At 45.3% G+C, this 115,343-nt stretch carries 97 protein-coding genes, 1 pseudogene and 1 other annotated feature (1 of these 99 running past the window's edge); of the genes and pseudogenes, 19 read left to right on the plus strand and 79 right to left on the minus strand.

Features of this window, described 5'->3' with window-relative positions; translation table 11 throughout:
* Positions 1-437: 437 nt before the first annotated feature.
* Positions 438-1,175, plus strand: coding sequence for a prepilin peptidase (locus C8U37_RS08550; protein ID WP_170100233.1), 738 nt, complete (start codon positions 438-440; stop codon positions 1,173-1,175).
* A gap of 251 nt (positions 1,176-1,426) precedes the next feature.
* Here the strand turns inward: C8U37_RS08550 and rpoC are convergent, their stop codons facing one another.
* The 25 genes from rpoC to C8U37_RS14845 all read right to left on the minus strand — a co-directional run bounded on the left by rpoC (position 1,427) and on the right by C8U37_RS14845 (position 28,405).
* Positions 1,427-5,071, minus strand: coding sequence for a DNA-directed RNA polymerase subunit beta' (rpoC, locus tag C8U37_RS08555; protein WP_108032831.1), 3,645 nt, complete (start codon positions 5,069-5,071; stop codon positions 1,427-1,429).
* Between the two features lie 119 nt (positions 5,072-5,190).
* Complete coding sequence (gene rpoB / locus C8U37_RS08560) at positions 5,191-8,718, minus strand: DNA-directed RNA polymerase subunit beta (RefSeq protein WP_170100234.1); 3,528 nt, start codon at positions 8,716-8,718, stop codon at positions 5,191-5,193.
* Positions 8,719-9,032: 314 nt separating this feature from the next.
* On the minus strand, positions 9,033-9,641 hold the full coding sequence (locus C8U37_RS08565; RefSeq protein WP_108032833.1) for a class I SAM-dependent methyltransferase: 609 nt from the start codon (positions 9,639-9,641) through the stop codon (positions 9,033-9,035).
* A 135-nt stretch (positions 9,642-9,776) separates the two neighbouring features.
* Positions 9,777-10,142, minus strand: coding sequence for a 50S ribosomal protein L7/L12 (rplL, locus tag C8U37_RS08570; protein WP_086986651.1), 366 nt, complete (start codon positions 10,140-10,142; stop codon positions 9,777-9,779).
* A gap of 82 nt (positions 10,143-10,224) precedes the next feature.
* Entirely contained in the window at positions 10,225-10,725 is a 501-nt protein-coding gene (gene rplJ / locus C8U37_RS08575) for a 50S ribosomal protein L10 (RefSeq protein ID WP_108032834.1), read from the minus strand.
* 37 nt (positions 10,726-10,762) lie between these two features.
* Positions 10,763-10,889 (minus strand) — a sequence feature (ribosomal protein L10 leader region).
* A 40-nt stretch (positions 10,890-10,929) separates the two neighbouring features.
* Entirely contained in the window at positions 10,930-11,619 is a 690-nt protein-coding gene (rplA, locus tag C8U37_RS08580) for a 50S ribosomal protein L1 (RefSeq protein ID WP_108032835.1), read from the minus strand.
* A 104-nt stretch (positions 11,620-11,723) separates the two neighbouring features.
* Entirely contained in the window at positions 11,724-12,149 is a 426-nt protein-coding gene (gene rplK, locus C8U37_RS08585; protein WP_068562458.1) for a 50S ribosomal protein L11, read from the minus strand.
* A gap of 127 nt (positions 12,150-12,276) precedes the next feature.
* Positions 12,277-12,825 (minus strand): transcription termination/antitermination protein NusG, encoded by a 549-nt coding sequence (gene nusG / locus C8U37_RS08590; RefSeq protein WP_108032836.1) that lies wholly within the window; start codon positions 12,823-12,825, stop codon positions 12,277-12,279.
* Positions 12,826-12,966: 141 nt separating this feature from the next.
* The gene (secE, locus tag C8U37_RS08595) at positions 12,967-13,137 is read right to left on the minus strand and encodes a preprotein translocase subunit SecE (RefSeq protein WP_086628826.1); all 171 of its coding nucleotides are present in this window, start codon (positions 13,135-13,137) and stop codon (positions 12,967-12,969) included.
* Positions 13,138-13,172: 35 nt separating this feature from the next.
* The gene (gene rpmG, locus C8U37_RS08600; RefSeq protein ID WP_072763840.1) at positions 13,173-13,325 is read right to left on the minus strand and encodes a 50S ribosomal protein L33; all 153 of its coding nucleotides are present in this window, start codon (positions 13,323-13,325) and stop codon (positions 13,173-13,175) included.
* A gap of 192 nt (positions 13,326-13,517) precedes the next feature.
* A complete protein-coding gene (locus C8U37_RS08605) occupies positions 13,518-15,692 on the minus strand; it encodes a PTS sugar transporter subunit IIABC (protein WP_108032837.1) in 2,175 nt (724 codons plus the stop codon).
* A gap of 258 nt (positions 15,693-15,950) precedes the next feature.
* The gene (locus tag C8U37_RS08610; protein ID WP_108032838.1) at positions 15,951-16,457 is read right to left on the minus strand and encodes a GNAT family N-acetyltransferase; all 507 of its coding nucleotides are present in this window, start codon (positions 16,455-16,457) and stop codon (positions 15,951-15,953) included.
* On the minus strand, positions 16,454-17,395 hold the full coding sequence (menA, locus tag C8U37_RS08615) for a 1,4-dihydroxy-2-naphthoate polyprenyltransferase (protein ID WP_108032839.1): 942 nt from the start codon (positions 17,393-17,395) through the stop codon (positions 16,454-16,456). Before menA ends, C8U37_RS08610 begins: the two co-directional genes overlap by 4 nt.
* Before the next feature lie 11 nt (positions 17,396-17,406).
* Positions 17,407-18,474 (minus strand): FAD:protein FMN transferase, encoded by a 1,068-nt coding sequence (locus C8U37_RS08620; protein ID WP_108032840.1) that lies wholly within the window; start codon positions 18,472-18,474, stop codon positions 17,407-17,409.
* A gap of 107 nt (positions 18,475-18,581) precedes the next feature.
* Positions 18,582-19,127 (minus strand): FMN-binding protein, encoded by a 546-nt coding sequence (locus tag C8U37_RS08625; protein ID WP_108032841.1) that lies wholly within the window; start codon positions 19,125-19,127, stop codon positions 18,582-18,584.
* Positions 19,128-19,337: 210 nt separating this feature from the next.
* Positions 19,338-20,318 (minus strand): polyprenyl synthetase family protein, encoded by a 981-nt coding sequence (locus C8U37_RS08630; RefSeq protein ID WP_108032842.1) that lies wholly within the window; start codon positions 20,316-20,318, stop codon positions 19,338-19,340.
* A 34-nt stretch (positions 20,319-20,352) separates the two neighbouring features.
* Positions 20,353-20,781, minus strand: coding sequence for a NusG domain II-containing protein (locus tag C8U37_RS08635; RefSeq protein ID WP_108032843.1), 429 nt, complete (start codon positions 20,779-20,781; stop codon positions 20,353-20,355).
* Between the two features lie 71 nt (positions 20,782-20,852).
* Entirely contained in the window at positions 20,853-22,721 is a 1,869-nt protein-coding gene (locus C8U37_RS08640; protein ID WP_108032844.1) for an FAD-dependent oxidoreductase, read from the minus strand.
* Between the two features lie 228 nt (positions 22,722-22,949).
* Positions 22,950-23,537 carry a Gx transporter family protein gene (locus C8U37_RS08645; protein ID WP_108032845.1) on the minus strand — a complete coding sequence of 196 codons (588 nt, stop codon included), beginning with the start codon at positions 23,535-23,537 and terminating at the stop codon, positions 22,950-22,952.
* 164 nt (positions 23,538-23,701) lie between these two features.
* Positions 23,702-24,769 carry an RnfABCDGE type electron transport complex subunit D gene (locus C8U37_RS08650; protein ID WP_108032846.1) on the minus strand — a complete coding sequence of 356 codons (1,068 nt, stop codon included), beginning with the start codon at positions 24,767-24,769 and terminating at the stop codon, positions 23,702-23,704.
* Positions 24,766-26,091, minus strand: coding sequence for an electron transport complex subunit RsxC (gene rsxC / locus C8U37_RS08655; RefSeq protein ID WP_108032847.1), 1,326 nt, complete (start codon positions 26,089-26,091; stop codon positions 24,766-24,768). Before rsxC ends, C8U37_RS08650 begins: the two co-directional genes overlap by 4 nt.
* Positions 26,092-26,525: 434 nt before the next feature.
* Positions 26,526-26,807 carry a hypothetical protein gene (locus C8U37_RS08660; protein WP_108032848.1) on the minus strand — a complete coding sequence of 94 codons (282 nt, stop codon included), beginning with the start codon at positions 26,805-26,807 and terminating at the stop codon, positions 26,526-26,528.
* A 132-nt stretch (positions 26,808-26,939) separates the two neighbouring features.
* Positions 26,940-28,091 carry an RNA-guided endonuclease TnpB family protein gene (locus tag C8U37_RS08665; RefSeq protein WP_108032849.1) on the minus strand — a complete coding sequence of 384 codons (1,152 nt, stop codon included), beginning with the start codon at positions 28,089-28,091 and terminating at the stop codon, positions 26,940-26,942.
* On the minus strand, positions 28,072-28,251 hold the full coding sequence (locus C8U37_RS14840; protein WP_425445662.1) for a transposase: 180 nt from the start codon (positions 28,249-28,251) through the stop codon (positions 28,072-28,074). The genes C8U37_RS08665 and C8U37_RS14840 overlap by 20 nt, the downstream gene beginning before the upstream one ends.
* Positions 28,229-28,405, minus strand: coding sequence for a transposase (locus C8U37_RS14845; protein ID WP_108032851.1), 177 nt, complete (start codon positions 28,403-28,405; stop codon positions 28,229-28,231). Before C8U37_RS14845 ends, C8U37_RS14840 begins: the two co-directional genes overlap by 23 nt.
* 786 nt (positions 28,406-29,191) lie before the next feature.
* Between C8U37_RS14845 and C8U37_RS08680 the strand changes: the two genes are divergently transcribed.
* The 4 genes from C8U37_RS08680 to C8U37_RS08695 all read left to right on the plus strand — a co-directional run bounded on the left by C8U37_RS08680 (position 29,192) and on the right by C8U37_RS08695 (position 32,106).
* Entirely contained in the window at positions 29,192-30,268 is a 1,077-nt protein-coding gene (locus tag C8U37_RS08680; protein WP_108032852.1) for a hypothetical protein, read from the plus strand.
* Positions 30,258-30,446 (plus strand): hypothetical protein, encoded by a 189-nt coding sequence (locus tag C8U37_RS08685; protein ID WP_108032853.1) that lies wholly within the window; start codon positions 30,258-30,260, stop codon positions 30,444-30,446. The genes C8U37_RS08680 and C8U37_RS08685 overlap by 11 nt, the downstream gene beginning before the upstream one ends.
* A gap of 123 nt (positions 30,447-30,569) precedes the next feature.
* Positions 30,570-31,541: a nucleotidyltransferase domain-containing protein gene (locus C8U37_RS08690; RefSeq protein WP_108032854.1), complete on the plus strand. Its 972-nt coding sequence runs from the start codon at positions 30,570-30,572 to the stop codon at positions 31,539-31,541.
* Between the two features lie 10 nt (positions 31,542-31,551).
* Complete coding sequence (locus C8U37_RS08695) at positions 31,552-32,106, plus strand: Cap15 family cyclic dinucleotide receptor domain-containing protein (protein ID WP_108032855.1); 555 nt, start codon at positions 31,552-31,554, stop codon at positions 32,104-32,106.
* A 164-nt stretch (positions 32,107-32,270) separates the two neighbouring features.
* On the opposite strand, the gene C8U37_RS08700 is transcribed toward C8U37_RS08695, so the two are convergent.
* From C8U37_RS08700 to C8U37_RS08735, 8 genes and pseudogenes are all read right to left on the minus strand, one after another.
* Positions 32,271-35,354 (minus strand): type I restriction endonuclease subunit R, EcoR124 family, encoded by a 3,084-nt coding sequence (locus C8U37_RS08700; protein WP_108032856.1) that lies wholly within the window; start codon positions 35,352-35,354, stop codon positions 32,271-32,273.
* A 16-nt stretch (positions 35,355-35,370) separates the two neighbouring features.
* Complete coding sequence (locus C8U37_RS14675) at positions 35,371-36,618, minus strand: restriction endonuclease subunit S (RefSeq protein WP_245879802.1); 1,248 nt, start codon at positions 36,616-36,618, stop codon at positions 35,371-35,373.
* Positions 36,618-39,194, minus strand: coding sequence for a type I restriction-modification system subunit M (locus C8U37_RS08710; RefSeq protein WP_108032857.1), 2,577 nt, complete (start codon positions 39,192-39,194; stop codon positions 36,618-36,620). Before C8U37_RS08710 ends, C8U37_RS14675 begins: the two co-directional genes overlap by 1 nt.
* 1,017 nt (positions 39,195-40,211) lie before the next feature.
* A complete protein-coding gene (locus tag C8U37_RS08715; protein ID WP_108032858.1) occupies positions 40,212-40,937 on the minus strand; it encodes an HAD family hydrolase in 726 nt (241 codons plus the stop codon).
* Between the two features lie 85 nt (positions 40,938-41,022).
* A complete protein-coding gene (gene tkt / locus C8U37_RS08720; protein WP_108032859.1) occupies positions 41,023-42,747 on the minus strand; it encodes a transketolase in 1,725 nt (574 codons plus the stop codon).
* A 46-nt stretch (positions 42,748-42,793) separates the two neighbouring features.
* Positions 42,794-43,984 (minus strand): annotated as a pseudogene (locus tag C8U37_RS08725) (BglG family transcription antiterminator); the annotation flags it as partial.
* Positions 43,985-44,336: 352 nt separating this feature from the next.
* Complete coding sequence (locus tag C8U37_RS08730; protein ID WP_108032860.1) at positions 44,337-45,053, minus strand: hypothetical protein; 717 nt, start codon at positions 45,051-45,053, stop codon at positions 44,337-44,339.
* A 346-nt stretch (positions 45,054-45,399) separates the two neighbouring features.
* Positions 45,400-45,705 carry a helix-turn-helix domain-containing protein gene (locus C8U37_RS08735; RefSeq protein ID WP_211306156.1) on the minus strand — a complete coding sequence of 102 codons (306 nt, stop codon included), beginning with the start codon at positions 45,703-45,705 and terminating at the stop codon, positions 45,400-45,402.
* 258 nt (positions 45,706-45,963) lie between these two features.
* Here C8U37_RS08735 and C8U37_RS14460 point away from each other — a divergent pair, with 258 nt between their 5' ends.
* The 3 genes from C8U37_RS14460 to C8U37_RS08755 all read left to right on the plus strand — a co-directional run bounded on the left by C8U37_RS14460 (position 45,964) and on the right by C8U37_RS08755 (position 49,242).
* Positions 45,964-46,194, plus strand: a complete 231-nt coding sequence (locus tag C8U37_RS14460) for a hypothetical protein (RefSeq protein WP_170100232.1) — start codon at positions 45,964-45,966, stop codon at positions 46,192-46,194.
* A 434-nt stretch (positions 46,195-46,628) separates the two neighbouring features.
* Positions 46,629-47,744 carry an RNA-guided endonuclease TnpB family protein gene (locus C8U37_RS08750; RefSeq protein ID WP_108032863.1) on the plus strand — a complete coding sequence of 372 codons (1,116 nt, stop codon included), beginning with the start codon at positions 46,629-46,631 and terminating at the stop codon, positions 47,742-47,744.
* A 346-nt stretch (positions 47,745-48,090) separates the two neighbouring features.
* Positions 48,091-49,242 carry an MFS transporter gene (locus C8U37_RS08755; protein WP_108032864.1) on the plus strand — a complete coding sequence of 384 codons (1,152 nt, stop codon included), beginning with the start codon at positions 48,091-48,093 and terminating at the stop codon, positions 49,240-49,242.
* A 553-nt stretch (positions 49,243-49,795) separates the two neighbouring features.
* Here the strand turns inward: C8U37_RS08755 and C8U37_RS08760 are convergent.
* The 6 genes from C8U37_RS08760 to C8U37_RS08785 all read right to left on the minus strand — a co-directional run bounded on the left by C8U37_RS08760 (position 49,796) and on the right by C8U37_RS08785 (position 54,933).
* Entirely contained in the window at positions 49,796-51,043 is a 1,248-nt protein-coding gene (locus tag C8U37_RS08760; protein WP_108032865.1) for an NAD(P)H-dependent oxidoreductase, read from the minus strand.
* A 30-nt stretch (positions 51,044-51,073) separates the two neighbouring features.
* Positions 51,074-52,105 carry a PTS glucitol/sorbitol transporter subunit IIB gene (gene srlE / locus C8U37_RS08765; RefSeq protein WP_108032866.1) on the minus strand — a complete coding sequence of 344 codons (1,032 nt, stop codon included), beginning with the start codon at positions 52,103-52,105 and terminating at the stop codon, positions 51,074-51,076.
* 56 nt (positions 52,106-52,161) lie between these two features.
* Positions 52,162-52,689: a PTS glucitol/sorbitol transporter subunit IIC gene (srlA, locus tag C8U37_RS08770; protein ID WP_108032867.1), complete on the minus strand. Its 528-nt coding sequence runs from the start codon at positions 52,687-52,689 to the stop codon at positions 52,162-52,164.
* Positions 52,690-52,855: 166 nt separating this feature from the next.
* Positions 52,856-53,374, minus strand: a complete 519-nt coding sequence (locus tag C8U37_RS08775) for a YjbQ family protein (protein WP_108032868.1) — start codon at positions 53,372-53,374, stop codon at positions 52,856-52,858.
* Entirely contained in the window at positions 53,371-54,078 is a 708-nt protein-coding gene (locus C8U37_RS08780) for a triose-phosphate isomerase (protein ID WP_108032869.1), read from the minus strand. The genes C8U37_RS08775 and C8U37_RS08780 overlap by 4 nt, the downstream gene beginning before the upstream one ends.
* A gap of 21 nt (positions 54,079-54,099) precedes the next feature.
* Entirely contained in the window at positions 54,100-54,933 is an 834-nt protein-coding gene (locus tag C8U37_RS08785) for a class II fructose-bisphosphate aldolase (RefSeq protein WP_108032870.1), read from the minus strand.
* Between the two features lie 164 nt (positions 54,934-55,097).
* On the opposite strand from C8U37_RS08785, the gene C8U37_RS08790 reads away from it, so the two are divergent.
* Positions 55,098-56,036, plus strand: a complete 939-nt coding sequence (locus tag C8U37_RS08790) for a sugar-binding transcriptional regulator (protein WP_108032871.1) — start codon at positions 55,098-55,100, stop codon at positions 56,034-56,036.
* A gap of 203 nt (positions 56,037-56,239) precedes the next feature.
* On the opposite strand, the gene rpe is transcribed toward C8U37_RS08790, so the two are convergent.
* From rpe to C8U37_RS08870, 16 genes are all read right to left on the minus strand, one after another.
* Complete coding sequence (gene rpe, locus C8U37_RS08795) at positions 56,240-56,899, minus strand: ribulose-phosphate 3-epimerase (RefSeq protein ID WP_108032872.1); 660 nt, start codon at positions 56,897-56,899, stop codon at positions 56,240-56,242.
* A gap of 178 nt (positions 56,900-57,077) precedes the next feature.
* Positions 57,078-59,072 carry a transketolase gene (gene tkt, locus C8U37_RS08800; protein ID WP_108032873.1) on the minus strand — a complete coding sequence of 665 codons (1,995 nt, stop codon included), beginning with the start codon at positions 59,070-59,072 and terminating at the stop codon, positions 57,078-57,080.
* A 443-nt stretch (positions 59,073-59,515) separates the two neighbouring features.
* Positions 59,516-59,950: a ribose 5-phosphate isomerase B gene (gene rpiB / locus C8U37_RS08805; protein ID WP_108032874.1), complete on the minus strand. Its 435-nt coding sequence runs from the start codon at positions 59,948-59,950 to the stop codon at positions 59,516-59,518.
* 9 nt (positions 59,951-59,959) lie between these two features.
* Positions 59,960-60,901 carry a sugar-binding transcriptional regulator gene (locus tag C8U37_RS08810; RefSeq protein ID WP_108032875.1) on the minus strand — a complete coding sequence of 314 codons (942 nt, stop codon included), beginning with the start codon at positions 60,899-60,901 and terminating at the stop codon, positions 59,960-59,962.
* 71 nt (positions 60,902-60,972) lie between these two features.
* Positions 60,973-61,332: a PTS glucitol/sorbitol transporter subunit IIA gene (locus C8U37_RS08815; RefSeq protein ID WP_108032876.1), complete on the minus strand. Its 360-nt coding sequence runs from the start codon at positions 61,330-61,332 to the stop codon at positions 60,973-60,975.
* Between the two features lie 12 nt (positions 61,333-61,344).
* Positions 61,345-62,367: a PTS glucitol/sorbitol transporter subunit IIB gene (gene srlE, locus C8U37_RS08820; RefSeq protein ID WP_108032877.1), complete on the minus strand. Its 1,023-nt coding sequence runs from the start codon at positions 62,365-62,367 to the stop codon at positions 61,345-61,347.
* 30 nt (positions 62,368-62,397) lie between these two features.
* Positions 62,398-62,919, minus strand: coding sequence for a PTS glucitol/sorbitol transporter subunit IIC (srlA, locus tag C8U37_RS08825; protein ID WP_108032878.1), 522 nt, complete (start codon positions 62,917-62,919; stop codon positions 62,398-62,400).
* Positions 62,920-62,950: 31 nt separating this feature from the next.
* Complete coding sequence (locus C8U37_RS08830) at positions 62,951-63,337, minus strand: transcriptional regulator GutM (protein ID WP_170100235.1); 387 nt, start codon at positions 63,335-63,337, stop codon at positions 62,951-62,953.
* A 149-nt stretch (positions 63,338-63,486) separates the two neighbouring features.
* Positions 63,487-64,734, minus strand: coding sequence for an NAD(P)H-dependent oxidoreductase (locus C8U37_RS08835; protein ID WP_108032880.1), 1,248 nt, complete (start codon positions 64,732-64,734; stop codon positions 63,487-63,489).
* A gap of 213 nt (positions 64,735-64,947) precedes the next feature.
* On the minus strand, positions 64,948-66,261 hold the full coding sequence (locus tag C8U37_RS08840; RefSeq protein WP_108032937.1) for a glucose-6-phosphate isomerase: 1,314 nt from the start codon (positions 66,259-66,261) through the stop codon (positions 64,948-64,950).
* 729 nt (positions 66,262-66,990) lie between these two features.
* Positions 66,991-69,204, minus strand: coding sequence for a glycoside hydrolase family 2 protein (locus tag C8U37_RS08845; protein WP_108032881.1), 2,214 nt, complete (start codon positions 69,202-69,204; stop codon positions 66,991-66,993).
* Between the two features lie 122 nt (positions 69,205-69,326).
* On the minus strand, positions 69,327-70,322 hold the full coding sequence (locus C8U37_RS08850; protein ID WP_146161822.1) for an ABC transporter permease: 996 nt from the start codon (positions 70,320-70,322) through the stop codon (positions 69,327-69,329).
* A 45-nt stretch (positions 70,323-70,367) separates the two neighbouring features.
* Entirely contained in the window at positions 70,368-71,534 is a 1,167-nt protein-coding gene (locus C8U37_RS08855) for a sugar ABC transporter substrate-binding protein (RefSeq protein WP_170100236.1), read from the minus strand.
* Between the two features lie 58 nt (positions 71,535-71,592).
* Complete coding sequence (locus tag C8U37_RS08860) at positions 71,593-72,597, minus strand: ABC transporter permease (RefSeq protein ID WP_108032884.1); 1,005 nt, start codon at positions 72,595-72,597, stop codon at positions 71,593-71,595.
* A gap of 34 nt (positions 72,598-72,631) precedes the next feature.
* Complete coding sequence (locus C8U37_RS08865; protein WP_211306157.1) at positions 72,632-74,095, minus strand: sugar ABC transporter ATP-binding protein; 1,464 nt, start codon at positions 74,093-74,095, stop codon at positions 72,632-72,634.
* Positions 74,096-74,155: 60 nt separating this feature from the next.
* Complete coding sequence (locus C8U37_RS08870) at positions 74,156-75,895, minus strand: glycoside hydrolase family 3 protein (RefSeq protein ID WP_170100237.1); 1,740 nt, start codon at positions 75,893-75,895, stop codon at positions 74,156-74,158.
* Positions 75,896-76,069: 174 nt separating this feature from the next.
* On the opposite strand from C8U37_RS08870, the gene C8U37_RS08875 reads away from it, so the two are divergent.
* Positions 76,070-77,284, plus strand: coding sequence for a helix-turn-helix domain-containing protein (locus tag C8U37_RS08875; protein ID WP_108032886.1), 1,215 nt, complete (start codon positions 76,070-76,072; stop codon positions 77,282-77,284).
* Positions 77,285-77,657: 373 nt separating this feature from the next.
* Here C8U37_RS08875 and C8U37_RS08885 read toward each other — a convergent pair whose 3' ends face one another.
* The 12 genes from C8U37_RS08885 to C8U37_RS08940 form a co-directional block, all read right to left on the minus strand.
* Entirely contained in the window at positions 77,658-77,969 is a 312-nt protein-coding gene (locus C8U37_RS08885; protein WP_108032888.1) for a YbjQ family protein, read from the minus strand.
* Positions 77,950-78,189 (minus strand): hypothetical protein, encoded by a 240-nt coding sequence (locus C8U37_RS08890; protein WP_108032889.1) that lies wholly within the window; start codon positions 78,187-78,189, stop codon positions 77,950-77,952. Before C8U37_RS08890 ends, C8U37_RS08885 begins: the two co-directional genes overlap by 20 nt.
* 336 nt (positions 78,190-78,525) lie before the next feature.
* Complete coding sequence (locus C8U37_RS08895) at positions 78,526-79,416, minus strand: mechanosensitive ion channel family protein (protein WP_108032890.1); 891 nt, start codon at positions 79,414-79,416, stop codon at positions 78,526-78,528.
* A 139-nt stretch (positions 79,417-79,555) separates the two neighbouring features.
* A complete protein-coding gene (locus C8U37_RS08900; protein ID WP_108032939.1) occupies positions 79,556-80,071 on the minus strand; it encodes a YacP-like NYN domain-containing protein in 516 nt (171 codons plus the stop codon).
* Between the two features lie 43 nt (positions 80,072-80,114).
* The gene (gene rlmB / locus C8U37_RS08905; RefSeq protein WP_245879804.1) at positions 80,115-80,831 is read right to left on the minus strand and encodes a 23S rRNA (guanosine(2251)-2'-O)-methyltransferase RlmB; all 717 of its coding nucleotides are present in this window, start codon (positions 80,829-80,831) and stop codon (positions 80,115-80,117) included.
* Between the two features lie 121 nt (positions 80,832-80,952).
* On the minus strand, positions 80,953-81,378 hold the full coding sequence (locus tag C8U37_RS08910; RefSeq protein WP_086986625.1) for a Mini-ribonuclease 3: 426 nt from the start codon (positions 81,376-81,378) through the stop codon (positions 80,953-80,955).
* Positions 81,363-82,775, minus strand: coding sequence for a cysteine--tRNA ligase (gene cysS, locus C8U37_RS08915; protein WP_108032892.1), 1,413 nt, complete (start codon positions 82,773-82,775; stop codon positions 81,363-81,365). Before cysS ends, C8U37_RS08910 begins: the two co-directional genes overlap by 16 nt.
* Before the next feature lie 55 nt (positions 82,776-82,830).
* The gene (gene epsC / locus C8U37_RS08920; protein WP_108032893.1) at positions 82,831-83,370 is read right to left on the minus strand and encodes a serine O-acetyltransferase EpsC; all 540 of its coding nucleotides are present in this window, start codon (positions 83,368-83,370) and stop codon (positions 82,831-82,833) included.
* Between the two features lie 77 nt (positions 83,371-83,447).
* The gene (gene gltX / locus C8U37_RS08925) at positions 83,448-84,917 is read right to left on the minus strand and encodes a glutamate--tRNA ligase (RefSeq protein ID WP_108032894.1); all 1,470 of its coding nucleotides are present in this window, start codon (positions 84,915-84,917) and stop codon (positions 83,448-83,450) included.
* A 48-nt stretch (positions 84,918-84,965) separates the two neighbouring features.
* Positions 84,966-86,060 (minus strand): PIN/TRAM domain-containing protein, encoded by a 1,095-nt coding sequence (locus C8U37_RS08930; protein WP_108032895.1) that lies wholly within the window; start codon positions 86,058-86,060, stop codon positions 84,966-84,968.
* A 28-nt stretch (positions 86,061-86,088) separates the two neighbouring features.
* A complete protein-coding gene (radA, locus tag C8U37_RS08935; protein ID WP_108032896.1) occupies positions 86,089-87,471 on the minus strand; it encodes a DNA repair protein RadA in 1,383 nt (460 codons plus the stop codon).
* Positions 87,472-87,574: 103 nt separating this feature from the next.
* Positions 87,575-88,126, minus strand: a complete 552-nt coding sequence (locus C8U37_RS08940; protein ID WP_108032897.1) for a dCTP deaminase/dUTPase family protein — start codon at positions 88,124-88,126, stop codon at positions 87,575-87,577.
* A 348-nt stretch (positions 88,127-88,474) separates the two neighbouring features.
* Here C8U37_RS08940 and C8U37_RS08950 point away from each other — a divergent pair, with 348 nt between their 5' ends.
* Positions 88,475-89,584: an ABC transporter ATP-binding protein gene (locus tag C8U37_RS08950; RefSeq protein ID WP_108032899.1), complete on the plus strand. Its 1,110-nt coding sequence runs from the start codon at positions 88,475-88,477 to the stop codon at positions 89,582-89,584.
* Positions 89,585-89,840: 256 nt separating this feature from the next.
* Here the strand turns inward: C8U37_RS08950 and C8U37_RS08955 are convergent, their stop codons facing one another.
* Together C8U37_RS08955 and C8U37_RS08960 are read right to left on the minus strand one after the other, a co-directional pair.
* Positions 89,841-91,172: an IS4 family transposase gene (locus C8U37_RS08955; RefSeq protein ID WP_108032900.1), complete on the minus strand. Its 1,332-nt coding sequence runs from the start codon at positions 91,170-91,172 to the stop codon at positions 89,841-89,843.
* A gap of 483 nt (positions 91,173-91,655) precedes the next feature.
* A complete protein-coding gene (locus C8U37_RS08960; protein WP_108032901.1) occupies positions 91,656-93,155 on the minus strand; it encodes an alpha-amylase in 1,500 nt (499 codons plus the stop codon).
* A 265-nt stretch (positions 93,156-93,420) separates the two neighbouring features.
* Here C8U37_RS08960 and C8U37_RS08965 point away from each other — a divergent pair, with 265 nt between their 5' ends.
* On the plus strand, positions 93,421-94,410 hold the full coding sequence (locus C8U37_RS08965; RefSeq protein ID WP_108032902.1) for a VOC family protein: 990 nt from the start codon (positions 93,421-93,423) through the stop codon (positions 94,408-94,410).
* Positions 94,411-94,688: 278 nt separating this feature from the next.
* On the opposite strand, the gene C8U37_RS08970 is transcribed toward C8U37_RS08965, so the two are convergent.
* The 6 genes from C8U37_RS08970 to C8U37_RS08995 all read right to left on the minus strand — a co-directional run bounded on the left by C8U37_RS08970 (position 94,689) and on the right by C8U37_RS08995 (position 102,939).
* A complete protein-coding gene (locus C8U37_RS08970; RefSeq protein ID WP_108032903.1) occupies positions 94,689-96,887 on the minus strand; it encodes an alpha-galactosidase in 2,199 nt (732 codons plus the stop codon).
* Positions 96,888-96,917: 30 nt separating this feature from the next.
* On the minus strand, positions 96,918-98,357 hold the full coding sequence (gene gtfA / locus C8U37_RS08975; RefSeq protein WP_108032904.1) for a sucrose phosphorylase: 1,440 nt from the start codon (positions 98,355-98,357) through the stop codon (positions 96,918-96,920).
* 321 nt (positions 98,358-98,678) lie between these two features.
* The gene (locus tag C8U37_RS08980) at positions 98,679-99,503 is read right to left on the minus strand and encodes a carbohydrate ABC transporter permease (RefSeq protein WP_108032905.1); all 825 of its coding nucleotides are present in this window, start codon (positions 99,501-99,503) and stop codon (positions 98,679-98,681) included.
* A 13-nt stretch (positions 99,504-99,516) separates the two neighbouring features.
* Complete coding sequence (locus C8U37_RS08985; protein ID WP_211306163.1) at positions 99,517-100,383, minus strand: carbohydrate ABC transporter permease; 867 nt, start codon at positions 100,381-100,383, stop codon at positions 99,517-99,519.
* Positions 100,384-100,522: 139 nt separating this feature from the next.
* Positions 100,523-101,797: an ABC transporter substrate-binding protein gene (locus tag C8U37_RS08990; RefSeq protein ID WP_108032906.1), complete on the minus strand. Its 1,275-nt coding sequence runs from the start codon at positions 101,795-101,797 to the stop codon at positions 100,523-100,525.
* 305 nt (positions 101,798-102,102) lie between these two features.
* The gene (locus C8U37_RS08995; RefSeq protein ID WP_170100238.1) at positions 102,103-102,939 is read right to left on the minus strand and encodes an AraC family transcriptional regulator; all 837 of its coding nucleotides are present in this window, start codon (positions 102,937-102,939) and stop codon (positions 102,103-102,105) included.
* 233 nt (positions 102,940-103,172) lie between these two features.
* Between C8U37_RS08995 and C8U37_RS09000 the strand changes: the two genes are divergently transcribed.
* From C8U37_RS09000 to C8U37_RS09020, 5 genes are all read left to right on the plus strand, one after another.
* Positions 103,173-103,934: a DUF6612 family protein gene (locus C8U37_RS09000; protein ID WP_108032908.1), complete on the plus strand. Its 762-nt coding sequence runs from the start codon at positions 103,173-103,175 to the stop codon at positions 103,932-103,934.
* Between the two features lie 161 nt (positions 103,935-104,095).
* A complete protein-coding gene (locus tag C8U37_RS09005; protein WP_211306159.1) occupies positions 104,096-104,464 on the plus strand; it encodes a GntR family transcriptional regulator in 369 nt (122 codons plus the stop codon).
* Positions 104,461-105,150 (plus strand): ABC transporter ATP-binding protein, encoded by a 690-nt coding sequence (locus C8U37_RS09010; protein WP_108032909.1) that lies wholly within the window; start codon positions 104,461-104,463, stop codon positions 105,148-105,150. The genes C8U37_RS09005 and C8U37_RS09010 overlap by 4 nt, the downstream gene beginning before the upstream one ends.
* Positions 105,147-105,974: a hypothetical protein gene (locus tag C8U37_RS09015; protein ID WP_108032910.1), complete on the plus strand. Its 828-nt coding sequence runs from the start codon at positions 105,147-105,149 to the stop codon at positions 105,972-105,974. Before C8U37_RS09010 ends, C8U37_RS09015 begins: the two co-directional genes overlap by 4 nt.
* A 13-nt stretch (positions 105,975-105,987) precedes the next feature.
* Positions 105,988-107,154 (plus strand): hypothetical protein, encoded by a 1,167-nt coding sequence (locus tag C8U37_RS09020; protein WP_108032911.1) that lies wholly within the window; start codon positions 105,988-105,990, stop codon positions 107,152-107,154.
* 69 nt (positions 107,155-107,223) lie between these two features.
* Here C8U37_RS09020 and C8U37_RS09025 read toward each other — a convergent pair whose 3' ends face one another.
* The 4 genes from C8U37_RS09025 to nrdD all read right to left on the minus strand — a co-directional run bounded on the left by C8U37_RS09025 (position 107,224) and on the right by nrdD (position 112,609).
* Positions 107,224-108,147, minus strand: a complete 924-nt coding sequence (locus tag C8U37_RS09025; RefSeq protein ID WP_108032912.1) for an aldo/keto reductase — start codon at positions 108,145-108,147, stop codon at positions 107,224-107,226.
* 312 nt (positions 108,148-108,459) lie between these two features.
* Entirely contained in the window at positions 108,460-109,392 is a 933-nt protein-coding gene (locus C8U37_RS09030; RefSeq protein ID WP_170100239.1) for a nuclease-related domain-containing protein, read from the minus strand.
* A 398-nt stretch (positions 109,393-109,790) separates the two neighbouring features.
* Positions 109,791-110,351, minus strand: coding sequence for an anaerobic ribonucleoside-triphosphate reductase activating protein (gene nrdG, locus C8U37_RS09040; RefSeq protein ID WP_108032915.1), 561 nt, complete (start codon positions 110,349-110,351; stop codon positions 109,791-109,793).
* A 35-nt stretch (positions 110,352-110,386) separates the two neighbouring features.
* Complete coding sequence (gene nrdD, locus C8U37_RS09045; RefSeq protein ID WP_108032916.1) at positions 110,387-112,609, minus strand: anaerobic ribonucleoside-triphosphate reductase; 2,223 nt, start codon at positions 112,607-112,609, stop codon at positions 110,387-110,389.
* Between the two features lie 576 nt (positions 112,610-113,185).
* Between nrdD and C8U37_RS09050 the strand changes: the two genes are divergently transcribed.
* On the plus strand, positions 113,186-113,545 hold the full coding sequence (locus tag C8U37_RS09050) for a hypothetical protein (RefSeq protein ID WP_146161823.1): 360 nt from the start codon (positions 113,186-113,188) through the stop codon (positions 113,543-113,545).
* 388 nt (positions 113,546-113,933) lie between these two features.
* A protein-coding gene (locus C8U37_RS09055) for an ammonium transporter (RefSeq protein ID WP_108032918.1) crosses the window boundary here: on the plus strand, positions 113,934-115,343 show its 5' portion. It continues 270 nt past the right edge of the window; the window shows 1,410 of its 1,680 coding nt (coding positions 1-1,410); it begins with the start codon at positions 113,934-113,936; its stop codon lies off the right edge, out of view.

Genomic DNA, 115,343 nt, shown 5'->3' on the forward strand with positions numbered 1-115,343 from the left:
ATACAAAGTATCGTCTTCGTTTGCTTCGACCGAAGTCTAAGCTCCTTGCACATTTGGTTCGTTCATTCTTTATTCAGTTTTCAAAGGTCAATCGTGTATCACGTGTTACGTGATTGCTTATTTATAATACCACTTGACCAGCTCGTTGTCAACGTCTTTTTAAAATATTTTTTAAGATATTTTAAACGTTTTCGAACTGCAGTAGCAACTCTTATATATTATCAAATTCAGAATCATCTGTCAACAACTATTTTTTATCGGGACAAAAGATTAATTTGACAACTTAAACAGTCTACCATCTGACGGACGCCCTGTCAACAATAAAAGGAATGTTTTTGAAAATGGGCTATCAAATGTTTTCCGAATCCGCAGACAAAAAGATTCCACAGACTAGTTGCGGATATTATAGTCAGTTTGTTCGTCAAGGAGGAATTGTTTTGACCATCGTTGCTTATGTATCCATCTTTTATTTCGGAGCCATTTTCGGATCTTTTTTCACCGTCCTGGGAACGCGCATCCCCATCAAAGAAAACTTCACCACCACACGTTCCCACTGCATCCATTGTCAGCATACGCTGCAGACCAAAGATCTTTTTCCGATTTTTTCTTACGTGTCCCACCGCGGGAAGTGTGCGTACTGCTCCACAAAAATAGATGCAATGTACTTCACTTCGGAAATCATTTCTGGTTTCGTGGCGTGTCTGCTCTATTATTTCTACGCAACAGATCTTTGGCAGTTGGCTGCTCTCGCTTTTGTGTTCTCGCTGCTGCTGGTCATATCGATCGCCGACTATCTCTATCTGTTGATTCCCGATCGCTTTCAGCTTTTATTGCTGTTTGGTGTCTTGTTTCGCCAAGCCGTCCTTCCGGTGGCGGATTGGCTGGGAGCCTTCATCAGTTTCTTCGTGATTTTTTCTTTGTTGTTTTTCACAAGTCTCTCTCTTCCTGACGGGATCGGGGGCGGAGATGTCAAACTGCTTTCGATCTTGAGCCTCACTTTCGGGTTGGAACCCACCTTGTTCATCATTCTATTAGCCAGTTTCTCCGCAGGTTCCTATTTTCTGCACACCCACATGGCGAAAGGCAGCTCCTTGCAGCGCAGATTGCCTTTCGGTCCCTTCCTCGCCGCGTCTGCTGTTGTGGTGCACTTCGCACAGATGCTTTTAATCCGTTGATGCCTCTTTGATACTATTTGGGAATTGCATTCATGCTCAGAAATAACCCGTCAAAACATTGTTGACGGGGAAAATCAGTTCAAATCACAGTCAGAAAACCCGTCAAAACCACCTTGGCGGGGAAAAATGTCCGCGGACAACTTGAGTTCCCCCGCCAAACCCATTTTCGCGGGGAATTCCGCCACCAAATCCAAACTAAAACCAAAAAACGTCCCGGAAAAGCAATTTGCTTTTCCGGGACGTTTTTTGTTTTATCCTCTGTAGTCAGATAGGTTTGAACCAGTTTCGGCTGTGTCAGTGATGCTATAGACGCTCTCACTTTCGGCTTCGACGGCTTTCGGCTCCATCTTACGGTAGCGGGCCATACCTGTACCAGCAGGGATGATCTTACCGATGATAACATTCTCTTTAAGACCCAATAAGGAATCTTTCTTGCCGCGGATCGCAGCATCCGTCAAGACACGAGTCGTTTCTTGGAAGGAAGCAGCAGACAAGAAGCTGTTTGTTTCCAAGGACGCTTTTGTGATCCCCAACAGGACTGGACGGGCTGTTGCTGGAACTTCCCCAGCGTTGATGACAGAACGGTTACGGTCTTCGAAATCTGAGATATCCATCAGTGTACCTGGCAGGATATCTGTTGAACCCGGATCCATAACGCGGACTTTACGCAACATTTGACGGACCATAACTTCGATATGCTTGTCGCCGATTTCTACCCCTTGCATACGGTATACTTTCTGAACTTCGCGGAGCAAGTAAGTCTCAACAGACAGTACGTCACGGACGCGCAACAAGCTCTTAGGCTCGATGGATCCTTCAGTCAATGGATCACCACGGTGAACGATGTCGCCTTCAGCCACTTTCGTACGTGCAGTGTAAGGGATGGTATACGTTCTTGTATCCGTGATACCTTTGACTGTTACTTCTTTGGAACGATCGGACGCACTTTCATCGATGGAGACAACTTCCCCGGTAACTTCTGTGATGATAGCTTGCCCTTTCGGATTACGCGCTTCAAAGATTTCTTGGATACGCGGCAAACCTTGTGTGATATCGTCTCCGGCAACCCCACCCGTATGGAATGTACGCATGGTCAATTGGGTACCTGGTTCACCGATGGATTGGGCAGCGATCGTACCGACTGCTTCACCGACCTCAACATTTGAACCAGTAGCCAAGTTGCGGCCGTAGCAACGTTTGCAGACGCCGTGTCTTGTGTGGCATGTGAATACGGAACGGATCGTCACTTCTTCGATACCGGCATCAATGATTTCTTTCGCCATATCTTCTGTGATCAATTGGTTATGCACAGCAAGAACTTTGCCGTTCTCAGGATGGATAACTGTTTTTTGAGTATAACGGCCAATCAGACGCTCTTCCAAGTCCTCAATGACTTCATTGCCTTCTCGGATGGAACGGACTATCAGACCACGATCGGTTCCGCAATCGTCTTCACGGATGATGACATCTTGCGCCACGTCAACCAAACGACGAGTCAGGTAACCTGAATCGGCTGTCTTCAAGGCTGTATCGGTCATCCCTTTACGAGCTCCATGGGTAGAGATAAACATTTCCAAAACGCTTAGTCCTTCACGGAAGTTCGAAGTGATCGGCAATTCCATGATCTTACCGTTTGGAGCAGCCATCAGACCACGCATACCCGCCAACTGGGTAAAGTTGGAGATGTTACCACGGGCTCCGGAATCACTCATCATGAAGATCGGGTTTTCTTGTCCCAATGTCTTCATCAGCTCGACTTGGATTTCGTCCTTCGCCATGTTCCATGTCATGATGACACTGGTGTATCTTTCATCATCAGTGATCAGACCACGACGGAATTGTTTCATGATATTATCGACTTTTTTGTGGGCTCTATCCAGAATTTCCGCTTTGGATTCCAATACCAAGATATCGGCGATCCCTACGGTGATACCTGCACGAGTCGAGATTTTGTAACCTAGGTCCTTCATTTTGTCCAGCATCTTCGAAGTTTCCGTTACTTGGAACTTCTTGAATACGGCAGCAATGATGTTCCCAAGGTATTTCTTCTTGAACGGTCCGACAATTTCTTGTTTTTTGATGAACGCTGGAATATCTTCGCCGGGTTCGGCAAAATATTTATCCGGAGTCGCAACGTCCAAGTTGAATTGGGTAGGTTCATTCAGGTACGGGAATTCATCAGGCATGATTTCGTTGAAGAAGATCTTACCGACTGTCGTTACCAACAGACGGCCTCTTTGCCATTCTGTCCATGGTTTCTTAGGCAACGAAAGCGTGCTGATCGCTACTCTTGTATGCAGATGGACAAAGCCACCTTCATAAGCCAGGCCAGCTTCTTCCGCATTCGAGAAGATCATTCCTTCGCCGACTTTATTTATTTCTTCCAGAGTCAGGTAATAGTTACCCAAGACCATATCCTGGGATGGTGTTACGACTGGTTTGCCATCTTTCGGATTCAAGATGTTCTGTGCAGCCAGCATCAATAGACGCGCTTCTGCTTGTGCTTCTTCGCCCAGCGGTACGTGGACGGCCATTTGGTCACCATCGAAATCGGCATTGTAGGCTTCACATACCAACGGGTGAAGACGGATTGCTTTACCTTCGACAAGTACCGGTTCAAAAGCTTGGATACCCAAACGGTGAAGCGTCGGTGCGCGGTTCAGCAATACTGGATGTTCTCTGATGACATCTTCCAATACATCCCATACATCATCGTCCATACGGTCGATTTTGCGTTTTGCATTTTTGATGTTGCTTGCGATGTCACGGGCAACCAATTCTTTCATCAAGAACGGTTTGAACAACTCGATCGCCATTTCTTTCGGCAATCCGCATTGATACATTTTCAGGAAAGGTCCAACTACGATTACGGAACGTCCGGAGTAGTCAACACGTTTACCCAGCAAGTTTTGACGGAAACGTCCTTGTTTCCCTTTCAACATGTGCGAAAGTGATTTCAACGGACGGTTACCTGGTCCTGTTACAGGACGGCCGCGACGACCGTTATCGATCAAAGCATCGACTGCTTCCTGCAGCATACGTTTTTCATTCTGAACGATGATGTTCGGTGCATTCAAGTCCAACAAACGTTTCAGACGGTTGTTACGGTTTATGACACGACGGTAAAGGTCGTTCAAGTCACTTGTTGCGAAACGGCCGCCTTCCAATTGAACCATCGGACGCAAATCTGGAGGGATTACCGGGATTACATCCATGATCATCCAGCTAGGTTTGTTTCCTGAAGAACGGAAAGCATCCAAGATGTCCAAACGACGGATCGCACGCGTACGTTTTTGTCCAGTCGCGGATTTCAAGTCTTCTTTTAATTGTTCACATTCAGTATCGACATCCACACGATCAAGCAATTGCTTGATTGCTTCCGCTCCCATGGCCGCATGGAAACTGTTTCCGAATTGCGCCCGTTTGTCACGGTATTCTCTTTCCGTCAGCAACTGCTTCGATTCCAACACAGTGTCACCTGGTTCGATGACAACGTATGAAGCGAAGTAAATGATTTCTTCCAATGCGCGCGGGCTCATATCCAATACAAGTCCCATACGGCTAGGAATCCCTTTGAAGTACCATACATGGGTTACAGGAGCAGCCAATTCGATATGGCCCATTCTTTCACGACGGACCTTAGCGCGGGTTACTTCAACGCCACAGCGATCGCAAACGATGCCTTTGTAACGGATACCATTGTATTTACCACATGAACATTTCCAGTCCTTTTGCGGTCCAAAAATTCTCTCACAGAACAAACCTTCTTTTTCAGGTTTCAGTGTTCTGTAGTTGATTGTTTCTGGTTTTTTAACTTCCCCGTAAGACCAGCTACGGATCTTATCAGGAGAAGCCAAAGAGATTTGCATACTTTCAAATTTATTAACGTCTATCAAGGGGCCAACCTCCCTTTATTCTTTGAGCTGCCCAAAATGCTCTATCTGCGTTTCTCGTGAGGCAATGCGCTTTGATCAAACATGCACCCGAACGCCTCAGCAGCGTCCGGGAACACGAATCAGTCTCTCTTCATTGCTTCAGATTGTTTATTTAATCTTTCCATATTCACAACATCGTCTTCTTCATCCATGTCGCGCAATTCGATTTCTTCTTCTGCTTCATCAAGCACTTTCATATCCAATCCGAGTGCTTGCAATTCTTTCACCAATACGCGGAATGATTCAGGTACACCTGGACGAGGAATTGTTTCGCCTTTGACGATCGCTTCGTATGTTTTCACACGACCGACAACATCATCTGATTTGTATGTCAAGATTTCTTGCAATGTATAGGCAGCACCATAAGCTTCCAGTGCCCAAACTTCCATCTCTCCGAAACGTTGTCCACCGAACTGAGCTTTACCACCCAACGGTTGTTGCGTAACTAAAGAGTATGGTCCAGTTGAACGAGCATGCAATTTATCATCGACCATGTGGGACAGTTTCAGATAGTACATGACGCCGACTGATACACGGTTATCGAACGGTTGACCTGTACGGCCATCATAAAGGATCGTTTTGGCATCGTTCGCCATACCGGCTTCAGCCACCGTACCCCAAACGTCATCTTCATCCGCTCCATCGAATACTGGAGATGCGACGTAGATGCCTAATGAACGGGCAGCCATACCTAAGTGAAGTTCCAATACTTGTCCGATGTTCATACGCGATGGTACCCCTAGAGGGTTCAACATGATGTCAACAGGAGTGCCGTCTGGCATGTATGGCATATCTTCTTCAGGCATGATACGGGACACAACCCCTTTGTTACCATGACGTCCGGCCATTTTATCCCCTTCGTTGATCTTACGTTTTTGAACGATATAGACACGCACCAACAGATTCACACCAGGTGACAATTCATCCCCTGCTTCACGGGTAAAGATCTTCACATCGTGGACGATACCGCCGCCGCCGTGAGGAACACGTAGCGATGTATCGCGCACTTCGCGCGCTTTTTCACCGAAGATGGCATGCAACAGACGCTCTTCCGCAGACAGTTCCGTCATCCCTTTAGGAGTGACTTTACCGACCAGGATATCCCCGTCTTTGACTTCCGCACCGATGCGGATGATGCCGCGCTCGTCAAGATCTTTCAAAGCATCTTCGCCGACGTTAGGCAATTCGCGGGTGATTTCTTCAGGTCCAAGCTTCGTATCACGTGCTTCTGATTCATATTCTTCGATATGGATAGAAGTGTACACATCATCACGCACAAGACGTTCGTTCATGATAACAGCATCTTCGTAGTTGTAACCTTCCCAAGTCATGAAGGCAACCAAAACGTTCTGTCCAAGAGCCATTTCGCCTTTTTCCATAGATGGGCCATCCGCTAATGTCTCGCCGACATCGACACGGTCTCCCAAAGCTACGATCGGACGTTGGTTATAGCAAGTTCCTGAGTTGGAACGTTGGAACTTGATGATTTCGTATTTATCCAAAGCGCCATTGTCGCGACGGACACGGATTTCTTTGGCATCCACGTATTCAACCACACCATCATTCTGGCACAACAGGGCTGCACCTGAGTCATGAGCGGCTTTGTATTCCATTCCGGTACCGACAAACGGTGCTTGCGGGTTGATCAACGGAACAGCTTGACGTTGCATGTTGGCACCCATCAAAGCACGGTTGGAGTCATCGTTTTCCAAGAACGGAATGCAGGCTGTCGCGACAGCAACTACTTGTTTTGGAGAAACGTCCATGTAATCGACGCGTTCGATCGGAACTTCCAAGTTGTCATGGATATAACGGGCCATGACGATATTATTGGCGAAGCTTCCGTCTTCCAATAGGACCGAGTTGGCTTGCGCAACGGTGAAGTTATCTTCTTCGTCAGCGGTCAAGTAGTCGATGATATTGGTAACTTTGTGCGTGTTCCAGTCGACACGACGGTATGGCGTTTCAATGAAGCCATATTTGTTGATTTTTGCGTAACTGGACAAGCTGTTGATCAGTCCGATATTCGGGCCCTCAGGCGTTTCGATCGGACACATACGGCCATAGTGGGAATAGTGAACGTCTCGGACTTCATATCCGGCACGGTCCCGCGTCAAACCGCCGGGTCCTAAGGCTGAAAGACGACGTTTGTGCGTCAATTCGCCCAATGGATTCGTTTGGTCCATAAACTGTGACAATTGGGAAGAACCAAAGAATTCTTTGATTGCAGCCACTACCGGGCGGATGTTGATCAATTGTTGCGGCGTTACGGTAGAAACATCCTGGATGGACATTCTTTCGCGCACGACACGCTCCATCCGTGACAAACCGATGCGGAATTGGTTCTGCAACAACTCTCCGACTGAACGGATACGTCTGTTACCCAAATGGTCGATGTCATCCGTTGTTCCCAATCCTTCAGTAAGGTTGAAGAAGTAGTTCATGGAAGCAAAGATGTCGGCAGTCGTCAGATGTTTGATATCGTCAGCAATTTCGGAATTTCCGATGATGTTGATGACTTTCTCAGGGTCTTTCTTAGAGTAGACTTTCACTACCTGCATAACGACAGGATCAGTCACAACGCCATCATCAGAAGGATACAACGTCACTTGGTTCAAGCCGTTATCCAAATAAGACGTTAAGCGTTCCATCATGCCGCGGTCCAATTCGGTCCCTTTTTCTGCGATGATTTCACCTGTTTCAGGATCGACCAATGTTTCAGCCAATATCTGGTTGTACAAGCGTGTTTTGACATTCAATTTTTTATTTACTTTATAGCGTCCAACCGGAGCCATGTCATATCTTCTTGGGTCGAAGAAACGGGCATTCAGCAAGTTACGCGAGCTGTCGGCCGTTTTCGGTTCGCCTGGACGAAGTCTCTCGTAGACGTCTTTCAACGCTTCTTCTGTTCTGGAGTCCGATGCGTTTTTATGCACGTCTTTTTCCATAGTCAAACGTAAGCTTTCGTGGTCGCCGAAGATTTCAAGAATCTGGTCATCCGAACCGAAGCCCAATGCGCGGACCAAAACGGTCAACGGGATTTTTCTGGTACGGTCGATACGGACGTAAGAGATGTCTTTCGCATCCGTCTCATATTCCAACCATGCGCCACGGTTAGGAATCAATGTGTTTCCGAAACTTTCTTTTCCGTTTTTGTCCATCTTTTTATGGAAATAAACGCCTGGAGAACGAACCAACTGGGAGACGATAACACGTTCCGCTCCGTTGATGATGAAGGTACCCATGTCTGTCATTAATGGGAAATCCCCAAAGAAAACTTCCTGGTCTTTGATTTCACCTGTTTCTTTGTTGATCAAACGCAGTTTTACATAAATCGGTGCCGAGTAGTTGGCATCATGTGCACGTGCTTCTGAAACAGTGTATTTTGGATCATGGAATTCATAATCGACAAATTCCAATGCTAAGTTCCCTGTGTGATCTTCGATCGGCGTGATGTCCTTGAACATCTCTTTGATCCCGGTTTCCAGGAACCATTCATAAGAATCCGATTGAATCTCAATCAGGTTAGGAAGCTCTAACACTTCACTGATACGCGAATAACTTCTGCGGGTACGTTGTTTCCCGAATTTTTCATTATGCCCTAACAACTTCTTCACCCCTACTTAAATTTAGACCTTTAGCGACAACACACTCTTATGTTGCATTTTCGCAACAAGTGTTACGTTTTTGTTACATATACATTCCGCAACGTTTTTTTGGCAAAAAAAAACCAAAAGAAGGTTGCAATTTCTGAGAAAATTACTCTTTCTTTTGTTTTCTGCCTCGAAAAGCGCGTCTGGACAATATTTCAGTCGCGTTTTCTGAATTATCTTATGCGTCTATATTACCTTACTATTCTACACACATGGCTTTCATTTGTCAATAGCCTTCTGCCCGTATCCGGAGCGATCCGGGACGCGCATTAAGCCTTGACTGATTGGATGATCCAATACCCTTTGTCGCGTGCGATGACTTCGACATTCCCGAAGACATCCAGCATTTTCTGCTCCGCACTCGGCGCGCCTTGCTTCTTTTGGATGACCACAGTCAACGTGCCACCCGACAAGAGATGCGTGTGTGCTTCCGACAGGATGCGATGGACGACCTGTTTCCCGGCGCGGATCGGCGGATTGCTGACGATTGCAGCGAATTGCCTTCCTTGCGGCACTTGGTCATAAGTATTCGATTCGTAGACTTTCACATTGCGGATGTTGTTGGCTTCCGCATTTCTGCGTGCCAAAGACAAAGCCCGCTCGTTTACGTCCACCATCTCCACCAGTCTGGCAGGATAAGCATACGCGAGCGCAAGCCCCATCGGACCGTAACCGCAGCCGACATCCAGGATATCCCCGGCCACTTCCTCATTCAAGTGGAAGCTTTCGATCAATAAGTGCGAACCGAAGTCGACCGTTCTTTTGGAGAAGACGCCGCTGTCCGAGATGAAACGGAACTCACGACCCCTCAATGGAAACGTCCAGGAAGTTTCCTTGCTTTCGGTTTCAGGGTTCTTTGCGTAGTAATGATTTGACATATTTCCAACTCCTTCTGACGGAAGTCCGATACTGCACGGAAAATATAAGAAAAGCCAGGATAATTGCTTATCCTGGCTAGTCTATTTACACAATCAAGAATTGTGTTTCTGTAGAAACAATCTTTTGAAAAAAGATTATTTAATTGTTACAGAAGCGCCAACTTCTTCTAATTGAGCTTTCAATGCTTCAGCATCTTCTTTAGATACAGCTTCTTTGATAACGCCAGGAGCGCCGTCAACTAGAGCTTTAGCTTCTTTCAAGCCTAGGCCTGTAGCTTCACGTACAACTTTGATTACTTTGATTTTTGAATCGCCAGTTGAAGTTAATTCAACGTTGAATTCAGTTTGCTCTTCTTCAGCTGCTGCTACTGCACCTGCTGCTGCTACTGGAGCTGCAGCTGTTACGCCGAATTCTTCTTCGATAGCTTTTACTAAGTCGTTTAATTCTAGAACTGTTGCTACTTTGATGTCAGCAATGATTGCTTCGATGTTTAATGACATTTTGTGTTCCTCCGTTTTTGGTTTTAGTTTTTTTGCGCCTCCCGAGGGAAGCTTTTGTTTGATTCTTCAACAGAACTGCAGATTATGCAGCTTCGCCGTCTTTTTCGGATACAGCTTTAATAGCCAACGCAAAGTTGCGGACTGGAGCTTGTAGTACTGAAAGTAACATAGAAAGCATACCTTCGCGGTTTGGTAGTTTTGCCAAAGCTTCGATTTCTTCTTTAGAAGAAACGTTCCCTTCAACGATACCACCTTTGATTTCTAGTTTTTCAGCAGTTTTTGCGAATTCAGCCATAATTTTGGCTGGAGCAACAACATCTTCAGAACTGAATGCAACAGCAGTAGGTCCTTTGAAAATGCTTTCCATTCCTTCCAAACCTGCAGCGACAGCAGCACGTATCATTAGAGAGTTTTTGATAACTTTCATTTCTACGCCAGCTTCACGCAATTGTTTTCTTAATTCAGTCACCTGTTCAACAGTAAGACCTAAATAATCAACAACGACTACAGATGCGGATTCTTGGATTTTTGTTGTCAGTTCTTCAACCAACAGTTGTTTTTTTGCAATAGCAGCTTCACTCATCTTATATTTCACCCCCTGGATTTTATGATAGAATTTCTTGTAAAAACAAAAAACTCTATGTCACCTAGACATAGAGGATCCATAAATATCTCATTGGATTCTTCCTCGGCAGGTATATTAAGGCTCGCACCCCCTGCTGTCTTCGGTAAGCATATATTAACCTCAACGACTATACCAAAGATAGTCGTTCAGGTCAAGGTTTTTTTATAAAGAGCTTGCGTCCACTTTAACGCCAGGTCCAAATGTAGTTGTTACACTTACATTTTTAACGTATTGGCCTTTAGCAGTTGCTGGTTTAGCTTTCACGATTACATCGTTGATCGTACGGAAGTTTTCCAACAATTTAGCATCGTCGAATGATACTTTACCGATAGGAACGTGGATGTTACCAGCTTTGTCAGCACGGTATGTAACTTTACCAGCTTTGATTTCGTCAATAGCTTTCGTTACGTCCATAGTTACAGTACCTGTTTTAGGGTTTGGCATCAAGCCTTTAGGTCCCAATACACGACCCAAACGTCCAACTTCACCCATCATGTCAGGAGTTGCAACGACAACATCAAAGTCAAACCATCCGCCTTGGATTTTTTGAACCATGTCTGCGTCGCCTACGTAGTCTGCACCAGCAGCTTCAGCTTCTTTAGCTTTTTCGCCTTTAGCGAATACTAATACGCGTTGTGTTTTACCAGTTCCGTTTGGAAGCACGACTGCTCCACGGATTTGTTGATCATTTTTACGAGTGTCGATCCCTAAACGGTAAGCGACCTCAACAGTTGCGTCGAATTTTGCAAAATCGACTTCTTTCGCTAATGCTACTGCTTCTTCTACTGAATATGATTTAGTAGAATCCACTTTTTTGGCAGCATCTTGGAATTTTTTACTTTTTTTAGCCATTGAATTTTCCTCCTAGATTGTGGTTTTAACGGATTAACCTCCCACGTGTGGCCAAAAACGTCTAACGAGCGTTCGGAAGGCCACATGAGAAGCTGCCTTTTGAATTAGTCTTGAACTGTAATACCCATTGAACGGGCAGTACCTTCGACCATACGCATAGCAGCTTCTACGTCTGCTGCATTTAAGTCTACCATTTTTGTTTCAGCGATTTCTTTAACTTGGTCACGTGTTACGGTACCAACTTTTTTCTTGTTCGGTTCGCCTGAACCTGATTCGATACCTGCAGCTTTTTTCAGTAATACTGGAGCTGGAGGAGTTTTAGTAATGAAGGTGAATGAACGATCTTCATATACAGAAATGACAACGGGAATGATCATACCTGCTTGGTCAGCTGTACGTGCATTGAATTCTTTACAGAATCCCATGATGTTTACTTGTGCTTGACCCAAAGCTGGACCTACTGGTGGAGCAGGAGATGCTTTACCTGCAGGAATTTGTAACTTAACTAATTTAACAACTTTTTTAGCCACGAGACATACCTCCTTGATTGTTCGTGATGTGGTTTAATGGGGTTAAGATTTCCCCTCCCACTCAATCCATACGCCTGAACGTACCGATATATTATATCAGTACACCCAAATTAATGCAATAGTTTTTTTAGCCTTTGTCCACTTGGTCGTAATCGAGCTCGGCAATTGTTTCGCGGCCGAACATTTCGATCATGACTTTCAACTTGCCTTTTTCGCTGTCCACTTCTTCCACGAACCCTGACAAGCCATTGAATGCGCCATCGGTGATGGTGACAGGCTCGCCTTTTTCGAATTTCACGTCATGCATGCGCGTGCTCATGCCCATGCGCTTCAGAATGACTTCGATTTCTTCATTCAATAAAGGGGACGGCTTGCTTCCCGCTCCATGCGATCCGACGAAACCGGTAACGCCCGGTGTATTACGGACAACGAACCACGCCTCATCAGACATGATCATTTCAACCAATACATAACCAGGGAAGGTTTTTTGCGTAGTGGCTTTCTCTTTGCCATCCTTCACTTCCACTTGCTCTTCTTCCGGAATGACAACGCGGAAGATATGGTCTTCCATATTCATGCTTTGCGCACGCGATTCGATGTTCAGCTTCACTTTGTTTTCATAGCCTGAATAAGTGTGCAACACATACCATTGTTTTTCATTTTCGATCGTTTCCATTTTTCGCATCTTCTTTCTTGGTGGATTTTTATTTGGCTTCGTTTCTTTGTAAACAAAAAAACCTTCCTGTCGTTGAAAGGTTCCTTCTGTACGGCGTTAACATTATAGCATCACGAAGACCGTATGGCTACAAATCTTCTTTTAATTTAAGATTAAATCCATTGCCTCTGTGATCCCAAAATCTACTGCGGCAAAAAATATTCCGAATAGAATGGTTGTAACGACTACCGTATTTGTATATTTTGCTAATTCCTTACCAGTCGGCCAAGTCACTTGCTTCATTTCATCCGCTACGCTCTTCAGAAATTTCATGCTTATCCTCCTACTATATGTTGCCAGTTTCGTCTTTATTTCGTTTCTTTGTGCAAGGTATGCTTTCCGCAGTACCGGCAAAATTTCTTGACTTCCAAACGTTCTGTACGACCTTTTTCAGTAGGTGTGATGGTGTAGTTCCTTGATCCACATACGGTACAGGCTAATGCGGCTTTTCTGATAGCCATGTCGCTCACCTATTTTCTCTCTATTTGTGTACACAATACAAGCTAATATTAGAGCGCCTGTCCCAAATAGTCAACCCTTTTATTTTTATGGATGCGCCCAAAAATACAAAAAGGCCTCCGGATCTGAGACCGGAAACCTTTTTGTTGCGCTATTCATTTCTGCATTACCTTATCCGCGTTGAATCTTATTTCTTATTGAACTGTAACGATTGCATCGCCAAGATCTACAGTACCTTCAGCAACAACTTCAATATTTTTGTAATTGAAAGTGTTTGTGATTACGATAGGAGTAGTTGTCTTGTAACCGGAAGCTTTGATGAAGTCGATATCGAAATCAACCAATTTGTCTCCCACTTCAACAAAATCTCCAGCCTTAACATAGGTAGTGAACCCTTCACCTTTCAGATTGACTGTATCCAATCCGATATGGATCAAAATTTCAACACCTTCGTCAGATTCAAGACCGATAGCATGCTTCGTGTCGAAAACCATGACGACTTTACCGTTGATCGGTGAAACAACTTCACCGACTGCAGGTTCGATTGCGATCCCTTTACCCAATGCTTCACTAGCGAAGGCAGCATCATCCACTTGCGTCAATGGAATGGCGATACCAGCGATAGGCGAACGCAAAGTAGTGGCAACTGTCGCTTTTGCTTCAGCAGCAGGTGCTGCTGGTGTTACTTCAGCTTTTGCTTCTGTTTTTTCGACAGCCTTCAGACCATAGTAGTCCTCTTTGGAAGGCAATTTTGCGGCACTGCCGCTGTCGATGAATTCTTCCAGGTTTGATTTGATATTAGAAACTTTCGGTCCGTAAACAACTTGAACGCCATTTCCTTTATGGATGACGCCGGATGCTCCCGTGCCCTTCAGTAATTCTGCATCAACCAAATCTCCGTTTGCTACAGTTGTACGCAGACGTGTCGCACAGCTGTCGACGTCCACGATGTTCGCTGCGCCGCCCAGACCATAAATGATGGAAGCGGACATTTCATCCGTTTCGTTTTTCACGACCGATGAAATGTCTGCAGCGCCTTCTTGCGCTTTCGCATTCATGTCGGCACGTGTATACAATTTCACTTCAGTCGAATCATCTTCACGACCTGGAGTCTTGTAGTTGAACTTCTTGATCAAGAACGAGAACAGGAAGTAGTAGACTACGAAGTAAACAAGACCGATGACGACGATCCAGATCCAGTTCGTTTTGGCATTCCCTTGCAGGATACCGTACAAGAACATATCGATGAATCCGCCTGAGAAAGTCATGCCGACACCTACGCTGAACATATGCATCAGCATGTAAGCAACACCGGCCAAAGCAGCGTGGATGATATATAAGGGTGTAGCTACAAACAAGAACGTGAATTCCAACGGCTCAGTGATACCAGTAAGCATGGAAGTCAATGCAGCAGACAACAAAAGTCCGCCGGCTTCTTTTCTTTTTTCTGGTTTGGCTGTGCGATACATCGCTAAAGCAGCACCAGGCAAGCCGAAGATCATCAACGGGAATTTACCCGACATAAAGCGGGTAGCCGCAACGCTGAAGACAGTTGTGTCAGGATCAGCCAATTGCGCGAAGAAGATGTTTTGTGCACCTTCGACCATTTTTCCGCCGACTTCCATCGTTCCGCCCACTGCTGTTTGCCAGAACGGCAAGTAGAATACGTGGTGCAGACCGAACGGAATCAACGCACGTTCCATGAATCCGTACAACCAAGTTCCGGCGTAACCAGAACCTTGAACCAAAGCACCGATCGCATTGATGCCTTCTTGCACTGGCGGCCAGATGAAGACCATCAGGATACCTACGAACAAGTAGACGATCGATGAAATGATCGGAACAAAACGAGTGCCTTCAAAGAATGAAAGAGCAGCTGGTAATTGAATTTTATAAAAGCGATTATGAAGTGCAGCAACACCCAAACCGACGATCATACCTCCAAAAACACCCATTTGTAATGACTCAATACCCAACACATTCGTGATGGATCCTTCGATAAACTGATCTGCACCGCCACGGGCTACGATCATAGCGCCGATGGATGAATGCATGATCAGGAAGGCAATGACAGCCGCCAAAGATGCAGTCGCTTTCTCAGCTTTTGCCATACCGATGGCACAGCCGACAGCAAAGATCAACGGCAAGTTCCCAAAGACAACCGATCCAGCCTGGTTCATTACATTCAATACATCATAAATGAATGTCCCTTGACCCATCAGTTCCGTTAAACCATATGTTTCTAGTGTCGTAGCATTAGTAAATGACCCACCGATACCCAAAAAGAGTCCGGCTACTGGTAAAATAGCGATCGGCAACATGAACGAACGGCCAACACGCTGTAAAACACCAAAAAGTTTGTCCTTCATTTTTAATCCTCCAAATACGGACAAGGAAAATTACGCTGCGGAACAGGCGGACCCGCTCCAATCGCAACTGACCTCGTTCTCTTTATTTAAGCGGACGGAAAATGCAGGGAATGAACATAGCGCTATATTGATCAACAAATGGAGATTCCGTAAGATGATTCACTTCGAAACCTTAGACATTATAACGCAACTGCGCTTTCATTAAAAGCAAGAAGTAACATTTTCGACACAATTTCAAAGGCTTTCTTAATGAACCCTTCATGAAAACGTTCCCTTGTATAGGCATGTCAATTCGACCAACATCGTGCAAGAATTCCGTTGCTTTTTCACGATGCGGAATCCTTTCCGCTCGTATAGTTTGCGCACCGGATTGGAACGGCTCACACTCAAAGAGACCGCCACCACACCCGTCGCCTGCAACCAAGTCAGCATCTGCTCCAGCAGCGCTGTGCCGATGCCACACCCGCGGAAAGCCGGCAGCACGGCAAGTGTGAGCTCCGGTACGTCTTCGCGGACGAAACCGTAACCTTTTGATTCAGCCGTCGCGAAACGGATCCACACCGCTCCGACCGCTTCACCATCGGACAGCGCTACGAATGCCAAATCGCCTTCTCTGCCGAAGTCCGCATAGTAGCGCCGGATCGCAGGCTCTTCCAATATTTTCCTCGGCAAAAAGCCCCCGCCTTTGGGCGAATAGATCGCCTGATAAGTCATTTCCTTCAGGAAAAACTCATCCGCAGGGGCTCCGTCTCTGATGGTGATCATTTCAGGATTAGCGACACAATCAGCAGGATGATCTCCAACCCGTGATAGAGGATCAGATTTTTGATCGCCAAGTTGAATGTCGTTGCTTTATCTTGTTTGGCTTTGAAGCGGTTGATATTGCGCTGGATGATCGGGAAGATCGCCCAAATGAACAGCATCCAGACCGGATAGATCCCGAACAGCACCGAAATTGTCGTGGCAGCGAATGCCCCATAGTACAACCAAGCATACAGGCGTACAGCAACCGGCTTGCCGATGTAGAAAGTCAACGTGTAGCGGTGATTGGAAATGTCCGTTTCATGATCGCAGATATTGTTCGCCAGCATGATGTTGGCGATGGTGAACACAAGCGGAGCCGACTGCAACAAGATAACCAGCAGATTGGCGATGTTCCCCGCCAACGTAAAGTTCGGCCACTTCAACAGCAGCGACGCCAACGTCCCGGCCGGAACGTTCACGAACACGGCGATGAAGAAGATGCCGAAGCCCATCGTCAGTCCCGACGCGACTTCCCCAAGAGGCATCCTTGAGATCGGAAACGGGCCGAATGTATACAGGATCCCGATCGCAAAGCAGAGCGCCCCAATTACCAGCAGCAATAGATTGGTCCTGGCCGCCAGTATCAACCCGAGCAGCGCCGCAAATGCGATCATCGAAACGATGATCGTCGCAGCCTGCTTGACGGAAATCCCAGCTTTTCCGAGGATGTTTTCTTCGTCGCGGTAAACCAGGTTTTTCGCTTTCACATAGTCCATCGTGTTGTTGATGGCCGTCGTCGCCATGTCAAAAACGACCATGGCAATGAAGAACAAAATCGTGTTCAGCGCATTGATGCTGCCGAAATGGTAGAGCGTAAACAAGGTTCCCAGCACAAACGGAAACAGGCTGGCCAACTTGGTCTTGATTTCCACAAATTCCAAAAATACAGGTACATTCATCTCATTCACTCCTACTCATTTTCCCAAATGTAATCGTCGTTCGTCAGTTCAAAATTATCCGCCAAACCGTCCGAAACGTAGACGTTTTTGTCCTTTGTGACAAAAACCGCTTCGATATCCTCGCGTTCGTTGACGTAGGCCAGGCCCGCTTCCATCCCGAGTCCGAAGACAAGCGTCGAGAGCGCATCCCCATCGATCGATTTATCGGAAATGATTGAAACGCCGGCGATGTCATTGTCGAACGGATAGCCTGTTTCCGGATCCATCAGATGGTGGTAGCTGACGCCGTCCACTTCGATGTAGCGCTCATAGATTCCTGACGTCACAATCGAACGGTCTTTTTGCTTCGTTTTGCCGATCGTCTCCCCACGCGCCGCCAACGGATCCTGGATGCCTACGTTCCAGGACTCCCCTTCACGTAACGGCGAACCGCCCAGCACATAGACGTTGCCGCCAAGGTCGATGATGGCAGTCGTCACACCCTCCTCCACCAGCAGCTGCTTCACTTGGTCGGTAATGTAGCCCTTGGCGATGGCGCCGAGGTCCAACAGCATGCCTGCATCCGCCAACTGGACGGTCTGCGCAGAATCATCCAGCACGACGCGCTCGTAATCGACCAGCGTCAGTGCCGCATCGATTTCGCTTTGCTCAGGTTTTCTGGCATCCTCGAAACCGATATGCCACAACTCTGTGATCGGCCCGATCGCCAGATCAAAATTCCCGTCGGACGCTTCGCTGTAGTCCCAAGCGCTCCGCACCAGCGGATAGACATCCTCGGATAACTGGATGGCTTCCACACCGGCCGCGGCATTGACCGCATCAACTTCCGATCCGGGTTCATTCACGGTGATTTTGTCGGCCAAATCCTCAACGCGGTCGAATGCTTCCTCCAGAACGAATTCTTTGCCTTCGTCATAGACACGCACCGTCACATAGGTCCCCATCAGAAATTCTGTTTTCTCATACGGTTCTTTCCGCACAGCCGTTTCCTCATCCACCGCCGCGTTACCGCAACCAGCAAACAACAAAGAGAACAGCACCAGCCCCGCGGCTCCGGTCTTACTCATATATTTCTTCATCAATCCACCCCATATCTGCATTTAAAAAAAGACAGGCAGGAACAAGAACGCTGTCCCTACCTGTCTATGATAATCTTTTTTGTTTCCGAATACACCAGAAAAGCGGCTTATTCTTCGACTACGTTGTCGATTTCGATTGTTGTTGTGTCGCCAGCTTGCGCTGCTTCGACCAACATAGGAGCGTACTCTTTGAAAGTATCGTAAGAGCTAGTAGCGCCGGTAACGACTTCCACCGCTGCCGGATCTTGTTTTTCAACCAATTGAGCGTTCAATTGAGGGAAGTAATCAGCCGGGCCAACGCCAGCTTTAGCTACCATGTTTTCTTGATATGCTGCATCTTCGGATTTCTTCTCGCCAGCTTCATTCACGTTCTCGAAAGTTGATTCTGTAATCATTCCGTCAACGACAGTGATCGAGAATTCAGTTTTCCAACCGCGTGTGTCGAAGTTCTTTTCGACCAATGTGTACGTGCCGTCCTGCAATTCGCCCATTGCTTCTGAAGTTGCTTCGGAAGAAGACTCAACCATAACTTCGGACGAAGCCATTTCTGACGATTCAGCTTCAGTGTCTGTATCGGCACCGCCGCACGCTGCTAATACGAAAGTTGATGCCAGCAAAAGAGTTGCCGTAGATAAAGTTTTCTTAAATTCCATAATCTATCCCACCCTGTTCTTTTATTATGATAGCGGTCAGATATGTGATACCAATCACAAGCCCCCTATATCTTCCCACTTACTTATCATACCATTTGTTACATCTTTAGCCAAATAAAATCCTTATATTTAACAAAAAACCATTATTTTCTAATGTTTTTTCTGGGAATGGAATGCTATCAATCCACATAACGCGTAGCGGGAGCTTTGCTACATATTGCGATAAAGCAATTGCTCAGTTAATTTCGTTAGCGTTTCCTTTACGGGATGGTTCGGCAATTTTTTGATCAGCTTCAGCGCTTTCGTCGTGTACTTTTTGGCCAAGGCCTGTGCAGCGCGATTACCGCCATAGCGTTCCACCAAATCATGGATCTCCGCGAGCTCCTCAGCGGTCACATCCGCCCCTTTGGCGATATAGGATTCGAAGGATTTGTGATCGACCTGCATCGCGTACAGCACAGGCGCCGTATAGATGCCGTTGCGGAAGTCGCTCAGAGCCGGCTTACCCAAGGTCTTATCGTCCTGCGTGTAATCCAATACATCATCCATGACCTGGAAGGCCATGCCGATATTGTGGCCGATCCGATAAGCCAGCTGGGCCAACTTCTCGTCCTCATCCGATCCATAGGCACCGGCATAGCAGCTCAAGGCGAAGAGTTGGGCCGTCTTGCCTTGGATCTGCCGCAAATAATCGCGCATGCGCATGTTCGGATTGTAGCGCATATCCATCTGGTTCAGCTCGCCAATCAGGATGCTTTCCATCCCGTTCGTGTCGATCTTCAGCACAGCCGCATCGCCGGCATAATCGGACAACAAGCGGAAGCAGACCGTGAAGAGGTAATCCCCCGAATAGACGGCAATCTGATTGCCGAATGCCCGGTTCATCGTCGCCTGGCCTCGGCGAGTGCCGGCTTCATCGATCACGTCATCATGCATCAACGTCGCCGTATGCAGCAGCTCCACAGCAGCCGCGATCGCCTGCGCCCGTTCCGCATCCCGTTGCGGGGAATAGTACGAAAACAATAGGCAATAGGCCGGCCGCAGCATTTTCCCGCCCGAGAGCAGCCGCGACAGTATCGCTTCCCTGACCGCTTGATTTTTGAGTGTTATGTTTTTTTCCAACAGCTCATTGGTGGCGACCAATTCCGCTTGCAACAGCGGATACTGGTCCCACATCGAATGAATTTTCATACTGAACTCCTTTTGTTCTGCCCTTAAGTATTTGTCAGGAGATGATGTCGAGGGCCTCTTCATCTTCATCGTCAGGGGTCGTCCCTTGGGAACCCCGCACTTCCACCAGCACGCGGTTCGGCAGACACATGATTGTCTCCCCGATCCCATCCTTCGCGCCCATGCGCACACACAATTGATCGTCACAATCGGCGGAAGTCATCCGGATTTGGTCCCCTTCCCGCACGATCACGTTCTCATGCCCATGATCGTCATGGAAGACATACGTCTCCGTTTTGCCGTCATCCTTCAGGACAAATTCCTTCACCACATTGCCATCCACGCTGATGACTGCAATGTTATCCGCGCTCTCAGCGTTGGCTTGATGATAGGAGAAGACCCCCAACGGCAGGAAGGAAGCCGCCATCAAAAAAAGGATGATGAGCAGATCGCCTCTGCGGATCATTTTCAGGTATTTTCTCATTTCCCGTCCCTCTCTTCTGAAAAGAAAAGGGCTAAGGCAAGTCTCCCCACCTTAACCCTGTTAGATCGTTATTATTGACCGACACCCGGTCTATAGATTGATTTTGTCTTACCATACCACCAGTTGTCAAGTTTCTTGTGGATCCACGGAATCACATAATAGTCCAAACCGAAGGCTCTGCCTGAACCATTCATCAAAGCGATGGCCACAGGAACGAACCACATGTTCACCCAATAGAACATACCGGACAAGGCGAACGAGACCACCAATGCGATCGTTGCGGCATTCGCCAAGAAAGTGAACAAGCCCGCGATGATCGCCAAACCGATCAGCAACTCGACGATCGTCATGAATTTCTGGAAGAACAAGGCCATTTCCACATTCGGGATCATGAGCTTCATGATGCTGTTGAACCACTCAGGCGCTTCTTTGAAGACCATCATCGGCTCTTCCCCGTAGGCATAACTCAAACCGAATACCGGATGGCTGACCGTTTCGGCTACTGCCTCGGAGGCACCGGTTGTCGCTTCCTTCAGCCAAGCGAACGGCAGGACAACCTCATCACCGAACCAAGAAGTCGTGCCATACAAGCCGTAGATCTTCTTGACCGCTTCCCACGTCCACATGCTGCCGTAGAAGACCCGCAGCGGCAATGCCCAAAGAACATTACCCAAACGGGACAAGTGACCACGGAAGATGTTGCGTTTTTCTTTGATATGGAAGAATTCATGATAAATGTATTGCACGAAATAATAACCTGAACCAATCGTCATGAAGTAGAACAAATTCACGATGTGCTTCACCAGCATCGCGAAGAAGCCGCTCAAATGGATTTTATCCATCAAGTAGGCAACGCCATAACGGGAACCGATCGAAATCATGAAGCCTTGATATGTGCCCTTGTGCTCGTGTTTCTCAGTGCCTTCGATCGAGGCGATGATGTTGGCTGCGGCGGTGTGACCCGTTTGTTCCGCGGATTGCACAATTTGCGGTACTGGCGCGTTGTTTTTGTCAGGCTCTTCGTAGTAGACCAAGTCCCCTGCCAGATAGACGCCTTCGGAATCTTTCGCTTCCATGTATTTATTGGCTACCAAACGGCCCGCTCTTGCTTGCTCGATGCCATAAGCCGCTGCATCCGTGTTGGCTTTTACGCCTGCCGTCCAAATCAGTGTATGTGTCGGAATGACCGTTCCATCAGACAACTCAACGCTATCCTTTTGAACGTTCGCGACCCCATTGCCTTTGATGATTTGGATGCCTTGCTTGCGCATGTATTTCTCAGCTTTTTGTTGTTCCTTTTCGGTAACGACACCCAGAATCTGCGGTGCAGCTTCAACCAGATAAAGGCTGAATTCAGCGGGATCCAATTTATTGGCTCTAGCCAGTTGGTCTTTCCACTCCATCAAGTCACCGACAAGTTCCACACCGGTAAAACCTGCTCCGCTGACTACAGCAGTCAACATCGCTTTGCGTTTTTCATCATTGTGTTCATTTGAGGCTGCTTCGACCGTATCCTGGATATGACGGCGAATTTTGTTCGCATCTTCCCATGACCACATCGTGAAACCATTCTCATCTACACCCGGGACGTTGAACGTATTCGGCTCGCCACCCATTGCCAGGATCAAATAGTCATAGTTGAAGCTGTGGCTGCTTGTCGTGACCACTTTCGCTTCACGATCCACATGGGTCACTTCATCCGTAATGATATCCACATTCCGGTTACGGCTGAACAGACGTTGCAGATCGTATTGGATTGCATCGGGCTGCACGCGTCCCGCCGCCACCTCATGCAACTCGGTCATGTATGTTTGGTAGGAATGTTTGTCGATCAAGGTGATCAGGACATCCGGATTTTTCTTAAAATGTCGGGACAATTTCTTCGCGGCGGCCACACCGGCGAAACCTGCTCCCACAACCACAATATTCTTTTTACTCATTTGGCAGTCTCCTTTTTTTCTATGTCCAGCGCCTCTCAGCGCCTATTCACTTATTTAAAATAACCACTTTTATAAGTATAGTGTATTTGTGAATAATTGTCCATGCAAAACTTGGAAGTAGTATGAAAAAGTTCTTCTATGAGCATATTTTCATCTTTTTCACCTTGTTTTCTTCCTCACGCGTAGGCTTAAAGCCTTTCGCATTGGAGATGTCTCCGCAATAAAACGTTAGTCATGCTCTTCCCGATAGACCAAGGAAGCCTCATACCAAGCTCGCGTCAATTTGCTTTTGGCAGCCTCCTCCAATTGGAACTGACGGATCGTCGAGACGTGCTCCAGCAAGTAATTCGCCGCCACCCCGACCGCGATCCCCGAGAAGATGCCGGTCACAGAAAGGATTGGTAAGTATAGCATGACACTGAACGATTGCGCGATCAGACTCGCCATCGCCAACTGGCCGACATTGTGCAGAATCCCGCCGGCTGCACTGATGCCGATCATGCTGACCCGCTTCGGACCCAAAAGCCGGACCAAAAGCATCCCACCATAACTCAAAAAAGCTCCCGCAAAACTGTACAGGAAGGTCGATAACGTCCCACCCAACAGCGTCGAGATCAACAACCGCATCCACACGACCTTCAGACTGTCCTTATACGGCAGCGTAAAGATCGCCAACAAGGTGATGATGTTCGCCAACCCCAACTTCGCACCCGGTGCAAACGCGAACGGAAACGGAATCGCCCGCTCCAGCATCGTGATAACCACACCCTGCGCCGCCAATAATGAAATATAGATCAAACGTTTATTTTTATTCATAGTCTTGTCCCAACTTCTTAAAATTCATACCTAAAGTGTAGCACAATTGAGCCAAAGAAATGAACTCAGGGCCTGTTTTTGGGAAAAGAAAAACAGCCTGTCAAAAAATTTCTTTTGGCAGACTGTTTGAATGCTTATAGAGGAGGCAAACAGCGTTCAGCTCTTCAACTTCTGAAAGCTTTCGGTCGTTTTTCGTGTCCAACGATTTTCGGTGCCGTCAAACGATCTATCACTGGAATCAACAGATTCATGATCAAAATCGCAAAACCGACTCCTCCTGGCGAATAACTGCCGAAACGGAATGCCATTGTAAGGATACCGCAACCGACAGCAAAAATCGTCTGCCCCATAGGCGTGAGCCCACCCGTCGTATAATCGGTGATCATGAAGGCCCCACCGAAGATGATGGCTCCCGTAAACAGGTGATAGAGCATGAATTCGAAGTCAAATCCCGATGCCACGAGCGCTATGACAGCACAAGTAGCATAATACAGCAAAGGAATCTTCGGATTGACGATGCGACGAACAATCAAGTACAGCAAGGCAATCAAAATGGCGAATTTGCAAGTTTCCCCGACAGCCCCACCGTAACCACCCATATCATAGCCAAAGAAGATTTGCTGCAAGCCCGGCAACCCACCTTTCACTGCCGTGGCGCCCCCACCGATATGGTAAAGGGGTGTCGAACTGGATACAGCATCCACTGCATCCGTTGCCCCCGTCGTTACTGACTTAGCCAAAATAGCAGTCTTGGAGCTAGCGGTGGTGATGACATCATATTGAGGGAAAAGTTCCATCCAGAACCAAGGCAACAAGAGATAGCCGATTCTGACAGCCACTGCCGGGTTAAGGATGTTGCGGCCGATACCACCGAAGAGTTGCTTGAATACAACGATAGCCAACAGCGACAACAGTGCCGTCGTCCCCAGCCCGGCATCATAGGGCATCGTCAATCCGATCAGCATACCCGTTACGACGGCGCTCAGATCACTGACGGTTATCTGCTTACCCAGCAATTTTTGGTACACATATTCCGAAAGAGCGGCTGCTACCGCCCCTACCACAACAAACGCAATCACTTTCGGGCCGAAGATGACAGTTCCGGCGATCGTCGGAAATAAGAGAGCGATGATCACTTGCAGCATAATCCATTGCGAGCTGTTCTTTGCCCGGATATGCGGAGATGTGTTGACAATCAATTTTGCTTCTTGTAATTTTGCCTTTTCCATCATTCCACACCTGCCTTCTGCTGTTCACGAATGCGTTGTTTAGCTCCTCGAATGTGATCCAGTAAAGGAATCTTCGATGGACAGATATAGCTGCAATTTCCGCATTCGATACAATCCATGGCGCCAAGCTCCTCTGCCCGTTTGATATTTCCGCGTTCATACGCTTCACTGATCAAGACCGGCTGTAACTTGACAGGACAAACTTCGAGGCACTGGGCACAGCGGATACAAGGCATCCGTTCTTCCATCCCGGCCTCTTCCAACGTTTGCGTCAGGATGATGGAAGTCCCTTTCACTATCGGCACGGCTGTTTTTTCGACGGCGCGGCCCATCATCGGACCGCCATGGATGATTGCACCGGGAATGGCAGCGAATCCTCCGCAGTCGTCCAACACCGACTGGATAGGGGTCCCGATACGGACCAAGAGATTTTTCGGTTCTTTAAGAGGCGTCCCTGTCACAGTCACTACTCTTGTGATGAGCGGATTGCCAGAGTATACGGCTTGCTGGACAGCATAAGCAGTCGCCACATTCGAAACGATGACGCCGATATCTTTTGGCAGCTTGCCTGCAGGGACTTGCTTCCCGCTAACGGTGACAATGAGCGTTTCCTCATCCCCTTGCGGATAAAGGTCCGGCAAAGACTGGATCACGATGTCGTCGAATCCTTTTGCAGCTTCCTCCATTTTTAGGATCGCTTCCGGTTTGTTTGATTCAATCCCAACAACAGCCTGCTCTATCGGAAACAATCTTTTGATCAGAGCCATGCCTTGCAGGATTTCCAGAGGGTGTTCCCTCATAAGCCGATCATCGGCTGTAGCGTAAGGTTCACATTCGGCCCCATTCAAGATCAGGGTATGGATGCTGTCCGGATTTTCGACCGCGTACTTGATATGCGTCGGGAACTGGGCGCCGCCCATGCCGACGATGCCTGCATCTTTGATCGCTTTCAGGATATCCTCTTTTGTAAGAGATTCCTCAGTATGTCCCGGCCAGGATTCCGTTTCGTAGGCTTCATCATTCTTGATGACAATACAATCCGCCAGCCCTTTAACGGTCAAACGCTTTTCGATGGCTGTGACGATTCCCGATACGGAGGCGTGCACATTTGCCGATACCCCTTCAGCTCCGGCGGCAAGCAACGTCCCTACTTTGACTGCTTCACCAACAGCTACGACAGGCTTCGCCGGAGCCCCGATGTGCATATTCAAAGGAAATATTAACGTCCGCGGAACAGACGCTACCTCGATTTCTTTATTTTCGGTCCGTGATTTTTCTGGATCAGGATGACTGCCTTTCAGGGTTCTTTTAATGGAAAAAAACATAAACATTCTCCTCTCTGTCAGATAAGCTGAAGATGGACGTTCAGCCCTTTTGGGGGGAGTACTGATGGTGACACACTCTTCCATTCAAGCAAATTGATTCTTCCATCGCGCACCGCTCGGGCTGGGAGCGCTTTCTTATATCTATATGTTAACTTAAACACAAATATAATTCAACTCTGCTCCCGGTCGTCCAGATAGTTCATACGCTGTTGCATATAGCCCTCTCCATTCTCATTATTTTCATCCTAACGGATTCCTCCGTCTGCTTCCTTACTTAAGGCAGAGAATTATACTAACTCCCGCCTATTTTATCTCTGGATTTGAACATACGTTTCTAGCCCCCACCCTTAATTTGGTCTAAACAGACATGATTTGGTCATTTATCCAGAAAAATACCCCACCGGAATTTTTTCCGGCGAGGCAGTTTTCAGATATCATTCCAACAAACGTTTCATTTTTCGGTGGCATCTATCATAAGCATTCTTAATGGAAGTCACTTCACAATCCAAGTCGTCCGCAATAGTCAGGAAATCCGACCCGTTCAGGAAACGAATGAATACAGCTTGCTCAAAATCAGACAGACTTTCAAAGTAACCCGATGCACTTTCTTTCCTGATCAAACTGAAAATGTGATGCTTCAAGGTTAACTTGTAGAAACTCGCAAACTTTAGGCCCTTCTCGGGAACATAAGATTGGACTGCTTTATACAGTACCATGCGTGCTTCCTGCCGTGAACTACTCGGCCATGAATGACCGAGCTTCTGGGAACAGAGCAGACTTGCCGCGCCGGATTTCCGGCACAACAGCGGTTTCTCCTATTAACCGAAGCCAGTTCCTGACTTGTGCCTTTAACGCTGGGCAAGCGCTTTGTTCAGAATATTGATGGCCGCATTCACGTCACGGTCAATATCCGTTGTGTGACAATGCGGGCAGTCGAACCTGCGGATACGGAGAGGCTTTTTGCCGGTGTTTTCTCCGCAGTGCGCGCACATTTGACTCGTATAAGCAGGGTTCACCAACACCAGTTCCTTGCCGTACCATTCGCATTTGTACGCCAGCATGGACTTGATTTTCGCCCAGGCGGCATCGGCAAGCGAACGTGCCAAGTGATGGTTCTGCAGAAGATTCTTGGTTTTCAAATCTTCCATGGCGATAAGATCGTATTTTCGGACTAGGCTGGTTGTGTATTTTTGTAGGTAATTGTTGCGTTGGTTCGCGATCTTTTTATTAATGCGCGCCACCTGTTCTTTTGCTTTTTGGACGTTTTTAAAATCTGAAAGTTCAAGTTCGATTCCTTGCGTTTTCGCCTGTTTGATTTTAACAAGAGCCTGCTGACGGCGACGGGCCAATTTTCGTTCCCAAACACGTTTTTTATTTGCCGAAGAACGCTCGAACTGTTTATTCCGTAGCTTATAGCCATCCGACTGGATTACCAAATCGGCTACCCCCAAGTCTATGCCAATAGTTTTTCCCGTTGGTTTGAATGTTTTTGTTTCGAATTCAACAAGCAGGGTCGCTTCGAACGTGCCATCCGCTTTCTTGCGCACGACCACGCTTTTGACTCTGTCTTTCACGCGCTGCAAGCCGTTGGATTTCACCAAGCCCAGTTTCGGCAATTTCAGATAATGGTTGTCGGCGACTTGAATATTACCGTTTACACAATTCGACTTGTAGCTGTTTTTGGGTCGCCGGCGTGACTTGAATTTCGGGAAGCCATTCTGTTTTTTGAAAAAACGGTCATAGCTATCCGCAAGATCCGCGGATGTGTAGAGCAGACTAGTGCTTTCGGCTTCCTTAAGGAACGGAAATTCGATTTTCATCAGCTTGATCAGATAATTCATGCCGAACTTGGTGACGAAAGAACCGCCATTTTCATGGCGTGCAATCTGCATCCCAAGCAGCTGATTCCAAAGGAATCGGTTAAGCCGGAAATTGTTTTCGATAGCCACTTGTTGTTCGGGGGTAGGATAAATACGAACTTTAATACCTTTGAGTGTCATTGAAATCAATCTCCTTCTTTAGTTGATCATCAATGTATTTTGCGATAGTGTTTTTATTGGTCATGCCGATACTTTCACCAAAGTACCGCGAAGACCACAAATGCCTGCCTGACTTTTTCCAGTACGCATTTTTTAGTTCAGTGTGTTCCGCTATGCACATATCCACGATAGACTGTCTCTATGGCAATGGTTTCACCTCCTACTATTTTTGCTGGCTGACCTTTGAGTGTTTTAACCACCGACGGCATAGAGTGTTGCGGTTTCATTGAGAGGAGAAGATGAATAGAATTTTTATCCGTTTCTATTTTGTCCAGCTAAACCTTTGGTGCAACACAGATGCCTCGCAGGATTTTTTTGAGTGATTGCTCTACTTGATTTACTAGCGCTTTACATTTGCACTTCATACAATAAACCAAATGGAACTGCAAGGAACAACATACCCTCAACCGCGTTTGACTTCTGTCAAAGCGATTAACTACAAGAACATTATACGAAAATATGTTCGGTTTTTCAAATCATACGTTATTATTTAAGCCTCATTAAATTAGATTAATAGTGAATGCCAGAAAGTAATAGGTCGAGATTTAAGTTGCCAAATGTACCCCTAATTCTGAGCGGTAATTCATCTCATTTCTAAAGTCAAGATGATTCTCGCCATGATACTAGGTGATGATAGCACTATGTTACTAGTGGCTATTTTGAGGTGTATCAGTATTGCATACAGGTTATGACTATACTAGGGTGTGAAAAAAAACCAAGATAAGCTCAACTTCCCCAAATCAGCTTAAAAACTTTTATTATAGTAAGCCAATTAAAAATTTGAACAACTTATAAACTACATATTGTACTTACTCTTTATAAAAACGTCTATATGTCGTGTTATAATGTAATTACAAATTTAGTGGTGAGGATGACTACTTGATGAGTGAAAGTGATAGAATTTTGAATATATTTGAAGATAAGATACCCGCATGCTTTGATAAAGAAACATCTATATGGATAAGCCATCACAATCAGGATTAAAATCGTCTTGTTTTCTCCCTTATACATGAAAAAAACACTCGAATAGAAGCAGTATAGACAAAAACAGGAGGTAACTTATGAACGAAAAAGAAACCGCACTGATATTGAGACCTGAGCAGGCACTACTCGACGTCACTGACAAGTCGCTGTATTCATTTAACGAGCGAGAGAGTATGGCTAAGTTTCGTGAAGCTTCCACAGTGATGGCCCTCAATAGGTTTTTCTCATTAGCAGATTCGGATGCTGCCCAACTTGTTGTTGGCATTGTGGAAAAGGTTCCGCATCTAAAAAATGCTTTCGATTCACTCAAAGGCAAGACAGAGCTTGTAGTAAAGATGTCTGAGGAGGCTCGTAAGAAACTCGAAAGCGGAGAATGGCACTGGGTTTTGGCAAGCGACGGCAGCGGAATGCTTCCGTCTATGAAAGACGCGGCGGAACATTTCGCAGGACAGATAAGGGTCGGTCAGAAAACCGTTCATCCTGATCTGATTAATTCCCTCATAGGTTTGATGCAAAAAAATAATCTAGATGCGCTAACAGACAAGGTTATTTATCTCACCGATATTGTGGAACGAATATCTGCCGGACAGTATAACGATAGGGTCGCAATGTTTTATGGCGCAAGACAAATGTACATTGAAGCAATGGGTATGAATGACACTGATAACCGCAGAATTGCGCTACTAAATGCGGCAAAATCTGCCAATGAGGCTATTGCCTTATTACAGCAGACAATACGATACGATTTGAATAATTTGGCCAATGTTAAGTCTGGCAAACAACTCGATGAGAGTACAAAGCTAATTGCAAAGTGTTTTGCAAAACTCAATGATTCCGTTCAAATTTCGGTTAATGTTTATGCTGCACTAGGAGAAAACCGTTCGATGCTTGCATCGGTGACTTCGTATCAGTGTTTCATAGAGCAAACGTTACTATCTATTCCAGAAAATATTATGGCTAAAAAATATGCAGGTTGTACCTTGTCGGAAATAATGCATTCATGTTCGAAAATTGATGGTACCGATTGGCGCCAACTCCCAGAAGAGATAGTCGGTGCTTGTGAAACGATAATACTAACGGATCGCGAGACAATCGCCGTCCTTTCAGAAGCCCTTGAATGTCAAAGTCTAGGAGGACAAGACAATGAAGTGTAAAGCTTGCGGTAAAGAACTAATAGGAAAAGAGAAATTCTTCTGTAAAAGTTGCTGGTCAAAAGGAACTGATAAGGGAAAAAAAGGTACGATGGGTGTATTAGGTGCGGTAAGTCTTGTGTTGTTGGCTAAAAATGGTAACATTATCGACGTTTTCAAAGGTGGGTCAAAAGATATTTAACACCATTCTTGAGGTGAATATATGCTCGTCTGGTCATATATAAGGGAAAATGAATAATGGAAAAAGCGAGATACTGTTTGGGGCCATCCCCCAACAGAATCCGTAAATTATGAGGAGGAAAGCATGAAATTTACTGAAGATAAGCTTAAGCTCTTTGCGGCTCCATTAAGCGAAACCGAAAATCAAAAATGTTTAAATGCAATCGGTATGATACGTGATTCATTGAAATTGAGGGGCTTCACAGACGATGGCAAGTCTGTGTCTAGACTTTATGAAGACACTTATGCATATTCATTGGAAATGCGTAGCACCTCTGGCTCTGGAAAAATCAAACTATTTATTCAAGGATCATATGCAAATAACACTAATGTTCGAACTCAGAGTGATGTTGATATAGCCGTAGTTCAGGAAGATGTATTTAATACTAAATACAGATCCACTATTTCATCCTCTCAAGCAGATTCAGATTATGGATTTACGGTTGTACCAACATCTTTGAAGTCATTTAAAGATGAAGTTGAAGAGTGCTTAAGATATAAGTTTTCAACAGATGTTGAACGTAAAAATAAATCAGTCAAGGTTAACGGAAATACTTATCGCAAAGATGCTGACACAGTGCCCTGTAAGAGATACAGAGACTATCGAAATGATTATAGTAAAAATGCGGAAAATTTTATTGGCGGTATTTTTATCACTCCTGATGAAGGACCTACTATAGTAAACTTCCCAGAGCAGCATATATTAAATGGAAAAAAGAAGAATAATGAAACTAATACGTACTATAAAAAAATGGTAAGAATTATCAAAAATATACGTTATTTAATGAGTGCCTGTGGTTACTCATCTTCTGATAATGTATCATCGTTTGGTTTGGAGTCCTTACTCTGGAATATTCCTAATGAAATATTCATAAAGTATTCGATTTATCGATATAGCTTTGATGAAATTGTTTCCTATCTTTACGAAAATCAGTCATTAATAGCATCCTATAAAGAAGTAAACGGTATAAAAAATATTTGTCAAACGGCAGCGGAGGCTGAAAATTATAGATTATACATCCGTGATCTAAAAAAATTTTACGAGTATGATATTTAGGAGAATATGTATGAGGGAACAGTTTATAAAACTTATCAAGAATACCTTATGGTTGGGTATAGGACTATTAATTATCAGATGTTTTTTTTCGAGAGAATCCTTGATTAATAATTTTTCTTTGTACAATATGTTTGGTTATGTAGGGGAAGTAGTTGGATTGGCTGTGATAATCATGACGTTTTATGAAAGATTCCTATGGAAATACAATCCTCTCGAAGATACACCTGTTCTAGCAAAACGGTATAACGGAGTATTAAAATCAACATATGATGGTATAGAACGCGAAGCAAGTTTAGAGATACAGCAAACACTCCTAACTGTAAGTGCTGTTCTTATTACAGAGGAAAGTAGGAGCAAAACAATAACAGCTTCAATAGAGAAAATATTAGGAGAAAAGCAGCTAACATATTGTTATTTAAATACACCAAATGCATCTGTCAGAAATAGGAGTGCAATTCACTATGGTACAGCTATACTATGCGTCGAAGATGTCAATAAATTGACCGGACAGTATTATTCAGATCGCAAAACTACTGGTGACATTGAATTTGTACCAGATCTCTAAGGTTTCATAAAAAATGAAAACAGTTTCAATTTCTAGATAAGTACAAAAAGACCTTTTCAATAGTGGGTAAAATGAATACCTACTATTGAAAAGGTCTTAGCATATAGATAAAACCGTAGATTCTATCGATAACGTTATAACCGCCTTAGATGACAAAAAAACAATCAGCTATATTTTACTTTCACTCCAGCTATCCATATTGGAAGTTGCTTTAGTAATTCCATAACGTGTTTGAGTCGAATTCCTGAAGAGTGATTGGTGGCTTTCGAGAGATCAACACTTGCTGTCAATTCATCAATGTATGGAATAACCTCGGGTTGAGAACCTGAAAATGCAGTGACGGATTTCTCGAGTAGCGCGCTATCCAATCCCCACGCATCAGCAAACGCAATAATAGCCATATGTAATCTGCCGCTTTTCCAAATTTCAAAGGATTCATCGAAGTTCAGGCTACTTGATAATTTTCCAGGCACTAATTCAGTATCTACAAACGCTCTGAGTAAACGGGCTTGCTCGTCCTCCCCCATGTTACTCAGTTCTTGAATTTGTTCATAAATAATCCTTAGTGTCTCACTATCGACAGTCTGTATCCCTTCAACGGACCCTAATTTGGAGCCAATCAAGCTCAAAATATGCGCAGCATCAATGACCTGTGTACCAGATAACTTTGTCTTACCAACCAACAGTTTGACTGGTTCTGGTTCGTCACCGCCAACTTCCGGAGGAAATAAATTTCGGTACGCGCCGCGATACTGCAACCAAACATGTTCAGTGATCCCGAACGCCAGATCATCCCATTTGTACTCGTAATATTGCTCCACAGAGTTCATCTGTTTTGCAGTTTCCCAGAAAGCAGTTTTAAAAGCCTCTTTTGCTTCTTCGTAATCTTTGAGTAACTGCCAGTCAGTTGGATCTGACAAGGTAGGCATCAGTTCCTCAACTTTAATTTTCAAATTCTTCACAGCAGTCCCATAAATATTGACAATTGCCAGGCTGCTTTTCCCGCCACTGCCATATAACTCCAACGCCTTATTAACGGTTTGTTCCGTTATTCGTGGAAATTGGAAGTTCACAATCGTTCCAAATTCTTTGTTCGAACCAAACACGCGATTCGTCCTCGAATAGGCCTGAATCAGTCCTTGCAGTTCAAGTGGCCGGTCAACATAAAGCGTATTTAATCGTTTCGAATCATAACCTGTTAAAAGCTGCGCGGCAACAATGAGTAAGTCAATGTTTTTGGGATTTCTTCCACTGCCTCCTCTTGTAGCGCGCTCCACAACATCTTCAAAATAGGCATCTTCTCCACGCTTCTTATCTCCGGGTATAAACTCAATTCCAGTAAATGCGCCGTAATCTTTAAACATCTTTTCGATGGCTTCAGGTGGAATGTTATCCGGATCATTCTCGTTCCCAAAACTAAAGGTCATCGCTACATTCAAATTTTCGCCTCGTTCAGCAAGTTGTTTCTTAAACTCTTCGTAATAGGCGATCACGCGTTTTTTGAATTGCACGGTCAGAATGGCGTTGAATTCGTTAGACTGTGATTGACTTTCCCAATTGTTTAATATTTCCTCAACAACCCGTGGGATATGCGTTTCATCTTGATAGTGAAGCAACCCATTTTTTACCGCTTCAACTTCGACTTCCGCTTCCGACCAATCCGTAACCACTCTTTCAACTTCCCTGTCGCTTAAATCTGGTTTTTCTTCTTTTATTTTCTCCGCCAATAGTTCCCGCAAGTCATCATAACTCTTAAATTCACCTGTGTTGATGTAGTCAACGTGGAATCCCAGGACATTCCCATCAGAAATGGCTTCATCAATCGTATATTGATGTAACTTTGGGCCAAAGAGTTTTTCTGTGGTATTGATGACTTCACTTTTCTCGTTGATCTTCCCTTTAACATTATTTTCATCAAACAAGGGTGTCCCAGTAAATCCATAAAAGAGACTGTTTTTCTTGAAATATTTTTTAATCGTTCCCATCATTTGACCCATCGTGGTACGATGGGCCTCATCTATAATGAATACGAATTTCTTATTAGCCAAGCTGTTATCATGGCTCTCTTCCAATTCTTTTACCAATGCATTTAGCTTAAATGTCGTTGTAACTACAATCCCTGATTTTACGGTATTCAGTTGTTTTTTCAACTGATACGTTTTCTTTGTAGTGTCTACCGAAACAGACTCATACGCTGCATAGGCCTTAAAATTCTCACTTGTACGGTTATCCAATTCACGTCTATCAACTAAAAAGATAACTTTATCAAAACCAGCCCGAGTGGATAAAAACAACGCTGTTTTGAAACTTGTAATGGTTTTGCCAGAGCCCGTCGTATGCCAGACAAATCCACCGTGAGGCACCTTATCCGGGTTATCCCACCCAAAAGCAGCCCCTTCGATTGCTTGGAGAGCATATACCTGATAAGGGCGCATGACCATATGATGCCGATTCTCTTCGTCTTTAGCTTCATCAATCACGAGATAATCCCCCACCATCTGGTGAGCCATTGGAATCATGAGGAAATGTTTAATAACATTTTGCCAATTATTGATGGGTTTATTCTCTTTATCAGACCAATGAAATACAAAACTAGGGTTAAACTCATCAACGGATTTTGGTGTCGCAAAATAACGTGTTTCAATTTCTGTCGTTACCACCATCATCTGAGAGAAGGCCATAAAGTTATTCGTGTATTCGCCGTCACGGTAATACCGCTGGAACTGACCGAAAGCCTCATCTAGTGATTTGTCCGTTCGCTTTTGTTCGATATTAATAAGTGGCAAGCCGTTAATCAGTAAAACAATATCAAATCTATTATTGTTTGGTGTTTGGACTTCCCTTGCAACTTGGTAACTCGAATCCCCCCCACGAACTTCCGCTTTTTTGAAAATGGTCACCGTGATTTGCTGTCTCGTGATTTTAGGGTTGTCGTCACGATAGATTCCGTCAATCTTTCCTTTAGCTTCTTCTATTGCTAAGATTTTAGAGGCCTCATAACTATTGCTTATAAGGCTGACCTTGGCCATCACTTGCTTAAATTCACCATCTGTCAGCTCCACGCCTTCCAACTGATCTGCGTTGATACGATTCAATTCTTTTCGCCAATTTTTTACCAAGTCTTGGACGGTAACTTTTTGTTTGTTCCCGTCTAAAGAATCCGGTGCATCCCATTTATAACGGGCTAGTTCTTTGATAAAATTGTGTTGAAACGTTTTTTCAGTGGCATCTTTGGGTGTGTTGCTCATACCTTCCGCTCCTTTCTCAAATAAACATCTCATTTAAGTATGCTTTTTTGATAGTTTGCAGTTTATCTAGTTTATGCTGATGAAGGGTTATAAGGTTATCTAATCCCGTAAATATTTCACCAACCCGATCTTGCTCCTCTGGTGTTGGTATCATAAATTTCATTTGATGAAACATTCCATTTGTAATTTGATTAATTGTTGCGCCAAGGTTTTTATCAATCTCACCTTTAAACACTGGTGTATCTAATAATGCATTTATGAAATCTGAGTGGTCTGATCGTAATCCTGTCATGAATGCACCAATAACTGTGTTGTCTTTCTCGCCCTTGATTTGAGCGTGTTTCCCTATCAATGAACGGGATCCATTACGTACAACAACAATAATATCGCCATTTTTTACATTATTTGAATTGACAACGTCCGAATTCACATATACATTATCTGCATCTATCACTTCGCCATTTTTAACGTTAGATGAACGAAGTACAAGTGTCCCATTTCCCTTAACGATATTATTGGGCGAATATGTTAATCCGCTGAATAATTCCACTTCATCTGTTAACTTATGCTGTTCCCAATCATCTGTAAATTCAACAAATCGGCGTTTTGGCTTACGCTCACCTTCAACAGGAAACATTTCTGACAGATAGGCTGATTTTATTGCTTTTGTCTTATCTAACTTCCGCTGATGAAGAGCGATAGTCTCATCTAACTGTTTGAATAAATGGCCAATTTTAGATTGTTCGGATAATTCAGGTAGCTCTACTGTTATCTTTTCCAAAGATTCTTGATTAATATTTGTATTAGCACTACTTGTAGCTAGAGCCATTATTTGAGTTCTAGCATTTTTTGTTGCAAATATTATTCTCTTAAATTCATCATCGATAGCTATATGGGGCCTAAATCTTATTATGAACCCAGAAAAGGTTGTATTTTCAAAGTTTTTTGGAACCAAAGCAGCTTCTCCAACTCCTTCTGGCTTCACTGAAGACCGTATAAATAAAATATCCCCTTTTAAGAGGTTGTAGTCGTTCCTTTGTTTTTCACTGCTCACAGCTAAACCTAAATCACTATCGTCAACTATAGTCTTGCCAAAGATATTTTGAAGGTTAACAAAGGGATAACCATGACCCATTGCACTTTTATCAAAGTTCATTCCATTTTTAAAACTGCCTAAATCTCCTAACTTACGCTGTTCCCAAGCGTCACTATTTTTGAATTCTTTAAATCGTCTTTTTGATACTAATTTTTCTCTTTCGTTCATTATTCCACCACCAGCTCACTGAGCAACGTTTCAAACACGCTTTCCAAGTCACGAATTTCAGTGTCGAGTTCAGATAACGTGTGGGCATAACGTCTGTTCAACATGTCCAATGTTGAAAGTTCCGCTCTCAGCGGGATTTCAACTAACTGAACTAAATCCGTGATACTATTTCCAAACCACTTTTCATGAACCAAATCATCGATTTCTTCATCGGTTAAATTCAGAATCCGTTCATAAACCATTTCTTTTAAAGCTTTTTCTTCAGCTTGAATGGTTTTGTTAAGCGTTGCTTTTTCAGTCAGCAAACTCTCAACTTTTTTCAGTAACTCACATTCAACTGTGCCCTTTTTCGCAGTCTTTAACGCATCTTTAATTGCTTTATTCTCAAATGAATCTTGGGGTTCGTCCTCTGCATTCTTCTTGATAGCCTCATACAAAGCAGTGTTTTCATCAGTGTCCTCAATTTTAGCTGCTTCAACCAATTCAGCCAATTCAGCCTCGACTTCCTGAGCTCTGGTTTGCTTCCTTTCGATTTCCGCTAATTCAGCGGTGTACAAACGTTCGGCAATCAATTCATTCGGGACAATACTACCCATCCAGCCGTCTTGTTCTTCACGTTTATTTTTACCCGTGCCTTTTGTCACCAGTTTCGGTTCACGCGTACGGGCAACCGTGTAAAAATCACTTGCTGCGATAAGTTCAGCATCATGGGTGAGTGCTTCTTTCCAAGTGTCCGCAATGATTTGGTAGCCATCATACACATCAATGAACTTAAAGCTGGATAAAAGCTGTTTTACTTCGTCAAGCATCGCTTCTCTAAGTTGTATCGTATTTGTTATTCCATTAACATTACGTAATAAGTCCCAGTATTTAGAAACATAGGCCTCAGCTTTGATCGCAACATCTTTCGTTTTATTTACAATTCGACTATCGTGTAACACTTCCTCAGTCAGATTCTCTACGGTTTTCACTAATTCTACATATCCAGGTCGAATCGCGTGCAAGGAATTTTTCAAGATATCTGGAACTGATACATTTAACACAGTCAATGACTCAATATTTTGTTGTGGAATACCGCCAAACAGATGTGCATCGACATCGTGAGTAATTTCAGAATCCGTTGCCTCAACGTAACGTGGAATGTTCATATTGTAATCATTTTCGATGATTTCTTCTCGACTTGCCAAATGGCTGTATCCGGTAATCTCTGCACGATTTGAATACGTGTCCACAATCTTAGCGATGTCTTTTTCTTCCAATACGTTCTGTTTTCCGACTTTAATAAAGCTGTGTGATGCATCAATGACCAATACAGAATCACCCAGGCTGCGATTCTTTTTCAAAATCATAATAGCAACTGGAATCCCAGTATTCGTAAATAAGTTACTTGGCAATCCGATAATCGTATCAATAAGGCCTTTTTCGAGCAGACGTTTACGAATCTCGCCTTCTGCTGAACCCCGGAATAAAACACCGTGAGGCAGAACGATGGCCATTGTTCCGTTTATGCCCAAATGGAACAATCCATGAAGTAAAAACGCAAAGTCACCTTTTGAATCTGGTGGCAATGTTCCGAAATCTGCAAAACGAGGGTCACTCACTTTCAATTCCGATCTATTCCAGTTTTTCGCCGAGTAAGGGGGATTCATAACTACCGCATCAAATTGAACCCCTTCATTCGGACGTTCTGGATCTTCCGGCCAGTCTTGCGATAACGTATCGCCGTTTTTAATCGTCATTTTTTCTGGGCGTACGCCATGAAGTAGCAGGTTCATACGCGTCAGATTATAAGTGGCGGTATTTTTTTCTTGCCCGTAATACGTCAAATCCTTTTGAACATCTGCACTCAAATGTTTCTTAACCGTTAATAATAGCGAACCTGATCCGACTGTAGGGTCATATATGGACTGAACATTGGACGTCGTAGCAGCAATCTGAGCCATTACTTCACTCACTTGATGTGGCGTATAGAATTCGCCAGCCTTCTTCCCGGATTCCATCGCAAATTGACCGATTAAATATTCATAGGCATCACCCAACACATCGCCTTTTTGTAAGGCAACCATGTTCAGATCAGCAAATAACTGAATCAGTGCTTTTATGTTTTTGCTGCGTTCGTTCAAATCGCTCCCAAGAGCCGTATCTGTCAAATCCAGTGTTGAACTTGAAAATAATCCTTTGAAATCAGCAGAATCGCCCGTAACGGCAATGGTACGCTCAAAATTATTGAGACTGTCCGTTACTTTTTGAACTTCAAAATCACCTGAATTAATACCTTTCAACCACGTTTGATAAAGATATTCTGGTAAGACATAATAACCAAGCACGTTTTGAATCATCTTATCCAATTCAGCACCGTACTCTTCTCTTGCGTTTGTATATTCTTCAACCAGTTCAGCTTCAGATAGTTGCCCCAGTCCTGCTGTAGACTTGAATGTTTCCAAAGTTTTATCGCTCAAAAATTTGTAGAACATCAACCCAAGCATATAGTCCTTATAACGGCTGGCATCCATTGAACCCCTGAGTTCATTGGCACCATCCCACAATCTGCGTTTAATCTCTTCTGAAGTAATCACTTGTTATCCTCCGTTACTGTATTTTTAATTTCAATTAGCTCATCAGTATCCAAACTGATCGCCCTACTAGTCTTATTCAACATTTCGATATACAAAGGCTCATTTTCACAAATTTCGCAATAACGTTACCGCTGACACCTATTGTATCTTTAAATCATGTCTTGTTCATACCACAATCAATAAGTAATTCTGTAATTTTTTGGGTATCACCAGTCGCATTTATCTCACTTTATTGACAACTGATATTCAATACAAAGTAATAATAGCCACAATCTATTATATCACTATATTTCAAGATAGACTTACTTTCCCAAGATGAGAACTCTCCTATGGGAAGTCTTTTGATTTTTTGGCACTAACAGTTTAACAGAAAAAAAGGAGGAGCGTCGCTAAGACGCAATGTCATTAACTTAAGGGTGTTGACAAATAAGAGACAGTGGAAATGGGAGAGAAACTCTCTCGTTTCCACTGTCTCTTTCTTTTCTGACAAGCGAAAAATCCCAGGAAAGCAAACTACTCAGCACAATGGATCGAAATTATCGAATAGGCGAGGAACATTCGATTATTTACTTCCGCATCGGGCCGAAATTGTCGAATGTCAAGGAACATTCGACAATTCACTTCCGCATCGCATTGGAATTGTCGAATACGCAAGCGACATTCGACAATCTCGGGCCCGCAGTCAAAAGAAGGGGCTATGTCATAAGTAGAGGGCCTCTTCTTTGCGTACGCTGACCGGAGCAGCGCGACGTCACCGCAACGTCAGCTCCGGCCAGGCGCTTGTTGGCCGGAGAACACCGGCAACAATCAGCCGCAACTCCGATGAAGACACCTTCAACGGAGAACGCAAACGGAATGCGTCCTTACCTCCGGCGAGGCCTCCGTTCACCGGAGGACAGTATTCAATTGCCGGTTTTTACAGTTGTCAAGTCGCTTAAATTAATGACATTGCGCTAAGACGGTCCTCCTTTTTTTCAACTTTCAGTTATGTACTAAGCCAATCAAAAGCCATGGTGCCTAGAAGTCTTCCTGCGTCAACTGGTCCAAAAGCTTCAACAAGTCTCTTAGTTGTTCCACCACGTATGTTGCTAGTATTCCCGAATCACTTGTCGTGTGGTTCCGGAAATTCACCCAAATCGTTTTCCATCCCGCCGCGGTTGCCCCAATTACGTCATTATCGAAATTGTCCCCAATGTAATATACGTCGTTTTTCGAGAAATCCATTCTAATTTCCATCGCTTCGAAAATTTCTTTGCTGGGTTTGGAGACACCGGCGGTTTCCGATACCAGCATATTTTCGGGAGTGATCCATTTTCCGAGGCCTAGTTGCTTGATTTTTCTCATTTGGTTGTCATTGGCACCGTTCGTGATGATCCCGAGTTTAGCACTCCTCTGGAGAAGCAATTCAAAGATTTGAGGGAATTCATCAATCAGCCGGATCTCATTTTGAAATGTTTCGTAGTCCAGTTGGAACTGCAATGCTTCTTCATCGGTTATCCGAATCCCCAGCTCCTCGAAAGCCTTCGAGATGCGGTAGATGTGCATTTTTCTCAGCTTCTTGATTTCGTATCCAGTTGATGCAAAGGCTTCATCACTGTATTTTCTGCTCAGTTTATATAATTCTTCTATATTTACCTCATCCTTGAAACGGACAAAATGCTTCTCAAAGGCTCTGTTGAAAGGTTCCAATTGATCGTATAATGTATCATCAACATCAAAAATAAAGGTTTTCGCCATCATCATTTTCCTCCTAAATACCTGACTGATTCTTCTTAACAGTAGTACAAAAAGGGACAAAACTCCACAGAGTCTTATCCCCTTATCCTTTTTATAACGCGTTAAAGACAGAAACGACTCTTTCTACCGTAAACCCATATTCGCGGATGACCGTGTCTCCAGGTGCGCTGGCTCCGAAGGTGTCGATTGAAATGCTGGCGCCATGATCCCCAACGTAGCGCTCCCAACCGAAGCTGGCGCCCATTTCAACCGAAACGCGCTTCTTCACGTCTTTCGGTAACACGGATTCTTTGTATTCCGCTGATTGACGATTGAACAGATCGAAGCTTGGCAGGGAAACAACAGAAACGTCCTTCCCTTGTTCCCTCAGGACGCTTTGCGCTTGGATTGCCAGGTTCACTTCAGAACCAGTTGCGATCAGGATGCCGTCGGGTTTATCGCCCTGTTGTTTGGATAGGACGTAACCGCCTTTCGCCACACCGTCCTCAGCCAGTTCCTTTGTCTTAGGCATGACAGGCAAGTTTTGTCGGCTCAGCACCAAGACGGTAGGCGTCTCCTTGGACTGCATCGCGATTTTCCAGGCGGCGACCGTCTCATTGCCATCGGCTGGCCTGATGACATGAACGTTCGGCATGCAACGCAGACTTGCCAGTTGTTCGATCGGTTCATGTGTGGGACCATCTTCGCCGACCGCCACTGAATCATGCGTCAAAACGTAGGTTACCGGCACTTTTTGGATGGCACTCAGACGTACGGCCGCTTTCAGATAGTCGAGGAATACGAAGAATGTTCCTCCGTAAACTTTTGTTCCACCGTGCAATTGGATGCCGTTCATAGCGGAGGCCATAGCGAATTCGCGCACACCGAACCAAATGTTGCGTCCTGCGAAATGCGCCGGTTCAAAATCCGCTTCATTGGCGACCATTGTGTTGTTTGATGAGGACAAATCCGCAGATCCGCCCCATAAAAACGGCACTGTTTTTGCCAACGCCTGGATGGTTTCTTTGCTGGTGACCCTGCTCGCTGAGTTCACGCCTACCTCATAAGTCGGCAGATTCTTAGCCCAGTTCTCCGGAAGATCCCCTGAGTGGGCCACAGCATATTGCTCGGCCAATTCAGGATAAGCTGCTTGATAGCCAGCAAACAATTCTTCCCATTCTTTTTGAGTCGCTTCCCCTCTGACAATGATTTCATTCCGGAAATGCTCATATACTTCTTCGGATACATCAAATTTCTTGTCCTTATCAAACGCATAAAAGGCTTTGACATTTTCGGCGTCCATTTTCCCTAATGGCGATCCATGTACTTTGGAAGTTCCTTGGCTGACGGAACCATAACCGATGACGGTTTTGACTTCAATCAAAGTCGGCTTGTCCTTTTCGGATTTGGCAGTCTCGATAGCCGCGTGGATTGCATCCAAATCATTGCCATCTTCAACCAGGATATGTTGCCAGTCATAAGCCTCAAACCTTTTGCCTACGTTTTCAGTAAAGGATTTATCCGTCGGCCCGTCCAGCGAGATATCATTCGAATCGTACAATACGATCAACTTGCCTAGTTTTAGGTGCCCTGCTAACGAGCACGCCTCGTGGGAGATGCCTTCCATCAAATCACCATCGCCGCACAAGCCGTACGTGTAATGGTCTACAACCGGGAAATTCTCTTTATTGTAAGTTGCTGCCAGATGCGCCTCAGCCATCGCCATACCGACAGCCATCGCGATTCTTTGGCCCAATGGTCCGGTAGTCGCCTCTACACCATCCGTATGATGGACTTCCGGATGTCCGGGCGTCTTGGAACCCCATTTGACAGACAACCAGTATTCTTCGGTTCATCTTTGCTCTTTCGATGGCTGCTTGAAAGTAAATCGTCAGAAAAGCGATTTCGTCTTCATTGAAGGAAATTCCAAGTTCCTTTTCGTATTCACTCAGCACCACCCAAATCACATTGAAGGTAAGGGAAAATTCCGTTTTGATTCGGGAAGTAAACGGGTTTTCGATTTTATTCTTCGCCCGCAACCGATAAATCATCGGTGGAATGTGATTCCTCAGTTGATTCCCCAGCTTTTCATCTCCGGAAAAATTGATGTTCAACGATTCCGAAACACGGGCCAATAGGCTGTCGACTAGCGAAACGTCAATTTTCTGCTCTGGTAGTGATTCGAACCGATTCAAAATCAAATGATGGGAAAGATATTTCACATCCCCAGGCGTATACGATAAGTCCAGCCTGAGCGCCGCTTTATTCAACAATTCATTTGCACTTTCTTCAAAAAATGAATCCTCTACCGGATGATTTGCTGCAGCAGTAACGCTGATATGATGGCCCATTTTTATCCGATATATCAAGATGACAAATATATTCAATACGTTTTGAACATAATAATCTGAAATAGCATTTGCATGGTTTCTTACGTAGTTGTATAAAATGTTGGAGCAGACACTGATTAGTGGTTCCCCATAATACACTTCCAGCAACTTCATCTTTTTCGTTATTTCATCTTCGATATAATAATCAGAGTTGCTCAAGACATAGCGATTGAATTGAAGAAATGCCTTTTGGATATCCTCTTCCGCTCCGATTAGCCTTGTTCCCTGAATATCTCCCTGAAGTTTGCTGTCGTTTCCTTCACTCAGAACCTTCATTACAAACATCAAGTCATTTTTAATTGAGGTTTTACTGACCATGAAGTGATTAGAAAGGCTGCTGAAGCTTACCTTCTCCTCAAAAAGCAAGTACTTCATGATTTCAATTCTTCTGGAAACGGTCGAGTACACATCCGCACCCTCATCCATTTCCGCTGGGTCCATTTCTTCACTCGCCTTTCGTAAGGCGATTCCGACTCCCCTCCTCTTTTCGATGTATTCTCCTGAACTTTTTACATAGTCCTCGATTAGCTTAATTTCGGAATGTATCGTCCTTTTTGAAACACCTAATTTCTTTGAAAAAAAATCCACCGTCTGAAAATCATCTTGGTGGATCAGAAGATCCAATAATTTTTTTTGCCGCTTTGTAAGCATTCTGATAAGCACTTCCTTAACTCGAGTTTTCATTTGTTAGCGTTATCAAACTACACTTATGATTATAGATTCCATTACAGCAACTGAATATGACAAGTTCCTGCAACAATGATAGCGCTTCATTTTTTGAGATGTTGCAAACTTCGTACCTTAATCTATCGTTTGTATCTTATAATCTTAGATAGTACAGCATGCACAAAGACCAATAAGGCCTTGATTATATCACCTTCAAGATATAGAAATCATCATTTGGAAGTGTCTATATTTTTTCAGATAGCTAATAATCGCTCTATAAATTCTATCTTTTTGCAAAAAAAAGCCTTGAAAATGCTGCCGAAGCAAGACACTCTCAAGGTTTCTGTTTTATAAATGACTATTATGCCGTTCAATCGTACTTCATCAATATTTCTGTGTATTTCACTTGCGCATCAGTATCTTCTGAAACAAGGAAAACATAAGGGCTGTCTCCGCCAACCTTAGTTCCATCATCAGCGTAGAGTCCGTAGCCTCCACTGAAGCTGAATAAATCTGGATTCATTCCGCCTAACTCATACACAATACCGTCATCACCCAACAAATATTGAGTAATGGGCATATTTAAATCCGCGAGACGATGAAAGCCGACAGCGATTGCTTCTGAGTTGGGGCGTTCATCATACCCATAAAACGGCTCTTTGGACGTATAAAAAACAACTCCGCCAATCAAATGGATAGGAAAATGATCATATCCGGGTATTCCCTGCCCTATATTTTGAATCTGTATCTCCCCATTCACTGTATTCGCATACCAATCACCATGTCCCAATAGATAATTCGAAACAGCCATACTTCCAATTTCGGCCCGGTAGGATGCCCAATCCAGAAACTCTTGGGAAATCACTTGTTTTTCGCTTTCTGTATATATTTTTGGAGCCATAATCAATTGGCTGCTTTCCGCTTCAGAATATATGGTACTGTCAGTCTGTTTGCTTTCTTTGGGTATTTCCTCACTGAGGACAGATGAAATAGTCTCACTAGTTTGAGCCGGAGCTTGATTTTTTTCTTGAGAGCATCCCATTAAACCTAAAGAGAGCAATAATACCCGCGCCACTTTCTTGTTCATGGTTTAGTTCCTTTCTAGACAATTTTGAACATGCGGTAATTGCCAAACGCCTACATTGTTCTGATAATAATTCTATTTTACCGCAAACACTCTCTATCCGATACACGCAGCAATGCAGGCGTAGATTACCTTCGCCTTGATCATCAATCCTGTTTCCAACATAAAAAAATAAAGCCTGAAGGATTTCTGTCAACACAGAGTTCCTTCAGCCTTCATTCTCGCACTCCCTGATTACGCGGGCCGCTCGTTTCACAAGTTCTTCCTCGATCAGCTATTCAGCCCGACCGATGTTCCCGATACATCCACCAATCATTTTTGTTGGATCGTTGATAACATTGATTTTAACTCAGGCCAACTGCTGAATCACATAAACATTTGTACCAAATCTTCCGTTTGCGGTGGGGTCTTTTTTAATGGTCAGGTAGCCTTTTTTGATCAGAAGTTTCTTGTGCTTCTGGAATCGTTCCATGCCCATTTTTAGATCTTTGCAGATGTCTTCCACCGTCGGGAAATATGTGTCTCCGGCTCCGATGCATGCGGCAAAGTACGCATAGATTGCTTTTGCCTCGATTGTGAGTTCTCTGTCTGTCATCACCATTCTCGGAACGGTTCCATATCCCATCGCAAATATGTCTATCACTTTCTCCATCATTTTCATCCTGCTTTCTTTTTCGGTCTCGGACCCACGATGCTCCATCTCCGTGATCGGAGCATCGTGGGTCTCTACTTACAAAGACGGTGCTAGAATGGAAAGTGTAACCCCAAAAAGCGTTCAGCCGAAAACTTCGGCGGGAGCTGCTGTCGTTGTGCCCTCGTCAAGCCGGGCACTGGCCTGGCTGATTCGTCTCAGCCCTTCCTGCAGAACGGATCTTGGGCAGGCAAGGTTCAGGCGGATGAAGCCGGCCGAGTTTTGGACAAACATGTCGCCGGCTTCGCGGGCGAAGAACAGCGGCAGGTGTTCCGCTTGCTGCGGAATCAGGACACCTACATGGAGCAAGTGACGATCAGCATCCTGGCTTCCTTTCTGGATGCCGACACCAAATGGAGCTTGTTCTTCGGCTTATCTTCCCACCCCATTATGCCTATCGCGGTAAAAATGCTATTCTCCAGACCCCCATTGAAAGAGGATGCGCGCAGCTGACCGAGAAACTGAAAGTATCCAAGGAAGACATCCATTTGCTGAAGCGCTACAATATGCTGTCGATCACCTGAATTTCTGCAAAAAAAATGCTGCCTTTGTCCTTTCATCTATTCGCCGTCGATACGGGTTTTCTGGGACGTATTTTACATATTTTCCAATTCAATTTTACATATTTTCCATTTCAATTTTACATATTTGTCACTCTGAACTTTACGTTTTTGCATCAGCATTTTCTATCGCCTACTACTGTGACAGAAATTTTCATCTTTTTCGGCAAGGAGACCTCCACCTCTAAGCATGGCGTAGGTAGGGGAGGAATGGCCGTCCGCTTGTTAAGCGGACGCGTTCTCTTTGCCTCCCTCCTTTTCTTCTTAAATTTTGTTCTTTCAGTGCAGCGGCAGTATAATTGCTTTAGTGAAAAGAGGTGACTCCAAATGGCAACGGTCACTGCCAAAATTCAAATCTATGTGTCTGATTCAGATACCGAAAGTCTCATACTGACTTCCAACGCCTACCGCAAAGCTTGCAATTGGCTGAGCGGCAAAGTCTTCGAATCCAAGGAACTCAATCAGCGCAATTTGAATGCCCTGTATTACAAGGAACTGCGCAATGCTTTTGGACTGAAAAGCCAGATGGCGCAATCAGTGATGAAAACGGTCCTTGCACGCTACAAGTCCGCCAAGTCGAACGGTCACAACTGGAGCCAAGTGATTTTCAAATTGCCCGAATACGACCTCGTGTGGAACCGCGACTACTCCCTCAATCAAAATCGATTTTCCGTCAACACGTTGGACGGGAGATTGCGGGTCAAGTTCGAGAAAAAAGCCATGAACCGTTACTTTGATGGCACCTGGAAATTCGGCACCGCCAAACTCGTGCACAAAGCCGGCAAATGGTTCCTGCACATCCCGATGACGAAGGCATTCGCGGAATTGGATCCGGCAGACACCAACAACATTGTCGGCATTGACCTGGGAATCAATTTTCTGGCCACTGCATATGACAGTCAGGGGAAAACCACTTTCTACAGCGGACGTACGATCAAGCACAAACGCGCCCAACAAAAGGCGGTGCGCAAGCAACTGCAACAAAAACAAACCGCTTCTGCCCGCAAAAGAATCAAGGAAACCGGTTCACGAGAAAACCGTTATGTGACTGACATCAATCATCAGATCACCAAGGCACTCGTTGAACAGTACCCTGTTGGTACCTGTTTTGTGCTCGAAGACTTGACCGGTGTCCGAAATGCCACCGAGAAAGTCCGGACAAAAGACCGATACGTATCCGTTTCGTGGGCATTCTACCAGTTCCGGACCCTGCTGACGTACAAAGCCCAATTGAATGGGCAATGCGTGCTTGTGGTGAATCCGAAGTACACTTCCCAGACCTGTCCAAAATGCGGGCACGTCGAAAAGGCAAACCGGAACAAACGCACGCACACGTTCTGTTGCAAAAACTGCCGATATACATCAAACGATGACCGTATCGGCGCGATGAACCTGCACCGAAAAGGCGTTGAAGCCATCAGTGCCGGTGCCGCTCCGGCATGACCGTTGCGGCAAGGGCGAAGTCAACCGTCCTGCGGGAGCAATCCCGGATGTTTCCTCAACCTAAGGCAGGAGGCCCGCAAAGGCCGTCCGCACTGCCGGAGAGAGACAAGTGTAGACACTGCCGATGAGGATTGGCAGTGGGGCTTTCAAGCCTGCACAGGCCCCCACTTAACTGGTCCAAAGGACCAGTTAAGTGGGGGTAGTTGACGAAGAGCCTTGACTTAGAGTCCAGTTCAACCTGTATACTGTATTTAAATGCGGAAAAGTTGCCCGGAGGTTCCGGGCGCGGCTTTTTGTAACCGCAAACAAAAACACGGATGAGAATCATCGTCTAAAGGAGAATAAAATGAAAAAACCAAACATGATGTTGCTGGTCTTCAGCTCGATGAGCTTTGTGCTGGCTATGACGGCTTTTGTGTTCAGCGGCATTCTGGATAAGGTCGCCGTTTCGTTGGGCATCTCAGTGGCCGAATCCGGGTTGCTGAACACGATGTACTCTTATGGGGCGGCGTTCGGGGTGCCGATCACTTTGATCCTGTTCCGGAAGGTCGAACGCAGCCGGATGCTGAAGCTGATGTTGTTTGCGACGATTTTGACAACCTTCGCGCTCATCTATGCCCAAAATTTTGTGCAGTTGCTAATCGTGCGCTTGCTGATGGGGATTTCCGCCAACAGCTATGGTGTGTTGGCCATTTCGACGGTCTTGGCGCTCTCTCCCAAGGATAGGCAGGGGCGTTCCCTGGCTTTCTACATCATGGGCAGCTCCTTGGCGCTTGTCATCGGTATTCCGTTGACGCGGGTCTTGTCCGCCGTCCTGGATTGGCGCAGCATTTTTTGGATTTTAAATGGCATGATGATGCTGTCTCTTGCTTATTTCATCAAATTCTTGCCGAAAGCGGATCACGAGGCCACCAAACTGGATCTGAAAAAAGAGCTGCAGTTCTTTAAGGATGGGAAAACGTTGCTGCTGCTTGCCTATACGTTGACCATGTTTATGGGGTACCATGCGTTCTACACCTATGCGACCCCGTACTTGTTGCTGCTGTTCCCTTCCATCGAGCCGCTGATGAGCCTGATATTGGTCGCGCTCGGCCTCGCCAGTTTCGCAGGCAATCTGATCGGCGGCCACGTATCGGATGCTATCGGATACGTCAAGTCAATGATGCTCGGAGCCGTTCTCCAAACGGCCGCGATGCTGCTGATCCTTGTTTTCCAACCGTCGAAAGGGTTAAGCGTGCTCTTCATCATCGTGTGGCTGATGAGCGCCTGGTTCACCGGTCTGCAGCTCAACACCGGCATCGCCCAAGTGACCGACAACAAATCCAGCTTCATGCTCAGCATCAACGGTTCCTTGATCCAATTGGGCGGTGCGTTCGGCGCCAGCCTTGCCGCCGTCGTCATCAACCTCAGCGGCATCCATAGCATCGTCTTCGTCACCCTCTTGACCAGCTTGGCGATTGTGCTGATCCAATTGGTTTCGATGAAGAAATATCCTTGAGTTCGGACTGAAGAATCTCGGACATGCCTGAATCAATAGGCTGCAGAAAAAGGCTGGAAGCTGTTTCTTGCAAAAACAGCGATCTGTTCTGTTCTCCTCCGGTGAACGGAGGCTTCGCCGGAGTTCAGCCTACATTCTGCTTGCGTTCTCCGATGACGCCGGCTTCGTCGGAGTTAAGGCTTATGATTACCGACGAACTCCGGTGAGTGGCTCTTTCGCCGGAGTTGCGGGCGGATTATTTCAGCCGAGCTATCATCCCGGAAAAAACTGAATCAAAAGACTGCCCAAAAAGGCAGGAACTTCCCGCATGCGGGTGCGTTCTTGCCTTTTTTTGGGATTATTTTTCTTCGAGATCCTTTGCGCAGCGGAAGCCGATGTTGCTGGCGGCGGGCCATCTCGTTTTTTTATTCATTTCAAAACATCATTGAAAACTTCCGCCATATTCGGATGGGGAGCGATTGACCTGTCGGAGATTTGACTGGATCTACCCAAATGAAGGAATTTAATCAAATCAATTCGTAATCTATTTTTTTAAAACTATCTTCTACATTTCCTATCCAATCATTTCATCCTGCATTTTGCGTAGGCGATATACGGTTGTTGTTGTATCTAGTTCAACATCATCCTCCGTCAGGAATGTCCCTTCAGGAATATCTCTCTTAGCAATCGTTCTCCCCGTCACAAGACCAATAGGAATGAAGCCTTTGTCCAGAACTTCTTCATGTTTAGCAATAACGCCTCGAACACAATACCCGCCGATGCCGTCAACAGGTTCACCTGCCTTGATTGCTTTTTTCGTTACGGCAACCGTATCTGATACAGGAACACCCATTGGAACAATAGCGTGATCATGTTCAAGAATTGCTTTTGCGATTGTTAAAGGTGTTTCCAGACTTGCTAAATGATAGGGTCTGTAAAGGATATGATGATCACGGTCGCCTTTTTTCATGAGGTAGTTCAATTCTTCCGATACGCCTTCATTTTGCCCTTTCACAATCACAAAAACCCCTGGAGCCAGTCCATCGACATATTCCACTGCTCCGAAGTTATTAAGGACGCCTCCGTTTTCTTTGGTAGTTAATTTTTCCAAGGTCGTATCCAAATCCGCTGAGACCCCATGCATTCCGATGATATCCGGCACAAATCCGATTGCATTGGAAAGCAAGTTCATTTCGGCCATTGTTTTGGTTCCATCTTGGAAAGCGGCCAACATATGCGGATTCATATTTTTGGATTCCGCTTCTTCTTTAGCCGTATCCGGGTTAGCGGTCACTTTCAGTTTATTATTCTTTCCTTTACCGGCAACCAACACTTCCATACCCATTGTTTTAGCGAACTCATACAGTTCTACAACCGCTGCAGGTTCATCACCATCCGATCCAGTATAAATCAGTCCTGCTGCATCATACATTTGTTTCATCAAAGATCCGATCGTGATATCGATTTCCACGTTGATCAGCACCAAATGTTTCTTTGCAAGCAGTGTTTCCATCGCAACTTTGGCTCCCACTTCAGTCACACCTGTAGCTTCGACTACAACCTCCACATTTTCATCATGAATGATATCTTTGAAGTCCGTGCTAGTATGAACCTCATTTCCATAAGTATCCGTTTTTCTATATTCATCCGCAGCCTTGTTTGCAGTGTCCAGATTGATGTCACTGATGCCTGCAACGATCATTCCAGGAATGGTAGAAATCTGGGCAATCATGCCTCTTCCCATTTGTCCTGCACCGATAACACCTACTTTAATAGGGTTTTGATCCTTTTCTCTGTCCAGCAATTTACTGTACAAGGTCATTCCAATTCCTCCTAATGGTGTTTATATTTTTTAGTACATACCAATACTGAGTGCCCATGCGATGACAACGGATAAAGCTCCTGTCACAACACGACTGTAAAGAATTGCCGGCACACCGATTTGAACAGTCTCGGCTTTCGCCTCACCCAAGGACAACCCAACCGGAATAAAGTCACAACCGGCTTGTGCATTGATTGCGAAGAGTGCAGGTAATGCATACGTTACGGGGATCGTTCCCATAGCTATCTGGGAGCCTATCAGAACACCAACTACTTGAGCGATTACAGCTCCTGGCCCCAGAATAGGCGACAGGAACGGCAGACTGGCGATGAAGGCGATGATGATGAAGCCAAAAATCGAATCTGACAGTGGCACCAATAAGTTCGCGATCATATCCCCAATCCCTGTATAGTTGATCATTCCTATTAACATACTTATGAAGGCCATAAAAGGGATGATGTTTTTCAGTATCATATCTACCGTATCGCGTCCAGCTTGATAAAATACGCCCATGACTTTACCAATACCTCGAGAAAAGCGGACTAACAAGCTATCATTTTGGGTAAGTGACTTGTTTTCTGCCTTTGCTTTTTTGTACTTTTCATCAAAAGTTTCCTCATCCCTTGATGCAGCTTTTTCTTCTTGTGAAGCAGTAGTTAGCGTTGCGTGCTTTATTTCTTGATTCTCGTCAAGCACACTGATATCTTTCGGTCTTACTCCAGAAACAAAGTTTTCCTCGTTGATGAATTTTGATAGGGGCCCTGAAGGTGAGGATGGCAGGACATCGATAGTTAGGATATTTTTCATCGGGTAAACACCTATTCGAGCAGTTCCGCCACAATCGATTACCGCGGCAGCAATTTCCTCTTCCGGAACGGAATTTTTGAAGCCATCCACTGCTTCTGCACCGCTAAGCTGAGCTATTTCTCTTGCGACCGGATGGATTCCACCCCCGGTAACCGAGATGATTTTATTCTTCCGTTCTGTGGGAGTAATGATTAAACCGCTCCCCCAACCACCTTGTCCTTTTCCGACAAAGACGCTTCTATATTTTTCTGACATAGTATCTCTCCTATCTCATCGTCCGCTTATTTAGCTGCATTATTGAAATAACCTTTTCACAGTACTACACCACTACGCTTAGCCAAGAATTTGGTGATCCGTTCTGTCACAACCCCACGCAGTAAAATCACAATAATACCCGTCAGGAAGTAACGGACTGCAAGACTGCCTTGGTTATATCCTGCCTCCATCACCCCATTCGCAATGCCGAGATAAACAAATAATTCCCCAGCGTTTGCATAAGGCAATAAGCCTGTCACCGGATGAACAAAACTGACAGCCGCATCGTAGAAGGCTGGTTTTTGCTCTTCTTTTAAGAATTTTCCGAAAGTATATGCCATCGGGTTCGTCAACAATAACACCGAAAGGATCGGCATAACTGTATATCTCAACAAAGTGTACTTTGCACTTTTTCGTATCGCACTATCGACTCTGTCTTGTCCGATTAAAGCTATGACTGAGTTCGTGAATGTCAAAAGCACTACCAGTAAAGGGATAATCCCCGTCATAAATCCCATAAAGGTTTCTGCACCCGCTTCAAACAATCCTATAAAATTCGTTCCGAACCATTCTATTGCCTGCATGTCTATCTCTCCATTCTTTTAACAGCGCTTACATTTCTGGTTTAAAAAAAGCGCCGCATTTCTGTTCTCTTACAAAGCCGGTACAATAGATAGAACGAGAGCCAGGAACACCAGCTACACCAATATTTGTATTCCTGCTCGTCCTTCCGTATTGAAGCATGATTTTTTATCCCATCACGATAATGCTGCACTTGCGTTCTCTTGCTCGGGTTCTGTCAAAATCCGCAAAATAGACATAGCCCGTACTGCCCACAGCCAATTTATTATTATCGACTTCAAAAACTGTACTTGACCCAATCAAAGTAGCTTTTAGATGAGCATCCCCATTCCACAGGGCCGTCCTGTCCCCATTCGGCAAATATTCATCCGCATTCGGCCAAGATTCTACGGCCTCATAGTGTTTTTCTCCCGGATACACGTATGTTTCAGCGCTTACGTGATCAGGAATGATTTTCTCTAGAACCGTATTGAGATCCTCTTGTAAAAACTCATCTCCCGCTGCATTGATATCGTGCGCATACTCTTCGAAGAAAACGGAGCAGGTTGTATGAGGAGTCACAACTACACAGATACCATTTTCAATCTGACTCTCTGCAATAGCCTTTTTTACGTCCTCCGTAATATCCGCATAGGATACTTTTCCTTCCTCAGAAAGGACTTTTACATGCTTTTTATAGACTGTCATCTTTCTCTCTCCTTTAAGCTTTTTTTGGCTTTAACTGCAGCTTTCACCATGTCAATCAACATTTGCTCCGGATTTTCAGCTTTTACAATTCCGCTGGTGCAGCCGGTACCATCCGCTCCTAAAACGATTGTTCGGTACACGTCACCTGCTGTACTGATACCCGCAGCTTGCATAACCAAAATTTGATCATTGATAGCCTTTATGGCTTCATTCGTTTCCCTGATATAACTTTCATCACTGGTTTCTCCCGTGCCTATCAATTCTGTCGGTTCACACAAAATAATCTCCGGATTCATCTGGGCAATTGCTTTGGCTTCCAGGATGGAATCGGCACAGACGATAGAAATCAAGCCCAGCTCTTTGGTCCTTTTAATAGCCTGCGACAGTTCCGCAAGTGTCATCGGACGTTCCGCATGATTCAAGAAAGTAGCTCTCGCTCCTGCATTGCTTATCGATTCTGGGAGAACATGTCCCATGCCTCTACAGGGGACAATACCGTCTATATGCTGGGCAGTAACAATCACTTGGCCAGTAGCTTCAGCTATCGCCTGCAGATCCGCAAAAGGCCCCGTGACAAAAACAGAGATATCATATTTTTTTGCAAGTTCATCTGCTGTGGTTGCCAATTTCAGTAGCTCATTACCATATAAATATGATTTGGGGTTAAAGATAAAAAATGGCGTTTTAATGTTCTGAGTATCCATAAGTGCTTCTCCTTCTGACTGTCATTTATTTTTTGTTTGGAAAACGTCATAATAATGATTCAACACTTCGGTCATCCCTTTATTGGCTGCACTCTTTAAATCTATGTAATTATCTGGTTTTTCTTTGTTGATCTCTGCCATTGCACCGTTCAAAAAATCCGTGTAGATATTGATCTTTGAAATTCCGCTTGTTGCGCATCTCGTGAGATTTTCATCTCCCGTTGAGGATCCGCCATGGAGAACTAGTGGAATATCCACAATGTCATTTATTTCTTGCAGCCTTTCAAAATTCAATTTCGGCGTTCCTTTATAGACACCATGTGCGGTTCCGATTGATATCGCCAATGAGTCAACATTGGTCTGGTCCACAAAAGCCACTACTTTATCCACTTCCGTGTAGATCGATGAGGTGATTTCACTGGATTCTGATGTATCATTAGCACCCACATGGCCTAGTTCAGCTTCCACAGTGACATTATGTTTATGAGCGAATGCCACAACTTCCTGCGTAATTTTTATGTTCTCCTCAAACGGTTTTTGCGATGCATCTATCATGACCGATGTAAAGCCCAGTTCAATCGCACGGAAAATGAATTCTTTATCTTCTCCATGATCCAAGTGCAACACAATCGGAACAGTAGCTTTTTCGGCGAGAAACTTACCGATTAATGCTGCTTCCTCCAAAGATAAAATGTCCTTATGTGATTGGGCAAACGGCAAAATTAAAGGCAGGTTCCTTTTTTCGGCAACCGCTACATACGTTCTGGCTGAATCTAAATCGATAAAATTTGTAGCTGGAATGGCATAGCTATTTTTTTTGGCATGTAACATGAGCTCTTTGGAATTTACTAACAAGGTAATCCCTCCATTTGAGTAGTATTGTTTCAGCAATCTATATACCGTATAATAGGTTATGGTATCAACGTTGTAAACACTTCCGTTTACATTTTTCAGGCGGTTTTACATTTGTAAAAAGAGTGCAAAGCGAGTCCCCCTAATTCGCAGAAGGAGTTTTTCAATTGTTAAAAAGAGATGACTTGATGATTAAAGTAGCAACTTTGTATTATGAAGCAGATTTTACCCAAAGTGAGATTGCAAAAAGATTGAAGATCTCTCGTCCGACCGTTTCCACCCTATTGAAGGAAGCAAAAGAAAAGGGAATTGTGCGCATAACAATTCAACATTCAAAAATGAATGCCAATAAACAGCAAGAAGCTATTGCCGCTTTGTATAACCTTCAAAGTGTCACTATAGCTCCACAAGGTTACGGGACACTTACAAATAAAAATATGGTAGGCAGTCTCTGTGCTGATTTTGTGGAAAAAAAAGCGCTCGATATCGAATCCATCGGCATTGGTTGGGGGACCACCATTTTTGAATTTGTTCAAGCAGCATCATACGCAGACTTTAATCATTTGGATATCGTTCCCTTAATCGGGGGATTTGGAATCAATAATGTCCAATACCACTCGAATCATTTAGCTTTCCAACTGGCTAATAAATACAATTGTTCCGTCAATTATTTTTATGCCCCAGCAATAGCAGAAAGCATTGAAGTAAAGAATATTCTGGAATCAACTGAGCTGATTAAGCAAATATACCAAAAAGGAAAAAGCGTCGATTTGACCATCGTAGGTATAGGCAACCCCATTGAATCCTCCACTTACAGACAGTTCGGATATATATCCGAACAAGAAAAGAATATTATAAAAAATGCTGCTGTAGTGGGAGATGCTTTGGCTACTTTCTTCGATGAAGAAGGAAATTCCGTAGCAACTACCGTTTCCGAAAGAATGCTCGGAATCACTCTGGAAGATTTGGAAATGGCCAAGGAGACACTGATTCTTGCTTCCGGCATAGAGAAAGCACCCTCTATAAAAGCTTTATTAAAGAAAGGTTTTATTGATCATCTAATAGTAGATAAAGAAATTGCAGACTATATAATGTCTGCTGAATAATTTACAAAAAGCGGCAAACAAATTCGCAAAGCCTTCGGCAAGCTGCTGAAGCTAATGAGAAAAGGTTCCAATCACCGAATCATGGTGATTGAAACCTTTTTTTGAATCCCAAGATGCGAATGCTTCTAGGAAGGGAGGCTTGGGTGTGATCCTAAAACATATGAATAATCCAGGACTATCTTCTATAATCTCATACAACTTTCTCAGACTGCAGTACCGCACGCATCCTTCAGTCGGCTGATGGCTGCTGCTGGATTTTCATCGTCATAAATATAGGAACCGGCTACGAATACATCAGCACCCGCTTCAAGGCACTTGATGAGCGTCTTATGGGTAATGCCGCCATCGACTTCGATTTCGTAATGATAGCCATGCTTTTCGCGCAAGGTAGCCAGCTCTTGGATTTTGTCCAACGTGCTTTCGATGAAGCCTTGGCCCCCGAAGCCCGGGTTGACGGTCATGACGAGCACCATATCGACATCGCCCAAAACGGGTTTGATGACGTCTACGCTTGTGCCCGGATTGATGACGACGCCGGCTGCAATGTTTTCATTTTTGATCATCTGGATCGCGCCATGGATGTGGGCAGTAGCTTCCGCGTGGATCGTGATGATGTCCGCGCCGGCCCTAGCGAAAGCCGGGATCAAATTTTCAGGTGTGTTGACCATCAAATGACAATCCAACGGTAATTTTGTGTGCGGACGGATTGCCTGCACAACATTTGGGCCCAACGTCAAATTGGCGACGAATTGGCCGTCCATGGCATCGATGTGGATATAATCAGCACCAGCTTGTTCGACCAACTTGACATCCCGCTCTAAATTCGCGAAATCAGCACTTAATATGGATGGAGCAATTTTCATTTTCACACACACCTTATCTCTTATTTTTTTTTATGTACATCGGTTTGCGTCCGACAATTTCCTCATGGAACTGTAGATAGTGTTCAGATTTGAATGTGGGCTTAGACAAAAGAAGTAACAAAGCTATTTAATTTGCTTTGTTACTTCTTTTGTTACCCACTCACGAGACTTGATTAACTCATAATGATTTATATGTATTTACAACATTCTCTACCGTAAAACCAAACTCTTCCATAATTTGATTTCCCGGTGCCGATGCTCCAAAATGGTTGATCGTAATTGTTTTCCCTTTAGCTCCTGCGTAATGCTCCCAACCAAATGGGGATGCCATCTCGATTGCAACTCTCTTTTCTACTGCCGCTGGGAGCACAGATTCCTTATACTCATCGGATTGCGACTCGAACAAGTCAAAACTTGGAAGTGAAACAACCGATAGGTCAAACCCTTCTGCCGCCAGTGCTTGCTGTGCTTCGACAGCTAAAGCAACTTCGGAACCAGTTGCAATCAAAATCCCGTCAGGTTTTTCCCCTTTTTGAGCTGAAACGACATAACCGCCTTTGGCAACTTTCTCATCTGTTTCGTCTACTGTGCCAGCAAGTACAGGCAAGTTTTGTCGGCTTAACACCAAAACAGTCGGTTTGTTTTTGGTAGTCATCGCAAGCTTCCAAGCAGCACGGGTTTCATTGCCATCAGCCGGCCGGATTACTTGCACATTCGGCATGCTCCGGATACTAGCCAGTTGCTCAATCGGCTCATGCGTCGGGCCGTCTTCACCTACCGCCACCGAATCATGGGTCAGAACATAAGTGACAGGAATATTTTGAATGGCAGACAGTCGTAAAGCCGGACGCAAGTAATCAACAAATACGAAGAATGTTCCACCATAGATACGTGTCCCACCGTGTAATTGAATGCCATTCATTGCCGCAGCCATCGCAAATTCCCGCACTCCGAACCAAATATTGCGTCCTTCATACTGACCTGGTTCAAAATCCTTCTCGACACTCACCATCGTATTATTTGAGGCTGAAAGGTCCGCAGATCCACCCCAGAAAGTTGGGATAGCCTTGGATAAAGCTTGAATGATTTCTTTACTGGAAACGCGACTCGCTTGACTGGACCCAACTTCATAGCTAGGTAATTCTGAGTCCCAATTTGCTGGAAGTTCACCAGCAAATGCTTGTTTGAATTGTTTAGCTAGTTCAGGATAATTCATTTCATATTCTTCAAATTTATAGTTCCAAAATGCTTCTGCCTTTTCTCCACTATCTATGATTGTTTCCTTAAATCGTTTCGAAACTTCTTCTGGAACAGCAAAGTCTGGATATTCCCAACAATAAGTATCTTTAGCGCATTTGACACCATCCGCGCCGATTGGAGCACCATGGACAGACGAAGTACCTGCTTTCGGTGCACCATAACCGATAACTGTTTTAACTTCAATTAAGGTTGGCTTTTCTGTATCCATTTTTGCTTCTTCTATGGCTTTAGAAATAGCTTCCAGATCATTCCCATCTTTCACTAAAATATGCTGCCAACCATACGCCTCAAAACGAGCACCAACATTCTCAGTAAATGCTTTTGAAGTCGGACCATCAAGCGAAATGTCATTTGAATCATATAACACAACCAATTTGCCAAGCTTCATATGGCCTGCCATCGAACATGCTTCTTGAGAAACACCCTCCATCAAGTCACCATCGCCACACAAGGCATAGGTAAAATGATCCATTACTTTGAAATTATCACGATTATACACTGCCCCTAAATGCTCTTCTGCCATTGCCATGCCGACTGCCATCGCAATCCCTTGTCCCAACGGTCCTGTAGTTGCTTCTACACCATCCGTATGTCCGACCTCTGGATGTCCTGGCGTTTTGCTGCCCCACTGGCGAAAATTCTTTAAGTCATCGATTGTCACGTTGTATCCAGCTAAATGAAGTAAACTATATAATAACGCAGATCCATGCCCCGCAGATAAAACGAACCTATCTCGATTAGCCCATTTTGTTGAAGTTTTTGGGTTAATTTTCAAGTGTTTCGTCCAAAGTGCATAAGCCATTGGAGCGGCTCCCATCGGCAACCCCGGGTGCCCCGAATTGGCTTTTTGAATAGCATCAATACTCAACGTCCGTACTGTGTTTACGCTTAGTTCGTCAATCTTATCAAACATAATGAATTCCTCCTAAATTTGTTGTGGCAGCTGACTTTTCGACATAGTCTTATTCAGTATTGAACAAACGCGATGATTATATTTTTCCTGTTTATTCAAAATAAAGAGCAAAACCTTCCTAGCATTCTTGAGTGTAAGCTGTCTTTGAATCACTTATGGATATGCTCATGGATTTAATGAGCGTATCCTTACTGACAAAAACCATACCCCTCAGGTTGTTGATATGTAACAATTATATCACCTTTATGTCATATGTCAAAGCTTTTGTCATTTGACATATGAAAATTATTTTTTTTGCGATTCCATATTTTTAAAATAAAAAATAACCTTTCCAACAGTTTTTAACACTGCTGAAAAGGCTATCTTATAACAAGGAATTCCCTCTCTTTGTGAAAAAGATAACACCGTAATGTAATGGAAAATTCCTCGTATAAATTATTGGATTATACTTCTTCAATTAAATCAATTCTGGTTTGATGACGATCTCCCAAAAAATCAGAAGATAGCCATTCGTCCACTATCATAAGAGCCGTTCCCTCTCCAAGAACCCTTTGTCCCAAACAAATAATATTCGCATTATTATGCTCTTTTGTGGCTCTTGCTGAGAAAACATCGCCTACGACAGCAGCGCGAATACCCGGAACCTTATTAGCAGCAATGCTCATCCCGATACCAGTACCGCATACCAAGATGCCGCTGGTTGCTTCATTATTGATAATGGCATGGGCTACTTTTTTAGCATAATGCGGATAATCTACACTTACCGCTGAAGTATCAACGCCAAAATCACTAATTTCGAACCCTTTATCGGATAAATGACTTATTATCGCTTGCTTTAACTCATACCCGCCATGATCAGAAGCTATAGCAATCTTCATAAATTTTCCTCAATTCGCTAATAATTTTGTAGCTATTTTATCAGTTGTAACGATCACATCCACTAAATGATGTTTCAACGCAACTTCAATTGCAGCGTATTTGTTTTCACCATATGCGATGGCCATTACAGTTGCTATTTGGCCGATTTCATGTAAATTAATACCCATAACATTCTGATTTATAGTACAGTTTACTTCTTTTCCTTCTGAATCGAAAAATCTGGAGTTGATGTCTCCAACAACATTGTTGTCCGATAACTCTTTTATATCCTGATCATTGATGTAACCTATCTTAACCATTGTACTGTTTTCGTAAGGACTGGAGATACCCACTAAGGCTATATCCACCAATTTGCTTTCTTCTATAACAGCATGAATAGTAGAATTGTTACTCAGTTCTTCTTTGATCCGCTTATTCGATACCAGCGCAGGTGCATAAAGATATTTTGACTTACCGCGCATTTTTCTGGCTAAGTCATAGCACAATTGATTGGAATGAATGTCGACGTGGTCATCCCCCATCCCACCAATTAAAGGAAATACAGTTATATCCGACTGGTTTGTATAAGGATAGTGATCCACCAATCCCCGCAATGATTTCCCCCAAGAAATACCAACATTATTTATGTTCTTAGATATTTTTTGCAGATACAGAGCTGCTGCCCTGCTTGCCATCTTATCAATTTCAGTTTCTTCCTGTTCCAATGTATCAATGACTATCGCACGCTGTAAAGCAAATCTTTTTTCTAATTTTCTCTCCAGATCAACAGTAAAAGCACTCTTACTATTGATGAATACCTCTACTATCCCAGCCTCTTTGGCATCAAGTAGCATTTTAGAAATCAGAGAACGTGAAACACCGATTTTTTTAGCAATTTCAGCCTGTGTCATTCCTTCTTCGTAATACATGGTAGCAATTCTAACGAAGTCTTTTTCTTCAAATTGATCCATATCAGAGTCTCCTAATCTTCAATTTAAGTAAAATATACCATATATTTACTGGACAACACAGACCGAAACGATTAATCATTCACAATTTTGATAATATCTCCGGGTTGCATAGAAGGATATACTTCTGGCTCGGCTATGATTGCCCCGGGCAAGATTTCATTCTCTCCCGAACGGAAATAGATGGAAACATGACCCAATTCGTCAAAATTTTTATTTGCAGCATCGCCTACTTGGGTAACAGTGTATGTTGTACCACCCATTTCGATCAATGTACCCAGTTGTAAAATATTATCTGGCTGACCACTTGATTCATGGATAACGCAAATTGATTTTAATTCAGGTGTTGCACTAGGTCCGAATAGAATCAATAACATTTCTTCTTCAAACGCTGGAACCATTTCTCCAATTTCTACTACTTTCGTTGAATACAAAATATCTCCTCCTTAATACATTCCGATACTGAACACCCATGCAATAACAACGGCTAATGCTCCTGTTACTACACGGCTATAAAGAATAGCCGGAACCCCAACTTGAACAGTCTCAGGTTTCGCCTCCCCTAATGATAAACCAACCGGAATAAAGTCACAACCCACTTGAGCATTAATTGCAAAAAGCGCTGGCAACGCATACGTTACTGGAATTGTTCCTGCAGCAATCTGAGTACCGATCAACACACCAACAACTTGCGCAATAACGGCGCCTGGCCCTAAAATCGGAGACAGGAACGGCAAACTACAAATGAATGCGATCATGACCAGCCCAACGATTGAATCCGAAAATGGTGCTAACAAGTTTGCAATCATGTTCCCAATACCGGTGTAATTGATGATACCGATCAACATACTGATAAACGCCATGAATGGAATAATGTTTTTTAACAGCATATCAACAGCATCGCGACCAGCTTGGTAAAATATACCCATTATTCTTCCGATTCCTCTTGAAAAAGCAACCAGTACTCCACCTTTACCGCTATTGTTCTTTTTATGCTCTTCCTTTGCTTGTGCATATTTTGTTTGGAAATCCTCTTCACCCGATTTTTCTTCAGGTGCACTGTTGTTCGCATTTTCGTTGATAAGCTTTGCAGGGCCTGCCTCAGAGACAACTTCAATGTCATCTGGTCGCACACCCGAAACGAAGATATCCTCTGTAATGAACTTGGATAATGGGCCGGATGGAGAAGATGGCAAAACATCCACCGTAGGGATCCGCTTCATTGGATAAACTCCAATTCGCGCAGTTCCTCCACAGTCAATAACAGCTGCCAATATTTCATCCTCAGGAACTGCATTCTTAAAGCCGTCTATAACTTCTGCCCCGCTCAAATCAGCCATCCTTTGCGCCACTGGATGGATACCGCCACCGGTAACAGAAATAATTTTTGTTTTTTTACCTTCGGGCGTAATTTCCAACCCTTTTCCCCAACCATTACTTCCCTTTTTCACGAGAATTTTATTGTACATATGAATGCCTCCGTAGTTAAATTTTTCCGCTTATACCTGTTCACGTTTGATTAGGAATTTTGTAATCTTTTCAGTGATGACACCTCTTACAAACATGACTACAATACCACATAAGAAATAACGTACTGCGAGACTCCCTTGATCATACCCCGCCTCCATCACGCCATTTGCGATACCCAGGTATACAAACAATTCACCGGCATTCGCATAAGGGAACAACCCTGTTACCGGGTGCAAAAATGAAACGACCGCATCATAAAACGCCGGTTTTTCTTCTTCTTTTACAAATTTACCGAAAGTATAAGCCATCGGGTTTGTTAACATTAATACTGATAATATAGGCATTACAGTATAACGAAGAATCATATGCTTAGCGCTGCTTTCAATCGCTCTATTGATCTTCTCTTCACCTATGATCGCTATCAGAGAATAGGTGAATGTGAGTAACACAATCAGCAAGGGAATGATCCCTGTCATAAAACTCATGAATTGTTTACCACCTGCTTCAAAAAGACCTATAAAATTTGTTCCAAACCACTCTATAAATTGCATGTGAACACTCCTCTCAATCTTTACAGACTATTTAACGGGTAACCGTTTCCATTTCCTTGCAAATTAAAGTCTCAAAGGCTGTTGATTTCAAACCAGGTTTTTCCCCTTTAATTATGTTCAAAAGGTGATTATCAATCTTTTCCCCTACATACTTGTCATAAATTTTGAACTTTGAAAATATAGTCAACCCACTGTAGGAGAAGCATTCCACAATCCTATGCTGCTCATCTAGGACAACTACAATGACGACTGATGAATAATATTTTTTTGCAACTTCTGTTCTTAACCGATACCCATGACTACCCTCGTATTTTTTAGTAAGTTTCTTAATAAAGCGATTGTAGTATCTCACTTGGTACAGACTAAGAATCAGCTGTAACAAGATAATTACTGAAGCTAAAACTGCTATTTTTTCCAAAGCAAATGCCTCCTTCAATTTTTCTCTCTTGGTTTTTTGCCAAGAGAGAAAGTATACCCCATTTTAAAAGAAATCAACAGTTGTTACAAGATGAAACAGTTAAATGTGCTGTATCTTTTTAAAATCAGGCAATGAAGGATTATAAATTTCTATGCGAATGTTTCATCCTGCAATTTGCGCAGCTTGTATACAGTAGTAGATTCATCCAACTGAATATCGTCATGAGTCAAGAAAGTACCATTTTTGATGTCGCGTTTAGCAACAGATTTACCCCCAACCAATCCGATTGGAACATTGCCGTTCTTTCTCATATCAGCGTGTGTTTCACATACTCCACGGACGCAGAATCCACCGATTCCGTCAATTGGATCTCCTGCTTTAATGTCTTTCTTCGCTACTGCTACTGTCTCAGAGACTGGTGCTCCCATAGGAACAATTGCATGATCATGTTCTAATACTGCACGTGCAATGGTTAATGGTGTTTCTAGGCTGCACAAGTGGTATGGACGATACAAGATGTGGTGATCACGGTCGCCTTTTTTCATCAGATAGTTCATCTCGTGCTGTACGCCTTCATTTTGGCCTTTAACAATACAGAAGATACCAGGTGCAATACCATCAATATATTCTACAACTCCAAACTTGTTGAGAACGCCACCATTTTCTTTTAAATCTAAATTCTTAACAGTGCCATCTAGATCTGCTGAAATCCCGTGCATCCCCACGACATCAGGTACAAAGCCAATTGCATTTGACAAAAGGTTCATTTCTGCCATGGTTTTCGTTCCATCTTGGAATGCAGCTAGCATGTGGCTGTTCATATTCTTAGAGTCTGCTTCCGCTTGTGCAGTAGCGGGATTTGCGTCTACTTTCAATGCATTGTTTTTCCCTTTACCAGCTACCAACACTTCCATACCCATGCTCTTTGCAAATTCAAACATCTGAACTGTCGCTGCCGGCTCGTCACCATCTGATCCAGTATAGATCAATCCTGCCGCATCATATAATTTCTTCATCAAAGGTCCGATCGTAATATCAATCTCTACATTCAATAACACAATATGTTTCTTGGCAATCAACGTTGCTAGAGATATTTGAGCACCAACCTCAGGAACACCCGTAGCATCCACAATAACTTCTACTTGGTCGGAATTGATAATTTCTTTGAAGTCCGTACTTATGAGAATGTCTACTTTTTTGTCTGCGCTTGCATTGTATGCATCTGCCGCTCTTTTTGCAGCATCCAAGTTGATATCGCTAATCCCCGCTACAATCATCCCAGGAATTGTTGAAATCTGTGAAATCATACCAAATCCCATTTGCCCAGCACCGATAACCCCAACTTTGATCGGATTGTTCTGTTGTTCTCTCTCAAGCAATTTTCCATATAATGTCATGTCATTTTCCTCCTTAATGTCATATGCCACTGTCTGTGTCATATGTTGTTTACACTTTGTATTTTGCCACACCCCTTGTCATATGTCAACGGTAATGGCAAAAGTTTTTTGTTTTATTTTTATGGCGAATAAAAAAACTCTGAAAAGCACCAGTTTCCTAGTCTTTTCAGAGTTTTGACGGTCAATGATCCGCTCTATTTGTAAATCCGTTCTTTAATAGCCTGGCTTACCCAACAGCATAAACATATTTTTCTTATACTCCTCTACTCCAGGTTGATCAAACGGATTAACCCCGTTGATGTACCCTGAAATTGCACAGGCAAATTCAAAGAAGTAAATCAGCATTCCCAGGGTGTATTCATCCGTCCGTGAAATAGTGACGATAAAGTTCGCAACCCCGCCATCCGTATGGGCCAGTAGCGTTCCCTCAAATGCTTTTCTGTTTACGAAATCAACTTCTTTTCCTTGAAGATAGCCAATACCGTCAAGATCCTCCTGTTGTACTGGCACTTTTATAGACCGTTTGGGTTCTTCGACCACAATGATGGTCTCAAAAATATTTCTTCTCCCATCTTGGATATATTGGCCAATCGAATGTAGGTCCGTAGAAAAATTTGCACTGGACGGATAGATTCCTTTCCAGTCTTTTCCTTCAGATTCACCGAAAAGTTGTTTCCACCATTCAGAGAAATACTGCAGATTTGGTTCATAGTTGGCCAAAATTTCAGTCGTTTTCCCTTTTCTGTATAAAATATTCCGTAATGCAGCATATTGACATGCTTCATTTTCCTCAAAATATTTAGAAGAGTATTTCACATTCGCGTCGGCAGCGCCTCGCATCAACTCGTCAATATTTGCTCCACTTACTGCAATAGGCAACAATCCTACCGCTGTCAGTACAGAAAAGCGCCCCCCAACATCATCCGGAATAACGAAAGTTTCCCACCCCTCATCATCGGCTTCAATTTTTACCGCACCTTTTTTCTTGTCTGTTGTTGCATAGATCCGCTTATTGGCTTCTTCTTTTCCGTATTTGTTGATCAACAATTCTTTAAAAATACGAAATGCGATTGCGGGTTCAGTCGTAGTGCCTGACTTTGAGATTACATTTATTGAAAAATCTCTGTCCCCGATCAATTCAATTAAGTCAACCAAATACGTAGAGCTTAATGAATTACCGGCAAATATGACTTGCGGTCCCTGGCGTTTTGAGGATTCAATCGTATTGTAGAAAGCACCGTTCAGAAATTCGATAGCTGCTCGCGCTCCCAAATAAGAGCCTCCAATACCAATTACAATCAGAACTTCAGAATCATTTTTGATTTTTTCTGCTGCATTTTTTATCCTTTGAAATTCTTCTTTATCATAATTGTGTGGTAGCTTGATCCAACCAAGAGACTCGCCTCCCGGACCCGTTCCATTCAATAAATTTTCAAAGCTTGTTTCAATAGCTGGCTTCAAATACTCAACCTCGTGTTTAGAGAAAAAACTTAGTGCTTTTGAATAATCAAATTTAACTGCTGACATCATAACTTGACTCCTTCCTTCTAATGACAGTTGTTTTAGTTTAATAGTGCAGACGACTGCTTAACCAATCCAACAAATTATTTTTGAGACATTAGCTTTAACACATCATTCTCTTCAAAAACAGCTCGAATACCATATGACAACTTATTTGTCATATGACACAACACCATCATATATAACACTTCTTTCCATGTCAAGGTAATTTGATAGTTAAAAGTACACCGGGACTGAATTTCGCGTGCTACGAGAATTTTAGTTTACTGTCGCGTATCTTATCGCTTGATTGAATTTATTATGAAATCAAAAAAGTCTTGCCTTAAATTTAAGTCTAACTTGCATAATAAAATTTAATACTCCAGATTCGCCTAATAGATGAGCTGACCTAAAGTAGAGTAGATGAACAAATTCCAGCTATGTCCGCAAACAAAAAGTGCGCACGAAAACAGGCTTCCCGACTGTTTGGGCACCAAGTTTTCATCCGCATCCAAAAAATCCCTGTCTGAAGGAGAATAATATTAAGAAAACACTTGTTGCGGCTTGGCTGAAGGGTCAGGGTCAACAGGTTGCAGAAAAAGGCAGGAACTTCCCGCATGCGGGTGCGTTCCTGCCTTTTTTGTTGGATTATTGTACTTCTAGGTCCTTTGCGCGACGGAAGCAGCCGATGTTGCTGGCGGCCGACATGCCGGAGTTTACTTTTGAACATGCATCCGGAGGTGCAAAGGCAGCCTATCAGTTTTTCGTAATTTTTATCAATTTGTTATTGATCTCTTTGACAGCTTCTTCAGAGAAGTAGTTTTTCATCTTGTTTGCAACCCATAGCAATGTAACCGGCGCGCCAGGCACAGAGCGTTCTGCGATGTCTGGTGCTGATTCTTTCACTACATTCCACGCCTCTTCATTTTCCATTAAAGTCCCTAATGTGTCCAGAACCGAATAAGCATTACTCGGGAAAAGGTCAACTTCGCCGCGTTCTTGTGTAAACCAGTTTTTGACATTTATCTCAGGATTCGGATCTACAAAAATATAAGATTGGTCTGGAGCGTCAACCTTGTTGAAGATTGCAACGTCTTCGTAACTGTCGGAATATGCCCTAACCTTGTTCTCTCCTGGCTGTAAACGTACATTTTCAAATGAAAATACGGTTTCACCCTCAATTGTTCCAATATCTATTCCATTCATTGTTAAAGAAACCTGTTTTAGATTCGAATATATTTTAATGTCAACGACATCTTTGTCTCTATTAACAAAACGTTTTTCGCATATATGAATAAAGGATTCCTGAGACCAGTTGGCTTTATAATAGTAAAAGGCATCTTTCTTAGTATTACGATCAAAGCTGACTAACCCCTTACAGTTCTTCCCTTTCGTGCCACCTTCGTTTCTGACGCTGCTCCCAAAATCAAACATGTTCCAAACAAAACTTCCCCACATATAGGACTTTGCCTTGATGATGGGATAGGTTTGTTCATGGTAGATTGCTTGAAACTCTTCACTGTAATCCTTCACTTTTGGATCATCAGAATGGAAAGCCAGATTAGAATCGGCACCATATTCAGAAATACCCAACGAAACTTGCGGATTTTCTGTGTGGAAATTTTCAACCCAAGTATTCAAGTCTTGCATGCTGTCATAATACCAACCAAAGTATAAATTATACCCCATCATGTCAGTAATAAAGTTTAATGGACTGTTGTTTTTGACTTCATTCATATTTGCACTGGCTGTCAAGGCAGCAGGCAGTAATGCACGCACACGGTCATTCAAAGTATTTACTGCTTGGTACATCGCAAGGGATTCTCCGTCCATGGCAATTTCATTTTGAATGCCCCAAAAACAAATCGAGGGATGGTGACAGTTTTGTAGGATCAGCTCGGTTAATTGGTCAGTCGCATTCTCCAATACGCCTTCCCTATCAGGCAGAGACATCATCGGTATCTCAGCCCAAACCACATATCCTTCTTTATCACAAAAATCATAAACGGATTGACTATGCTGATAATGAGAAAGCCGGATTGCATTGGCGCCAACCTCCCTTATGATCTCAAAATCCTTTTCGATATGCTGATTTTCTACAGCATTCCCAACATCTTCAAAATCTTGATGTTTGGCAACGCCATTTATCCGCAAGTGTTTATCATTCAAAAAGAAGCCTTGGTCAGGGGTTAAGCTGCACCTTCTGAAGCCGAATGTTTTCTTGATTTGATCGACAGCCGTTCCATTCTTCTGCAAGGTTGCTTCTAAAGTATATAAATACGGACTTTCTTGCCCGTCCCAAAGAATGGGTTCATCCAGCTCAATGGCAACATTTTTTTGGTCTGACGGGATCGTTTCCGAATGAATGATACGATCTCCTTCATCCAGTATCTTTATGTTTACTACCGCATCTGATGCGCAGATTGTGTGTACTTCTAAATTGACGACACCTGATTTGTCCTCTTTGACCTCACTCCTGATGATGATTCCATCTGTTCCCCAAAAATCTAAAGAGAAATGATCTTTGCCCACGCAAATCAGATTTACAGGTCGGTACAGGCCCCCGTATATTGTAAAGTCTCCATTAAGAGGGGACACATCCTTCGTTTGACTATTATCCACAAACACAGTCACTACATTTTCCTTACTCCAATCATACAATTCCGTAAGATCAAATCGAAAGGCCGAATAACCCCCGCGATGTTCTCCTACAAACAGGTCATTCAAATAGACTTTGCATACGCTATTCGCACCTAAAAATTCTAAATACAGATTATCGTCTCTATGCGTTTCTGAGATAGTGATTGTTCTCTGATAGGAAAACTCTTCTCTGTTATTATTGACCTCATTGTTCCATGTATGAGGTAAATTTATCCGCTCTTCCGATGTAGATTTGGGTGTTGTTTTTTCTAAGCTGAAATCTCTTTTTTTAAATATCCAGCCCTCATTTAATGAATAAGTGTTCCGCATTGGTAAACCTCCAACCTTTTTAATTTATAACTCACATACGCTTCATTTATACATACTTATAGGCCTTTGCATACTACAAAATGAGTAATGCTCAGGCCTATGATTGGTATTATGCTAAAAAATTAAGTCTTCTGTCCCATTTCTTTCTTCTTGGATAGGCTCGATAGAAAAATCTCAATCTGACCAGCCTTACTGGTTATGATCCAGAATGTCATCATAAATATTCCGAAGAATATGTTATTCCAACCACCGCTATCATAACCCATTGCACCCAAACCATAATTCATCAACTGGATAGTTAGTGCCCCAATGGTAAGTCCAACAATTTCCAAGGTAAGTTTCCCTAGGAACATCCCTATGTAGACAGAAGCGATGTAACTGAACAAAATCCCTGTAGAGGATAAATTGGATAATGTTTCTACTTTATTTTGAGATACAAAGATAGTTGCCGCGAGTCCAAATAAAATACCAGAAAAAACATAAGCTGTAATAACATTTTTTCTCTCGTTGATTCCAATGTTTACCGAGACATGCTGACCATGTCTCAATAGTTTTGCTCTATACCCAAAAGGTGTAAGTGATAGAATAATTTGATACAAAATCATGGCGAACACCATAATATAGATTGTGTAGGGTTCTCTCCCAAAAATATTCAAGCCCACATTCGCCATAATATTTACACCATTGCCTCCTGCAAGAACAAGAGTCAATGCTTCATAAACTAACGCTAACATAATGGTACAAATGATGATTGGCAATTTTGAGGTGACATAGACTGTGGCCGTAATCATACTGATGATTACTGAGAAAACAACACATAGTGTCAGTAGCATCATCGGTCCCCCATTAAACTGTTGCGTATAATAGACACCTAGAATTCCAGCCAACACCATCGTAGCCCCACCCGAAAAGTCAAATCTACCATGACGTAATTGCATGGCTAACCCGCAGCCCATCGTGACAGCCATCCCCAAATTCCTGAAAATAGCTTTCCACATGGCCGATTGCCCATAATAGTCTATCCCATTCGATTTTGTGATCGTGTACATAACCACGAACATCAGAATGGGCAAGCATATTGTTATCAATATATTCCTGACCATTGTTTTACTATTCATAAATTTCACCCCAGTATTTCCTTGTGACTAATCGTCTTACTATTCTCATTTGGCCATCAAATCTTCCATAGACATATTCACAAGTACTTCTTTGAACTCCTCATAACTTGCATCTGGATTATATGCAGTAAGATATTGCGTGAAGTCTTCCGGAGAAATGAAAGCTTGGTCTATATCTGCGGTGAAGTAAAAACATTTTTCCTCCAAAGCTGTTAACTCTTCCTCGTTGGTTACAAAAACCACTGAAGTATCAATACGCTCTGCTTCTTCAGGTTGATCTGCAAATGGTTTCTCTGCCACCGCATTAAGGATCATGGCAACAGGAAGGGCTACAGCTTCGACATTTGATAACGTCATCATTCTCATTTCTCCGTTTTCAAATGCGTCTAAATCATCCTTTTTAAATCCTGTGGTATACAAATCAACATCTGTCTTATCCGCGCTTACCATCGTAGGATGCACAAAACCACTCGCTAAGCTTAAAATAGAGTCTAATTCAGGATAATTATTAAAATATGTATCTTCCAATGCACTAAAACTTAACTCCTGAGTCTCATAGATTTCAATAGGTTCGGTCGCAGTGTCATTATGGCTTTCAATTGTTTTCGTAAACGCTTGGATTGCCGCACTTTTTTGTGGGAAGTATAGTAATGGGAAGGTTACGATGCCTACGTTCGTATTACCATCTTTGATTACTAACTCGGCAGCTTTTTCTCCAATTGAGGAAGTATCGTACAGGCCATCATTCACATTTCCCAAATAATAGTCACTTGACTTTAACTCATCAAAACTGCTGTCCATGTCTGTGATGAATGCAGATAGGAATACACCTGCAGCCTCACACTCCTGTAAAATTGCCGGTGTTCCGCTGTCTATCGCCAAAACAATCCCGTCCACTCCAGATGCAATCAAATTCTGCACGGCTGTTATGTTGGTCTGCTCATCGTAGCTGCTTCCTACGACATACTCATATGAGAAACCGACTTCCTCCGACAAAGCGTCCATATAGACGGTTAGTGCATCGAGCGTCTCTCCGCTCTGCATATGACCGAGTACACCAATCTTTACATCCGCATAATCAAATGACGCTCCCTCAGCTGTACTGTTGCCTGCCGCAGTCGAGTCGGACCCTTGTTGTTCACCTGCTCCACCACACGCTGCCAAGCCTAATAACATTGTTGCACTCATAAGTAATTTTATCATTTTTTTCATCCTGATCATCTCCTGATATATTTTTTATGAAACATTCCAAACATTGCATAGCGGCAGCTTATCTAGGTAACACGACTCCTTTCTTGCGGCTGGTTATGATCACGATGACAGCAAAGATCAATGCCTTTACCAGCGGAACATTACTTGCAGCAACCCCGGATAGCGTAAGCCCATTTGTCAAAAGAATATAGGAAAATGAACCAATCAGAGCAGCACTGACTTTACTCTTCATTCCTCCTGACAAAGGCATTCCGCCGAGGATCAATGCCACCATAACATCCATATGATACCCTGCACCCGTGACACGGGAAGAGCTTCCCGACCGTGCTAAAATGAACAGGCTAGCTGTCGCTACGCAGGTTCCCATGATGAGATACGCATATATTTTGTTTCTGAATACATTCACACCACTTTGTTTGGCAAATTCCAAATTTGCACCAATACTGCTCGTATATTTACCTAGACGCGTATAATTGAATAAGTAATACACGACAGAAAACATGATTACCAATGCTCCAATTTGAACATACATGTTTTTCCAGAATGAAAAATCAAAGCTGGTTCTGATTGTATTGGTTTTCAGCGTTACAATCGTTTGAACGCCTGTTCCGATAAACATCAGGAACAAACTAGTGATGACAGAAGGGAGACCTAACCAAGAACTCACCGCCCCATTGATTAATCCAAAAGACAGCGCTAAGAGTAAGGCAGCCATAAATGCTAGCAAAAGATTTCCTGTGGCATTTAAAACAATCGCTTGAATCAGTGTGCAGAGACCGATTGTGGCTCCAATCGAGATGTCCAAATTTCCCATTGAGTATACAAATACGCCTCCCAGACATACAATAGCCAAAGCCACCGTTTGTTGCACCACAATGCTGACGTTATAAGCTCCAAATAGGTTCCCATTGGAGGTAAAGCTAAAAACGATCAGGATCAATATTAAGCCTAAGTAAGGCACAATACTTAGCCAATCCCACTTTTTGATTTTTTTCATCAGACCAAGAAAATCCGTCGATTCGATATGATTTTCTCCACTCGATTTATTTGCTGGTTTTTCCATAATTATCTCCTTTCATTATTCCCAAAAGACGCCATTAAATGATGTACTCAATGATATCGGTCTGTTTCAGATCCTTATCCCGTGTAATGTTGGCGCTGACTTCATTGTCTTTCATAATGATGATCTGATCGCACATTCCGATCAGTTCCGGCAATTCTTCACTGATCATCAATATCGCCTTATTATCCGCTTTCATTTGGCTAATTAATTGATACATAAATTGTTTAACACCAATATCCACTCCGCGAGTCGGGCAATCCATGATGAAGATGTCACTGTCTTTTGCCATCCATTTTGCGAAGGAAACCTTTTGCTTGTTACCGCCAGATAACGTTGAAACGTATTGGTTCTCGTTGTTGCATTTTATGCTGAAAGCATCAATTTGGTGTTGGGCAACTTTTGTGGATGCTTTTTTTGATAAATACATCATCTTTCCGGACAGCCCTCGAATACTTGGCATAATGATGTTGTCTCGAATTGAGCCTTCTCCAATCAGCGCTTCCCGATCGCGATTTTTTGAGATGTAGCCCATATTGTTGTCGATTGCGGACATAATGCCTTCGAGAGGGTTTCCTTTACATTCGATTGTGCCCTCTTTCAGTCGTTCCAATCCAAAAGCTGCTCTCCCTACATCACGCATGCCGCTGCCGGATAAGCCGCCCAGGCCTAAGATTTGACCCTTATGCAATTTCAGATTAAAGTTTTTTATATCATTAAAGGATGCATTCTTAAATTCCAATACAACTTCACCAGAATGGGATGGATCATAATCGTCTCTGTAGTAAGCTTCTCCAATTTCCCGCCCTACCATCATATAACGGATTTTTTTGGGATCCATCTCGCCTTTTTCCAACGTCCCTATGATGTTTCCATCCCTCAATACCGTCAAAATATTGCAGACTTCAATGATTTCATCCATGTCGTGACTGATGAATATGACTGCTTTTCCTTCAGCCGCCATTTTGTTGATGAGCTTGTAGATTAACGCTCTCCCGATATGGCTTAAGGCTGTAGTTGTTTCATCAACAACTAACAGCTGTGTATCATCCGTTACCGCACGGCATATTTCAATCAGTTTTCGGTCTTCAAAACTGTATCTGTTTATGCTGTCACCGCCCTTGATATGTTCGACCCCAAAATTTTGCAAGAGTTCATCAGCTGCTTGAACCATTTTCTTTTTGGATACCATACCCAAGTTAGTGAATTCCGCTTCTTTTCCTGCAAATAAATTCTCTGCAACGGTTACATCACTGATCGTATTTGCTTCCTGAAGGATCATACTCATCCCTTGCTCACGTGCATAAATCATACTTTCAGGGTTCCATGCTTTCCCCAGATAGATCATTTCCCCGCTATCGCAATCCTGCAATCCGGATGCAATACTGGTCACGGTACTTTTACCGCTTCCGTTTTCGCCGACCAGACCATGGATTTGGCCTCTTTTTATAGTCAGATTTACATCTTTTAAGGCAATCGTAGGCCCAAAGCTTTTAAACATATTTTTTACTTCCAGCAATATTTCTCCTTGTTCGGACATCTCTGCAACTTCCTTTCTATATCAATATCTGGTGTCCCAGCTGTTGCACCAAACGGTTTCATTATATTTGCCCTTAAATTCTGACTGTCCCGTTATCTTCTCGACTGTCGCTTGGATGCATGCTCTGGTTGGTCCATAAGCATTTATGAATGTTTTCATCATTGGTAAATCATATAAATGATTGGTATAGCTTAAAGAAACACAAACTGTAGGAACTTCGTTGATCCACCAAGGTAATTCATTAGAATGCGGCGCAGAATATTTCACCCGTACATTATTTTCTTGGGCATAGCCTTTCATATGGACAAACACGAAAACAACATCGTATTGCTTTTTGAAAGATTCAACTGTTGGCATAGCCATAATTTTAAATTTATTGAATGGTGAGCGTTCTCTTTGCTCAAGGTCATAAAACGAATCATTCACGTCAACCTGAAATCCAGCTTTTTCCAGTTCTTCAACCACGATTTTCTTGGCTTTGTCTGTCCCATCCGCATAAGAAACGGGAGCACTTTCAAGAAAATACAGCATGGCTCTTTTTTTCTCACGCACATCGATCGGCAGCAAGCTTTGTGTATCCTTGACAAGCGTAATGCTTTCATCCGCAATTTTTTTTGCCGCCGCTAAGTGCTCTGTACTGCCGATTTGCGTTAATTTCGTCGTCGCCTCTTCCAGAGACTCCGCTTTCATTTTGTGCAATCCTAGCTTTGCCTTCATCCCTAGGATATGTTCAAGGGCTTCCTGTAATCGCTCTTCAGAAATGATGCCTTTTTCATACCCATCCAGCATGTATTGGAAATCCTCTTCTTCATCATGCATGAACAAGAACATGTCGCATCCCGCTGCAATCGCATGTGGAAGCTGTTCGTTTCTTGGTTTAGCACTCAGCAATCCGCCCATATGAGAAGCGTCGGTTACCACTAGCCCTTGGAAACCTAATTGTTTTCTCAATAAATCAGTTGTAATTTCAGGCGCTAATGTGGCTGGCATAATGTCTTCATCCAGGATGCCTGGCCGTAACTTTCTGCTGTATGCAGGAAGGGCAATGTGGCCGATCATAATCGTTTCCAACCCATCTTCTATGAGTGACTGATACACCTTGCCAAAACTGGCATCCCATTCTTCACAGGTCAGATCGTTGATTCCCATCACCAGGTGTTGATCTCTTTCTTCAACGCCATCTCCCGGGAAATGTTTCGCGCTTGCCAGTATATTGCTGTTTTTTAAGCCTTTGATATTTGCTTTGGCCAATTCCAAAACTTGATCCGCTTCATTCCCAAAAGATCGGGTATTAACGATCGTGTTACGCCAATTAAAGAGGATATCCACGATTGGAGAAAAGGTCCAATTGCAACCCAAGGCTGTAGCCTCTATGCCACCGATATTTCCCATTTGATACGCAGCTTCAGGAGTAGCAGTCGCTCCACATTGCGCTTGTGTCGCAACTTGCGTGCCGTTTTGGCAGAGGCTGCTGCCGCCATCCTCGCAATTCGCGGCTATGAACATTGGTGTTTTACTGTACTTCTGGTACGCCCGATTCTGCTGCATAATCTTTAAAGAATCTCTTTCGGTATATCGAGCTCCCCCTATGTGGTATTTCTCCACCAAATTCCGGACGTATTCCTCATTGCTGCTTTTCCCTAGAACAATAAAAAGTTGTCCAATTTTCTCTTCAATCGACATCTTATTTATTGTGTCTTCTACCCACTCAATGTCTTTATCCGCTAACCCATACGGCATGCCCTTAAGATTGGTTATCATTTATCTAATCACCTATTATTCATTTATTTCCCATACTATAGCATGTTATTTTCTATACAATTAGAATAAAACGGTTTCAATTAGCACGTTTTTAAGGTGATTTTCTTTTTTTGTTTATTTATCCCCTATTCTGGAGTAAACTACTGTTACAGTTTGATTTTAAGGAGAAATAAAATGAATTCATCAACGATCGATTTTATTACAAAGCTTCTCTCGGATACACTGCACTTAAATTTTCATTATTTCATAGCTCCATACCCTAATATATCCGCTTTTGACCAATCTCTCCGAGACAGTCTCGAAGATTCTGAAACATTGTACAGACAAGTACAGGACTTTCTGTTGACTATGGAAAAAAACACTTTCTATTTTGTAACGGATAATTATTCAATCAACTATATTTTTTTCTTTCCGTTTGTGGATAAACAGGATGTCGTTGCCATAGGTCCTTATTTCAACAATCCGATTAATGATGATTATTGGCATGAAATCACTGAAAACAATCACCTGACTGCAGCAGATATCCAAAATATAAAAGGATTCTTGTTCGGGATTCCTCAGATAGACAATAACCTGCATCTTATTTCAATCATTTCAAATATCGTCTCCTATATCAATAAAGAGGACATCACTCCGTTCTCCATCAACTATCATGATTTTTCGAATTCGAGTAAAGATCATTATATTTATACTCCTAAAGATAATTTTGAAGCTTATTTCGACGCTTTATTCGATCGCTATAAGATAGAAAAAGAGCTTCTCAGCCACATTCGTAATGGGGATTGGGAAAAAGCATTAGTGGAAGCAGAGCGCTTCATGAGTTCGCCCATTGAACCTCGCCTAAAAAATACACTTAGGGATAAAAAATCCCATTTGACTTCAGCAAACACTTTATTTCGCAAGGCTGTCGAAGGAAATGAAATACATCCTGTATACTTACATGAAATATCAAGTAAGTTTCTGCATGTGATTGAACTTACCACCTCAGACAGTGGTTTAAATAAATTATATGAACAAATGATCCGGGAATATTGCTTGCTTGTGCAAAATAAATCCAGAAATACTTACTCTCTATCCGTTAGGAAAATATTGGACTATATTGAATTCAATCTGAATTTGCCCTTGACACTGAAAAGTATTTCCGAGAAATTCAACTTATCCGCTCCCTACATTTCCAGTCAGTTCAAAAAAGAAGTGGGGACTACCGTGATTCGATACATTAACCAATTGCGCATCAATGAAGCCATAAAATTACTTGACTCCAGTTCTATGAGTATTCAAGATATCGCCGCCTATGTCGGCATCCCTGACTATAATTACTTCACGAAGGTGTTCAAAAAAGAGAGGGGGGTCACGCCTAGCGACTATCGGAAAGATATTGTCAAGTAGTCTGTTTTCGAGCGGATGGCGGACTTTCCGCCCAAAAAGCCTACGCAAAGCGCAAAGAAGAGGTCGTCTCGAAAATGAGACGATCTCTTCTTTGTGTTCTTATGAAAGTTCTGATGCTTCTATCCTCTCGGCAACTCCACCGTCATCTTCGTGCCTTTGCCGAGGGTGTTCTCGACGGTTATAGCGCCTTTCAGCAGGTTCACGATCCGCAGCACCAGGGCATGCCGCAGCCGGTGTCGGTGATCTGGATATAGACTTTCTTGGCGTCGGACGCCTGTTTGATACTGATGGTGCCGTTCGGATCGGTTAACCTGTAGAGAAAGTTGATAACTCCTTCGGCATGTTTACCAAAAATATACGTTCCTATGCTGTTTTATTTAAATTTAACAGCGGTTCCATATACAATTACCTCAGCTGCGCCTTGCATGATTGCAGAGGAAGCATACCGAATGTTTACGACTGCATCCGCCTCTAATGCAGTCGCTTCGTCAACCATCCGCTTTGTTGCTATAGCCCTGGCCTCATTCATCATTTCGTTATAGGCTTTGAGCTCTCCACCGATCAGTGTTTTAAGCCCTTGTGAAATATCGCGCCCTAAGTTTTTCGACTGAATCGTACTCCCCTTAACTAGTCCTAACATTTCAAATTCTTTTCCGCTTATATAATCAGTATTTACTAAGATCATCGTCATCATCCTCCTTGATTTCATTCACTCTTTCAACTAATAGGTACACCATTAGCACAATTAATCCGCTGGGGACAACGATCAGCAGTATTTTCATCAGCAAAGGGATGTCTCCAGAACCAGCCAGTCCTAGCCACATGTAGAATACAAAATAAGAAATGACTAAAACTGTAATCACTACTGGTGCTATCATTTTTTTCGTTTGTTTTTTCAACAGCATTACCGCACTTTCTGCATCTTCGAAAAATTATTTACATTCTTTATACAGTATACCTTACCCAAAGCGGTCCCTCCATACATTTGAGGAGGGTCTTCGATGAACGGAGGCTTCGTCGGAGTTTATGCTTATTATTACCGAAGAACTCCGGTGAGTGGCCCTTTCACCGGAGTTGCGGACGGATTTCTGGATTTCTATTTTACGTTTTTGTAGCTCTCAACTTTATAAATTGGGAAAGTTCAAACATGCCATCAAACCGTAAATATCCGCAACAGTATACATTTGCGGATATTTGGATGATCGTCAAAAATGCGCAACGAAACCTTCAACAGCTTCATTTCACTCCATTTTTTTTCGGCTTCCAGAAATCACTTCAAGCGTTTCGGAAGCTATTTCCAGACGCTCTCCTTCTTGTTGGAATCGTTGGAGAATTTCTGAAAAAAGTTTGTCTTTTACGCCACGCCGTTCTCGATAATCGACTACATACCGAAGACTGATTTCCACCCAGTTATCGTTAAAGGTAAGAAAAACTTGATTTTCCAAAGAAGCATTTTCTAGTCTGTAACGTCTTTCCATATTTTCCCAAGCGATAGCAGCTTCTTTATTATATTGTCCCGTATGCTTTTCCGCTACCTCCAATAAAATAGTCTTGGCTAACTTCATATCACTTTCAAAGCGCAAAGGAACCATGATTTCATCCCATAGAAATTTAAAATTAGCAGTATAGTTGTAAACAGGCGAGCTAAAGATATAACTGTTGGCGACCCGCACGATTCTCCCCGTATACTGATCACCATCCACCCATGCTCCAATTTCCATTAACGTGGTTCGTAGGGCACCAATATCCACTACGTCGCCTTTAATCCCTCCAAGGAGGACACGATCGCCTGTTTCAAAAAAGTCACCAAATAAGATCGCAAACCATCCTGCAATACTGACAATCACTTCCCGCAAGGCATATGCAATCCCAGCTCCAGCTAGACCGATTGCGGTCGTAAATCCGGTAAGGTTCCTTCCGAATATATACATAAATATGATAAACAAAATAAAGTTATTCAGCCAACTGGCAAGTTTTCGAGCGACATGCCAACGTCCAGATTTTTTTAATCTTCCATATAAACGATTCAAAATAAAGCGACGCAACGCATAAAGAATAATAAAATACAAAAGAAACCAGATACCATTAACCAATAAGGGGTACGATTCAGTATAGCTACGGATAAATTCCATATGGGTAACGCCTTCCTCTCCATAGAAAGATGGTCATTTCCTTTTGCTTACATTATACTGCACATCGATAGATAAACGCGAAGAAGAGGTCGCCTCGAAACGAGACGACCTCTTCTTTTCGTGCATTATCCAGTTGCCTTCACTCCAGCATATCCTTATAAATATCCTTCAACGTCGCCAGCTGTTCTTCGGTCCAGGTGCCGCGTTGGCGTTGGTCACGGAAGCGGCGGGTTTCGCCCTCCAAGGCTTTTTTGGAGCGTTTGATGTCCTTGTAGAGTTCCATGGCGGAGATGCGCTGGGCGCCTTTCGAGAAGACGAGCTGTTGTTCGGCCAGGTCGCTGGTGGCGACGTAGACATCGGTCAGCACGTTGCGCAATTTTTTGACGACGCCTTCGATGTAGGTGTCGGCGGTCTCGCCTTGCGCGGTGAAGATGACCTTCACTCGATATTTGGAATATTCCTTCGTGATGCCGGGCACGAACTGGGCGTCGAAGACGCACCAGACTTCGTTGCCTTCATAATTTTGGAAGTCGGACAGCGCCTGCAGCAGTTGATCCCTGGCCTCTTCGATGAGGTCCTGGTTCTTCAGCTTGACCAGTTCCGGCCAGGCGCCGATCATATTGTAGCCGTCCACGATCACGATTTCTTTCTTCAGCATGACCTTCACCTCGCTTTTTCTGGTACGCAGACGCTGCAGATCAACTGTGGCGTTTGCGGAAAACTTCGTACATCATCAGTCCGGCGGCGACGCCGGCATTCAGGCTCTGAACATGGCCGACCATCGGAATGGTCAACAACCCGTCCGCGGATTCCTTCAACAGGCGGGAGACGCCTTTGCCTTCGTTGCCGATGATCATGGCCAACGGCAAAGTTGTATCCCACTGGCGGTAGTCCTGCCCTTTCATGTCGGTGGCGTAGATCCAAACGCCGCGTTCCTTCAGTTCTTCGATGGTGCGGTGCAGGTTCGTGACGCGCACGACCGGCACATGCTCGATAGCGCCTGTCGATGCTTTGGCGACGGTGGCGGTCAAGCCGACTGCGCGACGTTTCGGGATGATGACCCCGTGCGCGCCGCAGGCATCGGCCGTACGCAGCACAGATCCCAGGTTATGGGGATCCTCGACGCCATCCAGAATGATGAAGAACGGGTCCTCATTCTTGGCGGCGGCCGCTTCGAAGAGATCATCGAGTACGGCATACTGGAAAGCAGCCGTAGCGGCGATGACGCCCTGATGGACGGCATTGTCGGATAGGGTATCCAGTTTGGACTTCGGCACCGCTTGGATCTGGATCTTACGGTCCTTCGCCAATGCGATGATGTCGCCCAATTTTTCTCCGCCCAGTCCATCTTGGATGAACAGCTTGTTGACATCGCGATCGGAGCGCAACAATTCCAGTACAGGGTGGCGTCCCATCACAAAGTCTTCGTTTTCGGGTATTTCTTTTTCTTCATTATCATTGCGGTCATCGCGTCGTTTTGGTTCCGGTCTGCCCTTTTTCGGGGCATTGCGGGTGTCTTTGAACGCGCGGTTCGGTTTATTTTTCATAATTATTTTCCTCGACTTCTTGGATACACCAACGGATCAACTCTTCAAGCCGTGCCTCTTGTCCGGAAAGATGCAGATAGCCCATCAACGACTCGAATCCGGTCGCGATGCGGTAGGTCGTTACGTCCGCATTTTTGGCGATCGTATGGCTCTTGCTGTTGCGGCCGCGACGGTACATGTCCATTTCTTCCACACTCAGGAAGCCCTCTTTGGCAAGCATCGCGTGCATCAGCTTCGCTTGGGCTTTAGCCGAAACGAAAAAAGTCGCCCGACGGTGGAGCTGGTTGGGTTTGGTGTGTCCTTTTTCTAGTAAATGTGTTCTGATATAAGTCTCATAAGCGGCATCGCCGACATACGCCAAGGCAAGACCGTTCAATAAGCTCCAATTGTGTTCTGTCACTATGCTCTTCTCCATCTGGTGCCCTGCGAAGTGTCATCCAGGATGATGCCCTGATCCTTCAGGTAATCACGGATTTCATCACTGCGGGCGAAATTTTTGTCTGTTCGGGCTTGTGTCCGTTCATCGATCAGCGTTTGGATAGCATCATCCAGCAAAGCCTCTTCCTCCAGCACGACGCCGAAGACGCCGACCATCGCTTTGTACAAAGCAAGCGCTTCGGTGATGACCGCTTCGGAAACGGCTTCACCTTCTGCATAGATGTTCAATTCCTTCGCGAACTGGTAAACGATTGTCATGGCGTTGTCCGCCTGGAAATCGTCGTCCATTTCGGCGACGAACTGTGCCTGCAGATTCTGGAACAAAGCCTGTTTTTCCGCATCGTCCGGCAGTGCCGCAACGGCATCCTGCAGGCGATAGTGGGCGTTCTGATAGGCGATCTTGACCTTATCCAAGTTGATTTTGGCTTCTTCGATGGCTTTGTCGCTGTACTTGACAGGACGGCGGTAATGCGCTGTTCCGAGGAAGAAACGCAACACCTGCGGATCGACTTCCTTGAGGATATCATGCACCGTCACGAAGTTTCCGAGCGACTTGCTCATCTTCTCAGCGTCTTCGCCGATCGTGACGAAGCCGTTGTGCATCCAGTAGTTTGCGAAAGTTTTGCCGGTCTTGGCCTCGCTCTGGGCGATTTCGTTCTCATGATGCGGGAAGGTCAAATCGTGGCCGCCGCCGTGGATATCGATGGTGTCGCCCAAGTATTTGGTCGCCATCACGGAGCATTCGATGTGCCAGCCCGGGCGTCCCGGACCCCAAGGTGATTCCCAAGAGACTTCATCCGGCTTCGCTTCTTTCCAAAGCGCAAAATCAAGCTGATCTTCTTTCTTCACGTTCTCTTCCGCATCCAAGCGTTCGCTGGCGCCGATGATCAGGTCCTTGATCGATTGATCGCTCAATTTACCGTAGTCCTTGAACTTGCCGGTGCGGTAATAGACGTCCCCGTCAGCCGCATAGGCATAGCCTTTTTCGATCAGTTCGCCGATGAAGGCGATGATGTCCGGGATGTTTTCCATCACGCGCGGATTCAGAGTCGCTTTTTCGACTTGCAGCGCCGCGGTGTCTTCATAGAAGGCCGCGATGAACTTTTCGGCGACTTCCTTCGCGGAAATGCCCAGCTCTTTTGCGGCACGGATGATTTTGTCGTCCACGTCGGTGAAGTTGGAGACGAAATTCACGTCATAACCGCGGTATTCCAAGTAGCGGCGGACGGTATCGAAAGCCACGGTACTGCGCGCGTTGCCGATGTGGATGTAGTTGTAGACGGTCGGACCGCAGACGTACATGCCCACCTTATTCTTTTGGATCGGTTGGAATTCTTCTTTTTCGCGCGTCAGGGTATTGTAGATTTTTAACATTGCGCACTCCTTTCCAGCTTCGAAAAAAGGGCTGACGCCCTTTTTCGTTTGCTAATCATTCGATTGTTTTGTCTTCTTTATGCTTATGGTAACGGACGATTTTTGCCGGTATGCCGACTGCGGTGACATCTGGCGGAATTTCGCTGACGACGACCGCGGATGCCCCGATTTTGGCATTGTCGCCGATTTTGATCGGCCCCAATACTTGCACATGGGCGGATAACAGCACGTTATTCCCGATGGTGGGATGGCGCTTGCCGGTGTCTTTCCCGGTGCCACCCAACGTCACGCCATGGTAGATCATGACATCATCGCCGACTTCGGCTGTTTCCCCAATGACGATGCCCATGCCGTGGTCGATGAACAGACGACGACCGATCGTCGCACCCGGATGGATCTCGATCCCTGTCAAGAAACGCCCGAGATGCGAAATCACCCGACTGAAGGTGTACCATTTCCGCTTATAAAAAAAATGAGCGATATCATATACAAGGATGGCGTGTAACCCCGGGTACGTCAGAACGACTTCCAACGTACTCCTTGCAGCCGGGTCATGATCTTTTATGGTTTGAATCGTTTCACGTAATCTATTCAAGTCATTCCAGGCCCCTTTTTGGATTATCCATCTATTATATAGAATAAGCTCATTTTTGCTAGACTTTTTTGTCGGTCCTACATTTTATCCAAAAAACTGTTCAGGTGAGCCAAACTTTTCTCTCTGCCCAGCACTTCGATGGTCTTGCCGATTTCAGGCCCGTGCATTTGGCCGCTGACGGCGACACGGATAGCCATGTAAAGGTTCTTGCCTTTGATCTTCGTTTCTTTTTGGACTGCTTTGATGGCACCCAGAATTTCGGCTTCTTCGAACGGCTCGATGGCAACCAATTGTTCTTTGAATGCGGCAAGCACGGTCGGCGCTGTTTCGGCAGCCAATATTTCCTGCGCTTCTGCGTCCAGGTTGAGTTCGTCCGTGAAGAACAGCTCGGAAAGGGCGACGATTTCAGCGGCATAGCTCATTTGCTCGTGGTAAAGGCTGATCAGCTTCTTCGCGTATGCTTTGTCGGCTTCAGTAGGGTTTTCCGGCAATTTGCCGGCAGCCACCAAATGAGGCGTAGCCAAAGCCACGACTGCATCCAAGTCGGCACTCTTCATGTACTGGTTGTTGATCCATTCCAGTTTCTTTTGGTCGAAGGCGGCAGGCGATTTGCTCAGGCGTTCCGGATCGAACATCTTGATCAGATCCTCTTTCGAGAAGATTTCGTCTTCTCCGACCGGTGACCAGCCCAACAGCGTGATGAAGTTGAACATCGCTTCCGGCAGGTAGCCCAAGTCTTTGTATTGCTCGATGAACTGCAGAATCGTTTCATCGCGTTTGCTTAATTTTTTGCCCGTTTCGCTGTTGATGATCAACGTCATATGGCCGAAAACAGGTATTTTCCACTCGAATGCTTCATAGATCATCATTTGTTTCGGTGTATTGGCGATGTGGTCATCCCCACGCAGGATATGGGTGATCGCCATCATGTGATCGTCCACGGCAACCGCAAAATTATAGGTCGGGAAACCGTCACGTTTGCGGATGATGTAGTCCCCGCCGACACTGCTGGCTTCGAATGTGATCGGTCCTTTGACGATGTCATCGAATGTATACGTGTTTTCCATCGGCACACGGAAACGGATGACCGGTGTGATGCCTTGTGCTTCTTTTTCAGCTTGTTGGGAAGGCGTCAAGTTTGCGCATTTGCCGCCGTAATGAGGCATTTCGCCGCGTGCTCTTTGCTGTTCGCGCTCCGTTTCCAACTCTTCCTCATTGCAGTAGCACTTGTAGGCGCGGTTGGACAGAAGCAGTTGGTCGATCAACGGATCGTAGATATGCTGTCTTTCGGATTGACGGTACGGTCCGAATTTGCCTGGTTTGTCCGGACCTTCATCCCAGTCCATCCCTAACCAAGCCAAGTTTTGCAGCTGGCTTTCTTCGCCGTGTTCAAGGTTGCGTTTTTGGTCCGTATCTTCGGTGCGGATGATGAACTCACCGTCGTTATGACGGGCAAACAGATAGTTGAATAATGCGGTACGGGCGTTTCCGATATGCAGGTTACCGGTTGGGCTTGGTGCATAACGTACGCGGATTTTCTTTGTCATATGAAGTATCCCCTTTTCTGTGAAGCTGGTTATCTCGTGCTGGCTTTGCTATTTGATGCCTTTTTGTGAATGCGCAGGTTTCGCGAAGATCATGCGGCCGGCTGCCGTCTGCAAGGCGCTCGTGACGACGACTTCAATCGTCTCGTTCATGTAATGCTGTCCTTCTTCGACGACGATCATCGTGCCATCGTCCAGATAGGCCACCCCTTGATTGCGTTCCGTACCGACTTTGATGACGGTGACGACCATGTATTCACCGGGTATGACGACCGGCTTCACGGCATTTGCCAAGGCATTGATGTTCAACACTGGCACATTCTGGAACTCGCAGACTTTATTCAGGTTGTAATCGTTCGTAACGACGATACCGTCGATCAGTTTCGCCAATCGGATCAGCTTGCTGTCGACTTCAGGAATCTCTTCGAATTCACCGTCGTAGCTTTCCACGACGATGTCTTCTTCTTTTTGGAGTTTGTTCAGGATATCCAATCCCCTTCTGCCCCTGACGCGCTTCAGGCTGTCGGAGGAATCGGCGATGTATTGCAGTTCGCGCAAGACGAAGTTCGGGATGACGATGACGCCTTCCAGGAAGCCGGTTTTGGCGATGTCGTAGATGCGGCCGTCGATGATGACGCTCGTATCCAAAATCTTGTATTTGCGGAAAGTATCATCCGCTTTGCGGTCAAGCATCTGTGTTTCTTCCTGCTTTTTCGGTTTCGCTGCGAACAGTTTCCGGAATTCTTCGATCCGGGTCGTCCCCACGCGGAAGCCCAGATAAGCCAGGATCAAGGACAGGATCGCCGGCAGCACATCGTTGATGACCGGAATCCGCAGTGATGTCAACGGGATGCCGATCAGCCAAGCCAAAACCAGCCCGATGATCGTTCCGATCGAACCGAACAGCATGTAGCTGACCGATAACGTGCTGAAGTAGTTCTCAATTTTCTGGATGACATCCAAAATGAATTTCATCAACAGAAAGGATAATAGTAAAAATATAAGTGCTCCAATTCCAATATTAACAAAAACATTGTTGAAAAGATTATTTTGTATGCCCGCTAGTTCCCACAGGTAAGGCATTGCTGTAACGCCAGCACTGCCACCCACCAAGAGGAAAACGGCCGTAATGATTTTCCGTTTCAAAGGCTTCCCTCTCTCTTTCCTTCTGTCATCAATTTTTATTCGGAAATACTTTGCGCAGCGTCTCTTGAAGCGTTGCGACAGGAATGATCTGGATTCCGTCCGGGTGCTTCCAGCCGGCCATATTGTTCTTCGGCAAATACACCTTGGTGAAGCCCAATTTCTGGGCCTCATTGACGCGTTGCTCGATCCGGCTCACCCGGCGGATTTCCCCGGTAAGGCCGATTTCACCGATAAAGCACTCTGTCGCGGAAGTCTCGCTGTCCCAATAACTTGAAGCGATGCTGACGGCCACGGCCAGGTCGATGGCCGGCTCATCCAGCTTTACGCCGCCTGTCGATTTGAAGTAGGCATCCTGGTTCTGCAGCAACAAGCCTGCCCGTTTTTCCAGCACAGCCATGATCAAGGAAACCCGATTGTAGTCCAAGCCACTCGCAGTCCGGCGGGCATTCCCGAAGACCGTCGGCGTGATCAGACACTGGATCTCGGCCAAAATCGGCCGCGTGCCCTCAAGCGAGGCAACGACTGCCGATCCGGAAGCTCCGGCGAGCCGCTCTTCAAGGAACAGCTCGGAAGGGTTCCTCACCTCGCGCAAGCCGCCTTCGATCATCTCGAAAACGCCGATTTCGTCGGTCGATCCGAAACGGTTTTTGACAGCGCGCAAAATCCGGAAAGCATGATGCCGGTCGCCTTCAAAATACAGCACCGTATCCACCATATGCTCCAGCATCCGCGGCCCGGCGATGGCGCCTTCCTTTGTCACGTGTCCGACGAGGAAGATCGCGATGTCGTTGCTCTTTGCGATCCGCATGAATTCGGCGGTGCATTCGCGCACTTGCGTTACGCTGCCGGCCGTGCTCGTGATGTCCGGATGGATCATCGTCTGGATCGAGTCCACGATGACGAATTCCGGCTTGATCCGCTCGATTGTGTTGCGGATCGCGTCGATATCCGTTTCCGGGTAGATGTAGAAGTCGGTACCCTTGACCCCTAGCCGTTCCGCCCGCAATTTGATCTGACTCGCGCTTTCCTCTCCGGAGATATAAAGAACGCGGTGACCGCCTTGGTTGATCTGCGCCGAAACCTGCAGCAGCAAAGTGGACTTGCCGATGCCGGGGTCACCCCCGATCAGGATCAGCGAACCGGGTACGATGCCTCCGCCCAACACGTGGTTGACTTCTTCCATCTGCGTCTTGACGCGCGGCAGATTCTCGGTTTTGATGTCCTGGATTGCGATTGCTTCAGGTACATTCCCGCTGAAATTGGAACGCTGCTGTTGCTTCACCGCTTTCGTCGCTTCCCGTTCTTCCTCCATTTGGTTCCAAGTGTTGCAGTTCGGGCAACGTCCCAGCCATTTCGGCGACTCGTACCCGCAAGCCTGACAAACGTATTTCACTGCATTTTTCTTTGCCAAATGAATCTCTCCTTCAAGTGTGAACGAACTTATCTTATTTTATCACAAAAAGCCTGTTCTACGTATAACAATACGCAAATAGCCGCGGATTCGGCTTTTCTTTTTACGCCTGTCCTGACGATCCGAAACCGCCTGTGCGTTCCGATCCTTCCGCTTCATCCTGGTCGGCTTTCAGGAACTGCAGGAAGATGCCCTGGCCGATGCGGTCGCCCTTACGGATGACTTTGTCGCGCAACCCGAAATTCAGGAACTGGAAGTAGATATGCCCTTCGTTGCCCTCGTTATTGTAATAATCCGCATCCACAATGCCCACGCCGTTCGGCAGCACGATGAAATTTTTCAGCGGATTGCTGGAGCGGTTCGTCAATTGCAGGTATTCATCTTCCTGCATGTAGGCTTTGATTCCGGTAGGCACCAAAAGCGGACGCAACAGTTGCTCTTTCTCTTCGAGCGCTTCATCTGTATCTTTGTCGTTGCCGAACAGTTCCGCAAGATGCGTTCCCACACTTTGCACGACCGTTTTCCAGATCGCCGGCAAGACAATTTCTTCGGCTGCTTCAAAATCGTATCCCGCTGCGTGTTTCGTAGCACGCTTGGGTAATTGGATATTTTTGTCGGCGTAACCGCTGATCACTTCAAACCCTCTTTTGTTCATGGCTGATAACCCCTTTTTCTCTCTAGTATCGCTGCATCGATCTTACATGCATCAAAGAACCATTTTACCAAAACGACGGCGGTTTTTCACGGTTTAGTTGTGTGCTTGCCTTTTCTTAACAATGCCGGAGCGAGCGCTATGCACACTATAGCAACGAATTGAGACTTTTTCATGACCAAATCCTGAGGTTGTTCTAAAAGCTTCCCGCGGCAAGAAAGCGCCTTCGGCAAAGTGCACAAAAAACCAGCGCTTTTTTTGGGCAGTTTCCCGTGGTCATGGAATCCGCTTTCAAATAAGATAAGGACATAAAAGAAAAGCCAAAAAAAATCAAAAGGCAGGTACAAATAAATGGTAGAGATCCAGTTGAACAGCATCCATAAAAAATATGATAATTCCCCTACTTATTCCGTCACAGATTTCAACTTGCAGATTAAAGATCGTGAATTCATCGTCTTTGTCGGTCCATCCGGTTGCGGAAAGTCGACGACGCTGCGCATGATCGCCGGTCTGGAAGATATCTCCGAAGGCGAATTGGTCATCGGCGACACCCTCATGAACGATGTTGCGCCGAAAGACCGCGATATCGCGATGGTATTCCAGAACTATGCACTATACCCGCATATGACCGTATTTGACAATATGGCTTTCGGTCTGAAATTGAGAAAGTACAGCAAAGACGAAATCAAGAAGCGTGTTGATAACGCAGCCGACATCCTGGGCTTGACGGAATATTTGGACCGCAAACCGGCAGCTCTGTCCGGTGGTCAAAGACAGCGTGTCGCCTTGGGTCGCGCCATCGTCCGTGATGCAAAAGTCTTCCTGATGGATGAGCCGTTATCCAACTTGGATGCAAAATTGCGTGTGGCCATGCGTGCTGAAATCGCGAAATTGCACCGTCGCCTGAACACGACAACCATCTACGTAACCCATGACCAAACCGAAGCGATGACCATGGCGGATCGGATCGTCATCATGAAGGACGGTTTTGTGCAACAGATCGGCAGCCCGAAAGAAGTCTACGATACGCCAGTGAATGTATTCGTAGCCGGATTTATCGGATCGCCTGCCATGAACTTCTTCAACGTAACGCTGCAGGATGGCGTCATCACGAACGGCGAAGGGCTTAAATTGACTTTACCGGCCGGAAAACGCAGAGTCCTGGAAGATAAAGGCTACAACGGCAAAGAATTGACTTTCGGCATCCGTCCGGAAGATATCCAAAGTGAGCAGATTGCACTTGATACCAACCCGACTTGGGCTGTCAAAGCGGAAGTGGTTGTATCCGAATTATTAGGTGCTGAAACCATGCTTTACAGTAAAGTCGGCGAAACAGAATTCATTTGCCGTGTGGACGCGCGCGATTTCCATTCGCCAGGCGAAGTCATTGATTTGGCTTTCAACATGAACAAGTCCCACTTCTTCGACAAGCAATCCCAAGATGTGATCGCCATCCCATAACCAGCGGACGGCTTGGATCACCTGAAACACACTTACCAGTTCTAACCTACCCTCCCCCCATAGAAAAAGGCGATCCGATAACGGCAATGTCATTAACTTAAGGGCATTGACAAATAAGAGACAGGAGGAAATGGGAACTGTATTCTCCCATTTCCTCCTGTCTCTTTCATTTCTGACAATCGAAGACACAACGAAGCCAGGCAGCTCCTAGGAGAAAGTTGCCCTAACACGTGTAACGATAGGATCGAAAGTTGCCCTAATATGTGTAACGATAAGATCGTCTGGATTTGTTCACTGGACTCTTCCTTTTGACCGCCCTATGCGGGCGGACGGGGACAAGGTGTTTGATAAGTAGTGCACTCATTTGCTCGAAACTTTCTCTCCGTTGTTCGTATGTTTCACTCATGAATGATCGGATGAAATAGGTTTTCATGATTCCGATAGCGATGCTGATATTTCGCTTCATTTCATATTTATAGCGTTCCTGGGGAATCGCTCTTGTTTCGCTCACTTCAATCAGGTGAAGCATCGTCAGGTTGTATAGCCAGACAGTGCAATAAATATCCTGAAGGATCAGCCGTTCCCGGTTGCCACTGAACTCCTCTAACTTCATGCGGTTTTTCAGTACGTTATAGGCGGTTTCGATTCCCCACCTCAACCTGTATACTTCACTCAAGTCATCGGCTGAAAAGTCAGATGGTGTTAAATTCGTCAAAAGGACTTCGTCCTCTATCTCCCCGTTGTCCTGCTTGCGAAGTGGGATTTTTACAAACCGCATCGGATAAACCGTGCTCATCAAGGTAGCTCGGAAAATCCGATCATTCCTGTAGTCGTTTGTCTGTGACCTGTCAAAGGTGACTTCAAAAGTTTGGTCTTGCCCCACAGATAACTGGCTGGAATAGCGCTTTAAGTTCTGGTGATCCATCCGCATCACAAATTTCTGCCCATCCTGAAACAGTTGGTGGACTAGCCGCATCGAGAAATAGCCGCGATCAAACACGGTGATGGTCGGCTGCCGGAGCGTTTCTTTCAGCACGTGGAGGTGTTGGGAAGCCGAGGCGCGCTCGCTGCTCTTGTACGGACCGATAAACGTGTCAATCACCATTTTATTGATACAATCATAGAGCGTGGAGACAGATGCCATCACCGGATTGGCGGATGCCTTTAGGTTATGGACCACACCATATTTCTTGGCGTTTTCCTCCGTGGAGGGCAGGATGATGTCAGAGCCGTCTATCGCGGTCACAATGTACCCATTCAGCTTGACCAATTGGTCATCATTTTCTTCATAAACCATGGACATATAGTCAGTCATCATCAACCGGATGGCTTTGGGGTTGTAGTTCATTCGGGCATTATAAAAAGCGACGGTCGAAATGTCCAGAGGTTTCCCTTGGTTCTCGTAAAAATTTAGGAGTTCGCAAAATTGGGAGTTCCCCTTTTGCGCAAACATTTGAAGCATCAATCCGAGAGGGGTCGTTTTCCTTTTTCGGGTAAAGGCTTTCGGGTTCCCTTCGCGGATATCTTCCAGATAAATAGTTTGGGCTTCTTCGATAAATTCTTGGAATTCCATCATTTCGACCGTCATTTTTAAGCCCTCCTTTTAATATACAGACCATCCTTCCTACATTAAGTATAACGGGAAACCCGAAGATGAGAAAAAAAAACCTCCTCCCATCATAAAAAAAAAGTGAGAATGCACAATTGAATGCATTCTCGCTTTTTTCAGTTGTCAAGTCGCTTAAGTTAATGACATTGCCGATAACGGTTCGCCTTTTTCTTATGCATATATACCTACCTGATTCTGAAGAGGGTAACGGAATACGAGCGCAGCTCCGGCGAAGGACCTCCCAACCGGAGAACGCCAGCAATAATCGCATTCAACTACGACGAAGCCGTCTTCATCGGAGAACACAAGCAGAATGTGGGGCGAACTCCGGCGAAGCCTCCGTTCACGGGAGAAGAGCGCTCTCGGCCAACAATGAAGGAGGTGCCTCCATGAGACACCTCCTTCATTGTGCAGCTATTGTTTTCGCTTCAATCTATTCGCTTCCACGCGTTCGGTAAAAAGTTATTCTTCTACCGCATCCGCGTCAAATGCTTGCTCCTGGGTGATGGCATCCTTGACCCAGACCGAAATCGAACCGGCATTGACCGGGAAACGGCCATTGCCGGCCTCGCTGATTTCGACTTTTTCTTCGCGGTTGCCCGTATAATCCGCGAAAGTCTGTCCGGCATACTGTTCGCCGACGTACATATCCTTGAACCCTTCATCGCTGTTGGAAATGACCGTAGCCAAGCCGTACGGATGATCTTCATTGCCCAGACGCGTCCAGCCAACGCAATTGCCGTGGTCGAAGTAGTCGCGTTGTTCGCCGTAAGCATGGTTGGCACGCAGATAGAGCAGTTTATCCAGGAACGCCTGCTGTCCTTCAACCGGATTCGGCCCTTTGATGCCGTAGTAGTCCCCGTAGAACAAGCACGGGAAGCCTTGTTCGCGCAGCAGGATGACGCCGTATGCCAGCGGAGTGAACCAAGGCTCGACATAGGACTGCAACGCTTGGCTTGGCTGCGAATCGTGGTTGTCGACAAACGTGACCGCGTGGGTCGGATTTTTGGCGACCAGTGACTGCTCGAACAGATTCCTAAGATCGTATTCCTTGCCTTGCTGGGAAGCGGCGTGGAAATTTTGGTGAAGGGCTACGTCAAAAAGGTCGAATGTGAAGTCGGTCGCTTCTAAGTATTCCCTCATTGTCCCGTAACGGTACTTCCAGTATTCGCCGACCACATAAAAATCATCGCCATGCTGCGCGCGGATCGTCTCAACAAAATCCTGAACGAAATGGTCATGGATGTGCTTGATGGCATCCAAGCGGAAGCCGTCCACGCCGGTTTCCTTGATGTACCAGTCCGCCCACTTCTTGATCTCCTTGACTACCGCTGGGTGGCTATAATCGATATCCGTATACATCAGATAATCATAATTGCCGTGCTCATTGTCGACGCTTTCGTCTTCCGCCCAACCTTTATCGAAACCTTTGAACATGTAAATAGCTTTTCTGCCGTTCTCATTATTGAAATCCGTCCCGGTGAAATGTTCCCAGGACCATTTGAAGTCGGAATATTTGTCGCCGCGGCCGGGGAATGTGAATTTCGTCCAACCTTCGATTTCATATGAATCTGTCCGCTTTTCCTGACGGTTTTCCGGATTCACTTCATAGGCACGGAAGCGTTCCGTCTCGTCCGCTCCGGCTTTGTGGTTCAGGACAACGTCAGCATAGACGGCGATCCCTTCCGCATGCAACGCTTCGATCGCAGCCAAGTATTCTGCTTTTGTCCCGTATTTTGTGCGGACGGCACCTTTTTGGTCGAATTCACCCAAATCATAGAGATCGTAGACGCCGTAGCCTGCATCATTCGTACCTGTCGCTTTGTAGGCCGGGGGAGTCCAGACAGCCGTGATGCCCAGTTCCTTCAGATGCGTTGCATCCTCCTTCAGGCGATTCCATAATTGACCATCATCATCCAGATACCATTCAAAATATTGCATCATCAATCCATTTCCTGCCATGCGCTCACTGCCTTTCGTTCATTCTAGTTTTGTTGTAGTCCACAAATTGCTTTTTGATAATCTCATTATACATGCTTCCCTTCCGTTTGCTCTTTGGGACGCCTCCCGAGCGCCGTTTCTTCTTGGTGGGGCAAAATGCTTGCATCTTGAATCGGACGCCGGTATACTGACGTTAAGTTAGCTGATTGCTGATTTCTTTTTTGGTTATATATCTCGAATTAGGAATATACGAAACGGAATGCATTATGAAATGAGGAACCGATCCATGAACACATTAAGAGGAATCCACCACGTCACCGCCATCACAAGCAGCGCCGAAAAGAATTACGCCTTCTTCACGAACATCCTTAGCATGCGCTTGGTCAAAAAAACCGTCAACCAGGACGATATCCAGACTTATCACCTTTTCTTCGCCGATGACCGCGGCAGTGCCGGTACGGACATGACTTTCTTCGATTTCCCGGGAATCCCGAAAGCCGTCAGAGGTACCAACGAAATCTTCAAGACCGGCCTGCGCGTCCCTTCAGATGAAGCGCTGGCTTACTGGGTGAAACGTTTCGATAAATACGACATCACGCATTCCGGCATTTATGAGCAGTTCGGCCGCCGGGTGCTCGACTTCCAGGACTTTGACGAACAACTCTACCAGTTGGTTTCCGATGAGTCGGACAGCGGCGTGGCTCCCGGGATACCGTGGCAAAAAGGGCCGGTTCCGAATGAATACGGCATCCGCGGATTGGGACCGATTTTCGTCCGCATCGCTGATTTCAACTTCTACAAGCAAGTATTGGAGACCGTATTGGGCTTCCGAGCTGTCGCTTCCGAGGGTGATGTGCATCTCTTCGAAGTCGGTGAAGGCGGCAACGGTGGCCGCATGATTGTGGAACACAACGCTTCGCTGGGGCAAGCCCAGCAAGGCTTCGGCAGCGTTCACCACATGGCCTTCCGCGTCAAGGACCGCAAAGAATTGGAAGAATGGATCGAACATATGGGTTCGTACCGCTTCCCGACCTCCGGCTACGTCGACCGTTTCTATTTCGAATCGCTTTACGCCAACATCGCCCAAGGCATCCTCTTGGAATTCGCAACGGATGGCCCTGGCTTCATAGATGACGAAGAGCCTTACGAAACATTGGGCGAACGATTGGCTTTACCTCCTAAATTCCGCAACAACCGCGAAGAGATTGAAGGATTGGTCCGCCAATTCGATACCGTGCGCAGCACGAAGACTTTTGAAAAAGAATATTTGGACTGACCAAAAAGCAGGAATCGGATCGATGATAAAATCAAATGAACCGTCCTTCTCCGGCGAACGGAGGCTTCGCCGGAGTTCAGGATGCATTCCGTTTGCGTTCTCCGATGAAAGTGGCTTCATCGGAGTTCAGTCCGATTGTTACCGGTGTGCTCCGGTGAGCAGACCGTTCACCGGAGATGGGGACGTATTACACACACTCCTCCTGTCAGCGGGAGCAAAATAAGAAGAGAGGCCATCTCATTAGGAAATGGCCTCTCTTCTTATTTTGCTTTAGCGTTTCACAGACGGGCTTCCTTCAGCACCAAACAGACGCTTTGGTAATCCCCTTGCAGGGCATCCTTCAGATAGAGCCCGCGGTTCATCAGCTCATCCCCGCCGATTGCCCCTTCATACCCGCTGACAGTGTAGAATTTAGCGGCATCCAAACCTTTGAACAGCACTTTTTTCTTCTTCAGATTGGCCCGGTCGAGAACCTGGTAGTAGAAATAGAGCGCCTCGTCCTGCTCGGGGCTCACGAAGATCCAAGCGGCCTCATTCTGCGTTTCGAACGGACTGAGGATCCGGTGGAACACACCGTATTGGACGAGTCCGCGGTGTTCTTTGTAGAAGCTGATCTGCTCCTTCATCTCCTGTTTCTCTGCTTCGGAAAGCGTCGTGACGTCCAGTTCGTAGCCCAGATTGCCGGCCATCGCCACATCTCCGCGCATCTTCATCGAAGTCATGCGGTGCACTTGGTGGTTCGGAACAGCCGATACGTGCGAACCCATGCTCGAAATCGGCATGACGAGGCTGGTGCCGTACTGGATCTCCAGACGCGCCACCGCATCTGTGTTATCGCTAGTCCAAGTCTGCGGCATATAGTAGAGGATACCCGGGTCGAAGCGTCCGCCGCCGCCCGAGCAGCTTTCAAAGAGGATATGCGGATATTTCGTCACCAGCGCCTCCATCACTTCATAAAGACCTAGCATGTACTTGTGCAGCACTTCCCCCGGCAGCGCGCCTGGAGCGGCGGTTCCGATTTCGGTCATGTTGCGGTTATAATCCCATTTGATGTAGTCGACCGGCACTTCATCCAAAACTTCCATCATCTGCGCCAGAATATTGTCACGCACTTCCTTGCGGCTGAAATCAATCACATACTGGCTACGGCTAAGTGATTTTTCTCTTCCGGGCGTATGGATGCACCAGTCCGGATGGGCGCGGTAAAGCTCGCTGTCTTCGGAGATCATTTCCGGTTCGAACCATAAGCCGAACAGCATGCCCTTCGCCTTGATGTTCTCTGCGAGTTGCTTCAATCCATCTGGCAATTTGGCAGTGTGGATGTGCCAATCGCCTAATGAGGAATAGTCATCGTCTCGTTTCCCGAACCATCCATCATCAAGTACGAATAGTTCGACTCCCAAAGCAGCTGCTTCATCGGCCATCGCCTCGATCTTTTCGGCTGTGAAATCGAAGTAGGTGCCTTCCCAATTGTTGATCAGGACCGGGCGCTCCGCAAATTGATGCTCTCCCCGCACAAGATGTTTCTGGTAGAAAGGATGCAGCGTCTGCGATAGGCCATTCAACCCGTTTTCGCTGTATACCAATACGACTTCCGGTGTCTGGAACGCCTCTCCAACAGGTAAGTGCCATTGAAAATGGGTTGGATTGATGCCCATCTGGACGCGTGTCTGCGCGTAAGTATCAACTTCGACATTGGCTCGGAATTCGCCGCTGTAGACAAAATGGAAACCGTAGACCGCTCCTTGGTCTTCCGTCGCCGTTTTTTCGGCCAAAGCCACGAACGGCTGATAGGCATGGCTCGTGGTTCCGCGCTTACTGTCAAGTGTGTGGATGCCGCGGACAAGTGGCGTGCGCACGATTTGGCGTTCCCTTCCCCAAGCACCAGGCAACTGGATCATGTCAAAATCAGCATCCGGGAAATCGATGGACATACTCAACGCTTTGTTCAGATGGATGTCTTCAGCTCCATTGTTGCGGAAACTTGCTGAACGTGTCAGTACCGGATAGTCGCGGAACAAGGTGTAGCTCAGAACGACTTCGACTTTTGTGACGGTATCTTCCATCGTCAGCAGCAAGGTTTCCGCCGGCTCTTCTTTTGTTTCGTAAGTCTGCGGCAAGCCTTGCAATGGCTGTTTGCCAGTCACGATTTCATGGCTCTTATAAGTCAGCAGGCTGACAGTCGTTTGATCCGGATACAGGCACTCGAATGCTGATTCGCGGAAATCACCGCTGCCATTCCCCGGAAATTCCTGTGGCAAGGTCGCAAGCGAAAACACACGGCCAGGCACCTCGAACGGATTGGGCGCAAAAGCATTGTCTTGGCGCGGATAATCAGCCACTTGCGAAAAGCTGTTGAGCCGTTTCCCCCAGTACTGATGGGATACATATTTTTCTTCTTCCAGTGCGATCACATAGCTCACTGATTCGTTCTGTAAATGAAAATATTTTTTTGTTTCATCAAATGTTATCGTCACAGTCATCACTCCTTGGCTCTCTTCATTTTTCTAGAATATTTGTTCTTCTCCTGCCCCAGTTCGGTGCAGGATAGAGAAAGTATTTGTCGGCAAGTCGACCGTCAGACTGGCCGATTCATCGGCAGTGGCCCACGTCAAAATGAAGGCCCCTTCGTCGATCATCGTTATCTCCAAGTCGCCGTCGAACGCTTTGGCTGTATTGCGGAACGTCAGCAGACGGAACAGGTCTTTTACGACCGGACGCTCGATTTCTTGATTGATTTCATCCAGGCTGTAGTAATGACGGTTGATGTTGCGGCCTTCTTTGCTGTTCTCCAGCAGCTCCAGATCATTTTCGCCGGCCAGCAAGCCGACATAATAGATCTGAGGAATCCCCGGTGTGAAGCATTGGATCGCCCGCGCCAACAGATAGGCGGCATCGTTGTTGCCCAAAGCCGAATAGTATGTGCAGTTGATCTGGTAGATGTCCAGGTTATTGTAGGCTTCCGAGCTGTAAATCCGCTTCAGGTTGGCGCCTTTTTCATAAAGGGCTTCGACCGCGAAATCCACTTCTTCCTGGGTAAGCAGATCCTTCACATCGACGACACCGATGCCGTCATGCGTGTCCAAGGTCGTGAACTGGTCGCGCGGGCAGATTTCCAACCAGTGCAGCAGTTTTTCGGCTTTCCCGCTGTAAAGGGCGTGCAGCACCAGCATCGGCAAAGCAAAATCGTAGACCGGAAAGCCTTTTTCCGCGATTTTTTGCTGGATCGTATAGTGCTCGTGGATCTCCGGCAGCACCGTCACATCGTACGGCTTCAGTATTTCCACTGCGTATTCCAGCATCTCCCAAATTTCAGGTTCTACGAAGAAGCAGTTCGTATCCAATTCCTTGATGGCATAAGCGAATGCATCCAGGCGGATGATCGAAGCCCCTTTATCCGCCAAGAAACTAAGCGTATCCTTGATGAACTGGCGCGTTGCTTCGGTCTTCACGTTCAGGTCGATCTGCTCTTCCGAGAATGTGCACCAGACTTTTTCCGATGTGCCGTCTTTAAAGTGAGCGTCCACGAAAGGCGCTTTGGGTTTGCGTTTGTAGATCAGATCGATGTCCGCTTCCGTCGGTCGGTGCTCCGGCCAATAGTCGTTGTAGCGGATGAAGTAGTCCTTGTAGTCCGACTCTTCTTTTTTCTCAAGAAAGTCCAAATAGTAGGGCGATTGCGCGGAAATGTGGTTCAGCATGAACTCATACATCATGTAGTATTTTTCGCTGATGCGTTTGATGTCATCCCAGCCGCCGAACCGCTCATCCACTTTCGTGTAGTCCATCGGCGAAAAGCCGCGGTCGCCGGATGACGGAAAGAACGGCAGGATATGTACGCCGCCGACAACCCCTTTCAGATGTGTGTCCAGTACGTGTTCCAGATCCTTCAGGTTATTGCCCAGACTGTCCGGATAGGTGATCAGCATTGCTTCATTTTTTATCTTCATTATCAGTTACCTCATTCTAAAATATCGTTAAGTTACGTTCAGCTTTTAGCAAATAATCATTTTTTTGATGTCAAAAGTGCATCACCTTTGGTTTTTTACAGGTTTGCAAAGCTTTCCATGCATCCAATAATGATGGCTAGCTTCACGGGTTAGCCCTTCGGAAATTAGATAAATCTGACCCATTGCGCTCTGCGATGCTCATTTGCATGGGACTCTTAGGATTCATCCTTTAGAGTCCCAGTACAAGGTGACCATAGGGAACGTTGCGAGGCCAGATTTCCTAAATTTCTTTCTGGGCTGAACGAACCCGTTCCGCTTTTCTTATTTTCCGCCGGTTGTGGCGATGCCTTCGATGAATTGTTTTTGGAATATGATGTACAGAATGATCATCGGGATGATTGCGATAACCGATCCGGCCATCAGTTGCGGATAATTGGTCGTGAATTGCCCTTGCAGGCTGGCCAATCCGGCCGAGAGCGTCATTTTGTCCTGCGACATGTTGACGACCAACGGCCACATCAAGTCTTTGAAGGCAAAGAGCGATGTGAAGATCCCCAAAGCCACCAAGCCGGAACGCGCCAACGGCATATAGATGCGGTAGAATACTTGCCAGGTTGTCGCACCATCGATTATCGCGGCTTCCATCAGTTCATCAGGCAATTTTATGAAAAATTGGCGCAGCAGGAAGGTCCCGAAAGCGGAGACGATGCCTGGGATGACCAAAGCGGAGATTGTGTTCAACAGCCCCAGATTTTGGACCAACAAATATTGCGGTGTCAGATAGATTTGCGAAGGAATCATCATCTGTGTCAATACAATGGCAAAAAACAGATTTTTGCCTGGAAAGTCCAGCTTAGCAACCGCAAAGGCTGCCATCGCGCTGAAAAGCGTTGAAGTCAATACCCTGAGGGCGATCATCAAGCCAGTATTGATGTAGAAGTTGACGAACGGTAAGGAGTTCCATACCGCTTGATAGTTCTCGATTTGGAATGCTTCCGGGAAAATTTGCGGCGGTATCTGTGTGGATTCGCTGATTGTTTTCCCTGAGGTCAGTACCATCCACAAGAACGGCATGACCATCAGCAAGGAGCCGATGATCAGCACGATGTGGATCAATACTGTCATTTTATTCATTTTTATCTTCATATTTTATTCACTCCTAATCGTAGGTGACCCATTTTTTCTGCGCCAACAGCTGAATGCCGGTGATCGCCATGATGATAAGAACCAATGAGATGGCGACAGCCGAGCCGTAGCCTTTGTCATTGAGCACGAATGATTCATTGAAGAACATGTACACGAGCGACTGCGTACTCTTTACCGCTAAGTTGGTGCGATCGAACATCATGAAGATGACATCGAAGACTTGCAGAGCACTGATGACACTCGTTACGGAAACGAAAAACAGTTGCGGTGAAAGCAAAGGCAGTGTGATTGAGAAGAATTGCTTCAGCGGTCCGGCGCCATCCACAACAGCTGCTTCATAGTATTCTTTGGGTATTTCCTTCAGACCTGCCAACAGCAGGATCATATTGTAGCCGACATTCGTCCAGATGCCGACGATGATGATCGACCAGATCGCCACTTCCGGATCGGTAATCCATAAGATGTTCCCGGAATAACCGAGTTTATCCAGCACCGCATTCAGCAAGCCGTATTCCGAATTGAACAGCCAGCGCCAAACCATGGCCACGGCAGCAGGAGCTGCAATCATCGGCAAGAAGAAGATCGTCCGGTACAGTCCGACCGCTTTTATCTTTGTATTCATCAATACCGCAAAGAACAGCGACAGGATGATTGTTATAGGTACTTGGATCCCGGCGTAGAAAAAGGTATTCTTCAACGATTGCCAGAATTCAGGGTCTTTCAGCATCTGCAGGTAGTTGTCCAGTCCTACAAAGGTTGAGGTGCCGAATGTACTCACGCTCTGGAAGCTCATGTACAGCGACTGGAATAACGGGATCACGTTCAGGATCAACAGCCCGATCAATGTCGGAGCGATAAAAAACCAGCCCCAAAGCGCCATTTTCCTTTTGCGTTCCTTCGGTGTCACCGTACCTACCGTTTTTTCTTTAGGAATTGCTATATCCGATTTCATCATAGTTCACCTCTATATATTGAAAGCCACTTATGGGAGTGTTTCCCATAAGCGGCCTTCTATTTTATTATTTTTCGTTAGCCAAAACTTCTTCAACACCCGCGACGATATCCGCAGCGACTTCTTTAACTGTCGCTGTACCGTCGAATACTGGCATCAAGGCAGTGTTTTCGACATCTTCCCAACGGGTTGTTTCTGCTGAGTAAGGCTTGATGTATGCATTTTCCATTTGGTCCACATAGACCTGCATATTGAATTGGCTGTATGCTTTTACGAATGTCTCTTCTGTTCCTTTATAAGCCGGAATTGCTGAGCCATTCTCGCCTTGCAGACGCATCGCTTCTTCTGTTCCCAAGAATTCAACGAATTTCAAAGCCGCTTCTTCATTGTCAGTTGAAGCCGCAACGGCGTTCGCCAAACCATTGAACAGTGTTGCCGCTTGTTTGCCTTTTGGCAGTGCTGCGACATCAGCATTGGCAGCCGTATACTCGTTGTTTGCCATTTCCCCTGTCATCCAAGATCCAAAGAAGGCCATTGCGCCGCGTCCTGATTGGAAGAAGGAAAGATTTGTGTTCTCAGCAAATTGGCTTTGTGTCGGCGATACACCATATTTCAAGCTCAGATCCGCATACCATTGCACGGCTTCGATCGTTTCGTCCAGACGGAATCCAGATTGGGTCTTGTCATCGGACAATACGTAGCCGCCGTTCTGGAAGATGAAGTTGTGGTAGCCTTCTTGTCTGTTCAAAGGAGCCAGGATACCATATACGCCGTTGTCGGGATCGTTCAGCTTTTGAGCGGCTTCCAACATTGTGTCCCACGTCCAGGTTTCATTCGGATAGGCAACTCCTGCTGCATCGAACAATGTTTTGTTGTACCATAGTGCTATTGTGTCGTAATCTTTCGGGATGGCATAGACTGCATCGTCAGCAGAATACAATTCGACCAATTCTTCCGGGAAATGTTCCAATGAAGTCACTTCGCTGTTTGCGTAGGTTTCAGACAGATCCATCAGAACGCCGCCCGTTGCGTATTTCGCGATTTCGTTGGAATGCATCCAGAATACGTCCGGCATGCTGTCGCCTTTTGCTCCCGCTTCCAATTTAGTCCAATATTGATCCCAAGGTGTCACTTCCACTTTTACATCGATGCCTGGATTCTCTGCTTCGAAAGCTTCTGCGATTGCTTCCATTCCCGGTTGTTGGATTTTGTCCCAGATGCTGTAAGTGATGGTCACATCACCGGAACCGCCTTCTCCATCGGAACCGTTTCCGCATGCACCTAAAACAAGTCCTGATAACAACACTGTAGCCAATGATACTTTCTTCCAATTCTTTAACATCTCTTCTCCACCTTTTCTATTATCTATAAAATTGTATACTCGAAAACCAAGAAACTATTGGACCATAGAGAAATTGCACCTGAACCATTCAAAATCAATCGCTTTGCAAACGTTTACTTGTTTTGATGTCATAATAATACCAAATACAGGAGAGGGCTGATAGATATTCAGCCGTACAAAAACATACCTTTTTGTTGATTCGAAAAAAGATCGCACCAACTCGGCAACAACTCATCTCCGATGCCAAGCGGCGCTGAGTTGTTGTCAAGTAGCGCGACCTTTGTCGTCCAACCTGATTGGTTCGCTTATTTTGTTTTTACTTTCTTTACGTAGGCCCTCGGTGATAGCTGCATTTTGCTCTTGAAAATGCGCGTGAAACTCAATGGGTTCTGGTAGCCGACCTTTTCAGCGATATCAGAGATACTGAGGTCCGTTGTTTCTAGGTATTCCCGACTTTTCTGAATGCGGAAATCAATCAAGTACTCATGCGGTGTCCGGTTTGTCGTTTTATGGAAAACGGCGGTCAAATAAGAGTCATTCAGAGACAACTCCCGGCTGATGTCGCCGATCAGAAAGTCACTGTCCTGATACCTGTCTTTGATGATCTCGATTGCTCTTTTCGTGTACTCGACGCCTCTATTGATTTTCTCAATCTGTTTGATTTCGGTGCCATCCAAATCATGTGCGAGCATGCTCAAAAAGAGGTACAACTGCCCTTGCAGACGTAGCCGGGATAACGTATCAAACGGATTTGCAGCCATAATTTCCTGCAGCATCGCCTTCACCTGCCCAAAGTTCTTCACGTTCCCTACCGGATGCGAAATCTGGAACCCAATATCCGTCAGCAATGCTTCCAGATGCTCGCCCTTCATTCCGATCCAGTAATATTCCCAAGGATCCTCTTCATCTGCTTGATAATAGGTCATCACATTCGGATAGATGATGAAGAACTGTCCTTCTTTCAGGTTGAAGCGGCTGTTGCCGATCTCGAAATATCCCTTTCCCTTCATGATGATATGGATCAAAAAATATTCCCGGACTGTCGGCCCGAAACTGTGGTTGGGAGCGCACTGCTCTTTGCCTTTGGTTGTGTAGTAAAGATCCTTGTAATAGATTTCTTCCTTAAAAAAATCTTCATCCATTTCCATCACCTCAGTCTTTATTTCTGTTGTAGCCGCTGCCCCTCATTATAGAATGCTCTCCTTGCTATAGCAAACCCGCACTTTTATCCGCAACTCTCCTCCCACATGAAACTCCGCCCTTTCGCAATCACAGATTCTCTTGTACAATGAGAAAAGATTGCCCGCGTATCGGGCAGATCCCAAACAAACTGACTAATCCCATAACCTTTACTATAGATTTGGAGGCGCCATCCTTGAAAAAAATCATCCTTTCCGCGTTGCTTCTGCCGCTCTTCCTGCTTTCCGCCTGCACCACCGCCCTGCCTGGGGAAGAAGTCATGCAGAACCTGGTCAACCGTTCCGCGGACCTCGAAAGCTACCACCAGTTCGTCGCTTTGACGACAACGACCACCAAAGAGGATCTGACGGGAGCAACTGTCGTGAGCGAGCAGTACACAACTGCCGATGCGACGCTGTTTCCGAAAGAAAAGACCGGCTACGGCAAACGGATCGACAAAGACAGCAATTATCCTGCAACGAAATCCGAATTCTATGTGACCCCGGAAGTGGGTTACAGCCGGACCGACAATGCCGACTGGACTGCTTATGCCACACCCGATGTCCCGCTGGCGAGTCTGCAGGTCTATCCGCTCGAGACGTTCATCGAACTGACCCAGATCATTGAAGCCTACGCTACACTCGAACTGGAAGGGGACGAATATTTGCTCAGCTTTTCCGGCAGCGATGATGCGCTGAATAAAGAAATCAACTATCTGTTCCAAACTTTCCCCTCCGAGCAGACCGATTACGACATCCAAATCCATCTGGACGCAAAAACCTTCTATCTGACCGCAGTATCCTATCGCTCCACGGTCACCCAAGCCGATCAGAAATCGGTCATCACGACGGAATTGACAGGCGCGTTCGACCTGTACAATCAAGCCAAAAAGCTGAAGACCGTTCCTGATTTCGATTCAGCCGAGTCCGTGGCCGAGACGGCGGATTCTTCGTTTTGAAAAAAACTACACTTGTAAGTCAACCGACACCCCTCTTACTGGCGTGGGTTGACTTACAAGTGTATTATCCATATAATACACTTGTATTGATTTTTATTATTTTTTTGCCTCGAGTGTATTAATCGTTTAATACACTCCACCGAAGGAAGAAGGTGGGAACAGTGATTTTTGACAAAAGAAGTCCGGTCTATGAACAGATCATCGAAATGTACAAACAGAAAATCGTCAGCGGGGACTTTCAACCGGGACAGGAAATCCCCTCGCGTCGGGAGTTAGCGACGCAATTGAAGGTAAATCCGAATACTGTACAACGTGCCTATAAGGAAATGGAGGGACTTGATTTGATCTTTACAGATGGAAATTCGCTCAGCAGAATAACCGAGAATCAGGCAAAGATTCAGTCGCTGCGGCAAGGCATCCTGGAAGATGCCCTACTGTCATTCATCGATACGGTGCGTACCGTCGGCATGGAAGATGAAGCAGTCCTGCAATTGGTCGAAACACGCTTGAAGGAGGTGCAACCCAAATGATTGAAATTATGAACTTGGAAAAAAAATATGGAAAACGAACGATTCTGGAAGATGTCAGTTTTACCATCAAAAAAAATGAAGTCACTTGTCTGACCGGAATGAACGGTACAGGCAAAACGACCCTCATGAACTGCATTATGGGCTTAGTTCCACGCAACAACGGCTCGATCACGATCGACGGGGAGGACTTTCAGCATCAGTTATACGAGCGGATCTCTTATATCCCTGACTCGCTCACCATGCCGCGTTGGATGACGATCGCAGAAGCGATGCAGTTCATGGATACCTACTACCCGAATTGGAATACCGCCAAAGCGGATGAATTACTTTCGTTCTTCCGTCTCGAATCGGATATGCAGCTGAAAAATCTCTCCAAAGGGAATAGCGCAAAGGTGAGTTTCTTGCTGGGACTTTCCCTGGATGCAGATTACTATTTGATGGATGAGCCGTTTTCCGGCATCGATGTCTTTGCCCGCGAGGATATTCTGGAAGTTTTCACGAGCAAATTCGTAACGGACAAGGGCGTCCTCATCGCCACGCATCATATGGATGAAGTCGAAATGTTGTTGGACCGGATCGTCATGCTGCGTGGTGGCCGGGTCGTCAAAGATTTTTACGCAGAAGACATCCGCCAAAACGAAGGAAAGGCAATCATTGATGTGATGCGGGAGGTTTATCAACCATGAAAAAATTTATGGAATTATGGACATTTGAATGGAATCGCGCGAAACGGTTCTATGGCTTCCTGTTGGCTTTTGTGACGGCTTTACAGGTTTATGCAGTCTTCCAAGAATACCATTTATGGAAAGACGGGTATGAGAACTACCGGCAACAGGGCTATGCTGCACTGCCCGAACAATATCTGCAGGACTATGGGCATCTTACGTTGGAGGCTGTGACAAACAACTCGTTCTTCGTTTTTTCGATCCTGACAGCCATTTTCGTATTGCTCTTCTATGCTGTCTTTATCTGGTATCAGGATTGGTCTGGAAAAAACCGCTTCTCTTTCCGTTTGCTCAGTCTGCCGGGTAACCGTTTCGCTGTGTATGCAGCAAAATTCGCAACCATTTGGCTCCTGATTACGGGGTTGCAAGTTTGGCAAATCGGACTTTTGTATCTTGAGGAACTGGTCTTTTCCGGGCTCATTCCGGCGGACATCTATCGGGAAATTCCTTTGCAGATCGCAGCGACTAACACTTCTCCATTAGGCTTGGCTTTACCAAGTCTCTTTTCCAATTATCTGCTCTACTACACTATTGGCTACACAGCGCTCACTTTAGGCTACACATTCATCCTGATGCACTTGAGCGGACGTTGGAAAGGGGTATTCTTGGCAGCTACTCTCGCAATCGTCCTCTTTGCCGCGATGCTTCTCTTCCTGCGTACCGGCATCACGACGCGCTTGTATGCGGAAGAAAAGTACTGGATGACGATTGCCGTGAGCCTAGTTCTCTTCCTGTCCGGGACATGGGCCAATTATCGGTTGCTTGAAAAACGCATCAGCGTATAGAAGGAGGACAAAAATGAGAAAACAAACGATTTTATTGCTGAGTCTCCTTTTGCTTGTCGTTCTCGGAGGATTCTACACCCAGCCGCTGTTGGCAAAAGAAGAGCCATTACGCATCGGAATCGAGACAACTTCCGGTGACGATTCAGCATTGGAAGGCTTGACCTACTACGGAACAGCACACTCTCAATGGGAAACGACTACCCTAAGCTTCGACCGCTCCGGCTTGCGCCATTCCGAAACGAAACGTCAGGACGCATTCTTCCAAGATTACGCAGAAAGTACTGTTCAGGTTTGGCGCGATGAGTATAAAGCGTTTATGCGGGGGAAGCGGCCTTTTGAAGGGAATTATGCCGAAACCGAAGGAAACTTGTACTATACAGCGGCGGAGGATAACGGCTTCCTGATAGCGACCCTGGACAAGGCTGACGGAACCGTTGCGGAAACGCTCCTCGCTTATCCGGAAAAAAGAGAAAAGACCTATTATAACGTCAATCGCACGGACTTCCTGGACGGTAAGCTGATTATCTCGTACAGCCGTTATGATGAGTATTCAAATGATCGTGGCACGGACATCCTGATTTATGATCTGGTCAGTGGTATGCAGGAGGAACATTTTGCTTTCGATATACCTGCGGATTTCATGGGTTATCAGAGTGTTACTACATCCGTGTTGACACAAGGCGATCAAAAAGCAATCTTCCGCATGGAGCGGCTCGAAGAAACTGATCGGGAAGCTACAGAATACGTTGCACCGGTTGTTTCACTCTCCTTCAAGCGCTATGATTGGACAACTAAGGAATGGTCAACACTGGCTGCTGAAGCGTTGGTGGATGATTTACCTTACGCAATTAAGGATGGCATTTTCTATCAATTGCAGCATACGGATCAGGAATGGTCAATCCAACCACTTGATCTGATGCAGGATCAAGTGCGCGATAAAATCATTCTCCAGAACACTGCTGATTGGAAACAGACCGCTGATATGAATTGGCAAATCCTCGTTTCCGACAACCGCATCATACTGACGGAAAATTATCCGGAGCCTGACCGGGCTTCTAAACTGGCTGTTTTCGAACTTCAGGCTGGGGAAATGCTCTACAGCGGGGAAATCAACGCCTCGTTCTCCGATACAAAAAAAATCGATATGCTCTATTTTGATAGGATCATTTACGAACCCTAATCCAAAAAGAACAAGACTCCAATTGGAATCTTGTTCTTTTTCTTTCGCTTTAACTGATGCTGCCTTTCTTTAAGGCAACTTTTTGCCGGCAGCTTTGTAGAGGTCATACCACTCGGTGCGGCTCAGTTCGATATCGGAAGCTTTACAGATGGCCGCGATGCGCTCCGGATTCATGCTGCCGACAATCGGCTGCATTTTGGCCGGATGGCGCAGCAACCACGCAATCGCGATCGCTTCGCGGGATACGCCCTTGTCTTCGGCCATCGCTTCGATTTTCCCATTCAGCTCCGGATAATCGGGATGGTCGAAGAACAGCCCTTTCTTCCCGTTTCCGGCTTGGAACGGCGACCAAGGTTGGATCGTCATGTCCGAGATGCGGCTGTATTCCAATACGGATCCGTCATGCATGAACGATGGCGTGTTCACCATGTTCACATTGAAGCCTGCATCGATCATCGGCGCATGCGTCATGCTGAGCTGCAATTGGTTGATCAATAATGGCTGTGTGACGGCTTTTTTCAACAATTCGACTTGCATCGGATTTTGGTTGCTGACCCCGAAGTGGCGCACTTTGCCTGATTTTTGCAGTTCATCGAAGGCTTCCGCGACTTCCTCAGGTTCCATCAACGTATCCGGACGATGCAAGAGCAAGGCATCCACATAGTCGGTCTGCAGACGTTTCAGGCTACCCTCCACCGATGCGATGATGTGTTCCTTGGAGAAATCGAACATGACACCTGGTACGATGCCGCATTTCGTCTGCAGCATCACACTGTCCCTCGCAATGCCAAGATCCTTGAAGGCTTTGCCGAAGATTTCCTCCGAAGTGCCTCTGCCGTAAATATCCGCGTGATCGAAGTAATCGATGCCGTTGTCCACTGCCGTGCGGATGACCGCTGTTGCCTCTTCATGCGTCAAAGCGTTCATGCGCATGATGCCGAGCGAGATTTCTGATGCGAACAGGCCTGAATTACCGAGATTAATTTTTTTCAATTGTCATACCAGCTTTCATTTTGGTTTTTTTGAAAACGTTTCAATAAAAACAGTATAGCATTTTTGATGGCCATTCGTGAACTGAAGCGCATCAGAGAAAGCTGCCAAGATGCCCAAGTGATTTGAAATTCCCGGTGAGGGCCGGCTCGCCGGGAATCCGGTCGGCCGTGAGGAGCTTTTTCCCGGTGAGAACCGCTTCACCGGGAATTTGGTCGGCCGCGGGGCGCTGTTTCCCGGCGAGGACCGCCTCACCGGGAATTCGTTAGATCCGCTAGGCGCTTTTTCCCGGCGAGACCCCCACTAGCCAGAAATTCAGACATAATACCGGCCATGCGCATTTCCCTTAGGCTGATAGCTTTCCCTGAGAATCCGATATATGCGGTCTTTGTCGCCGGAACCGCACCAATCCAGCATGCGGTTGGTAGTCACTTTTTCATCAGGGAACAAGAGACGAAAGTCCTCAATATTTTGTTTGATTGTTTTTTTGACATTCATTCTTTCACCACATGTTTGGCACTTTATGAAATGTCCCTGAAAAGCTTCCGCAACCGTACCGCATGCTGGACAACCGAGTCCTTTGCGCAGATCCTCATAACAATATACCGGTTTCTTGTGCGGAGGATAATCCGGATCATGCAGCTGCAGCAATCGATCCGCCAACCTTCGCTGCTCTAAGGTCGGTGCCTCTCTCATTTGCATACTTCGAAAATGAAGTGGAAGTTGACTAAGCAAAAGATAATTTTCATCACCTTTCGCCTCCAACAAAGTGAATTCAGGATTGATATAGACCACATAAGCCTCCACCTTCATTTGGCATGACAGGGACCGAAGCAGGAGTTCCAATTTCACTTTGGTTCGCTGCAATTGTACCCATGGGTTTTCCAGATATACACCGGTTGATTTAATTAATTTATCATCCGCCCATGTATGAACTCCCTCATAGTTCTTAACTTCGTACAGTAGTATTTTGTCAGTACAAATCAAAAGTGTATCGACTTGAAAAGAGGATTGTCTGAATTCCAGCTGTAAATCATTCAACACCAAGCAATGCGAAGATAATGGTTCCGTGAGTCCATCTAATCCGTATTCCCCATCGAAACCTTTATCTAGATGAATATGGTAAAAATGGTCATCACTGCTTAGGATCATGCGATTGGACAGTACCTCGTAGATGCGGAGAAGCTTTGGTTTCGTGCGTTCCTTGTATGCGATAGCGCTCACCTCATTATATGTATTTACTACCATAAACATACGCAGATTTTGGACAATTGCACTACCGGAGAAGATTTATTTCTATCTTTGATTATTCCTGGGTCAAGATAGCTGGATTGAAAGATTCATTGGAGAAAAATTCCCGGTGAGGGCCGGCTCGCCGGGAATTTGGTCGGCCACGAGCCGTTTTTTCCCGGTGAGAACCGCTTCACCGGGAATTTGGTCGGCCGCGGGGCGCTGTTTCCCGGCGAGGACCGCCTCACCGGGAATTCGCCACCCCTTTCCGGCCCCGACTGCTCTAAAAAGATGGATAACTCGCATATATCCATCTTTTCTGCCACTCCATGACTGCGACTGCCACTCCGGACAAAGTTTTACGCACAAAAAACAAGTGCTGCCTCGAAGTGAGGCAGCACTATATGTTTTAACATTCAAGCGTAACCATTGGCCCAGAGGACTTTTTCTCCGGCTTCCAACGATTTCTGCACATCGATGATGGTCTGGTTGGAGCTGCCGCGGAACTTCAATGTCAGATCCCGTTTGGACAGTTCGAAGCGCCCATCAACCAGCACATCCATCAAGCGCAGTAATTCCTGCTTGTCTTCGGATTCGACTGTCAGTTCGTCCCAGTAGTAGCCGGTCCAGCCCCAGATGTCCTTCGATCGACCAAACTCCGCGCGGATGCGTCGCGCCAACTGCAGCGCGACTTTCGTGTTGAGGAACGGCTCGCCGCCCAAAAGCGTCAAGCCTTGCACATAAGGCTGGCGCAAATCGGCCATGATCTGTTCCTCCAACTCCTCGGTGTAGGCGATGCCGTAGTCGAAATTTTGAACGATTTTGTTGTAACAGCCTTCGCAGGCGAACAGGCAGCCGCTCAGATAGATGCTGCAGCGCACGCCTTCGCCATCGACAAAGTTGAACGGCTTGTAGTCTGCCACTTTGTCCTTGCTGTATGTTTCTGACAACCATTCTTGCGGTTGCGGATTCTTCACTTCACATCACCCTACTGTTCTGAGTACTGTTTTGATTACTGTTCTGACTTGCAATCCGCATGCAGATGTTTGACGCGGGCGGAAATTTCTTTATGGCGACCTTTCACCATCGGACGGATCTGCGGATTGCCGAGATAGCCGCATGTCCGTTTTACGACGTCGCATGTCTGCGGATCGGTATTGCCGCATTCCGGGCATTGGAACCCGCGCTCGGTCGGATTGAAGTCCCCTTCGAAACCGCACTCCAAGCAGTGGTCGATCGGTGTGTTCGTTCCCAGATAGCCGACCTTGTCGTAGGCGAAATCCCAGACTGTTTCCAGCGCTTTCGGATTTTGTTGCAGGTTTGGATATTCGCAATAATGGATAAAGCCGCCTGAGCAATATTGCGGATATTCCATTTCGAAGGCGATTTTCTCGAAAGGATTCGGATTTTTGCGGACATCATAGTGGAAGCTGTTCGTGTAGTATTCCTTGTCCGTGATGTCGGAAATGATGCCGAATTTCTCTGTGTCCATGCTGCAGAAGCGATCTGTCAAACTTTCGCTCGGAGTCGAGTAGACGCTGAAATGATAGCCGTATTGGTTGCCCCAAGCATCCGTTTTTTCCTTCATCTTCTTGACGATGTCCAAAGTGAAAGCTTTCGCTTCCGGATTCGTTTCCCAATCTCCACCGTAGAAGACGGTTGCCGCTTCATACAGTCCGATGTAGCCTAAAGAGACTGTAGCGCGTTTGTTTTTGAACAATTCATCCACTTTATCCGTTTCACCCAGACGTTTCCCGAAGGCTCCGTGCTGGTAGAGTATCGGTGCGTTCGTAGGCGTCGCTTCTTTGGTGCGCTCCACACGGTAGACTAGTGCATCCTTACAGATGGCCAGGCGCTCCTCGAAGATGTTCCAGAAAGCTTCCGGATTCCCTTCCGACTCCAAGGCGATTCTCGGGATGTTCAACGTCACGACCCCAAGATTCATCCGACCGGAATTGACTTCGTTTCCGTTTTCGTCTTTCCATCCCTGCAGGAAGGAACGGCAACCCATCGGTGTCTTGAAACTGCCTGTCAATTCAACGATTTTATCGTACATCAGCACATCCGGATACATCCGTTTCGTGGCGCAAGTGATGGCCAATTGTTTGATGTCATAGTTGGGATCTTGCGTCTCCAAGTTCGTGCCTTTTTTCAAAGCGAAGATCAATTTCGGGAAGATCGCTGTGCGTCTTTCCTTGCCCAATCCTTTGATGCGCACTTGCAGGACGGCTTTTTGGATCTCGCGCGCAAACCAATCCGTCCCCAACCCGAAGCCGAGTGTGGTGAACGGTGTTTGTCCATTTGAAGTGTAGAGTGTGTTGATTTCGTACTCCAGGCTTTGCATCGCATCATAGATGTCTTTGCGGGTCTTTTCTTCGGCATAAGCGATTTGTTTCGCTTCGCCTTCCACCCAATCCTTAGCCGTTTTCAGATGCTTTTCGTAGTTCAGACGGGCATAAGGAGCAAGAACTTCATCGACCCGGTCTGCACTGCAGCCGCCGTATTGGCTGGAAGCGACATTCGCAAAAATCTGCGCCATTTGGGCAGTCGCTGTGTTGACTGAACGCGGGCTGTCCACTTCTGCATTGCCGATTTTGAAGCCTTCGCGGAGCATATTCTGGAAATCGATCAGGACGCAGTTCGTCATCGGTGAATAAGGTTGATAATCCAGATCGTGATAATGGATGTCGCCTTTCATATGGGCGTTTGAAACATGCTTCGGCAGCATTCTCAGTCCGATTGCTTTCGCCGCCACCCCTGCCGTCAAGTCACGGATCGTATTGAAGACGCGGCTGTCCTTGTTGGCATTTTCGTTGACGATGCTCTGATCGGCATTCATCAGGCTTTGGATACGCAATTCGATGTCCTGTTGTTGGAGTTTTTTGACTTTCTTCGTCAATTTGTAGGTATTGTAGGCTTCCGCCAACGGCAGATTCCCCATTTCGGCAAGTGTCGCTTCCACTTGATCATGGATGTCATCCGTCGAAACACTTTCCGTTTCTGACGCAATCAGTTTGTCTACGACCAATGCCACTACAGCATCCACATCGTAATCTGCAGCCGCTTCGTTCTGTTCAGACAAGAAACGTTCTGCTTTCTTGATCGCTTTGTATATTTTCTTGGCATGAAAAGGAACCACCCGTCCATCCGCCTTCAACACTTGGATATTCACCGCTGCGTCATCGACTTGAAGATTCGTGCTTTCATTCAAGAAATCCGTTGGTAATGAAGCCATATTTTTTCCCACTCCTTAGTTAAAAATTAACCGAACATGCAAAAAAAGCTAATAAAAAGTAAGAGGTCGTTACAAAATGAGCAAGCTTTCCTTGCGGGACGCGCTTCTCAAGTTGGATGCCTCCACTTAAAGTAGTCTCTGTTTCGATTCACTGTATATACTATATATCATCCACACATAAATTTCCACCACAATATATAGTGTTTCAAACCAAAATACACATAGACTAAGAAGACACATTTTGGCCCTTTGGTCAATAAGAAAATGCCCTGAAAATGGAATGCTTGTTGTTTTCTTATCAGACCCCCACATACATAAGCAGAACAGAAACAATCGTCAAAAAAAGTCAGTTGATCCGTTTTGATTTCCGAACAATGCCCCTAATATTAAAAAAAATGTTAAAAAACATATAAAGTACATAAAATCAATAGAATCTGCTGTACTTTGGAAATAAAAGCGGTTATACTATGACTTGTCACAAATGTAAGCGATTCATTCTTTTTTTCGGATCCATTATCCGGTTTTATGCCGCAGGGATGTCAAAAGAATGAGCAGAGAAAAAGGGGGGAAATGCTAGTGTGGAAAAATAGAATGTTGCCTGAAATATCCAAAATTGCTAAATTTAGAATACCGGTCGGAGAAGACCTATTTTTGAGACAGTGCGCTTCTTGGCAAAACCTTTTCCATCTGCCTTCATCTTATCGCTACCCGACTGGAAGCATCCAGGGCTACATTACACGATTGAATTGGACCGATGAATTTATCATTCTTGAAAAAGAACATAATGAAGCATTCGAATATTTTATTGTCGATAGAAGAATTGAATCTGTAAAAGGCCCTTTTTCCATAGAAAGGTTCGAGAAGGCACTAAAAGAGGAAGCGATCGAGTTGCCATTGATTGAATTATCGGAAATGGACTGGATCATCAACTTTTAGAAGATACCAAAAATACAAAAAGCCGTAAGGGGCGCATGTGATCATGTTCCCTTTACGGCTTTTTGTTGTGAAATTTCACTTTTCGCCGGATATCCCTGCCAATGTGACCTCTTTCTTGTCAGCGATTCTGACATCCGTCATATTCCCTACTCTCCCATGTCAGATTTTTTTTAATCATATTGACCAAAAAATCACAACCACATCCAACATTACTGCAATTTGATGAGATTTCACATTAAAAATCTCATCAAATTGACATTTTAACGCTTACAAACATTGATTTAACAACTATGTCATATATTCTAACATGGAGCGTAAGCAGTATATAGCACCAATAAAATTATTTCTATACACTAAGACTATGCTAAAACAAAAGGAGGAATAATTTATGTTTTCATCAGTAGATACATTATGGACCTTGCTGGGAACGGTATTGGTATTCTTTATGCAAGCCGGATTCGCGATGGTTGAGACAGGATTCACTCGCGCCAAGAACGCAGCGAACATCATCATGAAAAATCTTATGGACTTCGTGCTCGGATCGTTGGGATTCTTCCTTATCGGTTACAGCATCATGTTCGGTGATGATATCGCCGGCATCATCGGAACTCCTGCTTTATTTATGGAAGGACTTGATTCCACCATTCCTGGAACTGTTCATTTCATGTTCCAAAACGTATTCGCAGCCACTGCAGCCACTATCGTATCCGGAGCTGTTGCAGAACGGACAAAATTCAGCTCTTATCTCGTGTACTCCTTCATCATTTCCATGTTGATCTACCCTATCTCAGGACACTGGATTTGGGGCGGTGGTTGGTTAGCTCAAATGGGCTTCATCGACTTTGCTGGCTCCACAGCCGTGCATATGGTCGGTGGCGTCGCTGCTCTTGTCGGAGCTGCCGTCGTCGGTCCACGTATCGGAAAATATAAAGACGGTAAAGCACAAGTCATCCCTGGACACAACCTGACAATCGGCGCTCTTGGTGTATTCATTCTTTGGTTCGCTTGGTTCGGATTCAATGGTGCTTCCACAGTGGCAGCAACTGGTGACGAAACACTTGCCTTGATCGGTACGATCTTCTTGAATACCAATCTATCTGCTGTTACAGCTACTCTGGTCACACTCTTATTCACTTGGAAAAAGTACGGTAAACCAGACGTATCCATGACATTGAACGGTTCACTGGCTGGACTTGTCGCCATCACGGCAGGCTGTGCCGTCGTATCTCCTTTCGGCGCTATCGCCATCGGATTCATCGCCGGGTTTGCCATCGTACTTGCAGTCGAATTCGTCGATCAAAAAATAAAGATCGATGATCCAGTCGGAGCTTTCAGTGTACACGGTGTGAATGGTGCTTTAGGGACAATATTAGTCGGCATTTTCGCAACAGATGGCGGATTATTGTACGGCGGTGGGTTCAACCTGCTGGGCATACAAACGTTAGGCGTCGCTTCTGTAGCTGCCTACACAGCCGGTGCCATGTACGTAGTCTTCAAAGTCATCCAAAAAACAATGGGTATCCGTGCTACCGCTGAAGAAGAAATCGTCGGTATGGACGTCGCTGAGCATGGCTTGACTTCAAGCTACCATGACTTTGTCGCAACGACTGCATTCGAAGATTATCTGACTGACAACAACAAACCTACTGAAGTCCCTGCTGTCCAAGAAGTGGATCTCAGCAAAGTCGGAGGCTTCAAACTGGCTGATTCTGGCTTTACGATGAATAAAGTGGAAATTATTGCCAATCCTGATAAGCTGGAGCGACTGAAAGCGGAATTGAACGCTATCGGCGTAACC

Source organism: Trichococcus patagoniensis (assembly GCF_003051085.1).
GTDB lineage: Bacteria > Bacillota > Bacilli > Lactobacillales > Aerococcaceae > Trichococcus > Trichococcus patagoniensis.

Bases quoted from the DNA above. Each gene is read 5' to 3' on its own strand.
- C8U37_RS08565 (WP_108032833.1), bottom strand. From the start codon at position 9,641: ATGTCAAATCATTACTACGCAAAGAACCCTGAAACCGAAAGCAAGGAA.
- rplL (WP_086986651.1), bottom strand. From the start codon at position 10,142: ATGTCATTAAACATCGAAGCAATCATTGCTGACATCAAAGTAGCAACA.
- rplJ (WP_108032834.1), bottom strand. From the start codon at position 10,725: ATGAGTGAAGCTGCTATTGCAAAAAAACAACTGTTGGTTGAAGAACTG.
- rplA (WP_108032835.1), bottom strand. From the start codon at position 11,619: ATGGCTAAAAAAAGTAAAAAATTCCAAGATGCTGCCAAAAAAGTGGAT.
- nusG (WP_108032836.1), bottom strand. From the start codon at position 12,825: ATGGAAACGATCGAAAATGAAAAACAATGGTATGTGTTGCACACTTAT.
- secE (WP_086628826.1), bottom strand. From the start codon at position 13,137: ATGAAATTTCTGAAGAGCGTAGCGGATGAAATGAAGCAAGTGACTTGG.
- rpmG (WP_072763840.1), bottom strand. From the start codon at position 13,325: ATGGCTATCAGAAAAGCCGCATTAGCCTGTACCGTATGTGGATCAAGG.
- C8U37_RS08605 (WP_108032837.1), bottom strand. From the start codon at position 15,692: ATGAAGGACAAACTTTTTGGTGTTTTACAGCGTGTTGGCCGTTCGTTC.
- C8U37_RS08610 (WP_108032838.1), bottom strand. From the start codon at position 16,457: ATGATCACCATCAGAGACGGAGCCCCTGCGGATGAGTTTTTCCTGAAG.
- menA (WP_108032839.1), bottom strand. From the start codon at position 17,395: ATGAATGTACCTGTATTTTTGGAATTTGTGGAAATCAAGACCAAGTTG.
- C8U37_RS08620 (WP_108032840.1), bottom strand. From the start codon at position 18,474: ATGAAGAAATATATGAGTAAGACCGGAGCCGCGGGGCTGGTGCTGTTC.
- C8U37_RS08625 (WP_108032841.1), bottom strand. From the start codon at position 19,127: ATGGAATTTAAGAAAACTTTATCTACGGCAACTCTTTTGCTGGCATCA.
- C8U37_RS08630 (WP_108032842.1), bottom strand. From the start codon at position 20,318: ATGAAAATTCATTCGATGTGGGACCAGTATCCGCTGTTGCAAGCGGAA.
- C8U37_RS08635 (WP_108032843.1), bottom strand. From the start codon at position 20,781: ATGAGAAAATACCTGAAAATGATCCGCAGAGGCGATCTGCTCATCATC.
- C8U37_RS08640 (WP_108032844.1), bottom strand. From the start codon at position 22,721: ATGAGTAAAAAGAATATTGTGGTTGTGGGAGCAGGTTTCGCCGGTGTG.
- C8U37_RS08645 (WP_108032845.1), bottom strand. From the start codon at position 23,537: ATGAATAAAAATAAACGTTTGATCTATATTTCATTATTGGCGGCGCAG.
- C8U37_RS08650 (WP_108032846.1), bottom strand. From the start codon at position 24,769: ATGATGGAAAAGGCAAAATTACAAGAAGCAAAATTGATTGTCAACACA.
- rsxC (WP_108032847.1), bottom strand. From the start codon at position 26,091: ATGTTTTTTTCCATTAAAAGAACCCTGAAAGGCAGTCATCCTGATCCA.
- C8U37_RS08660 (WP_108032848.1), bottom strand. From the start codon at position 26,807: ATGGTACTGTATAAAGCAGTCCAATCTTATGTTCCCGAGAAGGGCCTA.
- C8U37_RS08665 (WP_108032849.1), bottom strand. From the start codon at position 28,091: ATGACACTCAAAGGTATTAAAGTTCGTATTTATCCTACCCCCGAACAA.
- C8U37_RS14840 (WP_425445662.1), bottom strand. From the start codon at position 28,251: ATGTGCATAGCGGAACACACTGAACTAAAAAATGCGTACTGGAAAAAG.
- C8U37_RS08680 (WP_108032852.1), top strand. From the start codon at position 29,192: ATGAACGAAAAAGAAACCGCACTGATATTGAGACCTGAGCAGGCACTA.
- C8U37_RS08685 (WP_108032853.1), top strand. From the start codon at position 30,258: ATGAAGTGTAAAGCTTGCGGTAAAGAACTAATAGGAAAAGAGAAATTC.
- C8U37_RS08690 (WP_108032854.1), top strand. From the start codon at position 30,570: ATGAAATTTACTGAAGATAAGCTTAAGCTCTTTGCGGCTCCATTAAGC.
- C8U37_RS08695 (WP_108032855.1), top strand. From the start codon at position 31,552: ATGAGGGAACAGTTTATAAAACTTATCAAGAATACCTTATGGTTGGGT.
- C8U37_RS08700 (WP_108032856.1), bottom strand. From the start codon at position 35,354: ATGAGCAACACACCCAAAGATGCCACTGAAAAAACGTTTCAACACAAT.
- C8U37_RS14675 (WP_245879802.1), bottom strand. From the start codon at position 36,618: ATGAACGAAAGAGAAAAATTAGTATCAAAAAGACGATTTAAAGAATTC.
- C8U37_RS08715 (WP_108032858.1), bottom strand. From the start codon at position 40,937: ATGATGATGGCGAAAACCTTTATTTTTGATGTTGATGATACATTATAC.
- C8U37_RS08730 (WP_108032860.1), bottom strand. From the start codon at position 45,053: ATGAACAAGAAAGTGGCGCGGGTATTATTGCTCTCTTTAGGTTTAATG.
- C8U37_RS08735 (WP_211306156.1), bottom strand. From the start codon at position 45,705: ATGATGGAGAAAGTGATAGACATATTTGCGATGGGATATGGAACCGTT.
- C8U37_RS08750 (WP_108032863.1), top strand. From the start codon at position 46,629: ATGGCAACGGTCACTGCCAAAATTCAAATCTATGTGTCTGATTCAGAT.
- C8U37_RS08755 (WP_108032864.1), top strand. From the start codon at position 48,091: ATGAAAAAACCAAACATGATGTTGCTGGTCTTCAGCTCGATGAGCTTT.
- C8U37_RS08760 (WP_108032865.1), bottom strand. From the start codon at position 51,043: ATGACCTTGTACAGTAAATTGCTGGACAGAGAAAAGGATCAAAACCCT.
- srlE (WP_108032866.1), bottom strand. From the start codon at position 52,105: ATGTCAGAAAAATATAGAAGCGTCTTTGTCGGAAAAGGACAAGGTGGT.
- srlA (WP_108032867.1), bottom strand. From the start codon at position 52,689: ATGCAGGCAATAGAATGGTTCGGAACGAATTTTATAGGATTGTTTGAA.
- C8U37_RS08775 (WP_108032868.1), bottom strand. From the start codon at position 53,374: ATGACAGTCTATAAAAAGCATGTAAAAGTCCTTTCTGAGGAAGGAAAA.
- C8U37_RS08780 (WP_108032869.1), bottom strand. From the start codon at position 54,078: ATGGATACTCAGAACATTAAAACGCCATTTTTTATCTTTAACCCCAAA.
- rpe (WP_108032872.1), bottom strand. From the start codon at position 56,899: ATGAAAATTGCTCCATCCATATTAAGTGCTGATTTCGCGAATTTAGAG.
- tkt (WP_108032873.1), bottom strand. From the start codon at position 59,072: ATGTTTGATAAGATTGACGAACTAAGCGTAAACACAGTACGGACGTTG.
- rpiB (WP_108032874.1), bottom strand. From the start codon at position 59,950: ATGAAGATTGCTATAGCTTCTGATCATGGCGGGTATGAGTTAAAGCAA.
- C8U37_RS08810 (WP_108032875.1), bottom strand. From the start codon at position 60,901: ATGGATCAATTTGAAGAAAAAGACTTCGTTAGAATTGCTACCATGTAT.
- srlE (WP_108032877.1), bottom strand. From the start codon at position 62,367: ATGTACAATAAAATTCTCGTGAAAAAGGGAAGTAATGGTTGGGGAAAA.
- srlA (WP_108032878.1), bottom strand. From the start codon at position 62,919: ATGCAATTTATAGAGTGGTTTGGAACAAATTTTATAGGTCTTTTTGAA.
- C8U37_RS08835 (WP_108032880.1), bottom strand. From the start codon at position 64,734: ATGACATTATATGGAAAATTGCTTGAGAGAGAACAACAGAACAATCCG.
- C8U37_RS08840 (WP_108032937.1), bottom strand. From the start codon at position 66,261: ATGTCAGCAGTTAAATTTGATTATTCAAAAGCACTAAGTTTTTTCTCT.
- C8U37_RS08845 (WP_108032881.1), bottom strand. From the start codon at position 69,204: ATGCGGAACACTTATTCATTAAATGAGGGCTGGATATTTAAAAAAAGA.
- C8U37_RS08850 (WP_146161822.1), bottom strand. From the start codon at position 70,322: ATGAATAGTAAAACAATGGTCAGGAATATATTGATAACAATATGCTTG.
- C8U37_RS08855 (WP_170100236.1), bottom strand. From the start codon at position 71,534: ATGAAAAAAATGATAAAATTACTTATGAGTGCAACAATGTTATTAGGC.
- C8U37_RS08860 (WP_108032884.1), bottom strand. From the start codon at position 72,597: ATGGAAAAACCAGCAAATAAATCGAGTGGAGAAAATCATATCGAATCG.
- C8U37_RS08865 (WP_211306157.1), bottom strand. From the start codon at position 74,095: ATGTTTAAAAGCTTTGGGCCTACGATTGCCTTAAAAGATGTAAATCTG.
- C8U37_RS08870 (WP_170100237.1), bottom strand. From the start codon at position 75,895: ATGATAACCAATCTTAAGGGCATGCCGTATGGGTTAGCGGATAAAGAC.
- C8U37_RS08875 (WP_108032886.1), top strand. From the start codon at position 76,070: ATGAATTCATCAACGATCGATTTTATTACAAAGCTTCTCTCGGATACA.
- C8U37_RS08885 (WP_108032888.1), bottom strand. From the start codon at position 77,969: ATGATCTTAGTAAATACTGATTATATAAGCGGAAAAGAATTTGAAATG.
- C8U37_RS08890 (WP_108032889.1), bottom strand. From the start codon at position 78,189: ATGCTGTTGAAAAAACAAACGAAAAAAATGATAGCACCAGTAGTGATT.
- C8U37_RS08895 (WP_108032890.1), bottom strand. From the start codon at position 79,416: ATGGAATTTATCCGTAGCTATACTGAATCGTACCCCTTATTGGTTAAT.
- rlmB (WP_245879804.1), bottom strand. From the start codon at position 80,831: ATGGGACGCCACCCTGTACTGGAATTGTTGCGCTCCGATCGCGATGTC.
- C8U37_RS08910 (WP_086986625.1), bottom strand. From the start codon at position 81,378: ATGGAGAAGAGCATAGTGACAGAACACAATTGGAGCTTATTGAACGGT.
- cysS (WP_108032892.1), bottom strand. From the start codon at position 82,775: ATGTTAAAAATCTACAATACCCTGACGCGCGAAAAAGAAGAATTCCAA.
- gltX (WP_108032894.1), bottom strand. From the start codon at position 84,917: ATGACAAAGAAAATCCGCGTACGTTATGCACCAAGCCCAACCGGTAAC.
- C8U37_RS08940 (WP_108032897.1), bottom strand. From the start codon at position 88,126: ATGAACAAAAGAGGGTTTGAAGTGATCAGCGGTTACGCCGACAAAAAT.
- C8U37_RS08950 (WP_108032899.1), top strand. From the start codon at position 88,475: ATGGTAGAGATCCAGTTGAACAGCATCCATAAAAAATATGATAATTCC.
- C8U37_RS08955 (WP_108032900.1), bottom strand. From the start codon at position 91,172: ATGACGGTCGAAATGATGGAATTCCAAGAATTTATCGAAGAAGCCCAA.
- C8U37_RS08960 (WP_108032901.1), bottom strand. From the start codon at position 93,155: ATGGCAGGAAATGGATTGATGATGCAATATTTTGAATGGTATCTGGAT.
- C8U37_RS08965 (WP_108032902.1), top strand. From the start codon at position 93,421: ATGAACACATTAAGAGGAATCCACCACGTCACCGCCATCACAAGCAGC.
- gtfA (WP_108032904.1), bottom strand. From the start codon at position 98,357: ATGAAGATAAAAAATGAAGCAATGCTGATCACCTATCCGGACAGTCTG.
- C8U37_RS08980 (WP_108032905.1), bottom strand. From the start codon at position 99,503: ATGAAGATAAAAATGAATAAAATGACAGTATTGATCCACATCGTGCTG.
- C8U37_RS08985 (WP_211306163.1), bottom strand. From the start codon at position 100,383: ATGGCGCTTTGGGGCTGGTTTTTTATCGCTCCGACATTGATCGGGCTG.
- C8U37_RS08990 (WP_108032906.1), bottom strand. From the start codon at position 101,797: ATGTTAAAGAATTGGAAGAAAGTATCATTGGCTACAGTGTTGTTATCA.
- C8U37_RS08995 (WP_170100238.1), bottom strand. From the start codon at position 102,939: ATGGATGAAGATTTTTTTAAGGAAGAAATCTATTACAAGGATCTTTAC.
- C8U37_RS09010 (WP_108032909.1), top strand. From the start codon at position 104,461: ATGATTGAAATTATGAACTTGGAAAAAAAATATGGAAAACGAACGATT.
- C8U37_RS09015 (WP_108032910.1), top strand. From the start codon at position 105,147: ATGAAAAAATTTATGGAATTATGGACATTTGAATGGAATCGCGCGAAA.
- C8U37_RS09020 (WP_108032911.1), top strand. From the start codon at position 105,988: ATGAGAAAACAAACGATTTTATTGCTGAGTCTCCTTTTGCTTGTCGTT.
- C8U37_RS09030 (WP_170100239.1), bottom strand. From the start codon at position 109,392: ATGGTAGTAAATACATATAATGAGGTGAGCGCTATCGCATACAAGGAA.
- nrdD (WP_108032916.1), bottom strand. From the start codon at position 112,609: ATGGCTTCATTACCAACGGATTTCTTGAATGAAAGCACGAATCTTCAA.